Genomic DNA, 114237 nt, shown 5'->3' with positions numbered 1-114237 from the left:
GTGCGGTCGAGACGCTCGGAGAGCGTCGTGCAGCGCTCGAGGCTATGCTCGATAATCTTGACCTGATGGCTGTGCTCGAGGGTCTCGGCCAGGCGCTCACCGATATGGCCGCCACCGGCGATGACGACGCGACGGAAGTCACGGTCCAGTCGGCGCAGCTCGCTCATCACGGCACGAATGTCGCGACGCGCGGCGATGAAGAAGACCTCGTCATCGGCTTCGATCACGGTGTCGCCGCGGGGGATGATCGGTCGGTTGCGACGATAGATAGCCGCCACTCGCGTATCCACATTGGGCATGTGGCGGCGTAAAAAGCCGAGTTCCTGTCCGACCAGCGGCCCGCCGTAGAAGGCCTTCACCGCGACCAGCTGCACCATGCCGCTGGCGAATTCCAGCACCTGCAGCGCGCCGGGATAATCGATCAGCCGGCGGATATGGTCGGTGACGACCTGCTCGGGGCTGATCAGGACATCGATGGGCACGGCATCGTGGGCGAACAGGCCCTTGCGGGTCAGGTAGGCAGTGGCGCGCACGCGGGCGATCTTGGTCGGCGTGCGAAACAGGGTGTGCGCCACCTGACAGGCGATCATGTTGACTTCGTCGGAGTTGGTGACCGCAATCAGCATGTCCGCGTCTTCGCAGCCCGCCTGACGCAGCACGATCGGATAGGAGGCCGAGCCAGACACCGTACGAATATCCAGGCGGCTATGCAGCTCGCGCAGGCGCTCGCCATCGGTATCCACCACGGTGATGTCGTTTTCTTCATGGGCCAGGTGTTCGGCCAGGGTGCCACCGACCTGGCCAGCACCTAGAATGATGATCTTCATGAATGCGTCCGCAGGCTGATTGACCGACGGCCATAGAGGGGCGTCGGCAGGCGGTGGCTAGCATAAACCACTCGACCGGTAGGCGACAGGGTACGGCAGGTGCGCCATCTCGGCACGACCTGAGGCCGTACCGAGAGAACAAAGCGCGGAAAGTTTCCCCGACGACTGATCTGGCTCAAGGGTTTCTCGAGATATCGTCAGGCTTACTCGAGCGTGAAGCCGACCTTGACGGTGACTTGCCAGTGAGCAATACGTCCGTGTTCGATATGGCCACGGGTTTCGGTGACCTCGAACCAGCGCATATCGTGCAGGCTATTGCTGGCACGTTCGATGGCCTGATTCACGGCATCTTCAATGCTTTCGGTGGATGAGCCGGTCAGTTCGACTTGCTTGTAGACGTTGGACATGAATCACTCCTTTGTCGTGGATGAAGCCCCGGCCTCCACCGGGGCTCAGCCGCCAGTATAGGCATCAAGCGCGGCCTGATCGCAAGCCGTCTCCTTGCCCGAATCCTGGCGGTGGCCTGTCTCAGGCTCGGCCTTACTTGCGCTTGAGCCGTGCATAGAAGAAACCATCGTGACCGTGCTCGCGGGGCAACAGCTGACGCCCGGCGCCGGATTCGACACCCCAGGCCAGTCCTTGTGGTGTGTCGATCTCGGCGTCCGGTGTGCGCGCGAGGAAGGCGGCGATCTGCTCGCTATTCTCCTCGGGCAACACCGAACAGGTGGCATAGACCAGGGTGCCGCCGGGGGCCAGGGTCTGCCATAGATTGTCGAGCAGCCTTGCCTGCAGCGTTGCGAGCTGGCCGATGTCATCGGGGCGGCGCAGCCGCTTGATGTCCGGGTGACGGCGGATCACTCCGCTGCCGGAGCAGGGGGCGTCGAGCAGGATGGCATCGAAGGGTGTGCCGTCCCACCAGTCCTGCTCGCCAGCATCGGCGGCACTGAGCTGAGCGCTCAGGCCGAGGCGTGCAAGGGTGCCCTCGACGCGACGCAGGCGCTCGGCGTCGCTGTCCAGGGCTTGCAGCGAGACATCGAAGGCTTCGAGCAGGTGAGCGGTCTTGCCGCCAGGCGCGGAGCAGGCATCCAGCACCTGGGCGCCGGGACGCGGCGCCAGGGCCGGGCCCAGCAGCTCGACGGCGAGCTGAGCCGCTTCGTCCTGTACGCTCACATCACCCTCGGCAAAACCCGGCAGGGCGCTGACGTCACAGGGAGTCTCGAGGGTCAGGCCATCCGGGGCATGCTCGCAGGGGCGTGCCTCGATACCGTTCTCGCGCAGGCGCTCCAGGTAGGCTTCCTGGCTGGTCCGGCGGCGGTTGACGCGCAGTGTCAGCGGTCCTGCCTGGTTGTTGGCGATGGCGATCTCGCGCCAGTCGTTGGGCCAGGCCTGACGCAGTGCCTTGAGCCACCACACCGGATGCAGCAGGGCAACGGCGGGGTCGCGGTCGACCTTGGCCTGCATCTCGCTTGCCTCGCGCTGCAGACGGCGCAGGCAGCCGTTGAGCACCCGAGTCGCCCAGCCCTTGTCGAGCAGGCGGGCGGCGCCGGCCGTCTCACCCACCGCGGCGTGGGCCGGAATACGCAGATACAGAAGCTGATAGATTCCCACCAGCAGCAGCGCCTGGATATCGGTGTCGCGCGCCTTGAAGGAGCTCTTGAGCAAGACGCCGGCCAGCGCTTCGAGGCGCGGTAGCGTGCGGCAGACGCCGTAGCAGATCTCGCGCAAAAGCGCCCGGTCGCGGGGCGCCACGCGGCTGTCATCGAGGCTTGCAAGCGATCCGCGAGCATTGAGGATCGGCACCAGCGCGCGGGCGGCTTCGGCCCGCAGGCTTAGACCATTCTGGCCCTCGGCGGGCGCCTGCTTGGGGTGTCGTTGGGAACGCTTGTTGGCCCCCTGGCGACGGTTGTTCTTGGCCTGATTCATGAGGAGGCCTCCTGCGAGGAAATGGCATCGCCAAGGTGAGTGCCGGTTGCGAAGCGCTCACCTCGGGCGTTGAGTAGGTCACGCGCGGCCAGGGGTTTGCCGCCGGGAAGTTGAGCGCGGGTGATACGCAGCACCTCGTCGCCGTTGGCACCACAGGCCACACGCAGGGCGTCGCTAGCGGCCGGCAACAGGGTGCCGGGGCGGGCGTCGGGGTCCTGGGCATCGCTCGCGCCGGGTTCGGCCAACCAAAGCCTTAGCGGCTCGCCGGCGAGGCGTGTCCAGGCGACCGGCCAAGGGTTGAAGGCCCGTATCTTGGCGGCCAGGCTCGCGGCTGGAGCGGTGAAATCGAGCTCACCCTCGGCCTTGGAGAGCTTGGCCGCGTAGGTCACACCCGCGTCGGGCTGCGGCGTGGCGGCGAGCCCCGGGCCTGCGAGCGCATCCAGCGCCGCCACGATCGCGTCGCCGCCGAGCGCGGCCAGGCGGTCGTGCAGCTCGCCGCCGGTGGTCGTGGCATCCAGCGGTGTCCGCCGTTCGAGCAGCATGGCGCCGGTATCGAGCCCGGCATCCATCTGCATGATGGTCACGCCGCTCTCGGCATCACCGGCCTCAAGGGCGCGCTGGATCGGCGCCGCACCGCGCCAGCGCGGCAGCAGCGAGGCATGCACGTTGAGACAGCCCATCGGCGGAATATCGAGCACCGCCTGGGGCAGCAGCAACCCGTAGGCCACCACCACCATGATGTCGGCATCAATGGCGGCAAGCTCGGCCTGAGCATCGGCATGCTTGAGCGAGGCGGGCTGATGGACCGGCAGACCGTGCTCCAGTGCCCGCGCCTTGACGGGGCTCGGGGTGAGCTTGCGACCACGCCCGGCGGGGCGGTCGGGTTGGGTGTAGACGGCCACCACCTGGTGGTCGCTTAAGAGCAGTGCATCGAGGCTTGCCGCCGCGAAGTCGGGGGTGCCGGCGAAGATCACGCGCAGGGGTCGGGTCATGAAAGGCCTTGCTGAGTAAAACGATCAGGATGGGCGACATCATAGCGTAAGGTCGCCGACAACGACGAAGGCCGGCCCCGCCACGAGGCAGGGCCGGCCTTCGGGTGGCCAGAGCTGGCCTGGGTCCCGAAAGGGGGGATACTCAGGCGGGATGCATCTGGCGGTGGCGTTTCTGCATCTTCTTCATGACTCGGTCGCGCTTGAGCGGCGACAGATAGTCGACGAAGAGTCGTCCTTCCAGGTGGTCGTATTCGTGCTGAATGCAATGCGCCAGCAGCCCATCGGCCTCAAGCTCGTAGGCGTTGCCTTCACGATCCAGGGCCTTGAGCTTGACGGTCAGGGCGCGCGGCACTTCAGCATAGTATTCGGGGATCGACAGACACCCTTCCTGCATCGCCTCGCGCTCGTCGCTGAGCGGCGTGTATTCGGGGTTGATCATCACCAGCGGGTCGTTACGGTTCTCGCTGACATCCATCACAATGACGCGCCGGTGCACGTCGACCTGACTGGCCGCAAGGCCGATGCCCTGGGCGTCGTACATGGTTTCCAGCATGTCGTCGACTAGCTGACGAACCTGATCATCGACGGTGTCGACCGCCACCGCCTGAGTGCGCAGGCGCTCGTCCGGGAACTCGAGGATGGGTAACTTGGCCATGACGTTGAAATCACCGTATGTAAAATTCTGGGATATTACCCGTATTGTAGTGGGCAGGCTCTGCTAACGGAACCGCTATCCATATTATGGTCGCGATAGGGCGTGACTATGCTTGGTTCACGTCCTTGCCTTGTGAATCCTGCCACTAGAGACCCGTCATCCCCTTCCGGGGTTCCGCGATGCCGGCACTCAGGCAGAGTCTGACACGCCCGGCGAGCGTGGCCGCGGCAACGCGCCAAGGATACACTGGCCGATAGTAGCCAAGCGGCGCCAATGACGAATGTGATGCCCGACCGCATGCCGAGGATCAAGGAGAAACAAATGACACGAAGATGGGAGCGGGCCAGGCGTTGCGGGGGAGCGGCTTTGCTGATCGTTGGCCTGCTCGCGGCGGGCATGGCGCATGCGCAGCAACAGATGCTGCGTGATGATGCCCCCAAGCGCTACACCGTGGTCCGCGGCGATACCCTCTGGGACATTTCCGGTCGCTTCCTGAATCACCCCTGGCAGTGGCCGCAGGTATGGCAGATCAACCCGCAGATCGATAACCCGCACCTGATCTATCCGGGCGATGTCGTCGTGATTCGAGACTGTAATGGCAAGCCCTGCCTGGGTATCGAGCGCGGCCAGAACGTGGTCAAGCTATCGCCTGAAATGAGACGTATCCCGCGTCGTCAGGCCATCGCGCCGTTACCCCTCGATGTGGTCGAGCATTTCCTGACCCGTCATCGTATCGCCGATGCCTCGATCAATCTGTCCGAGCAGCCTTATGTGGTGGCAAGCGGCGACAAGCGACTGATCAGCGGTGCAGGCGATGACGTCTATGTGCGTGGGGACCTGACCGGGGATATCCGCTACGGCATCTATCGGCCCGGTGAAGTCTATCGCGATGCCCAGGGCGCCATCCTGGGCAGAGAATTAATCAGCATCGGGGAGGGCCGCCTGGCCGGCGGAGACGGTGATCTTAACCGGTTTGCGGTGACCGCTTCTCGACAGGAGGTGCGCGACGGCGACCTGCTCATGCCGCTAGAGCGCCTCGAGCTGGTGGGCGAATTTCAGCCCCGCCCGCCCGAGCATGCGGTCGAGGGGCGCATCCTCTCCGTGCCTGGCGGTGTGCGCTTTATCGGCCGGCTTCACGTGGTAGCGATGGATGTCGGCACCCGTGATGGTGTCGCGCCGGGCAGCGTGCTTGCCGTCGAGCAGCAGGGGGAACTGGTCAGCGACCCCCGGACCGAGGAGATGGCGCGCTTGCCGGGCGTCGAGGCGGGTCAGGTAATGGTCTTTCGCAGTTACGACCGGGTCAGCTATGGCCTGGTCATGCGGGCAACCCAAACGCTTGAAATCGGAGATCGGGTGCATACCCCGGATGCCATGGACCTGTATTCATTGAGATGACCAGGCGCGAGTTCGCGCCTATAGAACCGCGATCGCTTACCTTCTGACGGATAGTGCTTGAGACTGACAGTGCTGGAGGCTGACAGCACCTGAGAATGAAAGCACCTGAGACTGAGCGCCTCCACAGAACGTAACGACTCACTGATGAAAAGACGGAAAAGGGGAAAGCGCGATGACGGCCAAGGACTGGCTGGTACTCTCTCTGTTGCCGGGTCTCGGACCCAAGCGCATCCAGAGTCTGCGTGAACGCGCGCCGGAATGTCTCGAGAGCTGGCCCGAGGGCTGGCTGGCACTGCTGCCGCGCCCGGCGGCCACGGCGCTGAGGCTGTGGCTCGATCACCCCGGCCGCAGCCCGCTGTCTTCCTCAGTGGAGGCGCTCGACAGCTGGCTGGCCGCCGCTCCCCACCACACCCTATTGCATCCCGACCACCCGCATTGGCCGGCACTGCTCGATCAACTGCCCGACCCGCCGCCGGTGTTGTGGGCCAGTGGCGATCTTGCTGCCTTGAGGCCGCCGGCACTTGCCATCGTGGGCTCTCGACGCCCCACGCGAGATGGCCTGGATAGCGCCGCCGAGTTTGGCCGCCGCCTCGCCGAGGCGGGCTATGGCATCATCAGCGGCCTGGCGTTAGGTATCGACGGCGCCGCCCAGCGAGCGGCTCTGGACGCCGGCGGGCGCAGCGTCGCGGTGCTGGGATGCGGCGTCGATGTGGTCTACCCGCCGCGTCATGAGGCGCTGCACCGCCGACTCATGGCAGATAGTGGGCTTTTGCTTTCCGAACACCCGCCGGGCACCCAGGCGCGCGCCGCTTTCTTTCCCAGGCGCAACCGCATCGTCACTGGGCTTTCGCTTGGTGTGCTGGTGGTCGAGGCCGCCGAGAAGAGCGGGTCACTGGTCAGTGCGAGGCTCGCCATGGAACAGAACCGTGAGGTCTTCGCGCTGCCGGGATCGGTCCATAACCCTCAGGCCCGCGGCTGCCTGGGGCTGATTCGCCAGGGCGCGACCCTGGTGACCTGCATCGACGACATTCTCGACGAATTACCGCCCCAGCCCGTGGCAGCCACCGCCGGCTCGCCTAGCACGGCTTTACGATCCGACAGTGGGGCAGTTGTTTCAGCGACGAGCGAGGCAGGCCCCGAGGATCCACTGCTTGCGCTGCTCAGCGACCGGCCCACACCGCTGGATGTGTTGATCGAACTCACGGGGCTCGATGTCGGCAGCTGTCAGCGACGACTGCTGGAGTTCGAGATCGAGGGCCTTGCCACCCAGGCGGTGGGCGGTTGGATTCGCCTGACCCAGACACGCACCCAGGCACGCTGAGCGTCTCCTCGGGCACCCTCAGGGCAGGGCGCACATGATAGACTTTGCGCCAGTTGCCCCCGATGCACGAGGACCGCTGATGACCGATATTTCCGCACTCGACGCCGCACACACACCCGCTGTGGATACCGCCGTGGACGCCCTGGCGGCGGGTGGCGTGATTGCCTATCCGACCGAAGCGGTCTGGGGCCTGGGTTGCGACCCCGACAATGACCAGGCGCTAACGGCATTGCTGCGCCTCAAGGAACGGGATCCGGCCAAGGGGCTGATTCTAATCGCCGGCGAGATCGGCCAGCTCGCGCCCTGGCTCGAGGGACTGCCCCCGGCGCTTCACGCGCCGCTGGTGGCGAGCTGGCCGGGGCCCAATACCTGGCTGGTGCCGGACAATGGCCGTTCGAATGCCCTGCTGCGCGGGGCGCACCAGAGCGTTGCGCTTAGGGTCAGCGATCATCCGCTGGTGGCAAAACTCTGTGCGGCGTATGGCGGCCCCATCATCTCGACCTCGGCCAACCGGGCCGGTGAATCGCCGGCGATGACGGCCGCGGCCGTGCGCGAGACCTTCGGCGATGGCCTTGCCGCGGTGCTCGAGGGGCCGCTTGGCGATCACCCCAGGCCGAGTACCATTCGCGACCTGGTCAGCGGTCGGGTGCTGAGAGACTGAAGGCCGCGGCGGCGATACCCGTTGCGTCGCCGCGGTGATCTACCTTCCCATTTAATGCTGTGACTGGAGGCCGTGTGGCACACGCCAATCTCGATGCCGTCAAGACCTACCTGCTCGACCTGCAGGACCGCCTGTGTGCGGCACTGGCCGCCGAAGACGGCGGCGCCGAATTCCATGAAGATGCCTGGGAACGCCCCACCGGCGGCGGCGGTCGCTCGCGGGTGATCGAAAACGGCGCCGTTTTCGAGAAGGGCGGCGTCAACTTCTCGCATGTCTATGGCGAAGAATTGCCCCCTTCTGCAAGTGCCGCGCGCCCCGAGCTCGCCGGGCGCAGCTTCCATGCGGTCGGTGTGTCCTGGGTGGTGCACCCGACCAACCCGCATGTGCCGACCAGCCACGGCAATGTGCGTTTCTTTATCGCCGAGAAAGAGGGTGAAGCGCCGGTATGGTGGTTCGGTGGCGGCTATGACCTGACCCCCTTCTACCCGGTATTCGAGGACGTGGTGCACTGGCATCGGGTCGCCAGAGATGCCTGCTCGCCCTTTGGCGAAGAGGTCTATTCTCGCTACAAGGCGTGGTGCGACGACTACTTCTATCTCAAACATCGCGACGAAACCCGGGGCGTTGGCGGGCTTTTCTTCGATGATCTCAATCAGGGAGGCTTTGATGAGTGCTTTGCCTTCCTGAGAGCGGTGGGCGACAGCTTCCTCGACGCCTATCTGCCGATCGTCCAGCGCCGCCGCGACGAGGCCTACGGCGAGCGGGAACGCAACTTCCAGCTTTATCGCCGCGGACGTTATGTGGAGTTCAACCTGGTCTGGGACCGCGGCACCCTGTTCGGCTTGCAGAGCGGCGGACGCACCGAGTCGATCCTGATGTCGATGCCCCCGGCGGCCCACTGGCACTATGGCTGGACACCGGAGCCGGACAGCCCGGAAGAGGTGCTGTATCAGGATTATCTCAAGCCTAGGGATTGGCTCAGTGAAGCCGAGGAGGTCGAGGCATGAGCGATCGCTATTGTGTATTTGGCCATCCGATCGGGCATTCCAAGTCGCCGCAGATTCATACGGCCTTCGCCGCCCAGAGCAGTGAGCCCATGGAGTACACCGCCATCGAGGCGCCGAAGGATGACTTCGCCGGCGCCTGGCGTGATTTCGTGGCGGCCGGCGGTCGCGGCGCCAACGTCACCGTGCCCTTCAAGGAAGACGCCTACCGCCTCTGTGACGTGCTGAGCCCCCGCGCCCGGCGCGCCGGGGCGGTGAATACCCTGGTACTTGGCAAGGATGGCCGCACCTTCGGCGACACCACCGATGGTATCGGCCTGGTACGCGACCTGAAACATCATGGCATCACACTCGCCGGGGCACGGGTGCTGGTATTGGGTGCAGGCGGCGCGGTGCGCGGCGTGATCGAGCCGCTGCTCGCCGAGGGCCCTGCCGAGGTGCTGATTGCCAACCGCACCGCCGAGAAGGCGAGTGGCCTTGCCGAGGATTTCGCTGCCCTGACGGCTGGTCATACACGACTGCATGGCAGCGGCTTCGATGCCGTGCCGTCCCATTTCGATGTGGTGATCAACGGCACCAGCGCGAGCCTTGGCGGTGATCTGCCACCCTTGCCCGATGATGTCTTCGCACCGGGTGCGACCGCCTACGACATGATGTATGGCGCCACGCCTACGGTGTTTCTTGGCTGGGCGGCCGAGCGTGGCGCTCGCCCGGTCGATGGTCTGGGCATGCTCGTCGAGCAGGCGGCCGAGTCCTTCACCCAGTGGCGCAACCGGCGTCCCGATACGGCGCCGGTGCGCGAGATGTTGCGCCAGGCGCTTGAAGCCAACGCCTAGGCCCGCAAGGCGTTAGCGGGTTGTCCCATACAGAGAAGCCCGCCGGTCTCAAGACCGGCGGGCTTCTTGTCGTTCGCTTCAGTGTCGCTTCCTCGAAGACGAAGAGAACGAGGCTTTCTCAGCGTTTCTTGACGTAGAGCCCCACCATGGTCATGCCAAGCCCCAGCACTGATAGCAGGAGACCGCCGTTGACCAGCCAGGGCGCACGCTCGAGCCAGGGCACGAAGGGCTGAGGCGTATCGCGGCAGACGCCGGCGATGTAGTCCCAGTGGCCATCGTCGAACAGGCATTCACGTACCTTGCCAAGCTCAACGAAATAGATCGTCAGCAGCACCAGGATAGGCAGAATCAGCAGCGCAAGCCCCGCACGCGCAAGCAGTCGTTGACTCATTTAGGAGCGCCCGCAGTTGGGTGTCTTGCCGGCACGACGCGCCTGTTCATAGCGGGGTACGACCTGGCTCATGCTGGATTGAAGGCCGCTGATACGCTGGCTGTTGGTGGGGTGCGTAGACATCCAGGCCGGTGGCTGACTGCCGCCTGCCTGGCTCATCTTTTCCCACAGGGTGACGCTGGCACGAGGGTCGAAGCCCGCATCGGCCATCAGCCGAACACCCAGCGTATCGGCCTCGCTTTCGTGACTACGCGAGAAGGGCAGCATGATGCCAAACTGCGCCCCGGCGCCCAGTGCCCCCATCAACGCCTCGCCCTGAGCACCCTGGAGACCGGCGGCACTCTGGATGACTGACAGCCCCAGCTGAGTCGCCTGCTGGGTGGATACCCGCTCGTTGGCATGGCGTGCCAGCACGTGGGCGATCTCGTGGCCGATCACCGCCGCCAGCTGATCCTGGGTATTGGCGATATCCAAAAGGCCGGTGTTCACGCCGATGTAGCCACCGGGCAGGGCGAAGGCGTTGGCCGAGTCGTCTTCGAAGACCTTGACCTGCCACTGGGGAGCCAGATCCGTTGACGGCAGTTCAGCGATGATCGAACGCGACACGCACTGCACGTAGTTCAGGGTGGCACCGCCCACGGTGGGCAGTTTCTGCTGATACTGCTCGAAGGTTTGCTCACCCATCTGGTTAAGTTGCTGGTCGGACACCAGTGTCAGCTGCTGGCGACCGGTGGGGGAACTCGAACAGGCTGCCAGGGCGATGGTCAGCGCCCCTACGGCTATTCCATTGATCCAACGCATTTTGGGATTCTCCTTGGGACGGCAGCGAAAAGGGTCGCTGGACGACATGTCTAAGTTTGCCACAAGATACCCCGATCGCTGGCGCGGTAAAACCGTGAGACCTGAGACGAAGGAGATGATGCATGGATGATGCCCTGGCCCGGCGCCTGCTAGAGCTGATAGAACGGGTAGAGCCCTGGTTGCCACCCGCGTCGATCGAGATTGACTGGCGACATGATACCGCCGCCCTGTGGCAGCGAAATGCCCTTGGCGGGCAACTGATGCCGGTGCCACCCAGGGACGCCCTGAGCCTGGATGACCTGCTGGGCATCGAACGTCAGAAGCGCGCCCTGATCGACAACACCCGTGCCTTCCTGCGCGGCTATCCCGCCAACCATGCCCTCCTGTGGGGAGCACGGGGCAGTGGCAAGTCATCGCTTGTCAGAGCGCTGCTCAATGGCCTGGCGCCCGAAGGCCTGCGCCTGGTGCAGGTGGACCGCCACGACCTGGCGGGACTGCCGAACCTGGTGGCCATGCTGCGTAATGAGCCTCAGCGTTTCGTGGTCTATTGCGATGATCTGTCCTTCGAGGGCAATGACGATGCCTACAAGGCCCTGAAGAGCGTACTCGACGGCGCCATCACCGGCCCGCCCGAGAATGTACTGCTCTACGCCACCTCCAATCGCCGCCACCTACTGCCGGAATCGATGAGCGACAATCAGGAAACACGAGTGGTGGACGATGAGCTTCACCACGGTGATGCGGTCGAGGAAAAGATATCGCTCTCCGACCGCTTCGGCCTTTGGCTTGCGTTTCATCCCTTCAGTCAGGACGCCTATCTGGAAGCCAGCCAGCATTGGGTTGCCCATCTCGGTGGCGACGAGGACTGGTCGCCAGATGCCCGCGCCGAGGCGCTGCGTTTCGCCACCCTGCGCGGCGGGCGCAGCGGACGCATCGCCTGGCAGTTTGCCTGTCAGTGGGTGGGCCGCCAGCGGCTGGAAGCAGAGGGCTGATCGGATGTCCTGGCTTGCGGGATGACGCTCGCCCATCGTCGCGCTGAGCGTTGAGCAGCGCTAGCCTGCGCGGCCCTGGGGAATCAGGGTGCCGCTTTCCCCGACGTCCAGCTCGAGCTTCGGCATCAACAGGCCGCCGGGCAGCGTCATGCCAAGCCCGCTGAGGCTTCCTGGAGTGATCGTGAATTCGCTGCCGGCGGGCAGGTTACCGGTGCTGGCCATCTGCTGGGCGAGGGCGACCAGCGGGTCGAGCTGGCTCTTGTCGGCCTCGAGCAGATCGAACGCCAGCGGCAGGCGCAGGTCGGCCTCGTCTCCGGAGCGCAGGGTCACGTCCTCATCGTAGCGGCCGCTGATAGCGTCCAGCCCGGGCATGTCGAGGGTCCAGTTGAAGCCCGCCATCTGCACCGCAGGCAGCCCAGCGGGAAGCCCCAGGCCCAGAGCCATGGTGGCCTTGAGTGGCAGGCTGCCCATGCCGAGGCTCGAGGCCACCAGCGAGCCGATATCACGGGTATCGAGGCCGGCATCGATCTCGTAGGGCCCGATGCTGACCTTCTCGATGCCGAGCGAGGTGACCGCCAGGCGCATGGCGAAGAGCCCGGTCTGGGGCAGGGCGAAGCAGGCGCTCAGCAGCATCAGCAGGCCGCCGGCCAGCAGGTGGCGCCAGGGCCGCCGCCGCGCCGGCGAGGGGTGAGACAGGGAAAGGCATGACATGATGGCTACCCTCGGTATCCATTCACGGTGGACACTCAGCATAGTCGAGGGAGAGGGGTTCACCAACACAAAGCCCCCGCCGGACAAGGTCCGGCGGGGGCTATTTTGCGTCAGGCTCGACGGTGGGTCGAGGGCCCTAGCGACGGTTCTTGCGGGCTTCCTTGGTGCGGTCGAGCTCGCGTTTCTTGGCCTTCTCCTTGTCGCCGGCACCGGCCATGTTGTCATACGGGTTTTTGCCGGAGCGGAATTCGAAGCGGATCGGCGTGCCGCGTACCTTGAGCACCTTACGGAAGGTGTTGGTCAGGAAGCGCTTGTAGGCTTCCGGCAGCGCCTCGGTCTGGTTGCCGTGCACGACGATGATCGGCGGATTGCTGCCACCCTGGTGGGCCATGCGCAGCTTGATGCGGCGACCATGCACCATCGGCGGCTGATGCTCGGTGACCGCATCCTGCAGGATGTTGGTCAGACGATTGGTCGACCAGTGGCTGTTGGCTGAGGCGAAGGCGCGATCGATGGACGGGTAGAGATCACCCACTGCCGTGCCGTGCAGCGCCGAAATGAAGTGCATCTCGGCGTAGTCGGCGAAGCCCAGGCGACGCTTGATCTGGGCACGCATCTTCTCCTTGGCCTCGGCCTCCAGGCCGTCCCACTTGTTGACCGCCAGCACCAGGGCACGCCCGGACGTCAGCACATAGTCGAGCAGGTGAAGATCCTGCTCAACGAGCCCTGAACGCGCGTCGAGCACCATGACCGCGACATGACATTCCTTGATGGCATCCAGGGTCTTTACGATCGAGAACTTCTCGGCGATTTCCTTGACGTTCTTGCGACGGCGCACCCCGGCGGTGTCGACCAGCACATAGGGCTTGCCGCGACGCTCGAAAGGGATCTCGATGGCATCGCGGGTGGTACCTGCCTCGTCGAAGACCACCACGCGATCTTCGCCCAGCAGGCGGTTGACCAGGGTCGACTTGCCGACGTTGGGCCGGCCGATCACACCGATGCGCACGCCGTTGCTGAGATCCGGCGGTGCGGCGTTGGCCTCGCGCTCGGGGAAGGGCTCGAGCACTTCCTCGATCAGAGAGGTGACGTTGCGGCCATGGGCCGCCGCGATCGGGCGCGGATCGCCGATGCCCAGGCCCCAGAAGTCGCCGGAGGCGGTGTCTTCGTCGAGGCCATCGGTCTTGTTGACCACCAGCCAGGTCTTCTTCTGGTTGACGCGCAGGTGGTTGGCGATGGCCTCGTCGGCGACATTCAGACCGGCCCGGCCATCGACCATGAACAGCACGATGTCGGCCTCGTCGATGGCCACCAGCGACTGCTCGGCCATGGCGGCGTCGATGCCGTGCTCGTCGCCGCTGATGCCGCCGGTATCGATCACCGTGTAGGTCTTGTCGCCGAGCGCCCCGTTGCCGTACTTACGGTCACGGGTGAGGCCCGGGAAGTCGGCCACCAAGGCATCCCGCGAACGGGTCAGTCGGTTGAAGAGCGTGGACTTGCCGACATTGGGTCGGCCGACCAGGGCAATGACAGGATTCATGGTAGTTCGCGGATCTCCAGCGCCTCTAGGCGCCCGTCGTTGGCCAGCGCATGAATGCGGCGGCCGTCAGTAAGGGGGCGCAGGCTGATGCCCGAGCTATCGATGTGCTCACGACCGGCCAGTTGGCCGTTGGTAGCATCGAGCAGGTGCACATAACCTTCGAAGTCGCCGACCACCAGCTTGCCATCGGCAAAGGCTGGGGAGGTCAGCTGGCGACCCTCGAGGGTGTTGCTGCGCCATTTAAGTTGGCCGGACAGAGCGTCCAGTGCCAGCACGTGGCTGGCGTCGTCGATCACGTAAAGGGTTTCGCCGACCATCAGCGGTGACAGGTAGCTTGAGATATCGCGCTCCCACAGGGGCTCGCCGCTCTGCGCTTCCATGGCCACCAGGCGGCCGTGGTAACTGGTCAGATAGAGGCGGCCATCACGTGTCAGCAGCGGCTCGCCGTCGAGATCGATCAGACGATCCACTTCGCTTCGGCCCTTGGGCACGGCGATGCGCTGTTCCCACAGCGGCTGACCGCTACGGTTATCCAGCGTCGCGATACGGCCGTTGGCAAAGCCAGCGAAGGTCACCTGTTCGATGACCCTTGGGGTCCCGGTGCCACGCAGGGTCAGGGCCGGGTCGCTGGTGGAGTAGACCCATTGCTCGGCGCCGCTTGCGCGCTCAAGTGCCGTGATGCTGCCGTCGACACTCTGAACGACCACCAGTTGCTGATTGGGCTGGGGCGCGGCCAGCACTTCGCTGGGCACACGTGAGCGCCACAGCACTTCACCGTCGGCCTGATCGATGGCCAGCACCTCGCCGTTGCGCGTGCCCAGGTAGAGCCGCTCGGCAACGGCGGTCAGGCCACTGGAAATGGGGTTTTCCAGCTCGACCGTCCAGCGCCGCTCGCCGCTCTCGGCATTGATGGCCATCAGTTCGCCTTCGGCATCGGCCGCGAACAGGGTGTCACCATCCTGAGAGGGGCTGATCGGGTAGCGCGCCTCCCCGAGGCCGTCGCCGACCTGCACCGACCAGATGCCGTCCAGCGTCACACTCTCGCTGAAGCTCTTGAGTTCCTTGGGCGGCGTTTCGGGTTCCACCTGACCGGCACAGCCGGCCAGCAGGCCAAGGGATGCCAGGGCGATCAACAGCGTCGATTTCATAGCGTAGCTTCCTCTGCGCCGAGGTTGTCGAGCTTGAGCTGAGTGCCGAACAGCGGTTGGCCGCTGGCTTCAGCGGTGGCCAGGGCCTCTCGATAGGCATCGCGGGCCTCGTCCTTCTGACCAAGGGTCAACTGGGCATCGCCACGCAGCGCAAGGCGCTGGGCATCGAGTGCTTCACTGTCGATGGCGTCCAGGGTCGAGAGTGCGGTATCGGCTTCGTCGCCCGCCAGCTGCAGGCGTGCCAGACGTAGCCGTGCCAGGTCCTTGAGATAGCCGCGTTCGGTGGCGTCGATCAGCGTGGAGAGCGCGTCGCGGGCCCCCGCCAGGTCGCCGTCGGCCACCGCCAAGCGCGCGTCGATCAGGCTCGCCAGGTCCGCGTAGAGGGTACCACCGTGCTCCTCATTGAGCGCGGTCACCTGTTCACGGGCCTGGGAAAGAGCGGCATCTTCAAGCGTTGGTTGGCTGGCAAGCGACAGCAGCTGCTGGTAGCGCATGGAGGCCGCTTCGGCCTGATTGGCCTGATAACCTTCCCAGGCCTTCCAGCCGAAGATCCCGGCAGCGGCGATGACCACGCCGGCGATCAGCGAGGTGCCGTTTTCCTTCCACCAGCGCTTGATGGCCTCTAGCTGTTCTTCATCGGTGTTCAGCTCCGCCACGGGCGGTCTCCTTGCGTCAGTGACCCCCGCACCGATCGTTGGTGCGGGAGTGGGCATCATGGATGTTTAGGCTTGGCCAAGCGGCCGGTCGAGCAGCGCCGGCAGCATCTCGGCGAGGGTCTCGCGGGACAGACGCTGCTGTTCGCGGTCCTCGCGCATGAACTTGACGGTGACGGCATTTTCGGCGAGCTCGTCTTCCCCGATCAACAGTGCGAGGCGAGCGCCACTCTTGTCCGCCTTCTTGATCTGGCTCTTGAAACTGCCGCCGCCGCAATGCACCTGGGCGCGCAGCTCGGGCAGCGCGCCGCGTAGCTGCTCGCCGAGCAGCAGGGCGCTGCGGGTGGCCGCGGTGTCCATGCCGAGCACATAGACATCCAGCGGCGGGCGAGCCTCGTCGGGCACCAGCTCAAGGGTCTCGAGCAAGAGGATTAGCCGCTCGACGCCCATCGCGAAACCGACCGCCGGTGTCGGCTTGCCGCCCAACTGCTCGACCAGGCCATCGTAGCGGCCACCGGCACAGACGGTACCCTGGCTGCCAAGTGCGGTGGTGGTCCACTCGAAGACGGTGCGCGAGTAGTAATCGAGACCACGCACCAGGCGTGGGTTGATCACGTAGTCGATGCCGGCGGCATCGAGAATCGCGGTCAGCTCCTCGAAGTGAGTACGGGACGCCTCGTCGAGGTGATCCATCAGCTTGGGCGCACCCTCGATGACATCAACCATCGCCGGGTTCTTGGAATCCAGGATGCGCATCGGGTTGCTTTCGAGGCGGCGCAGGGAGTCCTCGTCGAGGACATCCATGTGCTGCTTGAAGTAGGCCACCAGCAGGTCACGATAGGCGGCGCGGGCATCGAGGGAGCCCAGCGAGTTCAGCTCCAGGGTCACGTGCTTGTCCAGGCCCAGCTGCTGCCAGAGGCGGGCGGAAAGCAGGATGACCTCGGCGTCGATATCCGGGCCTTCCAGGCCATAGGTCTCGATGCCAACCTGATGGAACTGCCGGTAGCGACCCTTCTGGGGGCGCTCGTGGCGGAACATCGGACCCTGGTACCACAGCCGCTGTGTCTGGTTGTGCAAAAGGCCCTGTTCCATGGCCGCGCGCACGCAGCTCGCCGTGCCTTCGGGGCGCAGGGTCAGGCTGTCGCCGTTGCGGTCTTCGAAGGTGTACATCTCCTTCTCGACGATGTCGGTGACCTCGCCGATCGAGCGCTTGAACAGCGCGGTCTGTTCGAGCACCGGCGTGCGAATCTCGTCATAACCGTAGCGGCCCATCAGCGCCCGAACCTGACCCTCGAAGTACTGCCAGAGGGGCGACTGGTTCGGCAACAGGTCGTTCATGCCACGGATGGCCTGAATTTTTTTCTTGCTTGTTTCGGGCGTGCTCAATGCTTGCTCCTTGAGGGGGCGTCGGGATCAGGCGTCCCGGGCGATGACGTCCTGTTCGGTCTGCTCCTTGAGGCGAACCCGCTCACGGATCAGCGCTTCAAGGTCGTCAATCAGGTGATCGTTACGCAGCTTGCTGGCCGGCTTGCCGTCGAGATAGACGAGGTTGGCCGGAGAGCCACCGGTCAGGCCGACATCGGTTTCCTTGGCTTCACCCGGGCCGTTGACGACGCAGCCGATCACCGAGACATCCAGCGGCGTCATGACATCCTCAAGCCGCTCTTCGAGCGCATTCATGGTGCCGATGACGTCGAAATTCTGCCGTGAACAGCTGGGGCAGGCGATGAAGTTGATGCCCTTGGCGCGCAGCTTGAGGCTCTTGAGCATGTCGAAGCCGACCTTGATCTCTTCGACGGGATCGGCGGCAAGGGACACGCGAATGGTGTCGCCGATGCCATCCATCAACAGCATGCCAAGGCCGATCGATGACTTGACCGTGCCCGAGCGAAGGCCGCCGGCCTCGGTGATGCCTAAGTGCAGCGGCTGCTCGATGCGGCTCGCCAGATCGCGGTAGGCGGCCACGGCCATGAACACATCCGATGCCTTGACGCTGACCTTGAAGTCGGGGAAATCAAGACGGTCAAGATGATCGATATGACGCATCGCCGATTCGACCAGCGCCGCGGGCGTGGGTTCGCCGTATTTCTTCTGCAGGTCCTTTTCCAGGGAGCCTGCGTTGACGCCGATGCGGATCGGGATGCCGTTATCGCGGGCGGCGCTGACCACGGCCTGCACGCGGTCTTCGCGACCGATATTGCCGGGGTTGATGCGCAGGCAGTCGACGCCGAGTTCGGCGACGCGCAGGGCGATCTTATAGTCGAAGTGGATGTCGGCGACCAGCGGGACGTTCACCTCGCGCTTGATGCGCCCGAACGCCTCGGCGGCGTCCATGTCCGGCACGCTGACACGCACGATGTCGGCGCCGGCGGCTTCGAGCTGGCGAATCTGGCCGACGGTCGCGGCCACGTCCAGGGTGTCGGTGTTGGTCATGCTCTGCACCGAGATCGGTGCATCGCCGCCCACGGGCACGTTGCCGACATGAATCTGGCGTGAGCGGCGTCTAACGATGGGAGACTGCGCGTGCATGCGGGATCATTCTCCTAGGCTGAAGCGGGCGACATTGTTGCTGCCGGCATACTCCGTCAGATCGACGGTCTCGCCCTGGTAGCGCAACTCTACGCCGCTGGCGTTGCCGACGGTCAGGCGAAAGGGCGCTACCCCTTCGGCCCGGGCGGTGCTGCCGGCTGACTGCAGGCCAACGAAGATGCGATCGTCGTTGGCATCGAAGATTTCGGTCCAGGACTGCTCGTTGAAGGAAAGCTCCAGCACGGCAGGGCCGGCGTCGCTCCCGGCCGAGGCCGGCTCGGCACTGTCGGTGCCCTGCGTGTCGTTGGAAGCGGCACTTTCCGCCTGGGCGACATCACTGCCCGTCTCGTTAGACGTGGCGTCGCCGGCTGACTGGCCGGTATCCGAGGCGCTTGCGCCGGTGTCCTGGCTCGCGTTCTGGGCGTCGTTCTGAGACGTATTCTGAGCGGTGTTCTGAGCGTTATTCTGGCCGTCCGTCAGCCCCATGTCGCTGTCCTCGTCGGGTAGCGGCGGCATGTCGCCGGATTCGGCACTTGTGTCGCCGTCGGCCGAGTTCTCTACGGTGGAGCCATCGGTCACGGCGGTGCCGTCCAGGGTGTCCACGGCTACCGGCTCGTTGTCGCCGATGCCGGGCAAGCCACTGCCATCGCGGCTTTGCCACCACAGTAGGGTCAGGCCGACGAGACCAAGGATCACCAGCAACGTGACCAGTTTGAACAGCCAGGCGCCCAGTCGCGAGGGGCGCTTGGCCACCTTGACCGGTGTCACGCGACGCTCGGTTTCGGTCACGCCGCCGTTGGCAGCCCGGTAGGCGTCCAGCACCCCTGTTTCGTCGATGCCCAGCAGGCGGGCATAGGCGCGCAGATAACCGCGGCGGTAGGCTTCCACCGGCACCTGCTCATAGTCGTCCTTTTCAAGGCCAGTGACCACGGCCGGGCGCAGGTTCAGGGAGGTGGCGACCTCGTCCAAAGAAAGTCCCTGATTTTCGCGCTCCCCGCGCAGGATGTCGCCGGGAGATGACGGGCGGGCCGTATCGATGCTGTCGTTATCGTGCATGTCGCTCATGACTGAGCATCCTTGATCGAGAATCGGTTGTCAGGGTGTGCCAAGGGATTCGTCCGGAGAAGCCGAAGACGTGAGCTGGCGGGCGTAGAAATCGGCCTGCTCGTTATCGCCTCTGGCGAGAGCGATATCGCGCGCCAGCGTCAGGTTCTCCTGAGTAATGCCTGTCAGGCGCATGTGCGCCTGAATGTTGTCCCAAGCACGAGTTTGATGTCCCTGCGCGTATTCAAGCTGTGCCAGCAGCAGATAGCTTCTGGGTCGACGCGGATTGATGGCCTTGGCGCGCTTCAAGGCCTCACGCGCCTGCGCCGTGTTCCCAAGGTCGCGCTGGCACTGGCCCAGATTGGCAAATAGCTGGGCTCGATTGGCATATTGTGTGTCTTCGCTGGCCAGTGCCAGCTGATCGCAGGCTTCGCGAGTTCGCCCCTGAGCATACAGGAAGGCAGCGAAATTGTTGCGTGCCCGGGTCAAGCCGGGGTCTGCGTCCAGCGCGCGCCGAAAGTAGTCATTGGCCATAGACGTCTCGCCCTGGCGCTGGAAGATCATCGCCATGGCCTGCAGCGCCTCGGGATCATTGGGCGCGACATCCAGCGCTCGGCTTAGGGCACGCATGGCGCGCGGCAGGTTGTTGCGCTCGAGATAGGCCGTCCCGAGGCGCGTATACGCCTCGGCGGAGTCGTCCTGATCGGGTTGCTGCGCCGCTGGTGTTGCACAGCCACCGAGCCACACTACGCAAAGCAGCGTAGTCATCAGGGCACCTCGTCCGGCTCCTGCCGGGCGACGGTGATGAGGGCTCATGAACATTTCTTGCGGCATGATGGAAGCGATCCGGGTGGCAGTCGGCCACCGCACATGAGGTGCAAGCGTGGCCGATAAGGCTTGTCCATCAAAGCGTTCTGCCCGATTGAAGTCAAGCGCACCCCAGGCGTCAGTCGGCGTCGATCTGGATCGACTGGATGTAGCGTTCATGGCGCTTGGTGCGGTCTTTCACTCGACCCACCAGCTGGCCACAAGCGGCATCGATGTCATCGCCGCGGGTGCTGCGCACCGGGGCGGTGTAGCCCAGTTCGTAGAGCCACTGCTGGAAGCGCATCGTCTGGTTACGTGACGGCTTCTCGTAGCCCGAATGCGGGAACGGGTTGAACGGAATCAGGTTGATCTTGCACGGCAATTCATTGAGCAGAGCGGCAAGTTGTTCGGCATGCTCCTGCTGGTCATTGACGTCCTTGATCAGGGTGTACTCGATGGTGATGATGCGCGTGTCATCGCACTTGGCGAGGTAACGTTTGCAGGCATCAATCAGCGAACGAATGTTGTACTTGCGGTTGAGCGGTACCAGTTCACTGCGCAGGTCGTCGGTGGCGGCGTGCAGCGAAATGGCCAAGCTCACATCGATGTCGTCGCCAAGCTGGTCGATCTTTGGCACCACGCCTGAGGTCGACAGGGTGACGCGACGCTTGGACAGGCCGTAGCCGTTGTCGTCGAGCATCAGCTTCATCGCCGGCAGGACGGCATCGTAGTTCATCAGCGGCTCGCCCATGCCCATCATCACCACGTTGGTGACCGGGCGATTGGCGGTGTCGCGGCGCGGTCCCACGCTGCGCTGAGCCACCCACACCTGACCGATGATTTCAGCGGGGGTGAGGTTGCGCTGGAAGCCCTGCTTGCCGGTCGAGCAGAAACTGCAGTCAAGCGAACAGCCGACCTGCGAGGATACGCACAGGGTGCGGCGCTTGCCGTTCTCGGCCGGGATCAGCACGGTTTCCACGTAGCTGCCGTCCTCGACCTCGAGTACCCACTTGCGGGTGCCGTCGCTGGAGGTGCCTTCATAGACCACGCCGGGGCCACGGATTTCGGCCACCTCTGCCAGGCGTTCTCGCAGGGCCTTGGAGAGGTTGGTCATGGCGGAGAAGTCATCACAGCCTTCCTGATGAATCCACTTCATCAGCTGGGCGGCGCGGAACTTCTTCTCGCCGATGGACAGGAAGAAGGATTCCATCTGCTCTCGGGACATGCCGAGCAGATTGGTGCGGGACGGGGTATCGGTCGTGACAGTCGTGGCAGTCATGGTGGGCATCGCGGGGTCGGTGGGCGGTACGCGGGAGGCCAGGCCCCCCGCGTGGAGACGCTATCAGCCGCGCGGGCAGATCTCGTCGGCGCCGAAGAAGTAGGCCACTTCGCGCTCAGCGGACTCGGCAGAGTCAGAGCCATGCGCCGCGTTGGCATCGATGGACTCGGCGAAATCGCCGCGGATGGTGCCGGCTTCGGCTTCTTTCGGGTTGGTCGGACCCATCAGGTCACGGTTGATGGCGATGGCGTTCTCGCCTTCGAGCACCTGGACCATGACCGGACCGGACGTCATGAAGCCGGTCAGGGCGCCGAAGAAGGGGCGTTCCTTGTGTTCGGCGTAGAAACCTTCGGCCTTCTCCTGAGAGAGATGGATCATCTTGGCCGCGACGACCTTGAGGCCAGCCTTTTCGAAGCGAGTGTAGATCTCGCCGATCACGTTCTTGGCAACGGCATCGGGCTTGATGATGGACAGCGTGCGTTCGGTAGCCATGGGACAGGTCTCCGTAAGGTGTTGGAAGCGTCAGGAACTTCATAGGACGGCGCGCCGCCCGCGGCGACACGAGAACGTGCATGCCACGGGCGGCGCGTCGAAAATCGTGGATCCACCGCGCTCGGCGGCCGATGAGGCGCGGATTATAACGCCGGAAGTCCGCGAGGGACAATCTTTGACCAACTCGCCCTTGCTAGCCATCACGCCGGGGGCGTGATGGCCGCAGGGGCGTCAGGGAGTCGCTATCGTGGCCGATCCCCATCTTTCAGGGACGGCGCATGGTCGGCTAAGTGGCGGCCAAGAGATGGCTCAGGGGCCAAGACGCGCCTCAGACCGTGAAACTTTCGCCGCAGCCGCACTCATCCTTGACGTTGGGATTGTTGAAACGGAAGAAACGGTTGAGGCCTTCCGAGACATAGTCGACTTCGCTGCCGTCGAGCATTTCCAGGGCCTCGGGCGCGACATACACCGCCACGCCATGCTCCTTGAAGCTGACGTCTTCGGCGCCCTGTTCATCGGCAAAGTCCAGCACATAGCTGTAACCGGAGCAGCCGCTCGGCTTGACTGAAACGCGCAGGCCGAGGCCGTGGCCGCGCTCGTCGAGCACCTGACGGATTTGGCTGGCGGCGGCGGGAGTGATCGAAAGATGGGCCATGGTGCGAGCCTCCTTGAAGGTGTCGGGTGCGTGGGAGTGCAAAGGGTACGCAGGACAGACGGAAAGCGAGCTTTCCTTGATAACGTTAACGTCTCAGCGCCGGCACTGCATGCTTGAGCTCGGCGATGGCCGTGTCGATATCCGCCTCGGTAGTGAAGCGGCCGACGCTGAAACGCAGCGAGGCCAGGGCTTGAGGCCTGGGAACGCCGATGCCTTTCAATACATAAGACGGTTCGACGCTTGCAGAGTTGCAGGCGGAGCCTGTGGATATCGCCAGGCCTCGCAGCGCCATCAGCAGCGACTCGCCGTCCAGGCCACTGAAGGCCAGGTTGATGATGTGCGGCACCGATACCCGGGTATCGGTGTTGCAGTGCATGCCCTCGAGGCCTTCAAGGCCATCGAGGAAGCGTTGCTGCAGGGCGCTGGCGTGGGTGCGGTCGGCTTCACCTTCGCTTGCTGCCTGGGCAAAGGCTTCCCCCATGCCGACGATCTGGTGGGTCGGCAGAGTGCCGGAGCGCATGCCGCGCTCGTGACCGCCACCGTGGATCAGCGCCTCGATGCGCAGGTCCGCATCGCGCTTCACATAGAGCGCGCCGATGCCCTTGGGGCCATAGGCCTTGTGGGCCGAGAGCGATAGCAGGTCGATCCCCATGGCGGTGACGTCAATCGGCAGTTTGCCGGGTGCCTGGGCGCCATCGACATGGAAGGTTGCTCCATAGGAATGCACGACGTCGGATAGCGCGGCCAGGTCATTGATGGTGCCCAGTTCATTGTTGACCGCCATCAGTGACACCAGCGCGGTGTCCTCGCGCATGGCATCGGTCAGCTGACCCGGGGTGATTCGGCCATCGGCACCCGGTGTCAGCCAGGTCACCTCGACGCCTTCCGCCTCGAGCGCCTTGGCGGTATCGACCACCGCCTTGTGCTCGATGATCGAGGTCACCATATGACGGCCCCGGGCACGATTGGCGCGCATGAAACCGATCAGCGCCAGGTTGTCGGCCTCGGTGGCACCACTGGTCCAGACGATCTCCCGCGGGTCGGCGCCGATCAAGTCGGCGACCTGACGACGCGCGCCCTCGACCGCCTGCTCGGCTAGCCAGCCGGCAATATGGCTGCGCGACGCCGGGTTGGCGAAGGTGCCATCCATGGTCAGGTGGCGCGCCATGATCTCCGCGATCCGTGGATCGACGGGGGTGGTGGCAGCATAATCGAGATAGACAGGAGCGCTCATGGTAATCCGATAACAGTGAGGATACGGGGTTAGGGCGCCGTCGGCGACGACACGGCGATCGTGTCCTCGTCGGCACGCAGACGCTGGCGCTTTGCGATATCCTTGACCTCATGACGCTTGACCAGCTCGCCGAGACTAATGCCGTCGAGGAAGCCGTATATTTCCTTGGAGAGGTCGCACCACAGGTGATGCGTCAGGCAGGTATCGCCCTGCTGGCAGTCGGATAGCCCCTGACAGCGAGTGGCATCCACTGACTCATTGACGGCGTCGATGACCCGAGCCACCGAGATATCCACGGGATCACCCGATAGTAGATAGCCACCGCCAGGCCCCCGCACACTCTTGACCAGGCCGGCACGGCGTAGCCGCGAAAACAGCTGCTCCAGATAGGACAGCGATATCTCCTGGCGCTTGGAAATTTCGGCAAGGCTCGTCGGCGCTGCGGCGCCATTCATCGCCAGGTCAAGCATCGCAGTGACGGCGTAGCGTCCTTTGGTGGTCAAGCGCATAGAAGTGTCGCACGCATTGGGTCGAGGACAGACCCGCACGCGGCAGGTCAAAGGATGGTCGCTAAACCGCCATTATGAGAAACCCGAGTATCGCGGTCAACAATTAGGCATCCAGCACCCAGGGGAGCGCGGAAGCCGCCTCGTGTTCAGGAACTGCCGCTACCCTGCTTGCGGGGGGCTTCCTCGGTGGCGCTATCCCCTTGCTTATCCTGCTCGTCAGCGCCTTTGTCGGGGTTGTCGCTACCCGTGTTGCCCGGTCGGTCGTTGCTACCGCTATCGTCGCCGAGCGGCGGGCAGCAGCTATCGACATCGGCGAGTACGCCTTCGAAGTCTTCGTCACGCAGTTCAGGCAGCTGGCCGGCACGGTAGCTGTTGTCGAGCTGGCGCAGGGTCTTGCACATTTGCTCGATACGTCCGTCGACGGCATGCATGTGATCGAGCATCGCTTGCATCGAGCGTGCCACCGGGTCGGGCATGTCCTGGCTGACGCCGTAGGCATCGAAGCCGAACTTCTCGCGCATGGCTTCGCGGCGGGCCGGGTCGATATTGGGGAGGTCTTCGCTGTCGGGTTCTTCGCGTTTGACGATCTTGCCGGGAATGCCGACCACGGTGGCACCGGCCGGCACGGCCTTGGTGATCACCGCGTTGGAGCCGATCTTGGCACCCGCACCCACCGTGAAGGGGCCAAGAATCTTGGCGCCGGCGCCGACGATCACGCCATCTTCAAGGGTCGGGTGACGCTTGCCCTTGTGCCAGCTGGTGCCGCCCAGGGTCACGCCTTGATAGAGGGTCACGTCGTCGCCGACCTGAGCCGTCTCACCGATCACCACGCCCATGCCGTGGTCGATGAAGAAGCGCCGGCCGATGGTGGCACCGGGATGAATCTCGATGCCGGTCAGCACGCGAAACACCTGCGATAGGCTGCGTGCCAGCCACTTGCAGTTCTTTTGCCACAGCCAGTGGCTCATCCGGTGGGCCAGCAGCGCATGCAGGCCCGGATAGTTGGTCAGCACTTCAAGGAAGTTGCGTGCCGCCGGGTCTCGGGCGAACACGCTGTTGATATCTTCTCGCAGACGACGAAACATGCGGCAAATCCTTATGGAAAAAAGTCGGCGCGCAGCGGAGCCGAGCAGGCCCTGATTATTGGGGCATGGAATACTGGCTGCAAGACACCCTCATGATTCCCCGGAGTCGCGTTTTGCTACCTGCTTCTCGGTGGCGCTGAGAATCCCGCGCAGGATATTGATCTCCATCTGGTCCGGGCGGGCGCGCATGTAAAGGCGACGCAGCCTTGCCATCAGCTGGCGCGGCTTTTCCGGGTCGTGGAACTTGAGGGTGATCAGCGTGCGCTCGAGGTGCTCGAAATAACGCTCCAGGTCCGCGTGGCTTGCCGGCGGATGATCCCAGGCGATACCAAAGACCGTCTCATGCTCGACGCTGGGCACTACCTGCTGTGCCTCGGCGACGTTTTTATTGTCGGCGTCGGCATCAGCGCCTCTCTCGGCGTCACTCGCATGGTCTGTTTCAGCAGCTGTCGCATCTTCCGGCGCGGCGTGCGAGGCGTCAGTGAACGCGAGCCAGGCCAGGCGGCACTCGTAGGTCAGCACCTGCACGGCGGCGGCCAGGTTCAGCGAGCTGTAATCCGGGTTGGTGGGGATATGCACATGGGCATGGCAGCGCTGTAGCTCGGCATTGGTCAGGCCGGTGTCCTCGCGGCCAAACACCAGTGCCACCCGGGCCTCGGGGGCGGCGAGCTCTGCCGGTAGCCGTTCGGCCAACGCGCGCGGCGTGAGCATCGGCCAGGGCAGGGTGCGCGAGCGGGCACTGGCGCCGACCACCAGCCGGCAGTCGGAAACGGCGGTCTCCAGGTCGTCGTATACCGGCGCATGATGCAGAATTCTATCGGCCCCCGACGCCCGCGAGATCGCCTCTGCCGAGCGCGATTCGCTGCGCGGCGCGACCAGCGCCAGGTCGGCGAGGCCCATGTTGTGCATGGCGCGGGCGGTAGCGCCGATATTGCCGGGATGGCTGGTGCCGATGAGGACGATGCGAATGCGCTCGAGCATGGGGCCAGGGCCTGTGTTCAGTGTCGATGGGCGGCATAGTCTAGCATGTGCGACCGGTCACTTGCGGCCCCTGAGCCAAGCGGTCGATGGCGGGGCGGCAGTGGATCTGCTAGGATACGCCCCGATTTGCGTCACCGTTCTTTAACAGTACCCGACTCCTCGAAGGCCCGATCATGCATCCTATGGTCCAATTCGGTCTGCGCGCCATGCGCAGTGCCGCTGAACAATTCGTGCGTATCCGTGAGCGCATCGAAAACTCTCACGACGAACATAACCTCGACCGCCTGCTCGAAGATGCTGGCCGTAACGTCGAGACACTGGTTGCCAATCAGATTTCGCGTGGCTATCCCGAGCACGGCATCTCCGGTCGCTACATTCCTTACCGTGAAGGCCAGGGCGAAGGCGCCGATCATCACTGGAAGATCGAACCCTTCCATGGCTACTCCAATCTGAGCGTTGCTAGCAGCGGCTTTGCCATGTCGCTGGTATGCATGGTCAAGGGTCGCCCCGAACATGCCGTGGTGCTTTGCCCGTTCGCCGATATCGAGATCCTTGCCAGCCGTGGTCGCGGCGCCCAGCGCAACGGCAAGCGCATCCGCGTGCCGAAGACCACCGCCATCGGTGGTTCGCGTCTGGCGCTGAGCATGCCGGAGCTGTGGCTGCGTCCGCGTAACCTGCCCACCTATTTGACCTTGGTGCAGCAGCTTGGCCCGCAGATCGAAACGCAGCTCGCTACCGGCAGTGGCCTGCTCGATATGGCCGAACTGGCCAGCGGCCGTTGCGACGCCGCCTTCGTGCTTGGCCTCGAGGAGCAGGACAAGCTGGTCGGCTCCTTGTTGCTCAAGGAAGCCGGCGCACTGATGGGCACGCCTGATGGTAGCCCGAGCGTCGAAATCGAAGGCCAGCTAATGGCCGCCGGCCCGCGTCTCTACAAGGCGCTGATGCAGCAGCTCAAGCCGCACATGGTCTGAGGCCTTTATCCCAGGGCCTCGCTCGTGATAGATGAAACCCCACACGCCCCGGCGTGTGGGGTTTTTTTATGCCCGGCAAAAAAACGCCCCTACTCGATGAGCAGGGGCGCGGGCGTCCGTCAGGAATGCGACGGGAGAGCGTAGAGGAGGGCGCCCTTCAGGGCAGTTCCTCTGCGTCCTCGTTTTCCTTCTGTGCCGGGATCAGGTCAGTGCGCGCAAGCTTGAGCGGCAGCAGCAGCGCCGAGGCCACATAGATCGACGAGAAGGTACCGACACCGACACCGATCAGCAGTGCCACGGCGAAGTTGTGGATCATGTCGCCGCCCAGGATCAGCAGCGCCAGCAACACCAGAATCGTGGTACCTGACGTCGCGAGTGTCCGGCTCAGGGTCTGGTTGATGGCATCGTTGAAGATCGCCGGCATGTCATCGATGCGCGAGGTGCGGATGTTCTCGCGAATCCGATCATAGACGATGATGGTATCGTTCAGCGAGTAACCGATCACGGCCAGTACCGCGGCCAGTACGGTCAGGTCGAACTCGATCTGGAACAGCGAGAAAGCCCCCAGCACCAGGATCACGTCGTGGACCAATGCCAGCAGTGCGCCGACGGCGAACTTGTACTGGAAACGAAAGGCCACGTAGAGCATCACCATGCCCAGTGCCACCAGCATGCCAAGACCACTCTGGTCGCGCAGCTGTTCGCCGACCTGCGCGCCGACGAACTCGGCCCGCACCAGCGAGACCTCATCGCCGGTAGCGCGCAGCAGTTCAGTTACTTGCTGCCCAACGGCCGGGTCGAAGGCCTGCTGCAGGCGAATCAGGATCTCGTCGGCGGTGCCGAAGGTCTGCACCGAGATGTCCTGTAAGCCGGCGCTCTGGAGCGTCTCGCGGATGGTGTCGAGCGTCGGCGCCGTGGCGTAGCTGACCTCAACCAGGGTGCCGCCGGTGAAGTCGAGCCCCAAGCTTAGCTGCTGGATTGCCAGTGAGCCGAGGGCGATCAGCAGCAATATCGCCGAGGTAATGAAGGCCAGGCGGCGCTTGCCCATAAAATCGAACTGTCGCATCGCGAGGCTCCTCATATCCAGAGTTTCTTGAGTGGCTTACCGCCGACGGTCACGTTGACCATGGCGCGGGTCACCATCAGGGCGGTGAACATCGAGGTCAGGATGCCCAGCGACAGGGTGACGGCGAAGCCTTTGACTGGGCCGGTGCCGATCGAGAACAGGATCAGCGCGACCAGCAGGGTAGTCAGGTTGGCGTCGACGATCGAGGTGAAGGCGCGTTCATAACCTGCATGGATCGCTTGCTGCACCGAGAGTCCGGTTCGCAATTCCTCGCGTATGCGTTCGAATATCAACACGTTGGCATCGACTGCCATACCGAGCGTCAGCACGATACCGGCGATGCCGGGCAGCGTTAGCGTGGCGCCGAGCATCGACATGGCCGCGATCACCAGCACCAGGTTGATGCCGAGTGCGACGTTGGCGATCACCCCGAAGGCCTTGTAGCGCAGCAGCATGAAGGCGACGACCAGTAGCAGGCCGATTTGCACCGAGAGAATGCCGCGGTCGATGTTGTCCTGACCCAGGCTTGGGCCGATGGTGCGTTCCTGCACGAAGTAGATCGGCGCGGCAAGTGAGCCCGAACGCAGCAGCAGCGACAGCTCGGCGGCTTCGGTGGGCGAGTCGAGCCCGGTGATGCGGAAGCTGTTGCCCAGAGCGCTCTGGATGGTCGCCAGGCTGATGATGCCGCGCTCGGTGTAGGGATCACGCTTCACCACCGGCTTGCCGTCTTCCATCACGGTGCGGTCGCGGGTCTTGTGCTCGATGAACACCACCGCCATGTTGCGGCCGATGTTGGAGCGGGTGGCCCGGTTGATCAGGGTGCCGCCGGTGCCGTCCAGGTCGATATTGACCTGAGGGCGGCCGTTCTCATCGAAACTGCGATTGGCGCTGGAAACGCTGTCACCGGTGATAATGACATCACGCATCAGCGCAGCGGTCCGTTGGCTGGAGCGGAACTCGAGGGTTTCGGTCTCCTGCTCTGGCGTATCCGGACGTGCCTCGAGGCGGAACTCGAGGTTGGCAGTAGCACCCACCACGCGCTTGGCAGCGGCAGTGTCCTGCACGCCCGGCAGCTCGACCACGATGCGGTTGGGGCCCTGACGCTGGACCAGCGGCTCGGCCACACCCAGCTCATTGACGCGATTGCGCAGGGTGGTCAGGTTCTGGTTGATCGCGTAGTCCTGAATCTCCTGAACCGCCTGATCGCTGAGCGTCATGGCAAGGGTCGCACCACGTTCCGCTTCGACATCTTCGTAGCTGAAATCCGGGAAGTCGCGGCGAATCAGGTTGCTGGCTTCATCACGATCTTCAGCGTTCATGAAGTCCATGCTCAGCTGGCGGCCGTCGATCTCCGTGTTGCGGTAGCGGATGCGTTCACCACGCAGGGTTTCGCGTATGGCGCTGGCGTTGACCTCGAGTCGCTGGGTCACCGCGGCGTCCATGTCGACCTCGAGCAGGAAATGCACGCCGCCGCGCAAATCGAGGCCCAGGGTCATCGGCGAGGCAGCCAGGCTCTTGAGCCAGCCAGGCGTCGAGTCGGCGAGGTTGACGGCAACCACATGGTCGTCGTCAAGCAGGCCATCAACTACGCCACGGGCGCGCATCTGGTCAGAGGCACTATCAAGACGCAAAAGGACGCTGTTAGGGTCGCGCTCGGTAGACTTGAGAGGAATATCGGCATCGGCAAGTGCCGACTGGACTCGATCCAACTGGGATTCGCTGAGGTTTTCACCGCCGCTGGCGGGACTGATCTGCACCGCGGGGTCCGCGGGGAAGAGGTTGGGTAGCGAATAGACCAGGCCGACGGCGAGGACAAGAAGTATCAGCAGATACTTCCATAGGGGGTAACGGTTAAGCATGCAGGCCCTGCCTTGTAGCTAACATGGCGACATCGCGAGAGCGAATAGGGGGGTCGCCACCAGCACACCGCCGACGGGCGGGCGCGGGCCTGCCCGCCGGCGGTGCCGGGGTGCGAAATCAGATGGACTTGATAGTGCCCTTGGGCAGGACAGAGGCAACGGCGTTCTTCTGCACGTTGATCTCGGTGCCTTCGGCGATTTCCATGGAGATGAACTCTTCGTTCACTTTGGTAATCCGGCCCAGCATGCCGCCGCCGATGACCACTTCGTCACCCGTGGACAGGCCGCTGATCAGCTGCTTGTGCTGCTTCGCACGCTTGGCCTGAGGGCGCCACAGCAGGAAGTAGAAAATCAGCACGAAGCCGCCCAGCATCACGATCTGGGCGATACCGCCGCCTGCTGCTGCGCCGCCTTCGGCGTGTGCCTGGGAGATGAAAAAGTCCAGCATGAGATTGGTTCTCCTGAGAGGGTTTCTAGGGTCCTAAATAACGGGATGATGTCACCATCATCCCGCCGTCAGATTCGGTGCGAACGGGCCTGCAACCCCGTCATACGGGGCTTTGTTCCAGCGGTGGAACCGGTAACCCGCGACGACCATAGTATGCTTCTACAAAGTTTGCCAATGTACCCGCTTCGATGGCACCGCGCAAACCAGCCATCAGGCGCTGATAGTGGCGCAGATTATGGATGGTGTTGAGCATCGCACCGAGCATCTCGCCGCAGCGATCCAGGTGATGCAGGTAGCCACGCGAAAAGTGCTGGCAGGTGTAGCAGTCGCAGTCGGCTTCCAGCGGCGAGGTGTCGTGACGGTGCCGTGCGTTACGGATCTTGACCGTGCCCTCGAAGGTGAACAGGTGACCGTTGCGACCGTTACGGGTCGGCATCACGCAGTCGAACATATCGACGCCACGGCGCACGCCCTCGACCAGATCCTCCGGCTTGCCCACGCCCATCAGGTAGCGCGGCTTGTCGTCCGGCATCCACTCCGGCAGGTAGTCGAGCACCTTGATCATTTCATCCTTGGGCTCGCCCACCGATAGCCCGCCGATCGCATAACCATCAAAGCCGATCTCGTCGAGGCCCTCAAGCGAGGCCTCGCGCAGGTCCGGATACATGCCGCCCTGGATGATGCCAAACAGCGCCGACGGCGAATCGCCATGGGCATCGCGCGAGCGCTTGGCCCAGCGCAGCGACATTTCCATCGAGCGCTTGGCTTCGTCGTGCGTGGCCGGGTAGGGCGTGCACTCATCGAAGATCATCACCACGTCCGAGCCCAGCGAGCGCTGCACCGCCATGGATTCCTCAGGCCCCATGAAGACCTTGGAGCCATCGACCGGCGAGCGGAAGTGCACGCCTTCCTCGGTGATCTTGCGCGTCTTGCCGAGCGAGAAGACCTGGAAACCGCCGGAGTCGGTCAGGATCGGCTTGTTCCAGTGGGCGAAGTCATGCAGGTCGCCGTGTCCCTCGATTACCTCGGTACCCGGGCGCAGCCACAGGTGGAAGGTGTTGCCGAGGATGATCTCGGCACCGATCTCCTCGACCGACTGGGGCGTCATGCCCTTGACGGTGCCGTAGGTGCCCACCGGCATGAAAGCCGGGGTTTCCACCGTGCCACGGGGGAAACTCAGGCGGCCACGGCGCGCCCGGCCATCGGTGGCCAGGCGCTCGAAGGTCATGAAGCATTCGTTACGCATGGAAGCTCTCTCGCATGAAAACGTTCTATCTAATAGGGACGGGGTGGCAAGCTGCGCCCGCCAACAATAAGTGCGCCAGGGCCTCGGGGTGCCAGAGCCCATGACTGCCAGTACAGGGGAGGGCTCGAACGCTTGGCTTTCAATGCCTAGGTGTTCCACAACATGGGTGTTCCACAACATGGCAGCCTGGGGCGCGCCCTGGCGAACGGCGTCGGTCGCTAGCCCGCACTCTTGCGGGTCAGGAACATGGCATCGCCATAGCTGAAGAAGGCATAGCGCTCTTCGACCGCGGCCTCATAGGCCTTGATCACCGTCTCGAAGCCCGCGAAGGAGGCGACCAGCATCAGCAGTGTCGATTCCGGCAGGTGGAAGTTGGTGACCAGCGCATCGACGCAGCGCCATTCATAGCCCGGATAGATGAAGATGTCGGTCTCGCCGCGATAGGGCGCGATCTCGCCGTCCTCGCTCTTCATGCAGGCCGATTCCAGGCAGCGTACGCCGGTGGTGCCCACCGCCACCACCCGGTTGCCGCGGGCCTTGGCCTCGCGAACCTTGGCACAGGCGACCTCATCGACCTCGATCCACTCGCTGTGCATGTGGTGGTCGCGGATGTCGTCGGCGCGCACCGGCTGGAAGGTGCCGGCGCCCACGTGCAGCGTGACGAAGGCGCTCTCGATGCCTTTTTCCTCAAGTGCCGCCATCATCGGCTCGTCGAAGTGCAGCCCCGCGGTGGGCGCGGCCACCGCCCCGTCGCGACGCGCATATACCGTCTGGTAGCGCTCGCGGTCGGTGAGTTCGTCCTCGCGGGTGATGTAGGGCGGCAGTGGCATGTGGCCGTGGGCCTCGAGCAGCGCGATCAGCGGTGTATCGCCGAGGAAGCGCAGTTCGAAGAGGGCATCCTGGCGGCCTTCTACCACCGCGCGCACATCGCCCTCGAAGATAAGCTCCGTGCCCGGCTTCGGCGACTTGCTGGCGCGAATGTGCGCCAGGCCGCGGTGGGCATCCAGTGGCCGTTCGAGCAGCATCTCTACGCGCCCGCCGCTGGCCTTCTGGCCGTGCAGGCGGGCCGGGATCACCCGCGTATCGTTGAACACCAACAGATCGCCCGGCTCAAGCGCGTCGAGCAGGTCGGGAAAACGGCGGTGCTCAAGCGCCCCCGAGGCGCCATCGACGCATAACAGGCGGCAGTCACTGCGACGCTCGGAGGGATAACGGGCGATAAGCTCGTCGGGGAGCTCGTAATGGAAATCGGCGCGCTGCATGGGAGATATCGACTCGGGCTAGCAAAAGCGGTGCTTGAATGACACTGGACCATTCGGACAAGGCGCACAGGATACCCGTTCCCACCAGTGAAGTCAGTCGCTTGCGTGACTTTCATGATTGACCCGGGGCCGTTCTTGCGTATAATTCCTCCCCGCTGCCGGTGTGGCGGAATTGGTAGACGCAGCGGATTCAAAATCCGCCGCCCTCACGGGTGTGTCGGTTCGAGTCCGACCACCGGCACCATTACATCAAGCCTCATTTTCCTCCCCGAGTCTTGATGCCCTCAGCATCCCCGTATTGATTCATTCAGCGCTTTCCTAGTTCTCGGCCTTCGTTGCCTGCAACTTCGCCTCGCTCTCATCGCCAAGCGACAGCCCTTTGCGCGTCACCAACGCCTCTGTCTATAAGCCCAGCTCAGCACGTCATAATCTTGCGGTGATCAAGTTCTTGTGCCGCACGCGTTTGCATCGTTGTGGAGCAACTACTTAGACGCCTCGCATCTTCCCGCTTGGCCGCCGTCACCCCTCAGTCAAGCTCTCATCACCCTCCCTTTATTGATGCCTTCGGCTTCCGCCCCTATCTGACCAGCGTTCTCCCTACCGGCACGGCGCGGGGGATGCCTTCCCGTGCCTGCAATCGCGTCGGGCACAGGAACTTATCGATCGCCACTCGGTCACGGAGATGGTCTGGCACAAGGACCAGAGCCGCGCGTCGAAACGGTATCTTATTCAAGGAGAAGGTCAGTAATGAAAGCTTTACGAGCAGCATGTTATGCCACGACTCTGGTTGTTGGTGCGGGTCTCTCGGGCACTGCCATGGGCGCAGAGCGGGCAACCTATGGCTGGGTGGAAACGGCGACCATCGAGCCCTGGGGCACCGAGGCTAAGGTGAAACTGGACACCGGGGCCCTCACGTCCTCGATGCATGCCGAACAGATCGAGACATTCGAGCGCGACGGCGACGATTGGGTGCGCTTCAACGTCGAGATCGAAGACCAGACCAGTGAGGAGATGGTCTCGAAAACCTTCGAGCGTCCCTTATTTCGAGACCTGACCGTCAGCGGCGCCGGCGGCAGGGATCAGCGCCCGGTGGTGCTGATGACGATCTGCATGGGCGAGACGCGTCATGAAGAGCAGTTCAGCCTCGAAGACCGCGGTGACATGAACTACCCGGTGCTACTCGGGCGTCGCACCATCCAGAGCCTGGGTGATGTCGATGTGACTCAAACCTTCGTGCATGACCCGAGCTGCAGTGAAGATAGCGAGCTGGTCAAGCATGCCGATCATGAGTATGACGACGACATCGGCATCTGACGGCTCGAGTTCAGGCATGCAGCGCCACCCGCGGCGTTGAGTGCGCCTGAAGTTCTGCCGCCTGCGTGCTCGCTCTTTTCCTTCGCGCCGGCTTGCCTAGAAGCCGGCGCATCGCCTGCCCTTCACGCGCTGACGGCCAGGCGGTAGCTGGTCCTCCCGTCGTATCCGTTCCCATCCGGCCGCCGCTTCGCGGCCTGCGCGCCGCTAGTCGTGTCTTACCTCCTGCTCCATACCTTGCTTTTCCTCCTTTGGTCTAGGTCATCTAAAGCCCTGGGCCATCCTAGCCGATAGAGATAGTCGACTGCTGACCATCATTCATTCGCTAGACGCACGTATTCGGGAAAGGGCATCTATGACGACACAAAACAATAGGCTGAGCCGATGGAACCTGCAGACCAAGGTGATGACGCTGGTACTGGTCCCCATGCTGTTGATCACCATCACGCTGGTGAGCATGAACATCTACCACAACATTCAGTCCTCTCACGAGCACATGGCTGAGCAGCGTAAAGAACTCCTTGAGGGCCGTAAGGAGGCCGTGAAGGATGTGGTGCTGGCGGCCAAGAGCGCCATCGCGCCGATCTACGAGCAGGCCGGGCCCAACGATGAAGCCGCCAAGGCACGCGCCGTCGAGATACTGCGCTCGATTCGTTTCGATGGGGATAACTATGTCTTCGTGTTTGATTACGAGGGCAACACGGTGACGCACATCAATCCCGATCTCTTGGGCAAGAACCTGATGGACCTGCAGGGGCCTGATGGTGGCTACATCATTCGCTCGCTGATCGAGACCGCCCAGGCCGGCGGTGGCAACTATGAATACCCGTGGCCCCATCCAACGACCCAGCAGGAAGAGGACAAGTACTCCTATGCGGTCCCGCTGGAAAAGTGGGACTGGATGCTGGGTGCCGGCGTCTATGCAGTGGATGTCGACGCGGCCATGGCACAATCCCAGGCGCTCGCCGAGGACAACCTGCACAGCTCGATCGTCAACTCGCTGCTGACAGCCTTGGCACTGTTCATCGCCGTCGCCGTGATGGTGGCCTGGTTGATCAAGCGCACCCTGCAGCCGATTCGCTCCACCGCGCGGGCGATGGCAGGCATTGCTACCGGCCAGGGTGACCTGACTCAGCGGCTTGACGCCTCGACGCGTGATGAAGTCGGGCAACTGGCCGAAGGCTTCAATGCCTTCGTCTCGCGCATGCAGGACACCCTGCGTGAGGTACGCGGCAGCACCAGTCTCGTGCGCGACGCGGCGACCGAAATGGAGCACGGCAGCCAGGAACTGGCCACCCGTACCGAGCAGGCAGCCGCCAATCTGCAGCAGACCTCAGCCTCGATGGAGGAGATCACCTCCACGGTGGATCACAGTGCGCAGTCTGCCCAGCAGGCCAATCAGTTGGTACTGGGCACCGCTGAAGTGGCACGCCGTGGGGAGTCGGCCATGCAGGATGTCGAGCGCACCATGGCGGATATCAACGAATCGTCCAACAAGATCAGCGACATCATCAGCATGATCGATTCGATCGCCTTCCAGACCAATATCCTGGCACTCAATGCCTCGGTGGAGGCCGCCCGCGCCGGCGAACATGGCCGAGGCTTTGCGGTGGTGGCAGAAGAAGTGCGCACCCTGGCGAGCCGTTCAAGCGATGCCTCGAAGGAAATTCGCGAGCTGATCGATGCCTCCACCGCGCATACCGAGTCGGGCGCTGAACTGGTACGTAATGCCGGTGCCACCATGCAGGAAATCGCCGCCAGTGTGGCCAAGGTCACGGATGTGATCGGGGAGATTTCGGCAGGCGCCAAGGAACAGAGCACCGGTATCGGCCAGGTCAATACGGCCGTCACCGAAATGGATACCATGACCCAGCAGAATGCCGCCATGGTTCAGCAGTCGACGACCTCGGCCAGCCAGATGCGCGAGCAGGCCGAGCATCTGCAGCGCCTGATCAGCTCCTTCGTGCTGGGGGAGGATGATGGCCAGTCGTTCACCCGCCCGGATGCGCCCGCGCTTCCCTCGGCATCCAGCGCGCCGTCGCAGGCAGCGCCACCTGCCCGCTCCCGGTCACAAGCCAAGGAAGAAGAGGAGTGGGAAGCCTTCTGATCGGGTTGTACGCTTCACCCGAGGTGAATGGCGGCTGACGAGGTCAATCAAGGATGCCCATGGAGTAGGTAATTGAGGCCGGCTAATCAGGCGATTAGCCGGCCTCATGCGTTCTGGTTGGGGCTAGGTGCCGAGGCTTGCGGGCTCAGTCGTTGAGCGCCTCACGCAGGAACTCGCGAAATACTCTCACCCGCGCCGGGGCTTCAAGCCCCGCAAGCGTGATGGCATAGAGCCTGGCTTCGCCGAGGGTGTGGTCGGCAAGCACAGGCATCAACTTGTGCTCGTCCACCAGTGAGCGAACGATCAGGTCGGGCAGTACCCCGATGCCGCCGCCTGCGGCCAGCAGCCGAGCGAGACTTGAGTAGTCGGAGGCCCGCAGGTCGGGGCGGGCGCTGATTTCGCTGCGCTTGCCGCGAGGGTCGGTGAGCACCAGAGGGGCAGGGCCTTCCATTTCCCGACAGCTCGCCAGGCTGTGCTGGGTAAGATCGTTTGGCACCGTCGGCACTCCGTGTGCCTCCAGGTAGCTTGGCGATGCATACAGGCGCATGCGGAAGCCAGCGATGGAGGAGGCGCGATAGTTCATGTCAGGCAGGTCATCGGCGCTGGCGCGCAGGGCCAGGTCGATGCGGTTGGCGGCGAGATCAAGCGCGGTATCGGTGATCAGCAGTTCGATGCGGATCTGCGGATGCAGGGCGCGAAACCTGACCACCAGTGACGGCAACAGGTCGATGCCCATGTCGACCGGGGCGGTGACGCGCAGATTGCCCTGGGGTTCGGAGCGTGAGGCACGGGCCCCTTCGGTGGCATCTTCCAGCAGACCCAGGGCCTCCCGGGCCTTGGTATGAAAGAGTAGCCCTTCCTCGGTAGCGCTGACCGCGCGAGGCGTGCGGGCCAGTAACGCTGCCCCGAGCCGGCTTTCCAGCCGAGAAATACGCCGGCTGACCCCGCCCTTGGTTTCACGCAGCTCCCGTGCCGCCGCGGAGATAGAGCCGAATTCCACCACGGCGCAGAAGGCGCGGATATCTTCTAGTGCACCGCCGAGAGAGAAACTGCCAGAGGTTTCTGAAACATCAACCATGAGTTGCCATTTCACACTCTACCGGGAAATTGGAAACCTCAATATGCTGTCTTCCATCGACAGGGGCAAGTGCCCTTGTTAATCCAATCATGGTCGCGCTGATCGTGCGACCCAACGTTGATGCGAGGACCTTCTCATGACCCGGAATACACTGACTGCTGCCGACACTGCCACCCCAGGCCCGGCCATTTTCCAGCGCCTGTCGGTGCTTGCCTATCCGTTGATTCGCGTGACCGCAGGCCTTTTGCTGATGCCTCACGGTGCCCAGAAGCTCTTTGGCTGGTTCGGCGGCTATGGCCTGGAGGCGACGGGGCAGTTCTTCGCCGAGAGCCTTGGCATGACCCCCGGTGTGCTCTTTGCCCTGCTGGCGGGTCTGGTCGAGTTCTTCGGTGGCCTGGCGCTGGTGCTGGGTCTCTTGACGCGTCCCGCGGCGCTGGGGGTCATGGTGCTGATGGGCGTGGCACTGAGCGTGCATATTCCCAATGGCTTCTTCTGGTCCAGCGGCGGCGTCGAATATCCGCTGATGTGGGGGCTGGTCGCCCTGGCCATCCTGTTGCGCGGCGGCGATCGCTTCTCGCTGGATGCCAAGCTCGGCCTGAACATCTGACGGGGCGACACTGAGCGGTGCTATCTATCACCTTGGCGCTGGCCTCGATGGGCCGGTACCGGGGCGATTCGCCCATCCATACCTCTCTCCCTTGCGTAATGGAGGCTCGACCATGACACCTTCTTCCCATCCACTGCCCACGGTGTTTCTTCCCCATGGTGCCGGGCCCTGCTTCTTCATGGATTGGCAGCCGGCGGGGCTCTGGGAACCAATGGCCGCTTGGCTTGGCGCCCTGACCGAGTCCCTGAAGGTGCAGCCGCGGGCGATTCTGGTGATCTCGGCGCACTGGCAGGCTGATACCTTCACCGTCAATGCCCAGTCGGCGCCGTCACTGTATTACGACTACTACGGCTTTCCCGACCACACCTATCGCCTGAGCTGGCCGGCCCAAGGCGACCCGGCGCTTGCTGCCGAGGTGCGTGAGCACCTGGCCGAGGCGGGGATTTCAAGCGCCGAGGAGCATCATCGCGGGCTCGATCACGGCGTCTTCATTCCGCTCAAGCTGGTCTTTCCGAAGGCCGATGTGCCAGTGGTGCAGCTCTCGCTGAAAAAAGGGCTCGACCCGAACGAGCACCTGGCGCTGGGGCGCGCCTTGGCCCCGCTGCGCGAGCAGGGCGTGCTGATCATCGGTAGTGGCATGAGCTATCACAACATGGCCCGGTTCAAGCGCGGGGGCGGCCCGGTCGACCCGGACTCCCGCGCCTTCGATGCCTGGTTGAGCGAGACCGTTGCGTTGCCCGGTGAGACGCGTGCCTCTCGCTTGAGGGACTGGGCGACGGCCCCCGGTGGACGAGAGTCGCATCCCGAAGAGGAACACCTGCTGCCGTTGTTTGTGGCGGCCGGTGCCGGCGGAGAGGTGCCAGGTGAAAAGGCCTTCGAGGATGAGGTGATGGGCAGCGTGCAATCGGCCTTCGTGTTTGGTGCTTCCTCAGGGCAGGCGTCCTGAGAACAGATAAGCGATGGGCGAGCAGATGAGCTTCATGCGCGATGTTGGGCATTGCATCGAGTCTTGGTCTGGCTAAATCGAAGGTCGGCTTGGCCAAGGAAGGGGCGGCGACTAAGATAGCTGCCTTGCATGGCGCTTCGGCACCCCTGAAGCGGCCGGAGCGACGTTCGTTCTTGCCATGGCCCGCCAGGGAGGCGCACGGTTTTCTGCCGCGTCGGCGGGTCAGCTATACTATAAGGAGCAGAGCATGCCGATGACCTTGTGGTTGTCGCTAGCGGCGGTATGCGCCATGGGCGCCATGTCGCCGGGGCCGAGCCTGGCGCTGGTGCTTCGCCATACCCTGGGAGGGGGGCGTTTGCCGGGTGTGGTAGCGGCCCTTGCGCATGCCCTCGGGGTGGGGCTCTATGCGCTATTGACGGTCTGGGGGCTGGGCGCGTTGATTGCCCGCCACCCGATGCTCTTTCAGGTGATTACCTGGGGCGGTGCTGCGTATCTCGCCTGGTTAGGTATCAAGGCATTGCGGGCCGGTCGTGCATCAGCAATTCAGGCCAATGGCGTTGCCACGACGCGTGTGCAGGCGGCTCGCGATGGAATGCTGGTGGCGCTTGGCAATCCCAAGCTGATCCTGTTTTTCGTTGCCCTGCTCAGCCAGTTCGTCAGTCCGGAGATGGGCGTGGCCGCCAAGGCCTTGATCGTTGCCACCGCTATGGTGATCGATGGCGGGTGGTATGTGCTGGTGGCCGTGGCGTTTTCGCATTCGTCGGTGTTGCCCTGGCTGCAGGCTCGCTCCCACTGGATCAATCGCCTCACCGGGGTGATCCTTCTCGGCTTGGCATTGCGGGTTGTGGTTGGGTAGTCCGATCTTTAATAGGGTAATGGCTGGGTTCGATTGATAAGTTACGTCATGGTTGCATGTGTATTTAGTTAACACCTTCATAGTGTGAGAGCGCTCATGCCTCTGGATACTGCTCCGCTGGCCGTTGTCGTCGACAACGACCCAGATATCTTGGCTGCTCTGTCACTGCAATTACGCACCTTGGGTATCTCGACGCACCACCTGGCCTCTGACCTGCGGCCATGTCTTGCCCATCTGCGGCCGCGTCTGGTGATCCTCGACCTGGAAATCGATGGCGTCGAGGGCATCGATACCCTGCGCTATCTGGCTGAGCTTGAATATAACGGCGCGGTGATGCTGCTGAGTGGTGTGGCCCCCAAGGTCATGCGCATCGCCGAACGGGTGGGCCAGACCCTCGGCCTGACGATGCTGGATTCGCTGAGCAAGCCCTATTCTCTGAATGACCTGAGCGCGAGTCTCGGTGGGCTTTTGATGCCGTCACAGAGCGAGGTGTCCGGAAAAGACGGGCAAGAATGGGGGCGGGACGAAATTGTCCGCGCGCTGAACGAGCAGGAACTCGTGGTTTACTACCAGCCCCAGTTTGACCTGGCCTCTCAGACGCTGAGCGGGGTCGAGGCGCTAGTGCGCTGGCAGCATCCCGAATTTGGGCTGATCTGCCCGGGCCGTTTCCTCAAACTGATGACGCCGGAGCAGACGCAGCAGATGACCCGCCAAATCGTCGCCCGGGTGGCACTTGATGCTCAGCGCTGGCTGTTGGAGGATCACTGGCTGTCGGTATCGATCAATATCTCGCCTACCGAACTGCTGCACGATGATCTGGTGCCGTTGATGAACGAGCTGCAGCAGTCGCTGGGATATCGGCTCTCTTTGGTGGTGGAAATCACCGAAAACGATGCCATGCAGGATGAGCTATTGAGCAGTGAGGTGGCGGCAAGGCTGCATCTGCTGGGTATGGAGCTCTCGGTCGATGATTTCGGTATTGGCTTTTCGTCTTTGGCGCGCCTGCAGTTGTTACCGATCAGCGAAGTGAAGATCGACCGAGGCTTTGTTCGCCATCTCAATGAAAACCCTGAGGATGCGGCTATTGTCGAGGCGGTGGCATTACTCGGTCAGCGCCTGGGTATCCGGGTAGTGGCCGAGGGGGTCGAGACGCTGGAATGCCTTGAGACGTTGGTGCGTTTTGGCTGCACGCATGCTCAGGGCTTCGCGCTGGCAAGGCCGATGCCGGTCGAGGACCTGCTTGCATTGCTCGCACGTCTGGGAAGCTGTCCGTCCCCCTGGTCGAATGCGGATCATGCGCATGATGACCGACTCTGGGAGCCAAGGATCGCCCAGTCCCTCAGTCCCACGCCTTGACCCCTGTATCGTTTATCTCGCGTTCCCCCGTTTGATGACCACACAGGCGCTTTCAGGCGCGGCTCATGGCGTGATGCGTTCAAGAATAGTGGCAAGCGGCGCGTCCGCCGGCAGTACCCCATAGGCGGGGCTCGGGTCATGGCCAAGTCGCGAACGGCAGAATGTCTCCGCTATCGCCGTAGGGGCATGGCGCAGCAGAAGGGCCGCTTGCAGGGTCTGGGCCATGTGCTGTGTCAGCCAGCGGGCGCGCAGGGTCATCGTCTCGTCGGATGCCGTCAATGCATGCTCGAGTTCGGCCAGTGCGCGGTCGAAGTCGGCCTGCTGACCGTGTGCCGCCTTGAGCTCGCTCATCAGTGCCTCGATGCTTTCCGGGTGACGCGCCATCACCCGCAGGACATCCAGGCAGATGACGTTGCCCGACCCTTCCCAGATCGAATTCACCGGTGCTTCGCGATATAGCCTGGCAAGCGGTGTTTCCTCCACATAGCCGATGCCGCCCAGGCACTCCATGGCCTCGGCCATGAAGCCCGGGCCGCGTTTGTTGTGCCAGTACTTGGCCAGTGTCGGCAGAAGGCGCGCCAGGGCGCGTTCGTGGTCGTGGCCACTGGCGGCGCCGTCGAAGGCGCTGGCCGCTCGCAGGCCAAGGGCTACCCCGGCCTCGACCTCAAGCGCCAGATCAGCGATCACCATGCGCATCAGTGGCTGCTCGGCGAGCGGTCGGCCGAAGGCATGGCGATGGCTGCTGTATCGCCACGCTTCGCGCAGCGCCTGGCGCATCATGCCCACCGGCGCCACGGCAGCATCGAGACGGGTCTGCTGGACCATCTCGAGAATGGTGGCGATACCACGGTCCGGCTCACCGATGGGTTGTGCCCAGGCATGACGGTACTCGATTTCGGCCGAGGCGTTGGCGCGGTTGCCGCACTTGTCCTTCAAGCGCTGGATCTCGATCGGGTTGCGACTGCCGTCGGGCTGGAAACGTGGCACCAGAAAGCAGCCAAGGCCGTCAGACGTTTGCGCCAGGGTCAGGAAGGCATCCGACATCGGCGCGCTGCAGAACCACTTGTGGCCGCTCAGCCAAGCCTCGTTGCGATCACTGCCGGCCACGTCGGCGTAGGTGGTGTTGGCCCGCACGTCGCTGCCGCCCTGTTTCTCGGTCATCGCCATGCCCAGGGTCACCGCCGTCTTGTCATCGCTTGGATGGGCACGCGGGTCATAGCCCCAGGTCAGCAGCCGCGACCCCCAATGGGCCATCACCCGCTTTTTCTGGCGCAGCACCGGCATGGCGGCGTGGGTCATGGTCAGCGGACAGCAGATGCCGGGTTCGGCCTGGGTCAGCAGGTAGAGCGCGGCCACATGAGCCTGATGGCCGCCGCGGCCTTCTTCCTGCCAGGCCACTGCATGCCATCCGTGATCGAAGGCTTCATGCATCAGCGCATGATAGGCGGGATGATACTCGACCTCGTCCAGGCGTCGTCCGTGGCGGTCGAAGAGCCGCAAGCGTGGCGGATGCTGGTTGGCGGCCTCGCCGAGTGCCTGAAGCCGTTGGCTGCCCACCGCGCGACCGAGGGCGGCGAGGCGTCGTGGTACCCAGGCGGGCGCCTGGCGCGAAAGTGCCTCTCGCAACGGGAGGTCGTCGCTAAGCCAGTCTTCGTCGCTGGACACCGGTGGCTGGTTGACGATGTCATGAGTGGCAAGGCGTTCACGGGGTGCGAAATCGGCCATGGCGAGTCTCCCGGCGGTGCCCCGAAGGGAGCGGGTACGTTTTGAGGCGGGCATCATCTGAGCATGGTCAGCCCCCACTGATCGGTCAAACGCCTCAAGGCTGGCCCTGTCTCGGGTGACTGGTTAGTCTGACAGACTGATCCGACAGGGAGAGCCCGATGACTGCCAATGATTCCACGTTGCCGCCCCCGGTGATCGCCGATGAACATATCCAGCTGGTCGATGCCCGCAACCGACCTTGCGGCAGCGCGCCCCGGGCGATGATGCGGCGCTTCCATTTCTGGCACCGGGCGACCTATATCGTGGTGCGCAATGCCAAGGGCGACATCTGCGTACAGCGTCGCACCCTGACCAAGGAAGTCTTCCCGGGGGACGATGACCTGGCCGCCGGCGGCGTGGTGGGGGCAGGTGAGGCCGTGCATCAGGCGGCGCGTCGCGAGCTTGCCGAGGAGCTTGGTATTCGCGGTCAGCCGCTGCGTTCCTGTGGTGATTTCCGTTATGACAAGGATGGTCACCACATCTATGGCAGCATCTACCTGGTCGATTACGACGGGCCGCTTTGTCTGCAGCCTGAAGAAGTCGCTTCGGTGCGCTGGATGCCGCTCAAGGAGGCGCTGGCGCTTGAGACCGCGACACCCGACACCCACAGCGCGCTGGGCATGCTGTATGCCGGTGGTTGGCTCGAGCAGGCGGCATGAACCCGCTTTCGGCGCGCCAGGCGAGCGTCGATGAGCGCGGCCATCGAGCGGCTCTACTATGCCCCTCTCGATGGCGACGAGCGCGACCGCTGGCGGACACGCCTTGAGGTGCGCCGACACGAATGGCGGCGGCTGTCTCTCAGTATCCGGCGACGCTGTCTGGGAGGCGCCGGCAGGCTGGCGCGTTGGCGACAGACATGGCATCTTGGAGACTAAAGCCGGACTGGTGCTCGCCATGCATATCCACGACATCGACTGTCAGACTGCCGCGGGCGAACCCTTCAACCTGCTCGCCTTGCGCGGACAGGTGCTGCTGGTCGTCAACGTCGCCAGCCGCTGCGGTTTCACCCCACAGCTCAAGGAACTCGAGAATCTCTATCGCCGCTATCGCGACCGGGGGTTCATGGTGCTGGGTTTTCCCTGCAATCAGTTTGCTCGTCAATCGCCGGAATCGGCCCCCGCTTTCTGCAAATTCGGTGAGCAGGAGTTTGGGGTAACCTTTCCTCTGCTCCAGAAGGTCCGGGTCAACGGTCCGGGCACCCACCCGCTGTTCGTTGAGCTGCGTCGTCAGGCCCCGGGCGTGCTTGGCACCACGGCCATTAAGTGGAATTTCACCAAGTTTCTGGTTGGCCGCGAGGGCCAGGTACTGCGCCGATTCGGGCCGCGGGAAGGGGAGCGTGAGATTCGTGAGGCCCTGGAAGCGGCGCTGGATGCGCCTTTTTCCGCCTGAAACGCACGCTTTCTGAAGCACTCATGCCAATGCCCTCATGCCCATGCTCTCGGCACCCAGTGCCCGGGCCGACAAGGGACGGCATCGGTCACGACTGCTTCGGGGCTTCGCCGCGTTCCACCATCACGCGCATCATCAGCTCATTCCAGCGGTGGCGGGTCATCATGGTCGTCAGCCCCGAGAACAGCATCCACATCTTCCTGCGCCAGCCGCTGAGCCGCTGATAGTGGGCGACCAGTTGGGCCACCAGCTGGCGGTCGTTGAAGCGACGCCATTCGCCGGCCACCGACAGTTGGTGGCGCGCCAGCACCGGTGCCAGTTCCAGGCGAAATATCCACTCCAGCTCCTGAAGTGTCAGATCATGGCGCTCGATTTCCTCGACCATGCGGGTGTAGTCGCTTTCGCGCGGCTCGCGTTCGAGCCACAGCGGGGCCAGGGCGAGCCATAGCTCGGCGCGCATGTCGACCAGGGTTTGCGTGTCCATGGCTATCCTCTAGGTTGAGGTAGGCATCTTCGGTGATGGGCGCGGCCGACTCAAGGGGCGGACACTCGCGCGTCGAGCCGCTAGAATGTCGCCACTGTCATTTTGAAACTTCTTTTTTACCGACTGTCGAGGTTGCCTGTGATCATCAAACCCAAGGTTCGCGGTTTCATCTGCACCACCACCCACCCCGTCGGCTGCCAGCAGAACGTTCTCGAGCAGATCGAAGCCACCAAGGCGCGTGGTCTGGACAAGGCGAGCGGACCCAAGAAGGTGTTGGTGATCGGGGCATCCAGCGGCTATGGCTTGGCGGCCCGCATCACCTCGGCCTTCGGCTACGGTGCCGACACCCTGGGGGTATTCTTCGAGAAGCCCGGCACCGAGAAAAAGCCCGGCACCGCTGGCTGGTACAACTCGGCGGCCTTCGACAGGTACGCCAAGCAGGAAGGGCTGTACAGCAAGTCGATCAACGGCGACGCCTTCTCCCATGAGGCCCGCGACAAGGCCATCGAACTGATCAAGCAGGACATGGGGCAGGTCGACCTGGTGGTCTATTCACTGGCATCCCCGGTGCGCAAGCTGCCGGACTCGGGTGAGATGAAGCGCTCAGTGCTCAAGCCAATAGGCGAGACCTACCGCGCCACTGCCATCGACACCAACAAGGACGCCATCATCGAGGCCGAGGTCGAACCGGCCAACGAGCAGGAAATCCAGGACACCATCACCGTGATGGGCGGTGAGGACTGGGAGCTGTGGATGAACGCCCTCGACGAGGAGGGTGTGCTGGCGCCGGGTGCCAAGAGCGTGGCCTTTAGCTACATTGGCACCGAGATCACCTGGCCGATCTACTGGCACGGGGCGCTGGGCAAGGCCAAGGAAGACCTGGACCGAGCTGCTCACGCCATCGATACCAAGCTCAAGGCGACCGACGGCAGCGCCAACGTGGCCGTGCTCAAGTCCGTGGTGACCCAGGCCAGCGCCGCCATCCCGGTCATGCCGCTCTACATCGCCATGGTCTATAAGGTGATGAAGGAACAGGGCCTGCACGAGGGCACCATCGATCAGCTCAATCGTCTCTATGGCGAGGCGCTCTATTCAGGCGCCCCGGCGGCCACCGATGACGCAGGACGCCTGCGCCTGGACGACTGGGAGCTGCGCGACGATGTCCAGCAAGCCTGCCAGGACCTTTGGCCACAGGTGACCACCGAGAATCTCTTCGACATTACCGACTATGCTGGGTACAAGCATGAGTTCCTCAAGCTGTTCGGCTTCGAGCGTCGCGATGTCGACTATGACGCCGATGTGGATACTGTTGCCGATTTTGATGTCGTAAACCTATAGGAGGCTGTCGGCGCCCTACTTGATGGTCTCTGCTGTCAATGACTCAGCAATCGCGGAGGTGCGTGATGGATACACGAACCAGTAAGGATTCCGAGGAAGAGCTTCAGCATTTCAAGGAGGTCAGCCAGCCCGAGGATTTCAACGACCCGGAGCCTGATGCCGATCAGCCCGAGGCTCGGGAGCCCGACCAAGGCCTTCACTGGATGCTGCCTGTCGTGGTGGGTCTGGTGTTGGTGGCGGGCGTGGCCTTCGTGCTGTTGAAAGTCTGAGTGGCGAGGGCGCCACTTGTCGTACCCTATCTGTTCTGACGGCCGCCTTCTGGCGGTCGTTGTCTTCCGGGCGCCCGTCCCAGGTCGGGCGTTTTTCATGCTGGCACCGCGAGTTTCATCCTCGCTCCGCGAAGCTGTCGGCGCAGCGTCGATGCCCTATGATGTGTTTCCCGCGCTAGCTGAATGATGGCGACTCTCGATGCCTGATCTACTTCTCGAGTCTTTGGCTCACACGCCGCCACGCCAGGTGGGGGTGCTGCTTTTGCCCGGTTTTTCGCTGCTGGCCCAGGCTTGTGCGCTGGAGCCGCTGGCGGTAGCCAGCCAGATGGCCGGCCGGCGACTCTATGCGCCGGTCGCCTTCAGCCTCGATGGCCGGGCAGTGACCAGTGCCGCCGAGATGTCGCTGTCGCCCTCGCTGGGTGCCGGTGATGACGACCGGGACCTTGATCTGCTGCTGGTCTGTGGCCCCAGTCCCCTGGTGGCTGCGCTGCCGGCAAGCCTCGTTGACTGGCTCAAGCGCCTCGCGGGCCGTGGCGTGGTGCTGGGCGGCATCGCCGGCGGTGCCGAGGTACTGGCCACGGCCGGGGTGCTCGATGGTTACCGGGCGACCCTGCCCTGGCAGCGGGTCGAGGTCGTGGGGCAGGACCATCCGCGTATCAACCTCTCCCCGCAGCTCTTCGAGATCGACCGTGACCGGCTGACCTGTGGGGGCGGGACCTCGGCCATGGACATGGTGATGACCCTGATCGGCATGCACCACGGCCAGCGCCTGGCCGAGAAGGTGTCCGAGCATTTCGTCTGTGAGCGCATCCGCATGGCCGACGAGCCCCAGCATGTGCCGTTGCGCTCACGGCTCGGCCATGCCCCGCAGAGCCTGATCGATGCCGTGTCGCTGATGGAAGCCAATATCGAGGAGCCACTGACCACCCACGAGCTGGCCGAGCACCTGGGCATCTCGCGGCGTCAGCTCGAGCGGCTGTACAAGAAGTACCTGCAGACGGTGCCAAGTCGCTATTACCTGGACCTGCGCCTGCAGGAGGCTCGCAAGCTGCTGCGTGAGAGCGATCGCGCAGTGGGCGATATCGCCCTGCAGACCGGTTTCTCCTCCGGTGCCCACTTCTCCACCGCTTATCGCAACCATTTCGGCATGACGCCCCGGGAAGAGCGGTTGAGCTGATCGTCATCGCTTTACGATTGGCGAGCATCAGACCCAGGGTTGGCCATGCATGCCAGCCAGATGTGGTTGATGGGCGGCGGTGATGGGGCAATGGTGATGCTTTTAAGGTATTGCCAATTCGGCAATTCCCGCCCCGACGCGTTCGCGCCATGCTGTGCCTCGACACTCCATCAGGACGAGGTAATGCATGACAACGCCCACCGTTTCTCCTTCCCCGCTGCCCCTGCGTGAACTCGGCCAGGGCCTACGCGTTTCCAGCATGGGCTATGGCGCCATGGGGCTCAGCGAGTTCTATGGTGCCACCGATGAGGCCAATGCCCTGGCCATCCTGCACGAGGTTGTCGAGTCCGGCGTTACCTTGATCGATACCGCCGACATGTACGGTCGCGGCCACAATGAGCGCTTGATCGGTGAATTGCTGGCGTCACCCCGCGCCAGTGCCGGGCTGGCGGAGCTCAAGGTGGCCACCAAATGTGGCATCGACCGGCCGGCTGACGCCCGCTATGCCCGCGGCATCAACAACCGCCCCGAGTACATCCGCGCCTGCTGCGAGGCTTCCCTCAAGCGCCTCGGCGTCGAGCGCCTGGATCTGTATTACCTGCATCGTGTCGATCCGGCCGCGGACATCACCGAGACCATGGGTGTCATGCAGCAGCTCGTAGCCGAGGGCAAGGTGGCGCATGTCGGGCTATGCGAGGTTTCGGCCGCTACCCTCAAGCGGGCTCATGAGGTCCACCCGGTGACGGCCCTGCAGACCGAATACTCCCTGTGGACCCGCGACATCGAGGCCGAGATCCTGCCCACGGTCGAGGCGCTCGACATCGGCCTGGTGGCCTATTCGCCGCTGGGGCGGGGGTTCCTGACCGGGCGCATCGCGTCGAAGCAGGACCTGGCCGAGGATGACTTCCGCCGCCACAACCCGCGTTTTCAGGACGACTGCATGGCTCACAACCGGGCGCTCTTGAGCAGCGTCGAGGCCATTGCTCGGCGCCATTCGGCGACCCCGGGCCAGGTCGCGCTTGCCTGGCTGCTCGGCAAGTACGCGCGTCTGGTGCCTATTCCCGGCACGCGCCGCTCGCGCTATCTGAAGGAAAATCTCGGCGCCCTGTCGCTCGGCCTGACCCCGCAAGAGGTCCACGAGCTGGAGGCCGTGATGCGGCCCGAGCGGATTCAGGGCGAGCGCTATACCGCCGAGGGCATGAAGGGGGTCAATGCCTAGTCGTCGGCCCTGGCTCTGACCCGGGTACCAGGCCTGGCTCAGGTGACACGATAGCGGGCATGCTCGACCCGGCATGACAAGGCCTCGATCAGCTCTCGCACCCGCTGACGTTGTTCACCGTCGCGCCAGACCAGATGAATATCGATGGCCAGGCGGCGCTGCAGGGTTGGTGGTAGTTCGCGATACACCACGCCGACGCGGCTTGCGGCGAGCATCGAGGTGGGCAGCAGGGCAAGCCCCTCGCCGTTGGCGATCCTGGCCAGCAGCGTGATGTGGTCCGCCGGCTCGGCCAGGCGCGGTGGTTGGTAGTCAACGGCGCTGAACACCGCCTCGCAGCGATCGAAGAAGGCCGGGTTATCCGGGCGCGGGAACCAGTAGAGAGGGGTGTCGGCAATGTCCGGCAGGTCGATGACGTCGTGTATCGCGGCCGGATGCTGGGCCGGCAGCGCGACGACCAGCGGGTCGGTGGCGATATGGGTGATGCCTAGCCCTGCCGGCAGCCGCTCGAACTCCCCGACGACGGCCAGATCGATCTGCGAGGCGGCCAGGCGCTCGATCAGGTGTTTCGAGTAGTCATGCTCCAGCCGCGCCTGTTGGTGGCTTCTCGCCTGGGTCAGTGTCTTGTGCAGGGCGGGGAACTGGCTGAAGTCGAGCACGCTGGTGAGGCCGATGCGGATATCCCGGATCTCTTCCTGATGGGCGAGGCGGGTGGCCACAGCGGCCTCCAGCTGGTTCAGCAGGCACTCGGCCTCGACCAGAAAGGCCTGGCCGGCGCCGGTCAGGGCGACCCGGTGCGTGTCACGATCGATCAGGCGGGTGCGCAGCAGCGTTTCCAGTGCATGGACCTGTCTCGACAGCGGTGGTTGGGACATGTTCAGGCGCTGGGCGGCGCGGCGGAAATTGAGCTCCTGGGCCACGGCCACGAAGCACTGCAGCTGCTTGACGGTAGGCAAGCGAGGGGAAGGGGGCATGACATAAGCCTGGTGGGTCGAGGAGCCTGCTGGCGAGCGGGACGTTTACCTGCGGAATTAACTATCAAGAACAGGACGGCGGCTCTGGCGGCTACGATTATAGCAACCATGATCGCGCGTACTAGCCCACCGCCACTGGGCGCGGGCGGCCCAGGGCGCTACCATTGGCCGACATTCATTCGTGCAGGAAGCGGCGATGGCGCGAGATGCGCCTTGAGCGCCGCGTCATGCCTCGGCTACCCACGGTTTTCTCCATGGCATTCGATCAACGCGATATTCGCCTCAACAAGTTCATCAGCGAGACCGGCATCGTGTCGCGTCGCGAGGCCGACCGGCTGATCGAAGAGGGGGCGGTGAAGGTCAATGGCCGTCGTGCCGAGATGGGCATGCGGGTGACCGATGCCGACCGGGTGACGGTGCGCGGCAAGCCGCTGCGGGCCAAGCCTCGGCCGGTCTATCTGCTCTATAACAAGCCGGTCGGGGTGACCTGCACCACTGATCCCGCCGACCCCACCAACATTGTCGATGCGGTCAATTATCCCGAGCGTATCTTCCCCATCGGGCGGCTCGACAAGCCCTCTCAGGGCCTGATCCTGTTGACCAATGACGGCGATATCGTCAACAAGATCCTGCGCGCCGGCAACGCCCACGAGAAGGAATATCAGGTGCGGGTCGATCGCCCGATCGATCAGGCCTTCATCGAGCGCATGGGCGCGGGTATTCCGATACTCGGCACCATGACCCAGCCCTGCCCGGTCCGCCAGACCGGGCCCAACAGCTTCACCATCGTGTTGACCCAGGGGCTCAATCGCCAGATACGTCGCATGACCGAGTACCTGGGCTATGAGGTCACCTACCTCAAGCGCGTGCGGCTGATGAATATTCATCTGGCCGGCTTGTCATCCGGCCAATGGCGCGAGCTTGGCGCCGATGAGATGGCGACGCTTGACGCCATGCTGGGTGATTCGCGCAAGACCGAAGACGCCTCCTTGCCCAAGCGCAAGGCACGCACCGGCACTAGAGGGACCGGCAAACCAGGCGGCGCCAAGTCAGGAGCCGGGGCATCAGGCGCGGGCAAGTCAGGCGCCAAACGCACCGCCGGGGCGGGGCCGCGTAAGCCAGGTACGGCTAAGCCGGGGCAGGGCAAGTCGAGTGAGGGCAAGCCCGCCGCTAAGCCCAAGCGAGCGATCAAGCAGGCCTCCGGCGCCGGTAAACCTGGTCAGTCTAATTCTGGCCAAGCCAAGCCCGGACAAGCCAAGTCCGGTCAGGCCAAGCCCGTTAAAGGCAGGGGCGGACAAGGAAAGCCCAGCCAGGTTGTCTCGGGTAACGGCAAACCCAGTGGCAAAGGCGGTCAGGGCAAGGGCAGTCAAGGAAAGCAGGCTGGCAAGCAGGGCGGCAAGCAAGGTGGTAAACCCGCCGGCAAGGGCGGCGGCAAGCCTGCACGCCACTCACCGCGCGGGCGCTCCTGACTTTCTTGCCAGCAGGGCGCGAAACAGCTCGCCCATCATCGCCGGCTCGTCATTCTCGATGGTAAAGCCTGCGTCTTGCAGCAGCGGCCTGGCCTGACGGGTGATGTCGGTGGCGATGGCGCTGGTCGCCAGGTTCAGGGTTCGCCGCCCAAGGCCCGCCGGGCGGCTATCGGGCTGAAACTTGTCCAGCACACATAGTTGGCCCTCGTCGGCGAGTACCCGGTGAGCCTCGCGCAGGCCCTGTTCGGGGTGCGGCATGACCGCGAGGATCAGATGCATGATCACCACATCGAAGTGGCCATCCGGGTAGTCGAGATGCTCGGCATCCATGACCCGGGCGCTGGCATCAAAGCCCAGTCGATCCGAGCGTGTCTGAAAGCGCCGCACCATGGCCGGGGCGAGATCGGTACCATGCAATTCGATACTGCGCGGCAACCAAGGGAGGTCGAGTCCGGTACCCGCCCCGACAATCAGCACCCGCTGACCGGCTTGCCATCCCACTGCGTCGAGTGCCTGGCGCCTTGCGCGACGAAAGGCGCGGTCGGCCACCAGGTCATAGACCGGTGCATAGAGGCTATAGCGCCAGCGGTTCCAGCCGGTGGTGTTGAACATGGCGCCTCCCCCTTGACCCTTTTTTCTCGACCCCTGCCTGGCATCATGCGCCAGACACGCAAGCCTGAGAAGAGGCCTGCATGCCGTTGTCTGCGTTTGGTGTAGCGGCGCGGCGCATATTGGCGAGTATCGGGCTGCCGGTAACGGGGTCACTGAGCAACGTGCAGTCGATGCCGTAGAGCTCGCGTAGCAACGCCGTGGTGACCACGTCCTTCGGGCGGCCTTCGGCGATGATGCGTCCGGCCTGCATGGCCACTAGATGATCGGCGAAGCGACAGGCACTATCCAGATCATGCACCACGATGACGACTGTCTTGCCGGCGGCGGCGAGGCTGCGTACCAGTTCGAAGACCTCAAGCTGATGGCCAAGGTCCAGCGCCGAGGTGGGCTCATCGAGCAGCAGCAGCGGCGTCTGCTGGGCGATCGCCATGGCGATCCAGGCGCGCTGACGTTGCCCGCCGGACATGGCATCCAGGGTTCGGTCGGCCAGTGCCGTGAGGTTGGCTGCCGCCAGCGCCGACTCGACCACGCGTGCATCCTCTCTGGACCACTGTTGCAAGAAGCCCTGATGCGGTTGGCGGCCGAAGCGGATCAGTTCGGCAACGGTCAGCCCTTCGGGGGCATGGGTTTCCTGGGGCAGCAGCGCCAGGCGACGGGCCAGTTCCTTGGCCGGTATATGCTGGATGTCCTGGCCGTCCAGGTGCACCGCGCCTCGTCTGGGAGCATGCAACCGGGCGAGGCCGGCCAACAGGGTCGACTTGCCGCAGCCATTGGGGCCGACGATGGCCGTGACCTGGCCGGCCGGCAGGCTGATGTTAAGCCCTTCGATGACCGAGTGCTGGCTCTTGCCGCGGCCAGCATTCCCATGTCCATAGCCGAGCTCGAGGTCATGCGCGCTTAGCGGGGCGGATGTTGGATGGTGTGTGGGCATCATGGGACCTTCCTGGTGGGGCGTAGCAGTATCCATAGCAGTACGGGGCCGCCGATCACGGCGGTGACGATGCCAACCGGAATTTCCAGCGGGGCGAGCATCAGGCGGCCGGCAAGATCGGCACTGACCATCACCAATGCACCGGCCAGTGCCGAGCCAACAAGGGGCACGCCCCGCGGTGATGACAGATGACGGGCAAGCTCGGGGCCGATCAGCGCCACCATGCCTACCGGGCCCGCCACTGAGACCGCAAGCGCCGTGAGCGACACCGAAAGCATCAGCGCCCAGCGACGACAGCGCGTCACTTGGATGCCGAGCCCCGCGGCCACGCTGTCGGAGAAGCGCAGGACGTTCAGGGCTTGTGCAATGCGTCGGGACAGCAACAGGCCGATCAGCAGTGACACCTCGAGTACCTTGAGCGATACCGGATCGCGGGCATTCAGGCTGCCCACCGTCCAGGGGTAGGCGGCGTTGGCGGTGTCGATATCGACCCTTGCCAGCATCAGTTGGGTCAGGGCGCCGAACACCGCACCGACGCCGATCCCGGCGACGATAAAGCGATAGCCGCGAGTGCCGATGCCGCCGGCCAGGCCGAAGGTCAGGGCCGTTGCGGTGGCCGCCCCGACAAGTGCCAGTGCCGGCGGCGCGAGGCTGACGCCGAGCCCCACCACCGAGGCCACGGCGAAGGCGGTGGCGCCGTTGTCGATGCCGATGATACCGGGCGTTGCCAGGCGGTTGCGGGCCAGGGTCTGCATCAGGCAGCCAGACAGGGCAAAGGCGCCGCCGGTGGCGATGCCGGCCGCCAGGCGGGGCAGGCGCAGCTCGTGTATCAGGAAGCTATCCATGGCGCTGCCCTGGCCGAACAGGGCGCGGGCGGATGCCAGCGGCGAAAGCGTCACGCTGCCCAAGCACAGCGATAGTGCGCCAAGTATCAGCAGGGCAAGCAGCAGGCCGAGATTGGCGACAAGGGCGCGACGATCAATGAGCAGCGCCGCCTCGTTACCCGCCATGGGCAGGGCGAGTCGCCAGTGGCCGGCCGGCGGTCGGATGACGTCCGCTTGCTGCCGGTGGTCTGCCGACGAACCACTATCGCTCAGGTCGCCAAGGCCTGTGGTCGAAGCGGGTGAACTAGTATCCATGCGTTATCATCATTGCCTGGGTCAGGAATCGGGTGTCATCGAGCGTCATGAGGGGCAGGGCGTCATAGCGTCGGCAGCCGGCGGGAGCGCACTACGGCGATCAGCACCGGAGCGCCGATCAAGGCGGTGATGACCCCCAGTGAAAGCTCCGACGGGGCGACTACCACGCGCGCGACAATATCGGCGGCGATCACCACCATCGGCCCGAGTATTAGTGCCAGCCATAGGGTGCGGCGGATATCCGGGCCGGCGATGGCCCGAGCGGCGAAGGGTACCACCAGGCCGACGAAGGCAATGGGACCGGCCACCGCCGTTGCCGCACCAACCAGCATGGCAACCACGGCGATGGCCAGGAGCCGCACACGCCTTGGGTGATGGCCAAGCCCGACGGCGACTCGTTCGCCAAGTGCCAGTGCCGACAAGGGTCGAGCGATGGTCAGCGTGATGGTCGCGGCCAGCGCAAGGCTTGGCAGAATCGCCTGCAGATCAGCAAGCCTTCGGCCGGCGAGACTGCCGACCAGCCAGAAGCGGATCTCGTCGGCGGCGCGCTGGTCCATCAGCAGCAGCAGAGAGGTCAGGGCGCCGAGCAGGCCGGATAGCACCGCGCCAGTGAGCACCAGGCGAATCGGGTCCTGGCCCACGGCGTTGAGGCGGCTGGCGCCGAGCACGAAGGCACAGCCACACACCGCCCCCAACTGGGCTACCGAAACGCGCAGGGTGGCGGCGCTGGCACCCAGTACCAGGGCGACGGCAATGGCGAAGGCACTGCCGGCGCTGACCCCGAGCAGGCCCGGCTCGGCGAGCGGGTTGCGGGCGACGGCCTGTAGAAGCGCCCCGGCGATGCCCAGCGACGCGCCCACGGCCAGGCCGACCAGAGTGCGTGGTCCACGCAGCTCGGTCATCACGAAGCGCGCTTCATCGCTGCCTGTGGCTGCGCCGATGGGGTGACCGACAAGCGTCGCCAGGGAGGTCAGCGGCCCCACCTCGCCGGCGCCGATTAAAAGGCTTGTCAGGCACAGCAGGGCCAGGGCAGCGATCAACCACATAACGGTGACGGTCAAGGCACGACGACGCTCCCCGCGGGGAGCGCCATCTGCTGGTGTCTGGTTAATGATACCGGGAGCGAGGGAGCCGCCCCTGGGGTGTCGAGTCATGGCAATGCCGCTGTGATGTCATCGAGAATCGCCTCGGCGGCCAGTGGTCCCGAGGCGCTGGTCCAAAGCTGGCCATCCACCGGCACGACATGATCGTTCTTGACGGCTTCCAGCCGAGCGAAGGCCGGCGATGACATGGCGGCGGCCAGGGCGTCGTCGCCCTCGGCATTGAGGGTGGCAAGGAACAGCCAGTCGGCGTCGATGAGCGACAGATTTTCGAGGCTCAGCGGGTCGCTGTGGGGGCGTCCGGCGGGGACGTTCTCGTCTCCCTGTACAGTGAAGCCGCTGGTGCGCAAGAGGCCGGTGGAAAAGAGCTTTGGTGACATCAAGAGGGCTCCCTGGGGCATCCAGCGGGCCAGGCTTGCTGTCGGTGTATTCTCCATCTCCTCACGCAAGGCGGCGGCACGGGCCGCCACGGCCTCAAGCGCTGCCTCGACGGGCGCCTCGCGCCCCAACGCCTTGGCGAAGAAGCGGGCTTCCTGCTTCCAGGCGCCTTCGGAGAAGGCCGGCACATCGGGCACCAGGGTCGGGGCGATCTGCGATAGCAGGCGATACTGCGCCTCGGGTAGCCGTGGCGAGGCGAGGATGATATCGGGCCGTTGGGCGACCACGGCCTCGATATTGGTCTCGCGCGCCGTACCGACGATGTCGATGCCCTGAACGCGGTCGCGCAGGTAGCGGGCGACATCATCGCCGCCGCGGGTGGCGATGGCGGCAAGCGGCATCACGCCGGCGCTGACGGCCGTGTCCAGGGCGCCCTCATAGAGGGTCACCACGCGCTCGGGCTGGCCCTCGACGCTGACCTCGCCGTAGGCAGTGTCCAGCGTTTTTGCCAGGGCCGGTGAGGCCGCGAGCAGCAGGCCTAGGCCGAGCCCTGTGAGCAGGGTGGTCAGGGACTTGGCCTTGTCGTGTCCGATCAATCGCATCATGTCTTTCCTTGGGGGTTCGATGGCGAAGTAGCAGGTATCAGCAATCGATCATCAGAAATCGATGTTCAGGCCCAGCCAGTAGCGGCGGCCGTCTTCGACGTAGCCGTACTCGTCGTAGGTCACGGATTCGTCGAAGAGGTTGTAGACTCCCAGATTGACCTTGGCCTGCTCGGTGAGCTGAAAGCCAAGCCCTGAGTCGACGAAGGCGTAGGAGGGCGCCACGGTGGCATCCTGAGAGGGGCCGGTGTTGGGCTGGCTCTCTTCGCCGCGATAGGTCACGCGGGCCCAGGGCGTCAGGCGCTGCGAGGCCTGCCAGTCAAGCGACAGGGTGGCCAGGTGCTTGGGCAACTGGGTCAGTGGCTCGCCCTCGTACTCGCCGCTTTTCTGCTCGGAATCGGTATAGGTGTAGCTGGCCGTGGCCTCGACGCGCTCGCCAAGGGGCGCGGACAGTGACAGCTCGACGCCGCGGGTGACCGCCTCGTCGACGTTGATGCGATAGGTCGGGTCGGAGCCGAACTGGTTGGGGCCGGCCGTGCAGATAGCATCAGGGCAGGCGATGCGGGTGATCTTGTCCTCGAAGTCGTTATGGAAGACGGTAATGCCCGCATCGAGCCCACCGCGGGTGGAATAGAGCAGACCAAGTTCCTTGTTCAGCGAGGTCTCCGGCTCGAGATCCGGGTTACCGTAGACATTGCCGCCGCGGCTGATCTGCCCCCAGTCGGCGGTGATCTCACGCAGGCTGGGAGAGCGGTAGCCGGTGGATACGCCGCCCTTGAGGGTCCACTGAGGGGTCATGTTCCACACGCTGTAGAGACGCGGACTAATATGGCTGCCGTAGTTTTCGTTGTCGTCCAGGCGCAGGCCGCCGGTGAGCGACCAGTCCCGAGTGAGCATCCACTCGTCTTCTGCAAACACCGCCCACTGCGAGGTCTCGATCTCGTTTCGGTCGGAGATCTGGTTGGAGCTGTCATCGGAGAGTGATTCCTCCTCATAGCTGGCCCCGAGCGTCAGGATATGATCCATCAACGGCACCACCAGACTCGATTTCGCGGTGGTATTGATGATTTCCATCTCGCGCGCCTCGTTCTCGCTGACCTCGCGCTGGATGAAGGAGTCGCTGGTGCCGATATCGAAGCGGCCGCTGTGGCTCAGGGCGAGATGCTCACGGGTATAGTTGGCATAGGAATCCGTGCATTCGCCGCGACAGCCTTCGCTGGGGGCGGAGCTGCCCACATTGGCTTCGCGCGTCTGTTCCGAGCGGCCGGCCTCGAGCGTGAGATCATGGTCCTCGCTCGCGGTGAGCGACAGGCGGGCAGTGAGGCTTTGCAGATCGCTTTCGGCATGGCCGTTGACGATCTCGTCCTCATCGCGGGAACTGGTCTGGCCGAAGACCTGAAGGCCCAGCAGCCCAGGCGCCAGCGGGCCGCTGACATAGAGATTGGTCTGCTGACTGTTGCCTGAGGCACTGTCTTCCTGGATGACGGTTTGCGTCTGCAGGTTGCCGTGCCAGTCTTTGGCGACCTTACGGGTGATGACGTTGATGACCCCGCCGATGGCGTCCGAGCCATAGAGGGTCGACATGGGGCCGCGTATCACCTCGACACGTTCGATGGCAGAAAGCGGCGGCAGCCAACCCTGTTCGATGCCGGGGCCGTCGCTGTTGGGGCGCGACTCGCGACTGCTTTGTGGCTTACCGTCGACCAGCAGCAGGGTATACTCGGCGGGCATGCCGCGCAGACTGATGTCCTCGGAAGCGCCACTGCCGGTGACAATGACCCCGGGCACGTCGCGCAGCGCATCGGTGATGTCCCGATAGTAGCGCTCTTCCATATCCTCGCGTGTCAGCACGCTGATCGAGGCCGGCGCATTTTTGGTCTGCTGTTCGTACCCGGCCGCCGTGACGACCACATCGTCCAGTGCTACCTGATCAGCCTGTGCCATGGTGCCAAACCCGGCCATCGCGAGGCCGAGTAGCGTCTTGCGAGAATGAAGTGCCATCTTGTTTCGCGCCCCTGTTAATGCGAATCCTTGTGATTTGCATTATTCCACGCTATCGGGTCAGATGTCCTGCGACGCCGCGTTGCAGCTTCTGCAACGCCTGCCTACGAGAAACGGAAGAAAAGGTGGCCGATATGTATGATTTCGATCAGTTGGCGGCCTTTGCGGCGGTCATGGAAGACGGAAACCTCGCCCGGAGTGCCGCGCGGCTAGGGGTATCCAAGTCGACCCTTAGCCGACGCATCCATCAGCTGGAAGAACACCTGGGCCAGCCGTTACTGCGTCGCCAGGCCAATCGCATGATCGCCACCGAGGCCGGGCAGCTATTTCTGCGCTATTGCCATCAGCTCCAGCAGTTGGCCCGGCAAGGACACCAGGCGCTGGATGAGCTCAAGGAAGCGGTCAGCGGCGAGATCACCGTTCACGTGCATAGCATCCTGACGCGTAGCTGGTTCGCACCCTGCGCTGAGACGTTCCTGGCGCGCTATCCAGGCGTTGCGTTGGACGTGCGGACGCAGTTTGCCGTGCCAACAGCGGATGGTGATCGGGGGCTCTGCCTGTGGTTGGGTGCCGTGCCGGATTGTGGCCTGCGTCAGGAAACTCTGGGGCGGTTGAGTCGTGGCCTCTACGCCCACCCGGATTATCTGGCGCGCCGTGGCGAGCCGGCTCACCCCCGTGAGCTTGCCGGGCATGACTGGGTGGACCTGTCAGGCGATAGCGAGGAAGGGCTCGATCTTCATCATGAGCGTGAAGGCATCGTCGATGTCACGCCGTCGCCGTCGCGACTGAGAGTCGATCAGTACGTCATGCATATCGATGCCATCGCCCGAGGGAGGGGGCTTGGGGTGTTGCCGGACTGGTTGGTCGAACGACGCGCTAAGGCACATCCCGGTGATCTGGTGCCCTGCCTTGAAGACTGGCGGCCGCCGGACCTGCCGGTGACGCTACTCTACCCTTATGGCCCCCAGTCCCGGCGTATCGCCAGCCTTTTGGCCATGCTGCGCGAGTCGGTCCCGCCGGCATGGCAGCGGGACCGATATCGCACCATCAACGCCTGATGGCGAGAGGCGATCAGGCCATGGTGTCGACGATGCCGCCTTCTACCTTCAGCGCGGCGCCGGTGGTGGCGCTGGCCTGGGGCGAGGCCGCATAGACGCTCATGTTGGCGACCTCTTCCGGGGTGGCCAGGCGCTGGATGATCGAGGAAGGGCGGTTCTCCTGCACGAAGCGGGCTTCCATTTCCTGCTGCGAGATACCCGCCTCATCGGCGGCCTGCTTGATCATGTCGAGCACGCCTTCGGAGCGGGTCGGCCCCGGCAGGATGGCGTTGACGGTGACGTTGGTGCCGGCGAGCACCTTGGCAAGCCCGCGGGAGATCGACTGCACGGCGCTCTTGGTCATGCCGTAGTGGACCATTTCGCTTGGAATGTTCAGCGCCGATTCGCTGGACAGGAACTGGATGCGACCCCAATCGCGATCACGCATGCCCTTGGCATAGTGGCGCGACAGACGCACCGCGCTCATCACGTTGACGTCGAAGAACTGCTGCCAGGTCTCATCGTCGGTCTCGAAGAAGTCCTGTGGCCCGAAGATGCCGACGTTGTTGATCAGGATGTCGGTGTCGGGCTTGGCGGCGATCAGCGCCTGGCAACCTTCCGCGGTGCCGAGATCCGCGGCGACTCCCGATATGCTGGCCTGGGGATACGCCTCCTGAAGGCTCGAGATGGCCTCGTCGACCCGGGCCTGAGTACGCCCGGTGATCACCACCGCCGCACCGGCGTCGGCGAGACCCTGCGCGATGGCGTAGCCGATGCCGGCGGTAGAACCGGTGACAATGGCATGCTTGCCGGATAGATCGATATGCATGTGGCAGACTCCTTGTTGAGTTGAGGCCCTGACGGGCGGATCAAGCATCCCTGACGGAATCGAATGGGAATTTTTAGCGTGCTAATAAGAATGGGGCATTCACCGCATTCTTCAAGGGGCCTCTTGAGGACAGGATGCCAGGCAGCGCCTGCGCCCCCAGCCCGCGGGAGGGCTTTTTCTGGCATCGGCAAGGGGGTTCACTTGCTCGACAGTCTCCCGCCGCTTTTCATAATTCACCGTCCCATCGCTGAAAGCCTTGCATGACGAGCCCCCCGTATACTCTTTCAATACCCAGATCCCAAAAGGATGGAACAGATCATGACCTATACCCCGAGCCGTAGCGATTTCGACCACTACATGACGCCGAACTACGCGCCTCAGCAGGTGATTCCGGTACGCGGCGAGGGGAGCCGGCTGTGGGACCAGGACGGTCGCGAGTACATCGATCTCGCTGGCGGCATCGCCGTCAATGCCCTCGGCCACTGCCACCCGGTGCTGGTCGATGCCCTCAAGGACCAGGCCGACAAGGTCTGGCACCTGGCCAACATCTACACCAATGAACCGGCCCTGAAGCTTGCCAAGACCCTCACCGAGCGTACCTTCGCCGACAAGGTGTTCCTGTGCTCCTCCGGGGGCGAGGCCAACGAGGCGGCGCTCAAGCTGGCGCGCCGCTGGGCCTACAACGAGCATGGCGAGCACAAGGACAAGATCATCTCCTTCCGCCAGTCGTTCCATGGCCGTACCTTCTTCACCGTCAGCGTCGGTGGCCAGCCCAAGTACTCCCAGGGCTTCGGGCCGGTGCCGGGCGGCATCCTGCACGCCGAGTTCAACGATCTCGAGGCGGTGCGTGAACTGATGGGCGACGACACCTGCGCGGTGATGGTCGAGCCGATGCAGGGCGAGGGCGGCATCCTGCCGGCCACCCAGGAGTTCCTCGAGGGGCTGCGGGCGCTGTGCGACGAGCACCAGGCGCTCTTGATCTTCGACGAGGTGCAGACCGGCGTCGGCCGCAGCGGCTCGCTGTACGCCTACATGGAATACGGCGTGACCCCAGACATCCTGACCAGCGCCAAGTCGCTGGGCGGCGGCTTCCCGGTCGGCGCCATGCTGACCACCGATGCCATCGCCCCGGCGCTGGGCATCGGCACTCACGGCTCCACCTACGGCGGCAACGCCCTGGCCTCCGCCGTGGCGCTGGCCGCCGTCGAGTTCATCGACACCCCCGAGGTGCTCGAGGGCGTCAAGCGTCGCCACGCGCTGATCCGCGAGCTGCTTGAGGAGATCAATCAGAAGTACGGCGTGTTCCAGGAAGTGCGCGGCATGGGCATGCTGATGGGCGCCCAGATGTCCCCCGCCTATGAAGGCCGCGCCAAGGAAATCCTGCCGCTGGCCATCGAAGAGGGTCTGATGGCGCTGATCGCCGGGCCTAACGTGTTGCGCCTGGCGCCGTCGCTGGTGATTCCCGAGGACGACATCCGCGAGGGCATGGCGCGCCTCGAGCGGGCCATTGCCAAGCTCGTCGCCCAGGCATGAGCGTGACCATGACGGCCTCCGCTCTCGGTTCAGCTCCCACTCATGGTTCAGATGGAGGACAGCCCATGCTGGTCGTTCGCCCTGCGAGATCATCGGATCTGCCGGCGCTCGAGCGCCTGGCCGGCACCGCCACGCCGCGCCTGACCAATCTGCCGGCCCACCGCGACCGTCTCGAGGAGCGCATCACCCGCTCCCAGCGTTCCTTCGGTCGTGTGGTCGACTTTCCCGAGGACGAGCACTACACCTTCGTGCTCGAGGACCGGGAGCGCGGCGAGGTGGTGGGCACCGCCACCATTCGCGCTCAGGCCGGTGCGGTGGATGCCTACTACACCTACCGTCAGGAAACCCTGATTCACGCCTCGCAGCAGCTCAATGTGCGCCGCGAGGTGCAGACCCTGTCGCTGTCTCATGAGGTCTCCGAGGCGTCGCTTTTGTGCGCGCTGTCGCTGGACCCGCGCTACAAGGGCACCAGCGCCGAGAGCCTCTTGCGCCGGGCGCGACTGATGTTCATCGCCCAGTATCCGGAACGCTTCGCCGATCTATTGGCGGTGGCCTTCCCGGGCTTCCTCGATGAGGCGGGCGAGTCGCCGTTCTGGGCAAGCGTTGGTCAGCACTTCTTCCAGCGCGGCTATCAGGAGATCAACCATATCGCCGGCGTGCGCTCGAAGAGCTTCATTGCCGAGGTGATGCCGCAGTTCCCGCTCTATCTGCCGCTGCTCACGCCCCCGGCGCGGGCCGCCATCGGCCGCGAGCACCCGGACCACGAAGTGGCGCTCGAGGAGATGCTGGCCGAGGGCTTCGTGCGCAGCCGCCACGTTGATATCTTCGATGCCGGTCCGGTGATCAAGGGTGAACGTGACCGTCTCGAAACCTTCCGCCGCGCCAGTTGGCATCCGGTGCGTATTCGCCCGGCGAGCTCGCTGCCCGATGCGGAGCCGGCGATGATCGCCAACCAGAAGCTCGGTGATTTTCGCTGTGTGGTGGCTCGCTATGCGTTGTCGCCTACCGGTCAGTTGATGCTCTCGCCCGAGCACGCCGAGATCCTCGGCGTCGAGGAAGGCCGCGCCGTGCTGGCCGCGCCGCTGTCGCTGCCCGACGCCATCGATGCCCTCGACGAAGGAGAACTGTGATGCGCATTCGTCCGATTGCCCGAGGCGACCTGGACGGCCTGCAGGCCCTCTCTCGACAGACCGGCGTTGGTTTTACCTCGCTGCCTGACAACCGCGATTTCCTGGCCAGCAAGATCGAGTCGGCGGCGCGCGCCTTCGAGGAACGCACCCCGGTCGATGATCGCCTGTACTTCTTCGTGCTGGAAGACGAGGAAAACGGCGAGCTGGCTGGTTGCTGCGCCATCGAGGCCCAGGTAGGGCGCGAGGTGCCGTTCTATCACTACCGGCTCGGCACCCTGGCGCATTCCTCGGTGCAGCTCGACCTGCACCGCACCATCGACACCCTGTTCCTGAGCTCGGATCACACCGGTGATGCCGAGGTGGCCTCGCTGTTCCTGCGCCAGGAGTATCGCGGCGCGGATCGTCGCCACGAACGCAACGGCGCCCTGTTGTCCAAGGCGCGCTGGCTGTTCATGGCGCAGTTCCGCGATCGCTTCCCGGACAAGGTGCTGGCCGAGATGCGCGGCGTCTTCAACGAGGAAGGCGTGAGCCCCTTCTGGGAGAACCTGGGCAGTCATTTCTTTCCGCTCAATTTCAACCAGGCCGACCGTCTGACGGGCCTGGGCCAGAAGAGCTTCATCGGCGAGCTGATGCCCAAGTTCCCGATCTACACCACCTTCCTTTCCGAAGAGGCGCAGGCCTGCATCGGCGAAGTGCACGAGCACACTCGTCCGGCGCTCGAGATGCTCAAGAAGGAAGGGCTGCGCTGGGAAGGCTATATCGACATCTTCGATGCCGGCCCCACCGTCGAGGCCTATATCGATGACGTGCGCGCGGTGCGCAACTCCCGGCTCTGCCAGGTCGAGGTGAGTGCCGAGATCGCGTCCGATGCCCCGAGCGAACGTGACGGCCACGAGCGTCCCGAGTGGCTGGTCTCGACCACCGCCATGGTCGGTTTCTGTGCCTGCTGGTTGGGCCGTGGCCCCGAGGGCGAGATCATCACCCTGAACGAGGCCGAGGCTCATCGCCTGGGCGTCGTCGCCGGCGACACCGTGCGGGTGCTCGGCACCTGAACCGCCGACGGCGGATAACCCTTCTCGACCGGGCGCCACGGCAGTGTCGCGCGCCCGGTTCGTCACCCACTTCGCGAGCGCGGCGGCCCCGCCGCGCCGAGGGAGAGATTTCATGTACGCCAAGCAGCAACTCCTGATCGGCGGTACCTGGCTCGATGGCGAGGCCGAGGGCTTCGTCAAGATCGATCCGGTATCACACGACACCCTCTGGCAGGCCGGCAGCGCCAGTGCCGAGCAGGTCGGCGCCGCGGTCGATGCCGCCCGCGCCGCCTTCCCGGCCTGGGCCCGCATGCCCTTCGCCGAGCGCCAGGCGCTGATCGAGCGCTTCCGTGACGTGCTCGATAGCCGCCGTGAAGCGCTTGCCACCGCCATCGCCCAGGAAACCGGCAAGCCGCTCTGGGAGGCCAGAACCGAGGTCGGCGCCATGATCGGCAAGGTCGCGCTGTCGGTTTCCGCCTATCACGAGCGCACCGGTGAACGCAGCAAGGATGTCAACGGCACCACCGCGGTGCTGCGCCATCGCCCCCATGGCGTGCTGGCGGTCTTCGGTCCCTACAACTTCCCCGGCCACCTGCCCAATGGGCATATGGTGCCCGCGCTGCTGGCCGGCAACTGCGTGGTCTTCAAACCGAGCGAGCAGACTCCGCTGACCGCCGACCTGACGCTGCAGTGCTGGCGCGAGGCCGGCCTGCCGGACGGCGTGATCAACCTGGTACAGGGCGCTGCCCCAGTCGGTCAGGCGCTCTCCGCGCATCCCGGCATTGATGGTTTGCTGTTCACCGGCAGCGCCAAGGTCGGCGGCATCCTGCAGCGCCAGTTCGCGGATCAGCTCGACAAGATCCTGGCCCTGGAGCTCGGCGGCAACAACCCGCTGGTGGTCAAGGACGTGCCTGATCAGGACGCCGCGGTGCTGGCCATCCTGCAGTCGGCGTTTCTTTCCGGCGGTCAGCGCTGCACCTGCGCGCGCCGCCTGATCGTGCCGGAGGGCCCGGTCGGCGATCGCCTGATCGAATCGCTGGTCACGGCCATGGCCAAGCTGCGAGTGGCCGGTCAGTTCAGCGAGGACGCGCCCTTCTACGGCGGCCTGGTCAGTGTCGAGGCCGCCGACGGCCTGCTCAAGGCTCAGGACGAGCTGGAAACCATGGGCGGCCAGGTACTTGCACGTATGCAACGCCTGGAAGAGAACACCAGCCTGCTGTCGCCGGCGTTGATCGACGTCACCGGCATCGCCGTGCCCGACGAGGAACACTTCGGCCCGCTGCTCAAGGTCTATCGCTACGGCGACTGGGACGAGGCGATCGCGCTTGCCAACGACACCCGCTACGGCCTCTCCGCCGGCCTGATCGGCGGCGAGCGCGATGACTGGGACGACTTCCTGCTGCGTATCCGCGCCGGCATCGTCAACTGGAACCGCCAGACCACCGGCGCCTCCGGCGATGCCCCCTTCGGCGGGGTGGGCGACAGCGGCAACCATCGCCCCAGTGCCTACTATGCAGCGGATTACTGCGCCTATCCGGTCGCCTCCATGGAGGCCGAGAGCCTGGTGCTGCCCGAGACAATGCCGGCGGGGGTGCACTTGTGAGCGAGTCTGTGAGCGATACGATGAACGCGGCCGACGTGCGCGAAGTGAACTTCGATGGACTGGTCGGGCCGACCCACAACTATTCGGGGCTGGCTCACGGCAACGTGGCCTCGATGAGCCACGGCGGCCTGGTCTCCAATCCCCGGGAAGGCGCCCTGCAAGGCCTCGCCAAGATGAAGTCGCTGATGGATGCGGGCTATGCTCAGGGTGTGTTGCCGCCCCAGCAGCGCCCGGATATTGGCGCCCTGCGTGAACTGGGCTTCAGCGGCAGCGATGGCGAGGTGCTTGCCCGGGCCGCCAAAGAAGCGCCGCAGCTGCTGCGCGCGGTGTGCTCGGCCTCCAGCATGTGGACCGCCAATGCCGGCACCGTGACGCCGAGCGTCGATGCGTCGGACGGCCGGGTGCACTTCACCCCGGCCAACCTGCAGTCGAGCTTCCACCGCTACCTGGAGCCGCAGACCACCGGCCGGGTGCTGGCGGCGATGTTCAAGCACGATGACCACTTCGCCCATCATCCGGTACTGCCGGCGACCCCCGCCTTCTCCGATGAAGGCGCGGCCAACCACACTCGGCTTTGCGGCGCCTACGGCGAGCCCGGCGTGCATCTCTTCGTCTATGGTCGCCAGGCCTTCGGCGGCGATGGGATCGAGCCCAAACGCTATCCGGCCCGCCAGACCCTGGAGGCCAGCCAGGCCGTCGCTCGCCAGCACGGCCTGACGGATGACCAGACAGTGTTCGCCCAGCAGCACCCGGGCGCCATCGACGCCGGCGTCTTCCACAACGACGTGATCGCGGTAGGCAATGGCCCTGTGCTGCTTTACCACGCCAAGGCCTTCCGCGATGAAGAAGGCACCCTGGACGAGCTGCGCGCCAAGATGGCCACGCCCTTGATCCCGGTGCGGGTGCCAGAAGAGGCGGTCAGCCTCGAGGACGCGGTAGGCTCGTATCTGTTCAACTCGCAGCTGCTTTCGAACCCGGATGGCTCGATGACCCTGGTGGTCCCCGGCGAATGCCAGGAGAACGAGGCCGTGTGGCGCACCATTCAGGATCTGCTGATCGCCGGCGCGAACCCGATCAATGAGGTGCTGGTCAAGGACGTCAAGCAGAGCATGCGCAACGGCGGTGGCCCCGCCTGCCTGCGCCTGCGGGTGGCACTCAGTGACGCCGAGCGGGCCGCCGTGACCGGCCGGGTGCTGCTCAACGACGGCCTCTACGGCGATCTCACCGCCTGGGTCGAGCGCCACTATCGCGACCGCCTGGCGGTGGAGGATCTCGCCGACCCGCAGCTGGCCGTCGAGACCCTCACCGCCCTGGATGAGCTGACGAGGATTCTTGAGATCGGCTCGGTGTATCCCTTCCAGCTGGACTGATAGATAGGCCAGTGCGCTGATGCGTCTGCGCGATGCGCCCTCGTTGACCTGTCCGGTTGGCGAGGGCGTTTTTTGTACCCCAAGGCTCGGTCCTTTTACCTTGCCACTTTTTAACGTTACCCGGGGCTGGCACAGTAACGCCCTAATGATCGTTCACTCAGCCACTCGGGCTCGCCCATGACGTCGTTTTCCCCCCTGTCACCGCTTGGCGCCTATGAACATGCCCTTGAGCAGGGCTTTGTCGAAGATGACGCCCAGCGCCGGGCCGCACAGGCGCTGGAGGCCTGTGTCGCGGCGCTTAGGGAGACAGGTGCTCAACAGCGTGAGACAGGGCACCGAGAGGACGTTAGCGCCTCGGCCGGCGGCCTCTATCTGTGGGGGCCGGTGGGGCGCGGCAAGACCTGGCTGATGGATCGCTTCGTTGACTGTCTCGACGTTCCGGTACGCCGTCAGCATTTTCATCATTTCATGCGCTGGGTGCATCGGCGCCAGTTCCAGCTGATGGGTACCGCGGATCCTTTGGGCCAGCTGGCGTCCGAGCTCGCGAGTGAGGTGCGGGTGCTGTGCCTGGATGAGCTTTACGTCAACGACATCGCCGATGCCATGCTGCTCAGGGGCGTGCTGATGGCGCTGTTCGACGAGGGCGTGATGCTGGTCACCACCTCCAATCAGGCGCCGGACGAGCTTTACGCCGACGGCTTCAATCGCGAGCGTTTTCTGCCGGCGATCGCCGCCCTCAAGGCGCATCTCGAGGTGCTTCACCTCGACGGTGGTCAAGACCATCGCCAGCACCCGGGCGAGGCACATGAGCGCTATTGGGTCGTCGAGCCCGCTACACCAAGTCCCCTGGCGGCGGTTTTCGAGGCACTGACGGCGGAGCAGGCCACTACGGCGGCGCCCATCACCCTGGGGCACCGTGCGCTAGAGATCGAGCGGCGGGGAGAAGACGTGCTCTGGTGTCGGTATGCCGCGCTTTGCGAAGCGCCGCTGTCGGCGCTGGACTTCATTGGCCTGTGCGACCACTTTCAGGCCATCTTGCTGGACGAGGTGCCAAGCCTGGGCGGGGAGCCGGAGGACGCGCGCATTGCCCGCGGCACCGAGGATGGGGAGGAACGGGTGGTCGCCGGCGACCGGGCGCTGCCCGCGTTGTCTCCCCAAGATGACGGGGTGCGCCGCTTCATCGCCCTGGTCGATGAATGTTACGACCGCGGCATTCCCCTCTACCTTGCTGCCCGGGTGCCCCTCGATGCGCTGTATTCCAAGGGGCACCTGGCCTTTCCCTTCCGGCGCAGCTTGAGCCGCCTTCAGGAAATGCAGCTTAGCCGCTTCGGCAGCCAGGCGGCTGCCGGCTGCTGAATCGCGACCCGTACTCGCCTAGCGAGAGCCGCTCGCCGCTTCGCTGGCCGGCATGCGCTTGTCGCGGCGCAGCCCGTCGATGGCCAGCAGCACGACAAGGCTCACTCCCATCACCGGCATGGCGATGCCCAGACCCAGGGCGATAACGCCGAGCCCGGTCAGCGTGGCCGGCGGCAGACGGCGCAGTAAGGGCCACAGCGCTTGGCCGTTGCCTGGCTGCCGGCGACGCCACCACATCATGTACCCCCAGCTGACCATGACGATGATGCCGATCCCAAGACCCGCCAGCAGCAGTTGATTGGGCAGACCGAACAGCACGCCCATGTGGGCATCGATGCCCCAGCGGGTCAGCTTGGCGGGCAGCGGATAGTCCTCGAAGCGCACCCGCTCGAGCACCTCGAGGCCCTGCGGATGAATGGCCACCTCATCAACCTGAGAAGGCCAGCCGCGATCAATCTCGCGCACTTTCCAGGCCTGCCCTGGGCCGGGCACCCTGAGTTCGATCTTGCCAGCATCCAGGCCCGCTTGACGGGCCACGGCCAACACGCGGTCGATATCGTCTGTTTCAAGAGGGGCCTGCTGGCTGTGTGATGCTTGATGCTCCGCGTGGGGATCGGCGGCCACTGACTCGCCCAGTTCCAGCGACACACGGGGTGTGCCCCAGCCGCCGGCCTTGAGCAGGGTGAAGAAATTGGCACCGGCCCATTTCGACCAGGTCATGCCGGTGGCCGAGAGCGCGAGCAGCCCCACCAGTAACGTGAGGCCCAGCAGGCTGTGACGACGGCGGGTGCGCAGGCGCTGCGCGGTGCGGGTCTTTTTGCGGGCATCGACTTTAGGCGTCGCCGAGAAGGCCCAGATGGCCAGGCCGCCCAGTGCGGCGAGCCACAGCCAGGAGGCGGCCAACTCACTGTAGAGCCGACCGATATCGCCCTGCATCAGATTACGATGCAGGTGGTCGATGAAGCGGCGAAGTGGCAGCACGCCGCTGGTGCCGTAGACCGTCAGGTCACCGCGCACCGCGAGGCTTTCAGGGTCGATGAAGATAGCGCGATGCTCGCCAGGGTCGAGGCTTGGGTCGGCGAACATCACCCGTGTGGTGGCACCGGGTTCGGGAGCCGGGCGCACGGCACTAACCGCGAGGTCGGCATCCAGATAGGTCCTGGCCGCGGCGATCTGCTGAACAAGTGACGCCGGGGCGGTTCCGCTCTCGGCAGAGTCGGTGGCAAGCGCCTCCTGATAGATCGCCTGCTCCAGCGCCGGGGTCAGCGCATAGAGCGTGCCGGTCAGGGCGGCGAACAGGATAAAGGGGCCGACCAATAGGCCTATATAGCCATGTAGGCGGATGATCAGCGACTTGAGGGTACTGGTAGTGCGCGGCAACGCCGCCGCTTCGGTCGTCGGGTGTTCGTTCATTGGATATCTCTGATGGGGTAAGCGTCGTCCTGGCGGATGGCCGCAGGGCGCAGGCCCACCGGGACGACGACCATGGCCACCGTCCGGTAGGTAAAGGATCACGACATCAGAGTCTGGGGCGGTGCGCGGGGCGCAAATCGCGGATAAGAGGGCTCGGGGCAGGGCTGTGGGCGTGTTGCCAACGGCCGTGGGTGAGCGGGTGCGGGCGGTGTGGCGAGCACGGCTGGTGCCGGCACAAGCCCGGGCGTGTGGGCGAACAACTCGCAATAGCCACAGACGGCCATGGCATTGGAGTGGTGCATCTTCTCGCCATGATGGGCGTGCTCAGGCCTATCAACGCCGCTGGTTGCCTGTGCCTGAGCCTGATGCGCCATGGGCATGTCGCTGGGCGCCTGCATCAGTAGGCGCTGCGACTGGCTGATCAGCGGGCCCACCAACACCAGCAGCATGGCGGCGAGTGCCAGCCAGGCCATGCGGCGGTAACGGCGCATCAGTCGCCCGGTGTCGCGATACGCGGCGCTGGCCATGCAAGGAGAGATTGGCCTTGGCAAGAGAAGCATCCTGAGCGGGACAACGAAAAGACATAAAAGCGGCCAGATGCGACCGATGGCTAACGAAGCTTACTATATAGCATAGCAGCGCTTCTGCATGCTCTGCCGGTGATGATGGCGACCTAGGCGGCGTCACAGCGCTCGACCATCTCGGCGAAGGCCTCGCGGTTGTCGTTGCGCGAGGTCAGCGCATAGCTCACCGGCTGTTAGCGGGCCCATCAGGCCCCGTCGACGGCGTCGAGAGCGACATGCTCGTTGGTCGGCGAGACCCTTTACGGCATCTAGCCAGGCCTCCTCCCGGAACGTCCGGCTTTCCCTCTCCCTACGCCCTGACCTTACGCCTCCTCCTCCCCCCGCGGGGAGGAGGCATACGGGCGGCTGAATGGCGACCCTGAGTGGATGGCCGGCCCCGAATGACGGGACCGTGCTTCCCGACATGACGCTGTACAACAACAAAGAGGCTCGACATGACACGACGCCATGCTTTCCTGACGCCGCTGGTGGCCGCCGGCCTTAGCGCCAGCGCCGCGCTGCCGGCCATGGCCTTCGAGGACGACACCCTTACTGTCTGGATCGGCGACAACAAGGGCCCTCAGGGCATCCGCGAGGTAGCCGAGCGGTTCACGGCCGACACCGGCATCGCCATCGACATCGTCCATCCTGATGACATGACCAATCGCTTCCAGCAGGCCGCCGGTAGCGGCCAGGGGCCGGACATCGTGGTCTTCGCTCACGACCGCATCGGGGAATGGGCCCAGAGCGGGCTGCTCAAGTCCATTGCCCCCTCCGACAGCTACCGCGACCGCTACTTCGACTTCACCTGGGACGCCGTCGAGTGGAACGGCGAGACCTATGGCTATCCCATCTCGGTGGAGTCGCTGGGCCTGATCTACAACAAGGCCCTGGTGGAGACGCCGCCGGAAAGCTTCGACGAACTCGCCGCGCTCGATGCCGAGCTTCAGAAAGAGGGCAAGAAGGCGATCTTGTTCAACTACGGTGAGCCCTACTTCAGCTGGCCCCTGCTGGCCGCCAATGGTGGCTATGCGTTCCAGCATACCGACAGCGGCTACGACACCAGCGACATCGGCGTCAACCATGCCGGCGCGGTAGCGGGAGCCAAGCGCCTGCGCGAACTGATCCACAGCGGCGTGCTGCCCGAGGGCACCGACTACAGCGTGACGGACACCCGCTTCAACCGCGGCGAGGTGGCCGCCATGATTAGCGGCCCCTGGGCCTGGAGCAACCTGGAGAAGAGCGGCATCGACTTCGGCGTGGCGCTGCTGCCCAGGGTCGGCGACGAGCGGGCCAAGCCGATGTTTGGGGTGATGGCGGCGATGATCAACTCGGCCTCGCCCAACGACTTCCTGGCCACCGAGTTTCTCGAGAACTACCTGCTCGAAGAGCAAGGCCTGCGTACCTTCAACAGCGATGGATCGCTGGGCGCCGTGGCCCACAAGGCCTATCAGCAGGACCTGGAGTCCGACCCGCGGATCGCCGCCACCCTGGCGAACGCCGAGTTAGGTTCGCCGATGCCCAACATCCCCGAGATGGGGGCCTTCTGGTCGGCCATGGAGCCGGCGCTGCAGAACATCGGCAGCGGCCGCCAGTCGCCGCAGGCGGCGCTGGACGCCGCCGCCGAGCGCATGCGCACCGCCATCGAGTGACGCTTCCCTTCCCGTGTCCAGGCCCCCGGCCGGCCGTGCACCCTCGCCAGGCCGGGGCAGACCTCAGGTGACCCCATGTTTGTAACCAACGCCTCGCGCGGCTTGCCGCGCCATCGCTCCCGCGCTCCCGCCGAGCGCTACAGCCGCTGGGCGCTGCGCGCCCTGACGGCACTGCTGGTGCTCGGCACGCTATGGCTGGTGGTGGCCTTCCACCTGCGCGGCCAGTGGATGTTCTCGCTGCTGTTCTTGGTGCTGGGTGCCAGTCTGGCGATCGTGTTCGGCAAGCGCCAGCTGATGAGCCACCGCTATATCTTTCCGGCGCTGGCTGGGATGGGGGTGTTCGTGATCTTCCCCCTGGTCTATACCATCGGCATCAGCTTCAGCAACTACAGCTCGAGTAACCTGCTCAGCGAGGAGCGGGTGCGTGCCCAGTTCCTCGATCAGACCTACCAGGCCGAGGGCCAGGCCTTCGATTTTGAGCTGGTCCGTGAGGGCAATCGGACGCGCCTCTACCTGGAGGCCGAGGCTTCAGGGGCGGCGGGGGAGGCCAGTCGGCTGGTATCCCGGCCGCTGGCACAGGCCGTGGAAGGGCAACCGCTGGCGGTCGAGCCGACTCAGGCGGCCCCCTCCGGCGAGGCGCTGGGCATCCGCGAGGTGATCGCCAACCGTGAGGCTCTCGAGGCCCTGAGCCTAGTGACGCCGGACGGCACCGAGCTTCAGATGGCGGGGCTACGCAGCTTCGCGCCGATGCTGCCGCGCTTCGAGGCGAGCCCCGATGGCAGCCTGACCGACCTGCGTGATGGCACCACCCTGACACCGAACCAGGAGACCGGCTTCTTCGTTACCGAGGATGGCGAACGCCTCACCCCCGGCTGGCCGGTGTCGGTGGGCCTGGACAATTACACCAAGATCTTCACCGATCCGGACATTCGCGGGCCCTTCCTGCAGATCTTCGTCTGGACCTTCGTCTTCGCCGGGCTGACGGTAGCCTTCACCCTGGCGTTGGGCTTTACTCTGGCCGCCTTGCTGCAGTGGGACCAGCTCAGGGGCAAGGCCGTCTACCGCACCCTGTTGATCCTGCCCTATGCGGTGCCGGCCTTCATCTCGATCCTGATCTTCAAAGGCATGTTCAACCAGCACCACGGCGAAATAAACCTGATCCTCGAGAACCTGTTCGGCATCAGCCCCGACTGGTTCACCGACCCGGCGATGGCGCGCACCATGCTGCTGATCGTCAACACCTGGCTCGGCTACCCCTACATGCTGCTGCTGTGCATGGGCCTGATCCAGTCGATTCCCCGCGATCTTTATGAGGCCTCGGCGGTGGACGGCGGCGGGCCGCTGACCAACATGCTGCGCATCACCCTGCCGCTGATTTTGAAGCCGCTGACGCCGCTGCTGATCGCCGCCTTTGCCTTCAACTTCAACAACTTCGTGCTGATCGCCCTGCTCACCGGCGGCAAGCCGGACATCCTCGGTGCCAGCACCCCGGCGGGCACCACCGACCTGCTGGTCAGCTATACCTACCGCATCGCCTTCCAGGATGCCGGCCAGAACTTCGGTCTGGCGGCCGCTATCGCCACGCTGATCTTCCTGCTGGTGGTCGGGTTGTCGTGGCTCAATTTGCGCCTGTCCAAGGTCAAGGTGTAGCAGTCTGTCGAACTTGACGCTGACCTGCTGCAAAACCCGGGCTTTCGGCCAGTTTCATGCGATCAGATTCGTTAAATAGCGGGCTATTCGCCTCATCCGATCGATAAACCTGTCGCGAAATCCGTCTTTTTCGCGACGATCGGTCAAATCCGACAGACTGCCAAGAGGAGTCGTCTCATGGCCATGGTTCAACCCCGTTCCATCCGTGCCCGCAAGCTGGGCGCTCACCTCGCGCTGCTGGGCTTCGTCAGCCTGGTGGTGTTCCCGCTGCTGCTGGTGATCTCGATCTCCTTCCGCGAGGGTAACTTCGCCACCGGCAGCCTGATCCCCGAGCGCTTCTCGCTGGAGCACTGGGCACTGGCCTTTGGCATCCCCTGGGAGCGCCCCGACGGCACCGTCGTCCAGCCACCGTTCCCGGTGATGCTGTGGCTGTGGAATTCGATCAAGGTGGCGGTGGCGTCATCGCTGATGATCCTCGCCCTCTCCACCACCAGCGCCTATGCCTTCGCGCGCATGCGTTTTGCCGGCAAGGCGCCGATCCTCAAGGGCATGCTGATCTTCCAGATGTTCCCGGCGGTGCTGTCGCTGGTGGCACTCTATGCGTTGTTCGATCGCCTCGGCCAGCTGGTGCCCTGGCTGGGTCTCAACACCCACGGTGCGCTGATACTGGCGTCGCTGGGCGCGGTGGCGCTGCATATCTGGACCATCAAGGGCTACTTCGAGTCCATCGACGGCTCGCTGGAGGAGGCCGCCATGGTCGACGGCGCCAGCACCTGGCAGGCCTTCTACCATATCCTGCTGCCGCTTTCGGTGCCGATCCTGATGGTGGTGTTCATCCTCGCCTTCATCATGTCGATCATGGAGTACCCGATGGCCTCGGTGCTGCTGCTCGACGAGGATAAGCTGACCCTGGCCGTCGGCGCCCAGCAGTATCTCGCCGAGCATAACCAGCGCTGGGGCGACTTCGCCGCCGCGGCGGTGCTCTCCGGACTGCCCATCACCCTGGCTTTCCTGCTGTGTCAGCGCTGGATCGCCGGCGGGCTCACCGCCGGCGGTGTGAAGGGCTGAGCCCCACCCGATTTCCTCGTCCCGACAGGGACTCCCTGCTTCCCCGGCCAGTCGGCCGGGGTTTTTTTATGTGGGATAAGGCCTATTGTGAGGAGTAGCTCAACGCCGGTCAGTCGGCGTGGAAGCCGTCCCGCGCCGAGTCGCTGGCGAACGGCCGGCAGTGATAGTAGGCATCGGGCTCATGGGGCTTTCCCTGCCGAAGGAGGGAAGGTTCCTCATCAAGGCTGCATGTAGTACGGCAACGCAAACGCCCCGACGCAAGCGCCGGGGCGGGAACAGTGAAGGTATATGAGCGAGCCCGCTGCGATGATGGAGCGGCCCCTCGCGGGGTCATTCTTCCATTGTTCGGTTCTCGATCTTGCGAATGACACGACAGGGATTGCCCGCGGCAAACACATCGGCCGGGATGTCGCTCGTCACGACACTGCCCGCGCCAATGACGCTGCGCGGGCCGACCGACACGCCCGGGTTGATGATGGCGCCGCCCCCGATCCAGCAGTCGTCGCCAATGTCGATGGGACGCCCTGCCTCCAGCCCGGCGCGACGGGTCTCGGCGTCCAACGGGTGGGTAGCCGTATAGAGCTGTACGCCTGGACCTAGCAGTACGTGATCGCCGATCGTCACCGGTGCGACATCCAGCACGACGCAATTGAAATTGAAGAAAACCTTATCGCCCAACCAGATATGACAACCATAGTCGCAGTAGAAAGGCGGTTCTATCCAGAGATCTGGCTTGGCATGGGGAATGAGTTCTCCTCGCAAGCGGGCGCGCTCGTCCTCTTCATCATCACGGCTGTCGTTGAAGGCCCTCGTCAACAGGCGTGCCCGGCGGCGTAGTGCCTGTAATCCGGCATCGCAGGGATCATAGAGTTCGCTCGCCAGCATTTTCTCGCGTTCGGTCATTCGTATCGCCCCGTGTCGCGTGTCCAGGCCCCACATTGGGGCCAATTGGGTGATATTGCTCGTCGGCCCGGGCTGACCAGGGACAAGACGTGGGCTCGACGTGAGCAGGCACCTCAGTGGGCGATGCCGGGGATCTCTACCTGACGCGGGCAGGCCGTCCCGTCCGACGCGAAGAGGTGGCAATGCTCGCCGTCTAGGCCCAGCTCGACGACTTGTTGCTCCTCGAGCTGGGCCAGGCCGTCGAGGCGCTGCGTCACGGTGCCCTCGGCGCCCTCGACTCGCAGGTGGGCGAGGGTCTCGTAGCCGAGCTTTTCGGCCACCATCAGCTTGGCCTGGAGGATCGCCTCGCCTTGCTCGGGGGCGACGAAGTCCTCGGCGCGAATGCCCAGGGTGGCCGTGTCGCCGGCCTTGAGGCCGCGGCCGTCCACCGCCACGGCCAGGGTCTCGCCGGCGGGCAGGCGCACGGTGGTGTGCCGCGGGCCCGGGTCGACCACCGTCACCGGCAGGGTGTTGATGCGCGGCGAGCCGATGAACTCGGCCACCTCCAGCGACTTCGGGAAGTGATAGAGCGACAGCGGTGCGCCGACCTGGGCGATGCTGCCGCTCGACAGCAGCACGATGCGGTCGGCGAGCGTCATGGCCTCCACCTGGTCGTGAGTCACGTAGATCATGGTGGCGCCGAGGCGCTTGTGCAGCTCGGCGATCCGCACCCGCATCTCGACCCGCAGCGAGGCATCGAGGTTGGACAGTGGCTCGTCGAACAGGAACACCGCCGGCTCCTTGACCAGGGTGCGGCCGATCGCCACCCGCTGGCGCTGGCCGCCGGAGAGGTCCTTGGGCTTGCGCTCGAGCAGCGGGGTCAGCTGCAGGATGCCGGCGGCGTGCTCGACCCGGCGGTGTATCTCGGCCTTGTCGGTACGTGCCAACTTGAGGCCGAAGGCCATGTTCTCTGCCACCGTCATGTGCGGGTAGAGCGCGTAGGACTGGAAGACCATGCCGATGTCGCGCTCCTGGGGCGGGATCTCGTTGATCCGTTCGCCGTCCAGGCACATTTCGCCGCTGCTGATGTCTTCGAGCCCGGCGATCATGCGCAGCAAGGTCGACTTGCCGCAGCCCGAGGGGCCGACGAAGACCACGAACTCGCCATCGTTGATGGCCAGGTCGATGTCGCGCGAGATCTCGACGCCGTCGTAGTCCTTGCCGATGCTTTCGAGTGTCAGACGTCCCATGAGGCTTCCTCCGAATCGGTGGGGCAGCGAGCGATGGCGATGCCATACGCCGGGAGAGTGAGAGTGCCATCCTGCCAGGCGCCGTTGACCATCGCCGGGGCCTCTTCGAGCGCGCGCGCGGCGCGTGGCGCCGGCAGCTCGCGGGGCTCGTCGGCGAAGTTCAGCGCCACCAGCAGGCGCTGGCCGGGATCGCTGGAAGGATGGCGACGCTCGAGGCACAGCACCTCGTCATGCACTGGGTGGTAGCGGATCTCGCCCTTGACCAGCGCCGGCTGGGTGCGGCGGAAGGCCAGGAAGGCGCGATAGGCGTTGAGCAGAGAGTCCGGATCGCCGTCCTGCTGATCCACGGCTAGGCCCAGGTGGGCCTCGGGCACCGGCAGCCAGGGGGTATCCGTGGAGAAGCCGCCGTGGGGCGCATCGGCCTTCCAGGGCATGGGCGTGCGGCAGCCGTCGCGGCCCTTGTAGGCCGGCCAGAAGGTGATGCCGGCAGGGTCGACCAGCTGCTCGAAGGAAAGCTCGGCCTCGGTCTGGCCGAGTTCTTCGCCCTGATAGAGGCAGACACTGCCGCGTTGGGTGAGCAGGAAGGCCATATAGAGCCGCAGTGCCGCGGCATTGCCCTCGGCATCCCATCGGGTGGCCAGGCGGGTCACGTCGTGGTTGCCCAACGCCCAGCACGGCCAGCCATCCTCAATGCGTGACTCCATCTCGGTGAGGATGCCGCGCAGGTGTTCGGGATCATGGCGCTCGCCGAGCAGGTCGAAGGAGTAGGCCATGTGCAGCCGCTTGCCGCCCTGGGTGTATTCGGCCATCACCCCCAGCGAGTCGTCGTCGCCCACCTCGCCGACGCTGGTGGTGCTGGGGTACTCGTCGAACAGGGCGCGAAGCCGCTCGAGGACGGTCAGGTTCCCCGGTTGAGTCTTGTCGTGGATATGGAGTTGATAGCCATAGGGGTTGTCGGGACGCACTCCGATGAAGCCCTCGGCGATCTCCTCGCGGGGCGGATTATCCTTGAGCTCGCCATGGGTACAGAAGTTGACCGCATCCAGGCGGAAGCCGTCGACACCTCGCTCAAGCCAGAAGCGCACCTCGCCGAGGATGGCTTCGACCAGCTCGGGGTTCTGGAAGTTGAGGTCCGGCTGCTCGACCAGGAAGTTGTGCAGATAGTACTGGCAGCGGCGAGTGTCCCACTGCCAGGCGGAGCCACCGAAGATCGCCTGCCAGTTGGTGGGCGGGGCGCCGTCGGGCTTGGGGTCGGCCCACACGTACCAGTCGGCCTTGGGGTTGTCGCGGCTCTGTCGGCTCTCCTGGAACCAGGCATGCTGATCGGAGCTGTGGGAGAGCACCTGGTCGATGGTGACTTTGAGCCCCCGGGCATGGGCGGCCTCCACCAGGCGGTCGAAGTCGGCGAGAGTGCCGAACATCGGCTCGACGTCTCGGTAGTCGCTGATGTCGTAGCCGAAGTCCTTCATCGGCGAGGTGAAGAAGGGCGATAGCCAGATGGCATCGACATTCAGCGAGGCGATGTAGTCGAGCTTGTCGATCACCCCCTGCAGGTCGCCGATGCCATCGCCGTTGGTGTCCAGGAAACTGCGCGGGTAGATCTGATAGATCACCGCGCCACGCCACCAGTCGGCGCCCTGTTTGCCGAGATATCGTGAAGTTTCTGTGGTCATTGGCCTTGTCCTTAGTCGTCGGTCGCGAGGTCTCGCGCCATGGTGGCGGGAGTGCCGACGGGAGGAATCCTCCCGTCGGGGACAAGGCAGGCGTAGATGGGGGGAGGAGAGAGCGGAGTTACGCTCCCTGGATGCGGGCCAGCAGGTCACCGGCCAGGGCGATGGCCTCCTCGCGGCGGCGAATGTTCTGCTTCTGGTAGAGGCTGCGGATATGCGTCTTGACGGTGGTGGGGGCCACCGAGAGCTGCTCGGCGATCTGCTCGTTGGACAAGCCGGCGTGGATCAGGCCCAGGATCTGCCACTCGCGACGGGTCAGCGGCGAGGTGCGAATCAGTTCGGGCACATCGGGGCGGGTGACGATGTCGGCGATCACGGCGTCGTCGAGCATCAGGCGTACTGCTCGGCCGAAATCGCGCTGGCGACCGACGAGATGGACCAAGCGCTCGGCCCGCGCGCGGGACATTGCGTCGAGCCCACCCCGCTCGAGCAGGACCGCGAGCATCTCGACCAGCGGCTTGCCCAGGCGCAGAAAGCTACCGGTGAGGGAGGTGCGCGAGGCCAGCTCGAGGGCCGTCGTCATATGTGTCAGCGCCGCTGCCTCCTGGCCGCACTGCCACTCCAGCGCCGCCAGGCACAACCGGTTGCGATTGGCATCGGTGACCAGCCCGAAGCGCTGGGTCTGTGTCTCCAGGGCCTCCAGCAGCCCCCGGGCCTCGTCGGCTCGCTTGAGTAGCATCAGCGCGCGGGCGTGGTTGCGCACGTTGGCCTGGGCAAAGTGGTTGCTGGCGGTGTCGGGTTCGACCGGTGGTGCCTCCTGCAGCCAGCGGGCCACCGCATCGCGGTCGTCGTTGGCCTGCCACCAAGCCAGCAGGGTGGCATGGGCATTGGCGCGCCAGTCGATATGATAGTCGCCCTCGGCCAGTATCTTGCGCAGCCGGCGGACATGGTCGGCGCACTGGGCCTGGTCGCCGCGGGCCAGGGCGACCTTGGCCAGGCCGACGTGACACTGCAGGGTCCAGTGCTCGCCCTGATTGTCGAGCACGGCGATACCCGCCAGCGCCGCTTGCTCGGCCTCGTCCAGGCGGTGCCATTCCCACAGCAGCTGGCTGCGGATGCGATACAGGAACTCGGCCACCGGCAGGCGATCCAGGCCGCAGTGCTCGATATGCGCGAAGGCGCGCTCCTGGATGTCGAAGGCCGCCTGCAGCCGTCCCTGGGCGACCAGGGTCTCAGAATGGTGGCACAGCGCCCACAGCATCAACTGGTCATCGCCGATGTGCCTGGCGTGCTTTTCCACCGCCTGGATGCGGGTCAGGGACTCCTCGAGATGACCCTGGACGAAGCGTGACTCACAGAGAATGGCGCCGGCCGAGACGGGGGTGGCGGCCAGGTAACGCGCCGGCAGGGTGAGGGCCTGCTCGGCAAGCGGTGCGGCCCGCTCGGCATCGCCCTGGTTGATCGCCAGTTGTGCGCGCAGGGTGGCGAACTCGGCGGAGAGTTGCTGCCAGGCGGGTTCGTCGAGTTGGGCCTCGATCCAGCCGATGGCCTGGGCGGTACGGTCGAACTGGTACTGGGCGTGGGACACCCAGCCGTGGATCAGCGTGAGGCGCGGTAAGGCGCCGACACGCGGCTCGCCGAGCGTCGTCAGGGCCCGCGCCAGCAGCGCGAAGTGGCCGTGGGCCAGCAGGTAGGGGCCTTGATCCTCGAGCAAGGCCACCAGGGCGTCGGGGTCGTTGGCCTCGATCGCCTGGGCCACTGCCAGGGCCGGGTCGCCCAGCGCCAGCCAGGCCTGGCTGGCGCGGCCGTGGAGCCGGCGCTGGGTGTCCAGGCTCAACTCGTGGCGGCGGTGACGCAGGTACTGGGCGAACAGGGCATGGAAGCGGTACCACTGGTCGTGGGGGTCGGGGCGATGCAGGAATAGCCCGGCCTGCTCCAGGGCCTCCAGGCGCTGCGTGACCCGCTCGCCCTCCAGCAGGCGTGCCACCAGCGCCGGCGAGAATCGCTCCAGCACGCCGAGCTGCAGCAACAGTTGCTGGTCTGGGGCGTCGAGGCTGGCGTTCAGCAGATCGTCGAACCAGGCCACGAAATCGGGGTGCGCCCCGGATAGTCGCTCGAGCAGCGCATCGAAGCCGGCCCGGGTGGTGGTGCGCTCGATCAGCCAGGTCAGGGCCATGGGCCAGCCCTCGGTCAGGCGCAGGGCACGCTCCAGGCTGACCCGGGTCGGCGGGAAGCTGAGTTGCTCGGCGCACAGGGTCTGGGCCTCCTCCAGGTCGAGGGCCAGTTGCGCCGCGTCGATCTCCTCCAGCTCGCCACGCAGGCGCAGGGCCGGCAGGCCCAGGGCCGGGCGGGTGCGCGACACCAGCGTCAGGGTCAGCCAGCGTGGCTGGTGGCGCAGCCAGTGGGCGAGCCCCTCGAGGATGGCCGGGTGGCGGATGTGTTCGAACTCGTCGAGCACCAGCCGGCAGGGGGTGGCCTCGGCGGGCAGGCTGGCCAGCCAGGCCTCCAGCTGTGCATCCAGGGGGAGGGCGTCATCCATGGCCGGCAGCGAGACGGCCAGGTGTTCCCGGCACAGTTGCGCTAGGGCGGCGGCGAAGTAGGCGACGAAACGCGCCGGCTGGTCGTCGCGGCGATCCAGGCGCAGCCAGGCGGCCCGCTGCTCGAGGGCAGGAAGCCGCTCGGCGACCAGGGTGCTCTTGCCGTAGCCCGGCGGCGCCTTGAGCAGCAGCACCCGCACGCGCTCGTCGAGCACGAAATGGTCATTGAGGCGCGGGCGGGCCACCAGCGACAGCGGTAGGGGGGGCGGCGCGAGCTTTTCCTGGATCAGCGGCATCGGGGCTCCCGAGACGAGCGTGGCTGGCCCGGTAGTATGCCCGATGGGCCCGGAGGACCGGGAGCGACTACGACGAAGGTCTGGGGCGCGGGGCTGGCTCATGAGCCCCGCGTCGATCACGGCGAGGGCGTCACCGTCATGAGCCGGCCTGGTGTCTGTCTCAGCTCCCCGAGCCTGAACCGGCACCTCCCATCATGCCGCTGCGCAAGCCGGTCTGGCTGGCGCTAGACTTGAGATGCTGACCCACGGTGTCTTCCGGGCTGCCGGCCATTTCGCGGAACATGCCCATCGAGCCGAGTAGCGCCGAGGATTCATAGGGCACGAAGACCCGTTCGCCGTCCTTGGCCATGGTCGGCAGCACCTTGATGTAGCTCTGGCCCAGCAGGTAGCCGACCACGGTGCGCTTATTCTCCTCGCTCTCGCCGATGGCGTTGAGCACCAGCTTGATCGACTCCTGCTCGCCCTGGGCGCGCAGGATGGCGGATTCCTTGTCGCCTTCGGCGTTGAGGATCGCCGATTCCCGCTGACCTTGGGCCATGGCGATGGCGGCGGACTTCTCGCCCTCGGCCTCGGTGACGGTGGCGCGACGCTTGCGCTCGGCGGCCATCTGCAGGCGCATGGCGGACTCGACCTCTTCGGGCATGGCGATGTCCTGCACCTCGACCCGGGATATCTTTACGCCCCACTTCGAGGCCGGCTCCTCCATCGAGGCCTGGATCTCGTTGTTGACCTCGGCGCGGGACTCGAACAGCTTGTCGAGTTCCATCTTGCCCACCACTGAACGCAGGGTGGTCTTGGCCAGCACCTCCACCGCCTGGCTCATGTTCTCGACCTCGTAGACGGCGCGCTTGGGGTCGATGATCTGGTAGTAGAGGGCGCCGTTGATGGTCACGGTGACGTTGTCGGTGGTTACCACCGGCTGGCCTGGGAAATCCATCACCGTTTCGCGGCGGTCGATACGGACCTCGTCGCTAGTCAGCGGCAGATATTCTTCGCCCATCTTCTTGTAGCGGATCATGGTGATGGCGCGGGGCTGCTCGATGAAGGGAATGATGATGTTGATGCCGCTCTCGAGCACCCGACTGAACGAGCCCAGCCGCTCTATCACCATGACCTCTGACTGGCGCACGATCACCAGCCCCTTGGCGATGATCAGAATACCCATGACGACCACGATCAGGCTGAGAATCAGCCCCGGGCTCAACGGAAAGTCCATTTTTACGGCTCCTGTGATGAGGGGTTGGCGGATGCCAACTCAACGATGGCGGTGGTGCCATCGAATTCCTTGAAGATGACCTTGGTACCCGCAGGCAGTCGGGTAGTAGTAGAGCCATCAACGCGCAGACGATAGAAGTCGCCATTGATCTTAAGGCCGCTGGCGCCGTCGAAGTCACGTTCGATGGTCACGTAGCGATGACCGCGTTCCACTCCGGTGCCGGTGGTGCCGTAGGCCACGCCCTTGGGCGAGAAACGCGGGCGGATCACCTTGATGGTGAGCGGCACCAGCACTCCGGAGAGTACGCCCATGGCCAGCAGTTGCCCGCTGAAGGGCAGCCCTATCGCGGCGGTGGTGGCAGTCAGAGCGGCGGCGATGGCCAGCGCCAGCAGCAGCAGGGCGCCGGAGGTCAACTCGGCAAGGCCAAGTACCAGTGCGGTGGCGAGCCAGAGCATCGCGGGTGTCCATTCCATGGCTATTCCTCAGGTGGCCGGTCCAGCGTCTCATGGCGCCTTGAATCGGGCGCTGGCGATGAGTGGTCTAGCTCGCTGTGTTAAGTGATGTGCTTTGTCAGGCCCTCAGCGCGGCGCATCGCTGATCGCGCGGGGCTCGCCGTTCTCATCGAGAATCACCCCGGGTGAATAGGGCGTGGGTGTCTCGTCACCGGGCGCGCCGAGCACCGTCTCGCGGTGACCGTCCGGGTAGGTGTTGATGGTGCAGCCGGTCAAGACGGTCAGCGATGGCAGCAGGCACAACAGGATAAGGGGGCGGAGCAGGGACGTCATGAGGCGGGCCACCTGTGCAGGAATATTAGGAATCCACTGCGCAGGATACAACGCCCGCCGCGACCGAGCGAGGCCCGGCCGCGGCCAGGTCGTCATGGATCAGTCCGGGGCCGCACGGATCTCGAGCCTGACACTGGCCAGCACCTTGCTTCCCTGGCGTTGGACATAGCGAATCTCGTAGTCGCCGGGTTCGGTCGGCAGGGTCAGCGTCAGCGGGCTGCCCTGACGGGTATAGGCATAGCTCTGGTACTGGTGCGACGGCTGTTCGGGAGCGGCGATGCTCAGGTAGTCGCGGGGATAGTCGGGACCCTGCCAGGTGATTTCCAGGGACTCGCCGGCGAGGGCGCTGGGCGGGGCCTCGAGGCTGGCGGTGACCGCAGTGATCGTGATCGGTACGTGGGCGAGCACCTGGCTGCCCTGGCGCTGGATGTAACGAATCTCGTAGTCGCCGGGTTCCGGCGGCATGGTCAGCGCAAGCGGGCTACCCGTCCGGGTGTAGGCGTAGTTGGCGTACTGATGAGGCGGCTGGTCGGGGGCGGCGATGCTCAGGTAGTCGCGCGGGTAGGCCGGGCCCTGCCAGACGACCTGCAGGGTGTCGCCGGCGAGGGCGCTGGGCGGGGCATCGATACTGGCAGTGACCGCGGTGATCGTGATCGGCACGCGGGCGAGTACCTGGCTGCCCTGGCGCTGGACGTAGCGGATCTCGTACTCGCCGGGTTCCGGCGGCATGGTCAGCTCGAGCGGGCTGCCGTCGCGGGTGTAGGCGTAGTTGGCGTACTGATGAGGTGGCTGACCCGGGGCGGCGATGCTCAAGTAGTCGCGGGGATAGTCGGGGCCCTGCCAGGCGATCGTCAGAGACTCGCCGGCCGGGGCGTTGGGCGGCGCCTCGAGGCTGGCGGTGACCGCGGTGATCGTGATCGGTACGTGGGCGAGCACCTGGCTGCCCTGGCGCTGGACGTAGCGGATCTCGTACTCGCCGGGTTCCGGCGGCATGGTCAGCGTGAGCGGGCTGCCGTCGCGGGTGTAGGCGTAGTTGGCGTACTGATGAGGCGGCTGGTTCGGGGCGGCGATGCTCAGGTAGTCGCGGGGATAGTCGGGACCCTGCCAGGCGATCGTCAGGGACTCGCCGGCTGGGGCGTTGGGCGGCGCCTCGAGGCTGGCGGTGACCGGGGTGATCGTGATCGGCACGCGGGCGAGCACCTGGCTGTCCCGGCGCTGGACGTAGCGGATCTCGTACTCGCCGGGTTCCGGCGGCATGATCAACGTGAGCGGGCTGCCGTCACGGGTGTAGGCGTAGTTGTCGTATTGATGAGGCGGCTGTTCCGGGGCGGCGATGCTCAGATAATCCCGTGGCTCGTCGGGGCCCTCCCAGACGACCTGAAGCGCTTCGCCGGCCGGGGCATTGGGCGGCGCCTCGAGACTCGCGGCGGCCATCGGCACTTCGAGCGGGAGGCTCAGGGTGCGGGCGGGCCCCGCCTCGAGGGTGAAATCGAGGTCGGCGCGGGTGGCGTCTGCCGGGCGCACGACCTCGGCGCGGTAGTCGCCGGGGGCCAAGGCCATATGGATGCCGGCGGTGTCGATATCGGACAGGAGTGGGGCGGCGTCGCCTTGGGGGGTCAGGGTCCAGCGCAGGCCTTGAGTGATGATCGGCCCATCCTCGCCCTCGGTGGCCCGGAGGCGCGTATCCACCATCACCGGCTCGGGGGGCTCGCTGACCGTCTTCAGGGCCTCGCGGAGCTCGGTGGCCGTGGCGGCGGTCAGGAAGCGGCCGCCGGTGGCTTCGGCCAGGCAGGCCAACTGACGTTGGTCTTCCTTCGCTCTGACGTCGAAGCCCACCACATGGGCCGTGAAGTCGACGCCGGTGGCCTCGAGTTGACGGCCCACCTCACAGGGATCCAGGTCGCAGGTCTCGCGGCCGTCGGATACCAGGATCACGCTGGCGCGTTCCTCCTCGTACTTGAGCGTCTCGGCCGCCTGGATGACCGCGGCGCTCAGCGGGGTCTTGCCCTTGGGCGAGATGCCGCTGACCGCGCGGCGAATCGTCTCACGCCCTCCCGGGGCCGGTGGCACCAACACCTCGATGTCGCCGCAGTCGCCCTTGCGGCGATGGCCGTAGGCGATCAGTCCCAGGCTGTCGGTGTCATCGACGGCGTCGAGCAAATCGCTAAGCACTCGCTGGGCGATGGTGATCTTCGCCTCACCGTCGATCTGGCCCCACATCGACCCCGAGGCGTCGAGCACCAGGATGCTGCGAGTCTCGGCGCTGGCTGGCAGTACCGCGAGGGTCGCCACCAGGGCGAGCGAGAAGGCAGTGAGGCGCATGGGCAGATCCCCCGTCAAGCGTTGCTTTTAAGCTTAGTAAGCCCCGCTGAGGCCGCCAAGCGGCGGCGAGGTATCTTCCACAAGACTTTGTGCCTAGCATGGGAGAGCCACCCTGGATGTCCCGACAGCTCGAGGAGTCACGTCACATGTCGCAACCTCTGACGCGCCATAACCGCCCCCAGCAAGTGCTGGACGCCATCGATACCGCCAATGCACGACTTTCCGATGCCGACAGAAAGGCCAAGTTCGGCAAGCTGGCAGAGTCGCCGTATCGCTTCTTTCGGGGCACCAACCACCTCTACTGGGACGATGTCTGGCATGACTGGCGATTCGCGCTGTTCGGTGGTTTGCCCGAGACCCAGACCTGGCTGCAGGGGGATGCGCATGCGTACAACTTCGGCGCCTACGGCCATCATGACGATGCCGTGCGTTACGGCATGGATGACTTCGACGATGCCCTGATCGGCGACTATCAGTACGACCTGTGGCGCCTGGCCATCAGCCTGGTTCTCGATGCCCGCGAGAATGTCGGCCTGTCACGCAAGGGGACCCGCAAGGCCCTGAAGAAACTGCTCGAGAGCTATCACGATGAGCTGGCCGGACATGTGCGCGGCGAGACGCCCATGGCGGTGACCCTGGAGACCGCCAAGGGACCGCTGGCGCCTTTTCTCGAGAAGGTGGCGCGCAAGGAAAGCCGCGCGAAGATGCTCGACAAGTGGACCACCCTGGATGAGTCGGGGCGGCGTTTCGCCTTCGAGGAACGGCCTGAGAAGCTGGCTCGCTTGCCCGCCCACCTGGGGAGTCAGCTGCGCAAGGCCATCGAGGAAGAGTACCGGGATACCCTCGGCGGGCGTCGCGCAAAGGCCGAAGAAGACCACTTCCGGGTCAAGGACATGGCACGGCGTCTCGATGCCGGTACCGGTTCACTGGGGCTCGATCGTTACTATGTATTGATCGAAGGCGGACGCGACCATGAGCATGACGACGTGATTCTCGATGTGAAGGAGCAGACGCCGCCGGAAGGCTGGCGCAAGATGAATGCCGCCGAAAAACGTGCCTGGAGAGCGACCTTCCCTCATGAAGGCACCCGTCATGCCGCCGCCTTTAGTGCTATTGCCGAGCACCCTGATATGTATCTTGGCTGGCTGCACCTGGGAGACACGGTGTTTTCGGTGCGTGAGCGGTCGCCGTTCAAGGAGGACTTCCCCACCCACAAGCTCGACGGCGCCAAGCCCTACCGTCAGCTGGTCAAACAGTGGGGGCGAATTCTCGCTCGCGAGCACCTGCGCGGTGCACGCGCACTGAACCAGGAAGACCCGGCGTGCTTTGCCCGCAATGTCTGTGAGTGCCTCGATGGTCGACAGGAAAAATTTGTCGACGTGGTGTCCACGCTGGCTCTGACTTATGCCGACTGTGTGGCCCAGGATTACCGGACCTTCGTCGAGGCCCGTGCGCCAAAGCCCGTACAATGATCGGCTTAATTCCTATTTCATGCAGACATCAACCAAGGAAGGACACATGGCCAATATCCACGATGACAACTCGCTCGCGATCGGCAACACCCCACTGGTCCGCCTCAACCGGGTCAGTGAAGGCGCGACCATCTGGGCCAAGATCGAGGGCCGCAACCCGGCCTATTCGGTGAAGTGCCGGATCGGCGCGGCGATGATCTGGGACGCCGAAGAGCGCGGCGTGCTCACATCGGGCATGACCATCATCGAGCCGACCAGCGGCAATACCGGCATTGCGCTTGCCTTCGTCGCCGCCGCCCGTGGCTACAAGGTGATGCTGACCATGCCGGCCTCGATGAGCCTCGAGCGGCGTCAGGTCCTCAAGGCGCTGGGCGCCGAACTGGTGCTGACCGAGCCCGCCAAGGGCATGCCGGGCGCCATCGCCAAGGCCGAGGAAATCGCCGCCGCCGAGCCCGGTCGCTACTTCATGCCCCAGCAGTTCGATAACCCCGCCAATCCGCGTATCCACGAGACCACCACCGGCCCCGAGATCTGGAACGATACCGACGGCGCGGTGGATGTCTTCGTTGCCGGCGTGGGCACCGGCGGCACCCTGACCGGCGTCTCGCGCTATCTGAAGCAGACCCGGGGCAAGGCGATCCACAGCGTCGCCGTCGAGCCTACTGCCTCGCCGATCATCACCCAGGCGCTGGCCGGCGAGACACTATCGCCCGCCCCGCACAAGATTCAGGGCATCGGTGCCGGTTTCGTGCCCAAGAACCTCGATCTCGATCTGATCGACCAGGTCGAGCAGGTCAGCAATGAGGACGCCATGGCCATGGCGCACCGCTTGATGCTGGAGGAAGGCATCCTCTGCGGCATCTCCTGCGGTGCAGCCGTGGTGGCCGCGGTGCGCGTCGGCCAACTGCCCGAGCATCACGGCAAGAATATCGTCGTGGTCCTTCCGGACAACGCCGAGCGCTACCTGAGCTCCGCGCTCTTCGCCGACTCCTTCGGCGATCAGGAAACCGTGCAGTAAGATCACGTCAGGCCGGCCGCCGCCAGCATCTGCTGCCGGCGTGCCTTGCCGGCCACGCTTCATTACAAGGACGCATGCATGACCCTTGATCCGAGACTGATGGCCGCGTTGGCGGCCTTGGTGGCCTTCGCACTGGGAGTCCTGGTGACATCGGTGCTTGCCAAACGCCGGAGCCGGGCGGCGCTTAAGCAGGCTTACGCCGAGGCAGAGGCGCAGCTGGATTCACTGCGCGAGGAACTGGCGCGTCAGACGGATACCCTGACGGCCAAGGAGGCCGTCATTGCCGAACGCGAAGCGGCACTGGCCGAGAAGCGCGAGGCGCTTTCCCAGTCGGAGCTTGCCCGGGCGCGGCTCGAGACCGAGCTTTCAAGCCTGCGTGACGCCTTGGCGGCCCGTGAAGAGGAGAGGGCGCGGCTTGATGATGAGCTGACCGCGTCTCGCCAGCGCTCGCAGACGCTGGGTGAAGAGAAGGCCACGCTGACCGAGTCGCTGACCCGGCTGCGCGAGCATCAGTCGGCGCTCTCGGACGGTTTCCACGAACGCCTGTCTGAGCGTGAGGCACGCCTCGAGCGAGTGGAGTCGCAGCGCGCCAAACTCGAACAGGCTTTGGAAGAGAGCCAGGAGCGAGTCGCGGACCTGCGCGAGAGCCTGCGCTCGGCGAGTACCCAACGCGACGAAAAGCAGGCGGCGTTGGTCAACTATCAGGCCTGGTGGGAGCGCGAGAAGGCGGCCCGCGAGGCGCTGGCCGAGGAGCTCTCGGCGCTACAGACCACTCACGGCGAGCTGAAAAGCACGCTGTCCCAGAAGCAGCAGCACTTCGATGAGCAGCTCGCGTTGGTCAAGGAGAGTCGCGATCAGTTGAAACAGGAATTCGAGAATCTTGCCAACGAGATTCTCGAGCGTAAGGGCAAGGCCTTCTCGGACATGTCCCAGCAGCGTCTGACGGGCCTCTTGCAGCCAATCCAGAACGAGATGAAGGGCTTTCGTGAGAAGGTCGAGTCGATCCACCAGCAGGAGAGTGAGCAGCGCGTGCAGTTGCGTACCGAGCTCAAGCACCTGCAATCCTTGAACCAGGCGATTACCGACCAGGCCGATAAACTGACCAACGCCCTGCAGGGCCAGAAGAAGATCCAGGGCAACTGGGGCGAGCTGATGCTCGAGAATGTGCTGGATGGCGCTGGCCTGCGTCGTGGCAAGGACTATGACCGTGAGGTCAGCTTCACGACCGAGGACGGCCGCCGGCGCCCGGATGCCATCGTCTACCTGCCCCAGCAAAAGCATCTGGTGATCGACGCCAAGACCTCGCTTGCCGCTTATACCCGCTACGTCAACGGCGACAGCGACGCCGAGCGCTATCAGGCCCTTTCTGAGCACTGCAAGGCGGTGGGGGATCGCATCACCGAGTTGTCCGATCGTCACTACTACGACCTGCCGGGGCTCAATTCGCCGGAAGTGGTGGTGATGTTCATTCCCGTCGAGTCCGCCTACGTCGAGGCGCTCAAGCATGACGAGAGCCTTTATCAGCGCGCCATCGAGAACAACGTGCTGGTGGCCACGCCCACCACCCTGCTGACCAGCCTCAACATCGTGCGTCAGCTGTGGCGCTTCGAGGATCAGAGCCGTCACTCGGCGGAGCTTGCCAGCCGGGCCGAGAAGTTCTACGACAAGCTGCGTGTCTTCCTCACCAGCATGGAAGACGTCGGCAAGAAGCTCGACGGCGCTCGCCTGAGCTACGACAAGGCGATCAACCAGTTAAGCGCCGGCAAGGGCAACCTGATCAAGCAGACACACGAGTTTCGCGAACTCGGCGTGGCGGTAAAGAAGGAACTGCCACGGGAGCTTACCGAGCGGGCCCGACTGGAGCTCGACCCCGGCGGTGCGGCCGAGACTAACGAACCGGCTCGCGGCGATGGCAATGACGCTGAGGCGATCGAAACGACGCAGGAGGCCGAACCGGACGGCAAGCACCCGAATGGCAATGATCAGGACGGTACGGATCAGGACGGCAAAGAACCGGGGATAGAAAAGCCAGGTACAGAAAAGCCAGGTACAGAAGAGCCAGGTACAGAAGAGCAGGGCGAAGGGGGGTACCGTGAACAGGAGGCAGAAGCGTCTTCACGTCCAACGCTTGCATGGCAGTCATCGCAGCGACCCTGAGGCGGGCCTGACTTCATACTGACATCAAGTCATCACGCCGCTGTCATGGGAGAAGCGGCATGCTATCAGCCCGACACGATATGCCACTGGCTGATAGAGGATGATCCCCATGGTGTTTAATCGCCGCGCCCATTTCGAAGATGCCGAAGACACGCCCAGCAACCCGGTGATCAGCGAGCCGCTTGGCGACATCATCGCCAGGCGCTATTCACGCCGCGGCTTTCTCAAGGGCATGAGCTATGGTGGCTTGGGTGTCGCTGCGATTGGGGCCATGAACCCGCTGACCGCGGCCATCGCCAATGAGGCCGGTAGCGCCGGCCGCTTCGCCTTTGACGAGATCGCCCACGGTGTCGATACCACCCACCACGTCGCCGAGGGCTATGACGCCGACGTGCTGATCCGCTGGGGCGACCCGCTTTTCACCGATGCCGAGGCATTCGACCCGCAACGTCAAAGCGCCGATGCTCAGGAGCGTCAGTTCGGCTACAACAATGACTATATCGGCTTCGTGCCGCTCAATGGCAACCCGGACCACGGTCTGCTGGTGGTCAACCACGAGTACACCAACGAGGAACTGATGTTCCCCGGCCTGCCGGGCCCGCTGGATGAGCACGACTTCACCGGTCTGACCCGGGAGCTTGCCGAGATCGAGCAGGCCGCACACGGCCTCTCGGTAGTCGAGATCAAGCGGCAAAACGGCAAGTGGCAGTATCTCACGGACAGCCAGTACAACCGTCGCATCACGCCGCGTTCCACCGAGATGGCCATCAGTGGCCCGGCGGCTGGCGATGCGCTGATGCAGACCAATGCCGACCCGTCCGGTCGCTCGGTGATCGGCACCTTCAACAATTGCGCCGGCGGCAACACGCCCTGGGGCACGGTGCTGACCTGCGAAGAAAATATTCATTACTACTTCATGGGCGACACGAGCGGTCACCCGAATGTCTCGCTGCTCGAACGCTACGGTATCCCGGCCATGGGCTATGCCTGGGGTCGCTATGACGATCGCTTTGACATCGCCAAGGAGCCCAACGAATCCAATCGCTTCGGCTGGGTGGTCGAGATCGACCCGATGGATCCGAGCTCGACCCCGATCAAGCGCACCGCGATGGGCCGCTTCAAGCACGAAGGTGCGGCGAGCGTGATCTCAAGCGATGGGCGTCTGGTGGTCTACATGGGCGATGACCAGCGCTTCGACTATCTCTACAAGTTCGTGACCCGCGATGCCGTCGATACTGCCAACCCGGCGGCCAATCGCGATCTCCTGGATCATGGCACGCTGTATGTCGCACGCTTCTCGGCCGACGGTCAGGTCGAATGGCTGCCGCTGATCCATGGTGAGGGACCGCTGACCGCCGAGAATGGCTTTGCCAGCCAGGCCGAGGTACTGATCAAGACGCGCCTCGCCGGTGATGCTCTGGGCGCCACGCCGATGGACCGCCCGGAAGACGTCGAGGCCAACCCCGAGACCGGCCGCGTCTATGTGATGCTGACCAACAATAACAAGCGTGAGCCGGACCAGGTCGATGCCGCTAACCCGCGCCCCGACAACACCTTCGGCCATATCATCGAGATCGCCACCGAGAACGGCGACCATGCTGCTACCCGTGATGGCTGGGAAATCCTGGTCAAGTGTGGCGATCCGGACAAGGCCGAGGTGGGCGCCATGTGGAATCCGGCCACCAGCGAGAATGGCTGGTTTGCCGCCCCGGATAACTGCGCCGTCGATCATCGCGGCCGGCTGTGGGTGACCACCGACCAGGGCAGCAACTGGGCCAAGTCCGGCACCGCCGATGGCGTCTGGGCCCTGGAGACGCAAGGGGAGCGCCGCGGCACCGGCAAGATGTTCTTCCGCGTGCCGCTGGGCGCCGAGATGTGTGGCCCCTGCTTCAGCCCGGACGACAGTGCCCTTTTCGTCGCCGTGCAGCATCCGGCCTCCGACGGTACCCAGGCCTTCCCGGGTCGCGAAGACCGCCGCTCCTCCTTCGAGGACCCGGCGACCCGCTGGCCGGACTTCAAGGACGGCATGCCGCCGCGCCCCTCGGTGGTGGTGATCACCCGCCAGGGCGGTGGCAGCATCGGCTGAGGTGGTTGCCGGTTAAGCACTCATTCCGGCCATAATGCTGACCTTCCCGTACTGCGGCATGTAAGGCCCTGCGCATTGCCGCGGGGCCTTACTATTTCTTGCCCGTTCGCCTCTGATAGTGGCCCCAACACGAATCGCCTTTACCGAATCGTGTTGGGGCCTATTGACTCTGTGACCCAGGTGGTAGGGTCGTCCTTTTCGTTTCGATGCCACCTGCCGCGAGCCTGACATGAGCGATGCTATTGATCCGACGCCGGCATTCCGCCCGCTCTTGCACTTCACGCCGCCCAAGGGCTGGATGAACGACCCCAACGGGTTGGTGCATCACGCCGGGCAGTACCACCTCTTCTATCAGTGCTACCCGGATGACACCGTCTGGGGGCCAATGCACTGGGGGCATGCCAGCAGCCGCGACCTGGTGCACTGGACCCATCGGCCGGTGGCGCTTGCACCCGACGCGCACGGCATGTGCTTCTCGGGCAGTGCAGTGGTCGATTGGCAGCATAGCTTCGTCGCGGAATGCGAGATCACTACGGTGCCGCGCAAGGCCGTATGCGGCACCCTGCGTGCCGACATGGTCACGCCGCTGGTGGCCTTCTTCACCCGCCATGTGCCGGGTGAGTCACCCGAGTTCGATCATCAGTGCCAGGCGATGGCGGCCAGCCGTGATGGCGGTCGCAGCTGGCAGACGTGCGATAAGGCGATTCTCGACAACCCGGGCCTGCAGGATTTTCGCGATCCCAAGGTGTTCTGGCATGCCGAAAGCGCGCACTGGGTGATGGTCCTCACCGAAGGCCAACAGCTCGGTATTTATCGTACCCAGGGCGGTGCTGAGTGGGAGAAGGTGTCGGTGTTCGGCGCCGAGCACGGTGCTCACGATGAGTGGGCCTGGGAGTGCCCGGATCTTTTCCCTTTGCCCATCGAAGGTAGCCAAGGGGAGCAGGGGGGTGACGTCGAACGATGGGTGTTGATGGTCGGCGTGCAGCGCTGCGGCCCAGCCGGCGGTTCTGGCACCCAGGTGTTCATCGGCGACTTTGACGGGATCGACTTTACGCCGCATCAACCACCGGAGACCGTTACCTGGTTTGATCTGGGGGCTGACTGCTACGCCGCTCAAAGTTGGTCGGATCACCCCGGCGAGCGACTGGTCATCGGTTGGATGAGCAACTGGCTATACGCGAACGAGACCCCGACAGGTGACTGGCGTGGCGCGATGACGATTCCTCGAGCGTTGAGCCTGCATCCTGATGAAGGCGGCGAGGGTCATGTGCTGCGTCAGGCGATTCCTGAGCAAGTCCGCCGCAGCGCCGGTGCCCTCGATGCCTTGGTGGTACCGCGTCGGCCGGCGCCCGGCAGCGTACTGGAACTCGGTGAAGCCGAGGCCGCGCTTACCGAGTTTCGGCTCCAACTCTCGACCGGTGCCGCGGTGTCGTTGCGCCCCTTCGGTGACGACAGCCTGATCTTTCGGTTTGAAGGTGTTGAGGCGGGTCTTGATCTGACGGTCGAGCGCCATTTGCCGGGCAATCCTTATCCTGGGCCGGAGGCGGCACTGGTCGAGCACTTTCCCCATCAGATTCACCATCATTTGCCGGCGGGGCCGCGTGTCGCCTGTCAGTTGCTGCGCGATAGCTGTTCGGCGGAGCTATTCATCGATGAAGGACGATGGGTGCTCACCGAACTTGCCTTTCCCGCGTCGCCGGGTCCGACAACCCTGTGTGTTGAGCGCGGCGAGGTCGGCCTTGGCGCCGTCAGTGGGCGTCACTGGTAAGTGGCCGTAACCGTGCCTTTAGTGCTGAATGAGGTGCGTTACCAAGCCTTTTCAATGGGGCTATTTGCGCAGACACCGCGCCGCCACAAATCGCGTATCCTTTGCCCTATATCATGAGCGAGGAGCGATGACGTGGAAGCGTTGGTCTATTGGCTGGATATGGCAGGAGTGATCGTCTTTGCACTGTCGGGCGTGATTCTTGCCTGCCGGTCGCGCATGGATCCCTTCGGCATGCTGGTGTTGGCGGCGGTGGCCAGTATCGGTGGCGGGACGATAAGAGATCTGGTGCTGGGTGTGCGCCCGGTGTTCTGGATTACCGATCCCACTTATCTGTGGGTCATCCTGGCAACCGTGGGGCTATCGATCCTCGGCTTTCATTATATTCATCGCCTGACACGCACCTTCCTGCCGGTGACGGATGCCTGCGGGCTGGCGCTTTTTACTGTGATTGGCGCCCACAAAGCGCTGATGCTGGGCAGTGCCGGCGTAGTGGCGGTAGTGATGGGGCTGATGACCGGAGTAGCTGGTGGCATGTTGCGCGACGTGCTGGCGCGGCGCGTGCCTATGGTGCTGCGTCAGGAAATCTATGCCACGGCATCGATTATTGGCGGCACAGCCTATGTGTTGCTTCTTGAACTCCAGCTGAATGCCGTCCTGGCGATTGGGTTGGCACTGGGCCTGACGCTTGCTCTGCGCTTGGCTGCCATCTACTGGCAATTGAGCCTGCCAACCTTCGCCTGGGTAGTGACGGGTCCACCAAAACTCCCCGATACAGGGGCACGCGACGCCGACCCCAAACAGGCCCCAGAAGTGAGTAGTGGCGCGGAAGCGGTGCGCCAGCGGCCCAAGGTTCGGGTCAAGTTGATCAGTCCAGAGAAATCACGGCGCCGCCGCTGAAGCTGCTTTCGCCGCGCGTCTATACTCTTAGCCACCATTATCGGGTAGGGAGACGGCATGCGACCAAACAGCATCAGAAAGGAAACATGTCCTCCAAAAGGGCTCTGGGCACGCTTTGTTCTCCTGTGTCTGCTCTACGTACTGGTGGCCGGGTGTGCGTTCTCCCCGTTATCTCAAGAGGATATGGCCGCCGAGATACGGAACCGTTATGAAACTGCTTTCGATACACTCCCCGTTACCAAGCAGCGCCATTATGCCCAGCGGCTTTATCGTATCACCGGTGATAACTTATACCTGCCACCCCTGAAGGACTATGGTGCGCGTCTCATAGGCTCTCTGCAGGAAGATCTGCAGGGCTTAGCTCAGCCGGATTATGGCGCTCGACGTGCCGCTGGGATGCTTGATCGTTATCCTGAGCGCACGGCGAAGCAGCGCAGGCGCAAGCAGATGCTGGGTGAGTGGGACGAGGTGATCTTTGCTAAGTACTTGGCATTTAGGCTGAATCAGGCGCGCTTTCATGGCCTCTTGGATGATCATTTGCTGCCTGGAATCGATAGGGCGAAGGAGTATCTAGCTGGACAGCCACTTCGCGATTTCCTGACGTCACCGGAGGTGTTAGAAGTCTATGCCGCTCAAGTCGCCAACCTGGCCTATGATCTCTACGGATTGGGGGTGACAGATTTACGCCATGAAGCTGCGATGGCCTTTCGTGACCACTATCCAGCAGATCGTGATACGGCATTATCTCAAGCCTCGTTTCGCAACAAGATCTATGGCATGACGCACTTCGTGATTGCCGCTAGCGACTATTATCAGCACTCGATCGATCCTTTGGAATTTGCCTGGGTGCTTGAGTATTTCGATACCCATCTAGAGCGCATTTTGGCCGAGACAAAAGCGGATATTTACACCGAAGTCGGTATCAGCTTTCTGCTAGCCGGATTAACCGACCATTCTGCTGTAGCACGTACCAGGCAGGCATTGGCGCGCGCCTATGACCCAGTGGCCAGGATGATCCCTGGTGAGCATGGGGGTACCGACCTGGATCGGGGGGAGCACCGAAACGTGTTGGCTATCATGCTGCTGGAGTGGCCTGTAAAACTGTATGCAGGGCCAAAATTGATGATTGATGCATGGTGATTTTTATTAATATGTCGTAACGTCATGTGGGGACTCAATTTCTATCTTTTCTTGTAAGTAGTATTGATTTTCCAAGTCTTCCTTGATGCTAGTGTAGAGTCTTTTTAGCTGAGGTTTCATGCTCCTTTCTGCTTCTTGCTGATCTATATAGAATGGTGAACGTTCGCCATGGTAGTGAATAGATGAGCCCGCTGCCTGAAACCTGATGCCCGACATTCCTAGTAACCTAGAGAATCTTTTTTCCATCATTGCGAAAACATGGCGTCTTCCGGTGATTCCTGCAATGGCAGTGGACGCTAAAAAAAGGCTTATCCCAATTACCGGGAATAAGTGTCCATGTTCATTATTTATTTCCTCTGTTTCTTTTTTAAAAACCTCTTTGGTAGTAGGTGTTTTTGTTTTTTTTCTAAATTCTTTGGGTACGGCTAGTCTGGATATTTCACATATTTCTGACTTTTTGAAGCATTCGGGTCTGAGACGCGGGTGTGTTAGGCTACCTTTGCAGTTTTTCTCCAAAGGTAGTATGTAACATGGTGAAAGAGGCGTGTTATCTGGAGATACAAGTCTCAGACAACCCACCGGTGTGCCAGTCATTTTATGTATAACTATGCACAGGGTGGAGTTTTTATCATACTCATCGTATTCATATGGCTTTTCTTTGTCTCCAATGTCGCACTTCATTTCCTCGCGGTAAACCTGATGCCTGATAGCATAGGCTCTCATTCTTTCTTTTTTTGTCTTTGCGATTTCGAACGAGAAATGGCGATAGAATTCTTCGTAAAGGTCGACTGTGATTTTTTTATTTTCCATGGTTTTCAAGTTATCGCCTTAAATTCCTTGATATTTGATAGCCTAGTTGGCTTGCCTAGGAAGAAGCCTTGGCCAAAGGTGATACCGTAGTTTTCGAGGATTTCTATTGTCTCTTGGCTGTCAACAAATTCTGCTATTACGGACTTTCCAAATCCCTGTGCAATCTCCGTAATCGCCTTGACAATAAGTTGGCTTTCTTTGTTTTTGGATATGTTTCTTATGAAAGTTCCGTCAATTTTTATAAAGTCAACTGGGAGTTGCCCAAGGTAGTAGAAACTGCTAAATCCGACACCAAAGTCATCCAATGCCGTTCGGCACCCGAGGTTTCTAATTTCTTGTAGGACCCCTCTGGCGGTGGAGAAATCTGTCACTGCTGCTGTTTCTGTTATTTCGAGAATTAGCTGTTCTGGGTTTGCACCGCTTTTCCCTAGTTCATTGGCAATAAAATCATTTAATCCAGCTTCATGAAGTGAATGTCCGGACAGGTTGACTGATAGAGATATACCGTGATCTTGTAAGCCGGATAAGGCTTCCAGGCTGTGACGTAGGACCCAACGGTCAAGTTGAGCTATTTGTCCACTCTTTTCTGCTATGGGAATGAAGACTCCAGGGCTAATAAGCTCTCCATTCTCTCCAGTAAGACGAAGCAATATTTCATAATGCTTGACGCTCCCATCTCTAAGACTAGCGATAGGCTGAGCCATCAGCACGAATTCATCATTTTGCAAGGCATGGCGAATTCGCTCTATCCAGTAGACTCGCTGATACAGTTCGTTTTTCGCCTCATCAAGGGTAGAAAGGATATGCCAACTTCTCAGGCTATTTTCCTTTGCTTTGTACATGGCAACATCGGCATTCGCCATTAGTTCATCCGTCGTATGGCCGTGAAGCGGATAACAGGCGATTCCGGTGCTCACGCTGGCGCGGTGGCGCCGGCCATCCGGTAATAGCAAGCAGGTATTGTCTAGGTTCCTTTCCAGGGCCTGCGCAATGTGGATGGCCTCGGACTCATCGGCATGCTCCAGTAAAACCGCAAACTCATCACCGCCCAGTCGCGCGACAATCCCTCGATCGTTAATTGTATCTTCGATGCTTTTAGCCACAAGTAATAGAAGACTGTCGCCGGCAGGATGGCCACTGAGCTCGTTAACATCCTTGAATTGGTCGAGGTCCATGAAAAGCACTGCCCCGGCGTTGTCAGTAGCTAGGGCGTCTTCGACCCGCTCCTGGAAGGCACGACGATTATATAGGCTGGTTAGTGAGTCTCGGTTGGCTAGCCAAGTCAAGCGTGACTCAGCGACCTTGCGATCCGTGATATCGAGACCCACAGAAATCGTGTGCATGGCCCTATCGCCACTATCGGCGAGGCGGGCGTGATACCAAACAATGGTACGCTCTTCATCCTTTCTGCCGCGGAGCAGGCGCTCCTCTGGTTGATGGTTACTACCTTTAGAGCTGACGTTGCTGGTTTCATGAAAGAGGGCTTCAAAGCGTTGCCCGAGTATCACCTCGTAGGGTTGTCCTAAGGTGTCCTGACAATACTGATTGACCAGACTGATCCTGCCTTGATCATCCTGCGTCAGGATCAGTACATGGGCCGTATCGAGAAGGCTTTCGATGAAATCGCGTTCTCTTGCGAGTTCTTCTACACGAGCATTCAGTAACTCACCGCGTGAATAGACCTCTGATTGCAGCATCTCCAACTGGCTGGCGAGATCCAGTGCGGTAGCATCCAGAAGGTCTATCTCGTCCGATAGCCGACGCTTCGGCTTCGGAATCACCTGCCTGGTCTTGGCAAAGCCGCCTTCTGCCAATGCCGGCAACACACCAGCGAGCCGGCGGACCCTAGCCATGGGTTTCCAGAGGATGGCCAGCAGCATCCCCTCGGCGGCCAACCAGCCGAATAACCCTGTTGCCAGGATGATGCCCGTATCCTGGTCGATGGCATCCATTTGTGAGGTTATATCGGACATTAATAAAAAATGACCGCTTGCGCGTTGATCGCTATCGTCGTTTAAAGTGACGGTGCTGATTTCGATATGATTATCATCATGCTTGAGTCTTACCGGGGTCTGTTGAAGGCTTTCCAGTGTGCTCTTGTATGCCGCCTGGTGAATGAGCGGCAGGGTTTCTTCCTGATTGGTAAGAGTTGCCAGTCTGCCATGCCAAGCACTGACGCTTCGGTTTTCAACTAGTGTCTGTCGTGCATATTGACCGGTAATTAGAAGGGCAATATCGCTTCCGGATACCTCTCTGGCTTGCCGAGTGACTTCTGCCAATGATCTAGAGACCAGGATTACGCCTCTGCTACGACCATTTACTAGCATGGGTGCAAGTGTGTACTGACGGCAATTGGAAAAGCAGCGCAAGGTGGAGAAAGGTGTTTCGGAAGCAATGACTTCTTTGGCCCATTGAGTGATAGGTAACGAATTTCCAGGCTGGGTATCTCCCCAGTCAGCAAGGGTGTGACCGGTTTCGCTTAATACCTGTAGTTCATCTATACCAGCCTCCAGCTGCATGGTAGGCCAATTATGGCCTAACGCACTGATAATGCTGTTTTTATCCTCTTTATTTAGGGCATTTCTCAGCTGAGTGGAGGGAGAAGCTATCAGCGAAGCGGTCTGGCGTAGACTGTCCATCGACTGATTGAGTGCCTGGTGGATTTCCCTTTTTTGCCGTTGGAGCTGAAGTTCACGGCTTTCATCAAATTGGCGAAGCAAATTCTCACGCCCTACGAGCGTGAACGTAGTCGTTAGTCCAAGCAGCAGCAAACTGCTCATGGCGAGAACACGCCATGTCAATCCAAATTTTGGCTTTGTCTGCTGCTGGGTTGCCATAGAAAAGCGCGATTATCCTTAATATATATACCGAATCAAAATGATTCCAGACATCAGAAGCGAAGTGAAAACTGTGTTAGAAACATGTTCCAGTAGCGCTGGGTTTCACCGGGGTCAGGATTGTCTTGGATGGATAGCCAGCCCGTACCATCGACATAGTGATATTCAGCAGATATTAATATCTGTTGATGTGGACGCCATTGTACACCCATGGTCCAGTCTTTGGCGTACTGAGAATGGCCGGGACCTGCGCCCGAGGCTTCGTATCTATTTCCCGAGGGGTCGTCCCTATCAGCGATCATACTGTCATAGCGCAAGAATCCTTGCCAGTCATCAGAAAGCCTTCTTGTGTACTGCAAGTACCAACTTTCTCCAATAGACTTTGAGTTTATTGAAGGTGTTTCGAAGTTTTTGGCTTCAACTTTCCTGATAGCATACTCGGAAGTGATGCTCCACTTTTCCCTGTTAATTTGCATTGACAAAACTATGGGTTGAAAATAGAACTTCCCGGTGTCACCATACGCTTTTGCATCACCTGAAACGTCGACTGCGCTTAAAGCCGCGAGGAAGCCCCCTCCGTTCCGCTCATAAATTATTTGGCCAATAAAAGATGTGTCACTATTAATTGATGTGTTATTGCTTCCTGGGAAGGCTTGTTGCTCGAAATCATCTTCTGTTTGTGGCTTACCAATGCCTGCTTGAAACCTTACAGAACCATTAGAAATTCGCTCTTCTTCATAAATGCTGAAACCATCTGCTGCCAGGCCTAGTGATCGTGTTCTGTCAAAATAAATTGACTGAGGGAGCAGGATGCTCGGGCGTGTGAAAGCAACATCGCGTGTCTGGTTATAGAAACCAAATGGGTTCTTGAAACGACCAACTTGTATTCCGACACTTCGCTGTTGATTGGACAGAGGTTGAAAATCCACAACACCATGGTCGAGTTTCGGGTGCGCCTCGCTTCCATCACCGCCCGCGCGCCGACTCAGCACTTGTGCAGCAACAAGCACATCTTCGTGGGGCCGAACCGAGAAATTCACCCCGATTTCGGTGAACTTGGTGCTGCCACCACTCTCGCTGCTGGGACCAAAGAAGTTGTTCTCATCGGTAACCACCAGTGCCTGGCTGAGAAAACCATGCACCTGAAGCGTGTCGCTCATATCTTGAGCGACAGCGGATGTTGCCGTACCGGCAAGACTCAAAAGGCCGATTAAACCAAGGAATCGTGTCCCTGCTTCACTCCATCGATATGACTTGGACACGATCATCCAGATGCTCCCTGTCTATATACCCCAGGCTCCCGGGGATGTTAGCGATGCGTTCTAGCATTTCTATTTGTGATGTCACGGTGGTCGGTGCCTGGCCTGTTCCAGAAAACACGACACGGTCCCAGGAAAGTTGAAGCTGATGCGGGTAAACCGATAGCCCCTGCTTGGCGAAGCGCTCGTGCGCCGAGTGATCGTTGGGAAGCACGAACACTCTTAGCGCTTGCCCGTTCGGCCAAGTGCGCTGCCGCATGGCAAACATGGCACGGGCGGTATCTCGATTCAGCGATGTTGTAGCGACGTCCTGATGGGCCACCATGACGATCTCAGGTTTTCCATCTTCAGCCAGGCATACAGGCGCCAGTAACATTGCCAAGGCTGCAAGCAGCCAAGGCGTTGAGATAAACAGGAGCCTGGCATTCATTCGCGACATGACATACCCAGTCGGTCATATGAGCCCGGACAGACGCTTCCCTGTGCGTCGGCCATGGTGGCTGTATGCATCATGCAACCAACAAAATGATCAAGCTTGGCCCTAAAAGAGCTATCAGCGAAGCGAGCACTGGGCATCATCCGATTGATAAACCTGCCCCCCACCTTTTCTCTGGATTAACTTGAAAGGTTGTTATAAAAGTTACAGTTTGAAACATTATTGTTTTCAGCTAGTTGTCTAACCCTGAATATAAAGCACGGCTGATGGATTAGCCATGACGTGGAACATCTATTTCTTTTTTTGCTTGTTAAGAGAAACGGTAAGGCGTGGAGCGATATAGGAGTGGGGTGGTGGAGACGATCGCCGGTAGACAAGGCCACCGGCGTGTAGTCGTCGTGCTTAGTGGTTATTGAATAGCAAAACTGCCGGCATTCAGCCACAGGTGCACCAGGATGCTGGCCACATAGCCCAGGAAAATAACGGGTGACCACTTGAGATGTCCCATGAAGGTGTAGGAGCCCCGGGCTTGTCCCATCAGGGCGACGCCGGCTGCAGAGCCCACGGAGAGCAGGCTGCCGCCGACCCCCGCGGTCAGCGTGATCAGCAGCCAGTGGCCGTGAGACATCTCCGGTTCCATGGTCAGTACGGCAAACATCACCGGGATGTTATCGACTACTGCTGAAATCAGGCCTAGCGCCACATTGGCCCAGGTAGCATCCCACTGGGTGTAGAGCACCTCGGAAAGCATCCCTAAATAGCCCATGAAGCCCAGACCACCCACGCACATCACCACGCCGTAGAAGAACAGCAAGGTATCCCACTCTGCACGGGCGATGCGGTTGAAGACGTCAAACGGCACGACACTGCCTAGCCGTTCCAGTGCTTGGCGATCACCCCGCTGCAGGTAGTGATTGCGCTTGCGCTCCAGCGAGCGTGGCAGGCTGCGGCGCAGGTAGTAGCCGAAGAACTGCAGGTAACCGAGCCCCGTCATCATGCCCAGCACAGGCGGCAGGTGCAGAAGGGTATGACAGGCCACGGCCGTGGCCACGGTGAGCAAGAACAGGCATACAATGCGTCTGGCGCCACGCTTCATCTCGATATGCTCGCCCTGGGCCTTGGGGCGGTGCTTCTTGACGAAGAAGCTCATCACCACGGCGGGTACCAGGAAGTTGACCAGAGAGGGGGCCAGCAGCTCGAAGAATTCGTAGAATTCCACCAGGCCAGCCTGCCAGACCATCAGCGTGGTGATGTCGCCAAACGGGCTGAAGGCGCCTCCGGCGTTGGCGGCGACGACGATATTCACGCAACACAGGTTAATGAAGCGATGATCGCCCTCCGCTACCTTGGTGACCACCGCACACATCAGCAGGGCAGTGGTCAGGTTGTCGGCAACTGGCGAAATAACGAAGGCCAGGCCGCCGGTCAGCCAGAACAGGCTGCGGTAGCTGAAACCACGTTCCAGCATCCAGCCTCGCAGTGCGTCGAAGACTCGCCGCTCGTCCATGGCATTGATGTAGGTCATGGCGACCAGCAGGAATAGCATCAGTTCGGAGAACTCGAGCAGTGTGGCGCGAAACGCATGCTCGGCGGCATCGGGCATGCCGTTGCTGACGTAGACCCAACCGATCAGGCCCCAGATCAAGCCCGCGGCCACCAGGACTGGCTTCGATTTACGCATGTGTAGCTTTTCTTCAAGCATCACAAGCACATAGGCGAGAACGAAGATGGCGACAGTGAGTATCCCGACGGCCGAACCTGTCAGGTCAAGTTCGCCGGTCATGGCCCATGCCGAGGGACTGAAAGTCAGAAAGGTCAGGAAAAGTGCCAGCCCCGGGAGAGAGCGGTAGGAGGGGTAAAGCGATCGATTATGCATGAGTTGTTATATCAGCTTTGATTATAAAAGAATGATTTTCTGTGATGCTATCATGCCGGTCTGTTGCGCCAATTTGCGACCTTTGGCGTATGGCCGGAATCTGCTTTTGTCATGATATGCGTCATGAGCCTGGATGAGGCACTGCTGGGTAACTGCATATGCAGAAGTCATCCTCCGTCTCGTTGTTCATAGAAGAGTCCATCTTGAAACCCGACGAGGGCAGCCAGTTTGGCACCAGAGAGGATATTGGCAAAATTGACTTGGCTTCGGCGCCGGTAGGGATAGTTTCTCGTAGCGATAGGCGAATTTTTGACAACATGTTACGTTGTGCCCGCAAAGTTGAGCCGCGTAGCAGAGCGTATCGGCTTTTGCGAGACATGGGGGCAAAGGAAACAATGTTGTCCGCCTACAAAACGACAGCCAATGGCGTCGAGTGCGTAGTATGTCCGCCATCCACGGACTGTCGTGTCTGCGCTTGTCCTTGGCAGGGCGACGCCTAATATTTCCTTGAGGTGCAATAAGACGACGCATGTTTCTCGACAATTTTCATCAGGTCCAAGACGGCCGTATTAGCATCAGCGCGGAGCAGGCCAGTCGCTTCGCCAAGCAGGTCGCTGGAGACTACAACCCCATCCACAATCCCGATGCGCGGCGCTTCTGCGTACCGGGCGATCTGCTCTTTGCCCTGGTGTTGTCGAAGTTTGGCCTGTCTCAGTGCATGACCTTTCATTTTCGCAGTATGGTCGGGGCAGAGGTCGCGCTGGATTTTCAGGAGCATGATGATGGCGTCATTCGTGTCACCGATGATCAGGGCAAGGTCTACCTGGACGTCGAGCGTCGCGGTGAAGTGACTCATGATGAGGATGTGATTGCTCCTTTCACGCGTCGGTATGTCGCCTTTTCTGGCAAGAACTTCCCGCATTATCTCAAGCCGCTGATGCAGGCCCACGGCGTCATGTTTAATCCCCAGCGCCCGCTAGTGATCTACGACAGTATGGGCTTTTCGCTGGACCGTCTCGATGTCGAGGATCCCGGCCTCCAGCTCGATGACTCGACCTTCGAGGTGCTTGGTAAACGTGGTGAGGCGATGCTCGAGTTTGGCCTTACCGCCTGTGGCCAGAATATCGGGCGAGGATCCAAGAAGCTGGTGGTCAGCGGCCTGCGTGATTATGACACCGCCGCCATGGACGAGATCGTGTGCGAGTTCTATCGCCTCAAGGCCGCTTATGAGACCGCGCTCTAGTTTGGTGTGATGACGATAAGCCTTGTCTGGTCCAAAGACGCCCCTGGTGGGCGCCTTCTGCGTCTGTCACCCAAGAGACCTTTACAACTCACTAAACGACACCAGAAAGACAAGCGCGGGCAAATGCTTGACGCCACCCTGCGAGCGGGTAGCCTCAAGCTTTTGCCTCCTATCAGGTTCGGCCATGCATCCTCAACGCGCCTCCCTGCACAACGAGCTTCATGCTCGCCCCTCGCTGTATTTCGCCGCGCCTGCTCACCTGCATCACTATGCCTTTCTGGACGCCGATGGCGACTGTGATCGCCTGATCGCTCGTCTTGCCCATGACCTCGGTGAGGCGATTGACCTTGAAATGGCTCAGGGGGTCCTGACCCTTGAGGGCATGGTGCTGAAGTGGGAGCGGCACACCGAGTTCTTCACCCTGACGCTGCTGGTCCCCGTGCAGCCGGACACCAAGACCTGGCCGGCCCCACCCCCGCTGCTTGCCGAGATCATCGAGGCGCATCGTGAGCAAGTCATCAACGCGACCTTGCTGCGGGTCGAGGATGAAGTGAATGTTGATGGCGATCTGACGGGCTTTGGCTTCAGGAATCCGGCCGGTTCGGTCATCGGCGGCGGGGATGCCACGGTCTGGAGCGACTTCCGCCTGACCGAGGACGGTGTCAATCATCTGCTGATCGTCAATCACCATCTCAGCGACTACCGGCTGGGGCGCATGACCCGCCGTCTGCTTGAAATCGAAACCTATCGCATGATGGCCTCACTGGCGCTGCCGCTGGCCAAGGAGCTCAGCGGCGAGATGCGTCAGTTCGAGGAGGAGCTGGCGGCACTCTCGGATCGCAATGCCGCTGCCGAGGAGACCGATTCCCGGCCTTTGCTACGCGACATCACAGCGCTATCGGCGCGTATGGTGAACTCCAGCGCCGGCGCTAGGGTGCGCTTCAGCGCCACCGATGCCTACTCGAAGATCGTATTTAACCGGATCGAGGAGCTACGCGAGACGCGCACCGGCGACAGCCAACGGTTCGGGCTCTTCATCCTGCGCCGCTTCAGGCCCACAGTGCGCTATTGCGCGGCCATCGATCGCCGCCAGTCGAGTCTCGAGCAAAGCGTGGCGCATCTGAGCGACCTGCTGCGGACGCGTGCCCAGGTCGAGATCGAGGAGCAGAACGCGGTGATGCTCAAGAGCCTCAACGAGCGCACCAGCTCTCAGCTCAAGATCCAGAAGGCGGTCGAAGGCCTGTCGATCATCGTCATCAGCTATTACATCCTCAGTCTCTTCAAGCTCTCTCTCGAGGGGCTCGATGCCGTTGGCCTGGGCATGGAACCACGTCAGGCCGCCGCTATCGTCGCGCCACTGGGTATCCTGATTATCGGGGGGCTTGCCTGGCGCATCTGGAAAGTGCGCAAGCACTGATCGGCGAATCCGGCATAAGCCAGTGCAAAGCCCCGAGCACTGGCTTATGGTGATGGCCTTTATACGTCCAGGAAGGATAGTGCCTCATGATTCGCACCCTGCTGCTCAATGCTGATGGCCATTCGCATACCGGTGGCGAAGAGCTCATTTCCCACTGGCGCGAGCAACCGGGCAGCCGCATCTGGATCGATCTGCAGGGCGCCTCACCAGAAGACCAGCGAGCCCTGCTCGAGGCCTTCGACTGCCATCCGTTGGCGATCATCGATGCCCAGCGCGAGCGCCATCCGCCCAAGATCGAAGAATTCGAGACCCATACCCTGATCCTCTACCGGGGTATCTCATCGTTTGATGCAGAGCTCAACTATGCGCCGCAGCAGATCGCCTTCTTCATCGGTGAGCGCTACCTGATCAGCCTGCACCCGAGCCTCGCCATGAGCATTGATCGCATGCAGGGGCAGGACGGCAGCAAACTGCTGGCAAACTCTCCCGGCCAGCTGGCGATGAAAATCATGCATCTCTCGGCGGGCTTCTATCTCGAGAGCCTGCTGGAGTTCGAGACGCAACTCAGCGATCTCGAGGATGGCCTGATCGAGGCCGGCAACGACGGCCTGATGAAGCGCATCATCAGCTACAAGTCGCGGCTGGTGAAGATGCGCCGGGTGTTCAACTACCACCAGGCAATTACCCAGGATCTGATGGCCTACGACTATGATCATCTGCCACGACAGGATGCCGATACCCTGCACGCCGTTAACGATGTGCACGAGCGTTTCGAGCGGCTGCACAGCCTCACCCAGATGTACTACGACATCTGCGGTGATCTGGTGGATGGCTATATCTCGATCTCGTCCCACCAGCTCAATATCACCATGCGCGTGCTCACCGTGATCACCGCTATCTTCGTGCCGCTTGGCTTTCTGGCCGGACTCTACGGCATGAACTTCGCCTACATACCGGAACTTGGCTATCGGTACGGCTACTTTGCCCTGCTAGGCGTCATGGGGGTGATGGCGACTAGCCTGATCTGGCTATTCCGTCGCAAGGGCTGGATGTAGCCAGACAGTAGCCATGCGCCAGCGCCAGATGCACGCAAAAGCGCCAGGTCGGTTGACCTGGCGCGAGAGACCTCAGCAGGGTGTCCGGCCATACCTCATGGCCGGCCATAATTACTTGAGGTAGATCTGTCCCTGCTCGTAGAGGCGTTGGCAATCGATGGCGTCGTGATAGCGGTCCTCGTCGAGGTTGAGGTCATGCACGCCGGGGCCCGCGAAGCGCGGATCATCGCACTCTCCGTCATTGGACCACTGGCTGGTGTTATCGCCCCATTGGATGTCGCTTGAACTGTTGATCGTATCACCGTTGGACGCGAGCGTGATGCGGCCCTGCTCATAGAGGCTCCTGCAATCGACGGCATCGTGATAGCGGTCCTCATCGACGTTGAGGGAGTGTGCGCCTTCGCCCGTGAAGCGTGGGTCGTCGCATTCGCCGTCATCAGCCCACTGGCTGGTGTTGTCGCCCCATTCGATACCCTCGCTGTTTTGAACCGGAGCACTGTTCGCAGCGCCACCACTTGTCACACCCGTCCATTCCGGGTCGCGTTCGGATATCTTGACGACCGCCTGAGGCATCTCGCCCGGGGTATAGGAACCTACCCAGACGTTATAGTTGCCGGCGGTCGGCGAGCGCCACTGCAGGGCTGGATTTGTGCCGCTCGCGGTTGAATAGTCGTCGTTGCAGTGCCAGTTGCCGTTAGCGTCATAGACCACCAGGGTGGTGTCCGCCGCCGACTCGACATAGATGGTCAATGGATACTGGCTGGCTTCAAAGTTGATATCCAGATCGGGCTGATCGCCGTTTACGTATCCGCTGCAGTTAGGCCCCGCTTCAGACGCCGCCGTGCTGCCGCCAGCGCTGAGCGTGATCTGGTGAGGGTCGGGCTCGAAGCCGGACTTCAACTCAATCGTCTCGTAGAGCGGCGAGGCCTGCCAGTTCAGGGCCTGGGCGGAACCCGCCAGGCACAACAGGGGTAAGGCGACGAGGGTGGCACAACGTGAAGCGGGCAACATGGATGCATTTCCTTGCAATGAGAGAGCGATGACGCGATATATCGCACGCTAATATGGTCAGAATTGCTTGAAATGTCACCCCTTGTAAGGCGAGTAAGAATGGTTTTGCCCGCATGGAGGTATGAATAATCGCCTAGCTGCTTGTTGTGCTACAGCATGGATGCTGACGCCGTTGTTCGCGTGCTGGCAGTCGCGTGCCACTCGCGTCACGAATAATCGTGGACGTGATCAGGGGCATTCGTCAGCGGGCCGGCGTTGTTTCCTAAGATGTTCGTTGCAGCCAGGTCGCATAGCCGTCCAGAAAGCCTTGAAGATAGCCGCGACAACGCTCGGTAGGCTGGCCGTGCTCATCGAACAGTTCCTGCACTCGGCTGAGGTAGGTCTCGGGCTTGGGCATGCAGGCGATATCCAGATTGACCAGCATCTGACGAAGGTGATGACTGGCCCCGAAGCCGCCCATCAACGAAGGGGAAGCGCTGATAACGGCGCCAGGCTTACCGGCCCAGGCATTCTCCTTGGCCGGCCGGGAGCCGATATCCAGCGCGTTCTTCAGTGCAGCGGGGATAGAGCGGTTGTGCTCTGGCGTCACGAACACATAGCCTTCGGCCGCCCGCAGCTGGGCGCGAAACAGCTGGTAGGAAGCCGGGGAATCCTCATCGAAGTCCTGGTTGTAGAGCGGAAGATTGCCGATCTCGATGAACGACATATCAAGCGATGCGGGTGAAAGGTCGATCAGTGCCTGTGCAGCCAGGCGGTTGAATGATGCCGTGCGCAGGCTGCCGACGATGACGGCGATGGGGGTTGGCTGACTCATGAAGTGTCACTCCTGGCGAGGGATAGGTCTCGTTACTATAGCTGACGCACTCTCTACCTTGGTTGGGCAACGGGTCTTGTGAGCCACTATGCTTTATCAAGGTCCACCTGGGCCTCTCGTCATATCTCAGGAGGTATGCATCATGGACAGGAATTTCCTCAAGCAGCGCTCGCCGCGCCCATTACTTGCTACCGCGTTGTTTTCCGCAGCAGTCCTTTTCTCTGCATTGTTTGCCACCACGGCGCTTGCAGCCGAGGGGCGCGACCTCACGTTCCAAGGCGATGCCAGCTTCGGTGGCCCCCATGGCGGCCAGAGCATCCAGGCCGCGCTTGTCGATACCGAGTCCGGTGAGGTGTTGGCCGTCGAGTCGGGCACGGTTTCCGCCACTGACGATCCCGCTTTCTCGGTTACCTTCCCGGATGCACTTGAGGCCGGAGGCAGCTACGCGGTCGACTACTGGATCGACTCCAACTTCGGTGGCGGCATGGAAGGCACCTGTGATGGCATGCAACATGACCATCAATGGCATACCCCCATCGAAGCCGCTGACATGGCAACGATGCATATGGAAAGTCACGATCCTTCCAACCAGACTGCCGTCTGCGATAGTTTTCAATAGCCGCTGTTTCGAATAGCCGCTGCATACGGTCAGGCAGGGAAGCATCGTAAGCGACATACGGTCAGCATTTGAAACGCTCAGTCCCGGGAGTGCCCGGGACTCGGCCTGCCTGACTCAAATTGCAGGGATAGCGATGCCACCGCATTAATAAAACGCTGATCGAGAGGAGGCCCACATGAAGTATCTGTTCGAGGTGCGCATCAAGGAAGGTCACACCGCCGAGGAGTATGCCGATGCCTGGGTACGGGCCAGCGAGCTGATTCAGCAGGCCCCTGGCGCCCGGGGCACCGAATTGCACCGCAAGATTGGCGATCCTGACACCCTGATTGCCATCGCTCACTGGGACAGCAAGGCCAGTCGCGACGCCATGGAAGCCGATCATCCTCCAAATATCGACGCCATCATCAAAAGTGCAGCGCCCGGCTGCGAGGTTAGTGTGATTGGTGAGTTCGAAGATCCAGAGTGGGCGGTGATGCCACCGGACAATGCGTGATCGACAGCGCTTAACCGCGGCGGCGAAGCGGGTCGAGCAGCTCACTCAGGCCGTTGTGGTCGATCTCCTGCATCAGCTGCAAGAGCCTGCCGATCTCGCCGTTGGGAAAGCCTTCCCGAGCGAACCAGTTGAGATAACCGCCGGGCAGGTCCGCGATCAGGGTGCCCTGATGCTTGCCGAAGGGCATCTTCAGGGTTACCAGACGTTCCAGGTCTTCGGGGTTCATGGCATTTTCCTCGCGGCATCAATATTGGTCGGCGAGCTTACGTCAGCGGTGGCGCATTCGCCAGGCCAGTCAATTAGCCCGTCTGCGGCGCGGGGGATGTCCCATTCGCCGCACTACGCCTGGCGCCTGCCCATCCGGGCCTCCATCTCCGCCTCGGCCTCGAGGCTCTCCCGGTCGCGGAAGATCGTCGCCACCGCCAGGCAGCGTTCCCCGGCGATGAAGCGCGCGGTGAAGTCATGCGCTGCAGGGTCGCCGTCGGTCTCGATGCGTTCCCAGTGCGTGGCGTGGCCCACGACATTGATACCGATATCGTAGTGCTGGCTCCAGAAGAAGGGCACCGCCGCTTGAGCATCGCCGGCGCCGAGGATGTTGCGAGCGGCACGCTGTCCCTGGCGCTGAGCCACTGTCCAGTGCTCGATGCGCACGCGTTCGCCGCTCAGCGGGTCTGGCCAGCGGGCGATGTCGCCGGCGGCGAAGATCCCCGGCACGCTGGTCTCCAGGGTGTCGCTGACCCATACGCCATCATTCACCGCGAGGCCTGCTGCTTCGGCCAGGGCGACACGCGGGCGCACACCGATGCCGACTACCACCAGGTCGGCATCCAGGTGTTGGCCGCTTTCGAGCTCGACCGCCTCCTCGGTAATGCCGGCCACCCGGTCTTCCAGATGAAACTTCACCCCCTTTGATTCGTGCAGATCACGGATGAAGTGGCTCAGTGTCTCGCCAAGGATGCGCTGAAGCGGCTGCGCCTCAGGCGCGACGACCCGCACCTCGAGCCCGCGTTCGCGCAGCGCTGCCGCCGCTTCCAGGCCGATGAAGCTGGCACCGACCACCACGGCGTGGCGCGCTCCGGCCTCGACGGCGGCAATCAGCGCCTCGCTGTCGGCTTGGCTGCGCAGGGTGTGAACATGGGATAACTCGGCACCCGGCACCGATAGGCGAACCGGCTCGGCACCGGTGGCCAGTAGCAGCGCTCCGTAGTCCAGGGTCTCGCCATTGGCGAGTTTTAGCCGCGAGGACTTGGGTTCGATTGCTGCCACTGTGGTCGCTAGTCGCAAGGTAATATCGTGTTGCTGATAGAAGTCATCATCGCGCAGGGGAATCCATTCGGCCTTCGCCGTGCCGGCCAGGTAGTCCTTTGAAAGATTCGGCCGATCACAGGGCAGGGCCTTGTCCTCGCTCAAGATCGTCACTGGCCCCGTGTAGCCCTCTCGGCGAAGCGACTCCGCGGCGGCCTCGCCGGCAGCACCACCCCCCAGAATCACCACCGAGGACGGCGATTGGGTCGGATGGCGTGCGGGCGCTGGTTTGGCTCGCTCATGCACTATCACTCGGTCGTCGACGATCTCGGTCCTCCAGCAGGACACATCGTCCAGGGCCGGAGCGGCCAGCGCTTCGCCGCTGCGCAGGCTGAAGCAGGCGTGGTGCCAGGGACAGCGAACGGTGTCATCGACGATCAGGCCATCGCCGAGCGGCGCACCATAGTGGGTGCAGTGGGCACCCACGGCAAAGAAGTCGCCCCCGCTACGGGCGAGAAGTACCGCCTCCTCGCCGACATGGCCTGTGAGCATCTCGCCCTCGGTCAGCTCGCTCATCTGGACACCAGCAGTCAAATCCGGGCCGTTCGGGGTCTTGTCGGCACTCATCGTGATCACTCCTGTGAATGACGGGATATCATGAATCACTATAGGAGCCACGCTGTCGCTTTACCCTGTGGGCCGTTCACGGCCCCATATCGTTCAGGTACGCGGCGAAAGCCCGTCACGTCAGCGGTGATCCTGAGAGGGCGCTGATTCAGGGTGGAAAACTGTAAGCATGCTATGTATCTTGCTCCATTATCCCACTGCATTTACGAGGTCGCATGAACCCCACCATCGAGCTGCTGAAATCCCATCGATCGATTCGCAAGTTCACCGAGCAGAAGATTCCCCATGAGCTGCTGCGTGAGCTGATCAGCGCCGGCCAGAGTGCCGCCACGTCCAGCCATGTCCAGGCGTATAGCGTCATTCACGTCAATGACCCTGCCAATCGCGAGGCCATCGCCGAACTGGCCGGCGGTCAGAGCTATGTGGCGAATGCCTCGGATTTCCTGGTGTTTTGCGCTGACATGAAACGCCCAACCGACGCCTCCGAACGAACCGGTGCCAACGTCGTGCGTGGCATGACCGAGCAGCTTCTGGTGGCAAGCGTCGACACCGCCTTGATGGCACAGAACGTGGCGGTGGCCGCCGAATCCGAGGGCCTGGGGATCTGCTACATCGGCGGTATCCGTAATGATCCGCAAACCGTCAGCGATCTGCTGCGATTGCCCGAGCATGTCTATCCGGTGTTTGGCATGTGCATCGGCTACCCGGCGCAGACCCCGGACATCAAGCCGCGGTTACCGGTGGAGGCGATTCTCAAGGAAGACTATTACGACGATGATCGCGAACAGGTCGCCGCCTTCGACGACACCATGCAGCGTTACTACAGTGAGCGCAGTGGCGGCACCAAGGACACTAACTGGTCCTTGAATCTCACCCCGCTCTTCGACACCAAGCTACGCCCGCACATGCGTGACTTCCTGATCGAGCGCGGTTTCAAGATAAAGTGAGGTAGGGTCTCTCATGAATCCGGGCCGAGCGCCTTGTCACCCGCAGGCGGCTCGGCGACGGCGCCGGATGCCTCGTCGGGTGTGTCGAACAGGGCCGCGCGGGAGTATTCACGAAAGTACTCATGAAAGTACTCGCCGACGCGCTCTCGGGTACGCGCATACCAGTCATCGTCGCGGGTCACCGCGCGCTTGGCATTCAGGGGATGGGTGGGAATGTGCAAGCGCATGTCGAGGCCGGTGCCATGATGGGTGGAGACTTGGCGTGCCGCCGACTGCCGGGACGGGCCGTAGGGTATGTACCGGGCCAGCTCCGCCTGGCGCTCGGTGGCGGTGGCGAAGCGCAGGAAGCGGCGGGCCGCTTCGGGGTTGGGGGTGTGGCGAGGAATGACCCAGGTCTCGTGCTCCTGCACCTGGCCGTCCCAGAGGATCTCGATGGGTAGGCCGCGGTTGACCATGGCATCGAAGAAGCGTCCGTTGTAACCCGAGGCCATCACCACCTCACCCTCGGCCAGCAACCGCGTCGGCGTGTCGCCGGCCTGCCACCAGCGCAGGTCCTCAAGACTGTCCAGTCGCTTCAAGGCGAGGTTCAGGCCGCGCCGGGTACTGAGCAGCCGGTAGAGCTCCTCCCGTGGGACGCCGTAGGCAAGCAGAGCCCACTCCAGATTCGCTGCCGGGGTGTCTTGCAGGGCGCGAGGCCCGGGGAAGCGGCGTTGGTCGAAAAGATCGGCGATGGACGTAGGACGGCGCCCCGGGAAAGCATCGGGGCGATAGGCTACCACGGTGGCGAACACCGAGTGGGTGATCGCGCAGCGGCCGAAGGCGCCGGGGAGGAAGTCCTCGTCGGGCGGGGTGCCATCGGGGGCCGGGGCCACCAGCGAGGATGACAGCGGTTCGAGCAGGCCCTCCGCGCAGGCGGCCATAGCCTCGCTGCGGGTCATGTCGATCAGATCCCAGGGCACGTCCTGATCGGCCACGGCACGGCGCAGGGCCGCAAGGCCGCCGTTGTAGCGGGCGACGTTAATGGGGATACCGGTGGTATCGGTGAAAGGCTCGAACAGGGCGCGCTGCTGGGCCCGTTCGTAGGCACCGCCCCAGCTCAGCACCGTCAGGGGGGGTGGTGGTGCAACGGCTGCCGCAGCAACGGCTGGCAGGGGCCAGAACAGCGGCATGCCCATTGCCAAGACTAAGCCCATGCCCATGGCCCAAGCCAAGGCGGGCGCGCGCCGCCTGCGCTCAGCCCGCACCATATTCTTCCCGCCGTAGTGCATCGCTGTGCTGCAGGAAGGCCCGAGCGATGCTGGTCTCGTAGACCACCCCCAAGAAGGTGCCGGCCTCGTCCACTACGGCGATGGCCTCGCCAGTGACCTCCTGGAGATGGCGCATCGCCTCCCAGACC

General features: G+C 63.2%; 103 protein-coding genes and 1 tRNA gene (2 of these 104 cut by a window edge). 45 read left to right on the top strand and 59 right to left on the bottom strand.

The window, feature by feature from the left end:
• From trkA to def, 5 genes are all read right to left on the bottom strand, one after another.
• Positions 1 to 827: the 5' portion of a Trk system potassium transporter TrkA gene (trkA, locus tag ETC27_RS05855; RefSeq protein ID WP_136254053.1), read on the bottom strand. It extends 547 nt beyond the left edge of the window; only the first 827 of its 1374 coding nucleotides appear in the window; the start codon lies at positions 825 to 827; its stop codon lies beyond the left edge, outside the window.
• Positions 828 to 1030: 203 nt separating this feature from the next.
• Positions 1031 to 1234 (bottom strand): dodecin, encoded by a 204-nt coding sequence (locus ETC27_RS05850; RefSeq protein ID WP_136254052.1) that lies wholly within the window; start codon positions 1232 to 1234, stop codon positions 1031 to 1033.
• 133 nt (positions 1235 to 1367) lie between these two features.
• Positions 1368 to 2750, bottom strand: a complete 1383-nt coding sequence (rsmB, locus tag ETC27_RS05845) for a 16S rRNA (cytosine(967)-C(5))-methyltransferase RsmB (protein WP_136254051.1) — start codon at positions 2748 to 2750, stop codon at positions 1368 to 1370.
• On the bottom strand, positions 2747 to 3742 hold the full coding sequence (fmt, locus tag ETC27_RS05840; protein ID WP_136254050.1) for a methionyl-tRNA formyltransferase: 996 nt from the start codon (positions 3740 to 3742) through the stop codon (positions 2747 to 2749). Before fmt ends, rsmB begins: the two co-directional genes overlap by 4 nt.
• A 142-nt stretch (positions 3743 to 3884) precedes the next feature.
• On the bottom strand, positions 3885 to 4397 hold the full coding sequence (gene def / locus ETC27_RS05835) for a peptide deformylase (protein ID WP_136254049.1): 513 nt from the start codon (positions 4395 to 4397) through the stop codon (positions 3885 to 3887).
• A gap of 321 nt (positions 4398 to 4718) precedes the next feature.
• Here def and ETC27_RS05830 point away from each other — a divergent pair, with 321 nt between their 5' ends.
• The 5 genes from ETC27_RS05830 (at position 4719) to aroE (ending at position 9614) form a co-directional block, all read left to right on the top strand.
• Entirely contained in the window at positions 4719 to 5792 is a 1074-nt protein-coding gene (locus ETC27_RS05830) for a LysM peptidoglycan-binding domain-containing protein (protein ID WP_136254048.1), read from the top strand.
• Between the two features lie 172 nt (positions 5793 to 5964).
• Entirely contained in the window at positions 5965 to 7113 is a 1149-nt protein-coding gene (gene dprA, locus ETC27_RS05825; RefSeq protein WP_136254047.1) for a DNA-processing protein DprA, read from the top strand.
• A 79-nt stretch (positions 7114 to 7192) separates the two neighbouring features.
• Complete coding sequence (tsaC, locus tag ETC27_RS05820; RefSeq protein WP_136254046.1) at positions 7193 to 7774, top strand: L-threonylcarbamoyladenylate synthase type 1 TsaC; 582 nt, start codon at positions 7193 to 7195, stop codon at positions 7772 to 7774.
• 74 nt (positions 7775 to 7848) lie between these two features.
• On the top strand, positions 7849 to 8781 hold the full coding sequence (gene hemF, locus ETC27_RS05815) for an oxygen-dependent coproporphyrinogen oxidase (RefSeq protein ID WP_136254045.1): 933 nt from the start codon (positions 7849 to 7851) through the stop codon (positions 8779 to 8781).
• Positions 8778 to 9614, top strand: coding sequence for a shikimate dehydrogenase (gene aroE, locus ETC27_RS05810; protein ID WP_136254044.1), 837 nt, complete (start codon positions 8778 to 8780; stop codon positions 9612 to 9614). The genes hemF and aroE overlap by 4 nt, the downstream gene beginning before the upstream one ends.
• Before the next feature lie 118 nt (positions 9615 to 9732).
• Here aroE and ETC27_RS05805 read toward each other — a convergent pair whose 3' ends face one another.
• Positions 9733 to 10005 (bottom strand): hypothetical protein, encoded by a 273-nt coding sequence (locus ETC27_RS05805; protein WP_136254043.1) that lies wholly within the window; start codon positions 10003 to 10005, stop codon positions 9733 to 9735.
• Positions 10006 to 10806, bottom strand: coding sequence for a M48 family metallopeptidase (locus ETC27_RS05800; protein ID WP_136254042.1), 801 nt, complete (start codon positions 10804 to 10806; stop codon positions 10006 to 10008). It lies immediately after the preceding gene.
• 122 nt (positions 10807 to 10928) lie between these two features.
• Here ETC27_RS05800 and ETC27_RS05795 point away from each other — a divergent pair, with 122 nt between their 5' ends.
• Entirely contained in the window at positions 10929 to 11798 is an 870-nt protein-coding gene (locus ETC27_RS05795) for an ATP-binding protein (protein WP_136254041.1), read from the top strand.
• A gap of 60 nt (positions 11799 to 11858) precedes the next feature.
• On the opposite strand, the gene ETC27_RS05790 is transcribed toward ETC27_RS05795, so the two are convergent.
• From ETC27_RS05790 to ETC27_RS17535, 15 genes are all read right to left on the bottom strand, one after another.
• Entirely contained in the window at positions 11859 to 12509 is a 651-nt protein-coding gene (locus ETC27_RS05790) for a hypothetical protein (protein ID WP_439331790.1), read from the bottom strand.
• Positions 12510 to 12645: 136 nt separating this feature from the next.
• Positions 12646 to 14049, bottom strand: a complete 1404-nt coding sequence (gene der, locus ETC27_RS05785; protein ID WP_136254040.1) for a ribosome biogenesis GTPase Der — start codon at positions 14047 to 14049, stop codon at positions 12646 to 12648.
• Positions 14046 to 15197 (bottom strand): outer membrane protein assembly factor BamB, encoded by a 1152-nt coding sequence (gene bamB / locus ETC27_RS05780; protein ID WP_136254039.1) that lies wholly within the window; start codon positions 15195 to 15197, stop codon positions 14046 to 14048. The genes der and bamB overlap by 4 nt, the downstream gene beginning before the upstream one ends.
• Positions 15194 to 15853 (bottom strand): YfgM family protein, encoded by a 660-nt coding sequence (locus ETC27_RS05775; protein ID WP_136254038.1) that lies wholly within the window; start codon positions 15851 to 15853, stop codon positions 15194 to 15196. Before ETC27_RS05775 ends, bamB begins: the two co-directional genes overlap by 4 nt.
• A 66-nt stretch (positions 15854 to 15919) precedes the next feature.
• Positions 15920 to 17236, bottom strand: coding sequence for a histidine--tRNA ligase (hisS, locus tag ETC27_RS05770; RefSeq protein ID WP_276605686.1), 1317 nt, complete (start codon positions 17234 to 17236; stop codon positions 15920 to 15922).
• A gap of 27 nt (positions 17237 to 17263) precedes the next feature.
• Positions 17264 to 18379 (bottom strand): flavodoxin-dependent (E)-4-hydroxy-3-methylbut-2-enyl-diphosphate synthase, encoded by a 1116-nt coding sequence (ispG, locus tag ETC27_RS05765; RefSeq protein WP_136254037.1) that lies wholly within the window; start codon positions 18377 to 18379, stop codon positions 17264 to 17266.
• Between the two features lie 6 nt (positions 18380 to 18385).
• Complete coding sequence (locus ETC27_RS05760) at positions 18386 to 19444, bottom strand: RodZ domain-containing protein (RefSeq protein WP_136254036.1); 1059 nt, start codon at positions 19442 to 19444, stop codon at positions 18386 to 18388.
• A 30-nt stretch (positions 19445 to 19474) separates the two neighbouring features.
• Entirely contained in the window at positions 19475 to 20191 is a 717-nt protein-coding gene (gene pilW / locus ETC27_RS05755; protein WP_240724818.1) for a type IV pilus biogenesis/stability protein PilW, read from the bottom strand.
• 178 nt (positions 20192 to 20369) lie between these two features.
• The gene (rlmN, locus tag ETC27_RS05750) at positions 20370 to 21518 is read right to left on the bottom strand and encodes a dual-specificity RNA methyltransferase RlmN (RefSeq protein ID WP_439331789.1); all 1149 of its coding nucleotides are present in this window, start codon (positions 21516 to 21518) and stop codon (positions 20370 to 20372) included.
• A gap of 54 nt (positions 21519 to 21572) precedes the next feature.
• Complete coding sequence (gene ndk, locus ETC27_RS05745; RefSeq protein WP_136254033.1) at positions 21573 to 22001, bottom strand: nucleoside-diphosphate kinase; 429 nt, start codon at positions 21999 to 22001, stop codon at positions 21573 to 21575.
• Between the two features lie 328 nt (positions 22002 to 22329).
• Positions 22330 to 22656, bottom strand: a complete 327-nt coding sequence (locus ETC27_RS05740) for a HesB/IscA family protein (protein ID WP_136254032.1) — start codon at positions 22654 to 22656, stop codon at positions 22330 to 22332.
• 85 nt (positions 22657 to 22741) lie between these two features.
• The gene (locus tag ETC27_RS05735; RefSeq protein ID WP_136254031.1) at positions 22742 to 23890 is read right to left on the bottom strand and encodes an aminotransferase class V-fold PLP-dependent enzyme; all 1149 of its coding nucleotides are present in this window, start codon (positions 23888 to 23890) and stop codon (positions 22742 to 22744) included.
• Between the two features lie 29 nt (positions 23891 to 23919).
• Complete coding sequence (locus ETC27_RS05730; RefSeq protein WP_136254030.1) at positions 23920 to 24399, bottom strand: Fe-S cluster assembly transcription factor; 480 nt, start codon at positions 24397 to 24399, stop codon at positions 23920 to 23922.
• Positions 24400 to 24545: 146 nt separating this feature from the next.
• Complete coding sequence (gene cysE, locus ETC27_RS05725) at positions 24546 to 25484, bottom strand: serine O-acetyltransferase (RefSeq protein WP_136254029.1); 939 nt, start codon at positions 25482 to 25484, stop codon at positions 24546 to 24548.
• Positions 25485 to 25574: 90 nt separating this feature from the next.
• Complete coding sequence (locus ETC27_RS17535; protein WP_240724817.1) at positions 25575 to 26465, bottom strand: RNA methyltransferase; 891 nt, start codon at positions 26463 to 26465, stop codon at positions 25575 to 25577.
• Between the two features lie 173 nt (positions 26466 to 26638).
• On the opposite strand from ETC27_RS17535, the gene ETC27_RS05710 reads away from it, so the two are divergent.
• Complete coding sequence (locus tag ETC27_RS05710; protein WP_136254028.1) at positions 26639 to 27436, top strand: inositol monophosphatase family protein; 798 nt, start codon at positions 26639 to 26641, stop codon at positions 27434 to 27436.
• Between the two features lie 157 nt (positions 27437 to 27593).
• On the opposite strand, the gene secF is transcribed toward ETC27_RS05710, so the two are convergent.
• From secF to queA, 5 genes are all read right to left on the bottom strand, one after another.
• The gene (secF, locus tag ETC27_RS05705) at positions 27594 to 28502 is read right to left on the bottom strand and encodes a protein translocase subunit SecF (protein WP_439331788.1); all 909 of its coding nucleotides are present in this window, start codon (positions 28500 to 28502) and stop codon (positions 27594 to 27596) included.
• Positions 28503 to 28513: 11 nt separating this feature from the next.
• On the bottom strand, positions 28514 to 30361 hold the full coding sequence (gene secD, locus ETC27_RS05700; protein WP_136254026.1) for a protein translocase subunit SecD: 1848 nt from the start codon (positions 30359 to 30361) through the stop codon (positions 28514 to 28516).
• Positions 30362 to 30479: 118 nt separating this feature from the next.
• Positions 30480 to 30809, bottom strand: coding sequence for a preprotein translocase subunit YajC (gene yajC / locus ETC27_RS05695; RefSeq protein ID WP_136254025.1), 330 nt, complete (start codon positions 30807 to 30809; stop codon positions 30480 to 30482).
• Between the two features lie 100 nt (positions 30810 to 30909).
• Positions 30910 to 32037: a tRNA guanosine(34) transglycosylase Tgt gene (gene tgt, locus ETC27_RS05690; RefSeq protein WP_136254220.1), complete on the bottom strand. Its 1128-nt coding sequence runs from the start codon at positions 32035 to 32037 to the stop codon at positions 30910 to 30912.
• A gap of 236 nt (positions 32038 to 32273) precedes the next feature.
• Positions 32274 to 33317 carry a tRNA preQ1(34) S-adenosylmethionine ribosyltransferase-isomerase QueA gene (gene queA / locus ETC27_RS05685; protein WP_136254024.1) on the bottom strand — a complete coding sequence of 348 codons (1044 nt, stop codon included), beginning with the start codon at positions 33315 to 33317 and terminating at the stop codon, positions 32274 to 32276.
• Between the two features lie 157 nt (positions 33318 to 33474).
• Between queA and ETC27_RS05680 the strand changes: the two genes are divergently transcribed.
• The 3 genes from ETC27_RS05680 to ETC27_RS05670 all read left to right on the top strand — a co-directional run bounded on the left by ETC27_RS05680 (position 33475) and on the right by ETC27_RS05670 (position 36735).
• Positions 33475 to 33561 (top strand) — tRNA-Leu (locus tag ETC27_RS05680).
• A 503-nt stretch (positions 33562 to 34064) separates the two neighbouring features.
• The gene (gene rloA3 / locus ETC27_RS05675; protein WP_136254023.1) at positions 34065 to 34631 is read left to right on the top strand and encodes a retropepsin-like aspartic peptidase RloA3; all 567 of its coding nucleotides are present in this window, start codon (positions 34065 to 34067) and stop codon (positions 34629 to 34631) included.
• 352 nt (positions 34632 to 34983) lie between these two features.
• Positions 34984 to 36735, top strand: coding sequence for a methyl-accepting chemotaxis protein (locus tag ETC27_RS05670; protein WP_136254022.1), 1752 nt, complete (start codon positions 34984 to 34986; stop codon positions 36733 to 36735).
• A 145-nt stretch (positions 36736 to 36880) separates the two neighbouring features.
• On the opposite strand, the gene ETC27_RS05665 is transcribed toward ETC27_RS05670, so the two are convergent.
• Complete coding sequence (locus ETC27_RS05665; RefSeq protein ID WP_136254021.1) at positions 36881 to 37813, bottom strand: LysR family transcriptional regulator; 933 nt, start codon at positions 37811 to 37813, stop codon at positions 36881 to 36883.
• Between the two features lie 136 nt (positions 37814 to 37949).
• On the opposite strand from ETC27_RS05665, the gene ETC27_RS05660 reads away from it, so the two are divergent.
• From ETC27_RS05660 to ETC27_RS05645, 4 genes are all read left to right on the top strand, one after another.
• On the top strand, positions 37950 to 38420 hold the full coding sequence (locus ETC27_RS05660) for a DoxX family protein (protein ID WP_136254020.1): 471 nt from the start codon (positions 37950 to 37952) through the stop codon (positions 38418 to 38420).
• Between the two features lie 112 nt (positions 38421 to 38532).
• Positions 38533 to 39366, top strand: coding sequence for a DODA-type extradiol aromatic ring-opening family dioxygenase (locus ETC27_RS05655; protein ID WP_136254019.1), 834 nt, complete (start codon positions 38533 to 38535; stop codon positions 39364 to 39366).
• Between the two features lie 247 nt (positions 39367 to 39613).
• Positions 39614 to 40222: a LysE family translocator gene (locus ETC27_RS05650; protein WP_136254018.1), complete on the top strand. Its 609-nt coding sequence runs from the start codon at positions 39614 to 39616 to the stop codon at positions 40220 to 40222.
• Positions 40223 to 40318: 96 nt separating this feature from the next.
• Entirely contained in the window at positions 40319 to 41578 is a 1260-nt protein-coding gene (locus tag ETC27_RS05645; RefSeq protein ID WP_136254017.1) for an EAL domain-containing response regulator, read from the top strand.
• Positions 41579 to 41641: 63 nt separating this feature from the next.
• Here ETC27_RS05645 and ETC27_RS05640 read toward each other — a convergent pair whose 3' ends face one another.
• Positions 41642 to 43303, bottom strand: coding sequence for an acyl-CoA dehydrogenase family protein (locus ETC27_RS05640; RefSeq protein WP_136254016.1), 1662 nt, complete (start codon positions 43301 to 43303; stop codon positions 41642 to 41644).
• A 158-nt stretch (positions 43304 to 43461) separates the two neighbouring features.
• Between ETC27_RS05640 and ETC27_RS05635 the strand changes: the two genes are divergently transcribed.
• Genes ETC27_RS05635 through ETC27_RS05625 form a run of 3 tightly spaced genes read left to right on the top strand, consistent with a single transcriptional unit; the run spans position 43462 to position 44731 of the window.
• Entirely contained in the window at positions 43462 to 44001 is a 540-nt protein-coding gene (locus ETC27_RS05635) for an NUDIX hydrolase (protein WP_136254015.1), read from the top strand.
• Positions 44002 to 44031: 30 nt separating this feature from the next.
• Positions 44032 to 44217, top strand: coding sequence for a hypothetical protein (locus ETC27_RS05630; protein ID WP_136254014.1), 186 nt, complete (start codon positions 44032 to 44034; stop codon positions 44215 to 44217).
• 19 nt (positions 44218 to 44236) lie between these two features.
• Positions 44237 to 44731: a glutathione peroxidase gene (locus ETC27_RS05625; RefSeq protein WP_136254219.1), complete on the top strand. Its 495-nt coding sequence runs from the start codon at positions 44237 to 44239 to the stop codon at positions 44729 to 44731.
• Between the two features lie 88 nt (positions 44732 to 44819).
• Here the strand turns inward: ETC27_RS05625 and ETC27_RS05620 are convergent, their stop codons facing one another.
• On the bottom strand, positions 44820 to 45215 hold the full coding sequence (locus tag ETC27_RS05620; protein WP_136254013.1) for a DUF7079 family protein: 396 nt from the start codon (positions 45213 to 45215) through the stop codon (positions 44820 to 44822).
• A 138-nt stretch (positions 45216 to 45353) separates the two neighbouring features.
• Here ETC27_RS05620 and fabV point away from each other — a divergent pair, with 138 nt between their 5' ends.
• The 4 genes from fabV to ETC27_RS05600 all read left to right on the top strand — a co-directional run bounded on the left by fabV (position 45354) and on the right by ETC27_RS05600 (position 49218).
• Positions 45354 to 46553, top strand: coding sequence for an enoyl-ACP reductase FabV (fabV, locus tag ETC27_RS05615; RefSeq protein ID WP_136254012.1), 1200 nt, complete (start codon positions 45354 to 45356; stop codon positions 46551 to 46553).
• Between the two features lie 65 nt (positions 46554 to 46618).
• A complete protein-coding gene (locus ETC27_RS05610; protein ID WP_136254011.1) occupies positions 46619 to 46822 on the top strand; it encodes a hypothetical protein in 204 nt (67 codons plus the stop codon).
• A gap of 199 nt (positions 46823 to 47021) precedes the next feature.
• Entirely contained in the window at positions 47022 to 47999 is a 978-nt protein-coding gene (locus ETC27_RS05605; protein ID WP_205742692.1) for a GlxA family transcriptional regulator, read from the top strand.
• 187 nt (positions 48000 to 48186) lie between these two features.
• A complete protein-coding gene (locus ETC27_RS05600) occupies positions 48187 to 49218 on the top strand; it encodes an aldo/keto reductase (protein ID WP_205742691.1) in 1032 nt (343 codons plus the stop codon).
• A 38-nt stretch (positions 49219 to 49256) separates the two neighbouring features.
• On the opposite strand, the gene ETC27_RS05595 is transcribed toward ETC27_RS05600, so the two are convergent.
• Complete coding sequence (locus tag ETC27_RS05595) at positions 49257 to 50189, bottom strand: LysR family transcriptional regulator (RefSeq protein ID WP_136254010.1); 933 nt, start codon at positions 50187 to 50189, stop codon at positions 49257 to 49259.
• Positions 50190 to 50443: 254 nt separating this feature from the next.
• On the opposite strand from ETC27_RS05595, the gene rluF reads away from it, so the two are divergent.
• A complete protein-coding gene (gene rluF, locus ETC27_RS05590; protein WP_136254009.1) occupies positions 50444 to 51658 on the top strand; it encodes a 23S rRNA pseudouridine(2604) synthase RluF in 1215 nt (404 codons plus the stop codon).
• Here rluF and ETC27_RS05585 read toward each other — a convergent pair.
• The 6 genes from ETC27_RS05585 to ETC27_RS05560 form a co-directional block, all read right to left on the bottom strand.
• A complete protein-coding gene (locus tag ETC27_RS05585; RefSeq protein WP_136254008.1) occupies positions 51638 to 52270 on the bottom strand; it encodes a class I SAM-dependent methyltransferase in 633 nt (210 codons plus the stop codon). The genes rluF and ETC27_RS05585 overlap by 21 nt on opposite strands.
• Positions 52271 to 52313: 43 nt before the next feature.
• Entirely contained in the window at positions 52314 to 53204 is an 891-nt protein-coding gene (locus tag ETC27_RS05580; RefSeq protein ID WP_136254007.1) for an ABC transporter ATP-binding protein, read from the bottom strand.
• Positions 53201 to 54340 (bottom strand): FecCD family ABC transporter permease, encoded by a 1140-nt coding sequence (locus ETC27_RS05575; protein ID WP_136254006.1) that lies wholly within the window; start codon positions 54338 to 54340, stop codon positions 53201 to 53203. The genes ETC27_RS05580 and ETC27_RS05575 overlap by 4 nt, the downstream gene beginning before the upstream one ends.
• A gap of 62 nt (positions 54341 to 54402) precedes the next feature.
• Positions 54403 to 55386, bottom strand: a complete 984-nt coding sequence (locus ETC27_RS05570; RefSeq protein ID WP_136254216.1) for a FecCD family ABC transporter permease — start codon at positions 55384 to 55386, stop codon at positions 54403 to 54405.
• Between the two features lie 104 nt (positions 55387 to 55490).
• Positions 55491 to 56423: an ABC transporter substrate-binding protein gene (locus ETC27_RS05565; protein ID WP_240724816.1), complete on the bottom strand. Its 933-nt coding sequence runs from the start codon at positions 56421 to 56423 to the stop codon at positions 55491 to 55493.
• Between the two features lie 51 nt (positions 56424 to 56474).
• Positions 56475 to 58421, bottom strand: a complete 1947-nt coding sequence (locus tag ETC27_RS05560; protein ID WP_136254005.1) for a ligand-gated channel protein — start codon at positions 58419 to 58421, stop codon at positions 56475 to 56477.
• Between the two features lie 134 nt (positions 58422 to 58555).
• Between ETC27_RS05560 and ETC27_RS05555 the strand changes: the two genes are divergently transcribed.
• Complete coding sequence (locus ETC27_RS05555) at positions 58556 to 59479, top strand: LysR family transcriptional regulator (protein WP_136254004.1); 924 nt, start codon at positions 58556 to 58558, stop codon at positions 59477 to 59479.
• Positions 59480 to 59492: 13 nt separating this feature from the next.
• Here ETC27_RS05555 and ETC27_RS05550 read toward each other — a convergent pair whose 3' ends face one another.
• Complete coding sequence (locus ETC27_RS05550) at positions 59493 to 60287, bottom strand: SDR family NAD(P)-dependent oxidoreductase (protein WP_136254003.1); 795 nt, start codon at positions 60285 to 60287, stop codon at positions 59493 to 59495.
• Positions 60288 to 60605: 318 nt separating this feature from the next.
• Here ETC27_RS05550 and ETC27_RS05545 point away from each other — a divergent pair, with 318 nt between their 5' ends.
• From ETC27_RS05545 to zapE, 6 genes are all read left to right on the top strand, one after another.
• Complete coding sequence (locus ETC27_RS05545) at positions 60606 to 61820, top strand: aspartate aminotransferase family protein (protein ID WP_136254002.1); 1215 nt, start codon at positions 60606 to 60608, stop codon at positions 61818 to 61820.
• A gap of 65 nt (positions 61821 to 61885) precedes the next feature.
• Positions 61886 to 62950, top strand: a complete 1065-nt coding sequence (locus tag ETC27_RS05540) for an arginine N-succinyltransferase (RefSeq protein ID WP_136254001.1) — start codon at positions 61886 to 61888, stop codon at positions 62948 to 62950.
• Entirely contained in the window at positions 62950 to 64002 is a 1053-nt protein-coding gene (gene astA, locus ETC27_RS05535; RefSeq protein ID WP_136254000.1) for an arginine N-succinyltransferase, read from the top strand. Before ETC27_RS05540 ends, astA begins: the two co-directional genes overlap by 1 nt.
• Positions 64003 to 64114: 112 nt before the next feature.
• Positions 64115 to 65584 carry a succinylglutamate-semialdehyde dehydrogenase gene (astD, locus tag ETC27_RS05530; protein WP_136253999.1) on the top strand — a complete coding sequence of 490 codons (1470 nt, stop codon included), beginning with the start codon at positions 64115 to 64117 and terminating at the stop codon, positions 65582 to 65584.
• Positions 65585 to 65604: 20 nt separating this feature from the next.
• Complete coding sequence (gene astB, locus ETC27_RS05525) at positions 65605 to 66954, top strand: N-succinylarginine dihydrolase (RefSeq protein WP_136254214.1); 1350 nt, start codon at positions 65605 to 65607, stop codon at positions 66952 to 66954.
• Positions 66955 to 67131: 177 nt separating this feature from the next.
• The gene (gene zapE / locus ETC27_RS05520; RefSeq protein ID WP_136253998.1) at positions 67132 to 68310 is read left to right on the top strand and encodes a cell division protein ZapE; all 1179 of its coding nucleotides are present in this window, start codon (positions 67132 to 67134) and stop codon (positions 68308 to 68310) included.
• A gap of 18 nt (positions 68311 to 68328) precedes the next feature.
• Here zapE and ETC27_RS05515 read toward each other — a convergent pair whose 3' ends face one another.
• Both ETC27_RS05515 and ETC27_RS05510 read right to left on the bottom strand, forming a co-directional pair.
• Positions 68329 to 69723: a PepSY-associated TM helix domain-containing protein gene (locus ETC27_RS05515; RefSeq protein ID WP_136253997.1), complete on the bottom strand. Its 1395-nt coding sequence runs from the start codon at positions 69721 to 69723 to the stop codon at positions 68329 to 68331.
• 98 nt (positions 69724 to 69821) lie between these two features.
• The gene (locus ETC27_RS05510; RefSeq protein WP_168709025.1) at positions 69822 to 70250 is read right to left on the bottom strand and encodes a DUF2946 domain-containing protein; all 429 of its coding nucleotides are present in this window, start codon (positions 70248 to 70250) and stop codon (positions 69822 to 69824) included.
• A gap of 491 nt (positions 70251 to 70741) precedes the next feature.
• On the opposite strand from ETC27_RS05510, the gene malE reads away from it, so the two are divergent.
• The 3 genes from malE to malG all read left to right on the top strand — a co-directional run bounded on the left by malE (position 70742) and on the right by malG (position 74656).
• Positions 70742 to 71938, top strand: coding sequence for a maltose/maltodextrin ABC transporter substrate-binding protein MalE (gene malE, locus ETC27_RS05505; protein ID WP_136253995.1), 1197 nt, complete (start codon positions 70742 to 70744; stop codon positions 71936 to 71938).
• A 75-nt stretch (positions 71939 to 72013) separates the two neighbouring features.
• Entirely contained in the window at positions 72014 to 73588 is a 1575-nt protein-coding gene (malF, locus tag ETC27_RS05500; protein WP_136253994.1) for a maltose ABC transporter permease MalF, read from the top strand.
• Between the two features lie 177 nt (positions 73589 to 73765).
• Positions 73766 to 74656: a maltose ABC transporter permease MalG gene (gene malG / locus ETC27_RS05495; RefSeq protein WP_136253993.1), complete on the top strand. Its 891-nt coding sequence runs from the start codon at positions 73766 to 73768 to the stop codon at positions 74654 to 74656.
• A 330-nt stretch (positions 74657 to 74986) separates the two neighbouring features.
• Here the strand turns inward: malG and ETC27_RS05490 are convergent, their stop codons facing one another.
• From ETC27_RS05490 to ETC27_RS05455, 8 genes are all read right to left on the bottom strand, one after another.
• On the bottom strand, positions 74987 to 75559 hold the full coding sequence (locus ETC27_RS05490) for a sugar O-acetyltransferase (protein ID WP_136253992.1): 573 nt from the start codon (positions 75557 to 75559) through the stop codon (positions 74987 to 74989).
• Positions 75560 to 75672: 113 nt separating this feature from the next.
• Positions 75673 to 76788: a sn-glycerol-3-phosphate ABC transporter ATP-binding protein UgpC gene (gene ugpC / locus ETC27_RS05485; protein WP_136253991.1), complete on the bottom strand. Its 1116-nt coding sequence runs from the start codon at positions 76786 to 76788 to the stop codon at positions 75673 to 75675.
• Positions 76776 to 78461: an alpha-amylase family glycosyl hydrolase gene (locus tag ETC27_RS05480; RefSeq protein WP_136253990.1), complete on the bottom strand. Its 1686-nt coding sequence runs from the start codon at positions 78459 to 78461 to the stop codon at positions 76776 to 76778. Before ETC27_RS05480 ends, ugpC begins: the two co-directional genes overlap by 13 nt.
• A 118-nt stretch (positions 78462 to 78579) precedes the next feature.
• Positions 78580 to 81291 (bottom strand): HTH-type transcriptional regulator MalT, encoded by a 2712-nt coding sequence (gene malT, locus ETC27_RS05475; protein ID WP_136253989.1) that lies wholly within the window; start codon positions 81289 to 81291, stop codon positions 78580 to 78582.
• 160 nt (positions 81292 to 81451) lie between these two features.
• On the bottom strand, positions 81452 to 82507 hold the full coding sequence (locus ETC27_RS05470; RefSeq protein WP_136253988.1) for an SPFH domain-containing protein: 1056 nt from the start codon (positions 82505 to 82507) through the stop codon (positions 81452 to 81454).
• A gap of 2 nt (positions 82508 to 82509) precedes the next feature.
• Positions 82510 to 82980 (bottom strand): NfeD family protein, encoded by a 471-nt coding sequence (locus tag ETC27_RS05465; protein ID WP_136253987.1) that lies wholly within the window; start codon positions 82978 to 82980, stop codon positions 82510 to 82512.
• 105 nt (positions 82981 to 83085) lie between these two features.
• The gene (locus ETC27_RS05460; RefSeq protein WP_136253986.1) at positions 83086 to 83292 is read right to left on the bottom strand and encodes a hypothetical protein; all 207 of its coding nucleotides are present in this window, start codon (positions 83290 to 83292) and stop codon (positions 83086 to 83088) included.
• Between the two features lie 99 nt (positions 83293 to 83391).
• Complete coding sequence (locus ETC27_RS05455; RefSeq protein WP_136253985.1) at positions 83392 to 85614, bottom strand: vWA domain-containing protein; 2223 nt, start codon at positions 85612 to 85614, stop codon at positions 83392 to 83394.
• A gap of 146 nt (positions 85615 to 85760) precedes the next feature.
• Here ETC27_RS05455 and ETC27_RS05450 point away from each other — a divergent pair, with 146 nt between their 5' ends.
• From ETC27_RS05450 to ETC27_RS05420, 7 genes are all read left to right on the top strand, one after another.
• Positions 85761 to 87086 carry a DUF2252 domain-containing protein gene (locus ETC27_RS05450; RefSeq protein ID WP_136253984.1) on the top strand — a complete coding sequence of 442 codons (1326 nt, stop codon included), beginning with the start codon at positions 85761 to 85763 and terminating at the stop codon, positions 87084 to 87086.
• 46 nt (positions 87087 to 87132) lie between these two features.
• Positions 87133 to 88104 carry a cysteine synthase A gene (gene cysK / locus ETC27_RS05445; protein ID WP_136253983.1) on the top strand — a complete coding sequence of 324 codons (972 nt, stop codon included), beginning with the start codon at positions 87133 to 87135 and terminating at the stop codon, positions 88102 to 88104.
• Positions 88105 to 88182: 78 nt separating this feature from the next.
• The gene (locus ETC27_RS05440; RefSeq protein ID WP_240724815.1) at positions 88183 to 90261 is read left to right on the top strand and encodes a DNA recombination protein RmuC; all 2079 of its coding nucleotides are present in this window, start codon (positions 88183 to 88185) and stop codon (positions 90259 to 90261) included.
• 109 nt (positions 90262 to 90370) lie between these two features.
• Positions 90371 to 92347 carry a PhoX family protein gene (locus ETC27_RS05435; protein WP_136253982.1) on the top strand — a complete coding sequence of 659 codons (1977 nt, stop codon included), beginning with the start codon at positions 90371 to 90373 and terminating at the stop codon, positions 92345 to 92347.
• 229 nt (positions 92348 to 92576) lie between these two features.
• Entirely contained in the window at positions 92577 to 94115 is a 1539-nt protein-coding gene (locus ETC27_RS05430; RefSeq protein ID WP_136253981.1) for a glycoside hydrolase family 32 protein, read from the top strand.
• A gap of 132 nt (positions 94116 to 94247) precedes the next feature.
• A complete protein-coding gene (locus ETC27_RS05425; RefSeq protein ID WP_136253980.1) occupies positions 94248 to 95012 on the top strand; it encodes a trimeric intracellular cation channel family protein in 765 nt (254 codons plus the stop codon).
• Between the two features lie 57 nt (positions 95013 to 95069).
• Positions 95070 to 96152 (top strand): DUF3541 domain-containing protein, encoded by a 1083-nt coding sequence (locus tag ETC27_RS05420; RefSeq protein WP_136253979.1) that lies wholly within the window; start codon positions 95070 to 95072, stop codon positions 96150 to 96152.
• Between the two features lie 6 nt (positions 96153 to 96158).
• Here ETC27_RS05420 and ETC27_RS05415 read toward each other — a convergent pair whose 3' ends face one another.
• The 5 genes from ETC27_RS05415 to nhaD form a co-directional block, all read right to left on the bottom strand.
• Positions 96159 to 96962, bottom strand: coding sequence for a PEP-CTERM/exosortase system-associated acyltransferase (locus ETC27_RS05415; protein WP_240724831.1), 804 nt, complete (start codon positions 96960 to 96962; stop codon positions 96159 to 96161).
• A gap of 5 nt (positions 96963 to 96967) precedes the next feature.
• Complete coding sequence (locus ETC27_RS05410; RefSeq protein ID WP_136253977.1) at positions 96968 to 99799, bottom strand: bifunctional diguanylate cyclase/phosphodiesterase; 2832 nt, start codon at positions 99797 to 99799, stop codon at positions 96968 to 96970.
• Positions 99800 to 99852: 53 nt separating this feature from the next.
• Entirely contained in the window at positions 99853 to 101067 is a 1215-nt protein-coding gene (locus tag ETC27_RS05405) for a porin family protein (RefSeq protein ID WP_205742690.1), read from the bottom strand.
• Positions 101036 to 101497 carry a hypothetical protein gene (locus tag ETC27_RS05400; RefSeq protein ID WP_306462159.1) on the bottom strand — a complete coding sequence of 154 codons (462 nt, stop codon included), beginning with the start codon at positions 101495 to 101497 and terminating at the stop codon, positions 101036 to 101038. Before ETC27_RS05400 ends, ETC27_RS05405 begins: the two co-directional genes overlap by 32 nt.
• A gap of 406 nt (positions 101498 to 101903) precedes the next feature.
• Entirely contained in the window at positions 101904 to 103277 is a 1374-nt protein-coding gene (nhaD, locus tag ETC27_RS05395; protein WP_240724814.1) for a sodium:proton antiporter NhaD, read from the bottom strand.
• 622 nt (positions 103278 to 103899) lie between these two features.
• Between nhaD and ETC27_RS05390 the strand changes: the two genes are divergently transcribed.
• The 3 genes from ETC27_RS05390 to ETC27_RS05380 all read left to right on the top strand — a co-directional run bounded on the left by ETC27_RS05390 (position 103900) and on the right by ETC27_RS05380 (position 107085).
• The gene (locus ETC27_RS05390) at positions 103900 to 104613 is read left to right on the top strand and encodes a DUF3581 family protein (protein ID WP_136253975.1); all 714 of its coding nucleotides are present in this window, start codon (positions 103900 to 103902) and stop codon (positions 104611 to 104613) included.
• Between the two features lie 184 nt (positions 104614 to 104797).
• On the top strand, positions 104798 to 106030 hold the full coding sequence (locus tag ETC27_RS05385) for a DUF3422 domain-containing protein (protein WP_136253974.1): 1233 nt from the start codon (positions 104798 to 104800) through the stop codon (positions 106028 to 106030).
• Between the two features lie 86 nt (positions 106031 to 106116).
• Entirely contained in the window at positions 106117 to 107085 is a 969-nt protein-coding gene (locus ETC27_RS05380) for a magnesium transporter CorA family protein (protein WP_136253973.1), read from the top strand.
• Positions 107086 to 107196: 111 nt separating this feature from the next.
• Here the strand turns inward: ETC27_RS05380 and ETC27_RS05375 are convergent, their stop codons facing one another.
• Complete coding sequence (locus ETC27_RS05375; RefSeq protein ID WP_136253972.1) at positions 107197 to 108096, bottom strand: hypothetical protein; 900 nt, start codon at positions 108094 to 108096, stop codon at positions 107197 to 107199.
• 262 nt (positions 108097 to 108358) lie between these two features.
• Positions 108359 to 108910, bottom strand: coding sequence for an NADPH-dependent FMN reductase (locus ETC27_RS05370; RefSeq protein WP_136253971.1), 552 nt, complete (start codon positions 108908 to 108910; stop codon positions 108359 to 108361).
• Between the two features lie 142 nt (positions 108911 to 109052).
• Here ETC27_RS05370 and ETC27_RS05365 point away from each other — a divergent pair, with 142 nt between their 5' ends.
• Entirely contained in the window at positions 109053 to 109529 is a 477-nt protein-coding gene (locus tag ETC27_RS05365) for a hypothetical protein (protein ID WP_240724813.1), read from the top strand.
• A 175-nt stretch (positions 109530 to 109704) separates the two neighbouring features.
• Positions 109705 to 110022 carry an antibiotic biosynthesis monooxygenase family protein gene (locus ETC27_RS05360; protein WP_136253970.1) on the top strand — a complete coding sequence of 106 codons (318 nt, stop codon included), beginning with the start codon at positions 109705 to 109707 and terminating at the stop codon, positions 110020 to 110022.
• 10 nt (positions 110023 to 110032) lie between these two features.
• On the opposite strand, the gene ETC27_RS05355 is transcribed toward ETC27_RS05360, so the two are convergent.
• Complete coding sequence (locus ETC27_RS05355; protein WP_136253969.1) at positions 110033 to 110248, bottom strand: DUF3820 family protein; 216 nt, start codon at positions 110246 to 110248, stop codon at positions 110033 to 110035.
• Positions 110249 to 110361: 113 nt separating this feature from the next.
• The gene (locus ETC27_RS05350) at positions 110362 to 111894 is read right to left on the bottom strand and encodes an FAD-dependent oxidoreductase (protein WP_136253968.1); all 1533 of its coding nucleotides are present in this window, start codon (positions 111892 to 111894) and stop codon (positions 110362 to 110364) included.
• 215 nt (positions 111895 to 112109) lie between these two features.
• Here ETC27_RS05350 and nfsA point away from each other — a divergent pair, with 215 nt between their 5' ends.
• Positions 112110 to 112841 (top strand): oxygen-insensitive NADPH nitroreductase, encoded by a 732-nt coding sequence (gene nfsA / locus ETC27_RS05345; RefSeq protein ID WP_136253967.1) that lies wholly within the window; start codon positions 112110 to 112112, stop codon positions 112839 to 112841.
• An 11-nt stretch (positions 112842 to 112852) separates the two neighbouring features.
• Here nfsA and ETC27_RS05340 read toward each other — a convergent pair whose 3' ends face one another.
• Positions 112853 to 114010, bottom strand: a complete 1158-nt coding sequence (locus tag ETC27_RS05340) for a polyamine ABC transporter substrate-binding protein (protein WP_240724812.1) — start codon at positions 114008 to 114010, stop codon at positions 112853 to 112855.
• 64 nt (positions 114011 to 114074) lie between these two features.
• Positions 114075 to 114237 carry the 3' portion of a chloride channel protein gene (locus ETC27_RS05335; RefSeq protein ID WP_240724811.1) on the bottom strand. It continues 1667 nt past the right edge of the window, so only the last 163 of its 1830 coding nucleotides appear in the window; its start codon lies beyond the right edge, outside the window; its stop codon occupies positions 114075 to 114077.

It is taken from the genome of Onishia niordana, assembly GCF_004798965.1.
Classification (GTDB): domain Bacteria; phylum Pseudomonadota; class Gammaproteobacteria; order Pseudomonadales; family Halomonadaceae; genus Onishia; species Onishia niordana.
The sequence above is the reverse complement of the archived record's forward strand: the minus strand, read 5'-3'. Positions and strand labels throughout refer to the sequence as shown.

Excerpts from the sequence above, each read along its gene's own strand:
- ETC27_RS05560 (WP_136254005.1), bottom strand. The coding sequence starts at position 58,421 with ATGGCACTTCATTCTCGCAAGACGCTACTCGGCCTCGCGATGGCCGGG.
- ETC27_RS05410 (WP_136253977.1), bottom strand. The coding sequence starts at position 99,799 with ATGGCAACCCAGCAGCAGACAAAGCCAAAATTTGGATTGACATGGCGT.
- ETC27_RS05380 (WP_136253973.1), top strand. The coding sequence starts at position 106,117 with ATGATTCGCACCCTGCTGCTCAATGCTGATGGCCATTCGCATACCGGT.
- ETC27_RS05540 (WP_136254001.1), top strand. The coding sequence starts at position 61,886 with ATGCTGGTCGTTCGCCCTGCGAGATCATCGGATCTGCCGGCGCTCGAG.
- pilW (WP_240724818.1), bottom strand. The coding sequence starts at position 20,191 with ATGACTACGCTGCTTTGCGTAGTGTGGCTCGGTGGCTGTGCAACACCA.
- ETC27_RS05605 (WP_205742692.1), top strand. The coding sequence starts at position 47,022 with ATGCCTGATCTACTTCTCGAGTCTTTGGCTCACACGCCGCCACGCCAG.
- ETC27_RS05625 (WP_136254219.1), top strand. The coding sequence starts at position 44,237 with ATGCATATCCACGACATCGACTGTCAGACTGCCGCGGGCGAACCCTTC.
- ETC27_RS05800 (WP_136254042.1), bottom strand. The coding sequence starts at position 10,806 with ATGCGTTGGATCAATGGAATAGCCGTAGGGGCGCTGACCATCGCCCTG.
- aroE (WP_136254044.1), top strand. The coding sequence starts at position 8,778 with ATGAGCGATCGCTATTGTGTATTTGGCCATCCGATCGGGCATTCCAAG.
- ETC27_RS05610 (WP_136254011.1), top strand. The coding sequence starts at position 46,619 with ATGGATACACGAACCAGTAAGGATTCCGAGGAAGAGCTTCAGCATTTC.
- ETC27_RS05515 (WP_136253997.1), bottom strand. The coding sequence starts at position 69,723 with ATGAACGAACACCCGACGACCGAAGCGGCGGCGTTGCCGCGCACTACC.
- ETC27_RS05660 (WP_136254020.1), top strand. The coding sequence starts at position 37,950 with ATGACCCGGAATACACTGACTGCTGCCGACACTGCCACCCCAGGCCCG.
- ETC27_RS05375 (WP_136253972.1), bottom strand. The coding sequence starts at position 108,096 with ATGTTGCCCGCTTCACGTTGTGCCACCCTCGTCGCCTTACCCCTGTTG.
- ETC27_RS05470 (WP_136253988.1), bottom strand. The coding sequence starts at position 82,507 with ATGGACTTTCCGTTGAGCCCGGGGCTGATTCTCAGCCTGATCGTGGTC.
- ETC27_RS05830 (WP_136254048.1), top strand. The coding sequence starts at position 4,719 with ATGACACGAAGATGGGAGCGGGCCAGGCGTTGCGGGGGAGCGGCTTTG.
- ETC27_RS05385 (WP_136253974.1), top strand. The coding sequence starts at position 104,798 with ATGCATCCTCAACGCGCCTCCCTGCACAACGAGCTTCATGCTCGCCCC.
- malE (WP_136253995.1), top strand. The coding sequence starts at position 70,742 with ATGACACGACGCCATGCTTTCCTGACGCCGCTGGTGGCCGCCGGCCTT.
- ETC27_RS05370 (WP_136253971.1), bottom strand. The coding sequence starts at position 108,910 with ATGAGTCAGCCAACCCCCATCGCCGTCATCGTCGGCAGCCTGCGCACG.
- fmt (WP_136254050.1), bottom strand. The coding sequence starts at position 3,742 with ATGACCCGACCCCTGCGCGTGATCTTCGCCGGCACCCCCGACTTCGCG.
- ETC27_RS05655 (WP_136254019.1), top strand. The coding sequence starts at position 38,533 with ATGACACCTTCTTCCCATCCACTGCCCACGGTGTTTCTTCCCCATGGT.
- ETC27_RS05570 (WP_136254216.1), bottom strand. The coding sequence starts at position 55,386 with ATGTGGTTGATCGCTGCCCTGGCCCTGCTGTGCCTGACAAGCCTTTTA.
- ETC27_RS05585 (WP_136254008.1), bottom strand. The coding sequence starts at position 52,270 with ATGTTCAACACCACCGGCTGGAACCGCTGGCGCTATAGCCTCTATGCA.
- ETC27_RS05355 (WP_136253969.1), bottom strand. The coding sequence starts at position 110,248 with ATGAACCCCGAAGACCTGGAACGTCTGGTAACCCTGAAGATGCCCTTC.
- ETC27_RS05790 (WP_439331790.1), bottom strand. The coding sequence starts at position 12,509 with ATGTCATGCCTTTCCCTGTCTCACCCCTCGCCGGCGCGGCGGCGGCCC.
- ETC27_RS05415 (WP_240724831.1), bottom strand. The coding sequence starts at position 96,962 with ATGGAAAATAAAAAAATCACAGTCGACCTTTACGAAGAATTCTATCGC.
- secF (WP_439331788.1), bottom strand. The coding sequence starts at position 28,502 with ATGCGACAGTTCGATTTTATGGGCAAGCGCCGCCTGGCCTTCATTACC.
- ETC27_RS05640 (WP_136254016.1), bottom strand. The coding sequence starts at position 43,303 with ATGGCCGATTTCGCACCCCGTGAACGCCTTGCCACTCATGACATCGTC.
- ETC27_RS05740 (WP_136254032.1), bottom strand. The coding sequence starts at position 22,656 with ATGGCCCATCTTTCGATCACTCCCGCCGCCGCCAGCCAAATCCGTCAG.
- ETC27_RS05565 (WP_240724816.1), bottom strand. The coding sequence starts at position 56,423 with ATGATGCGATTGATCGGACACGACAAGGCCAAGTCCCTGACCACCCTG.
- der (WP_136254040.1), bottom strand. The coding sequence starts at position 14,049 with ATGAATCCTGTCATTGCCCTGGTCGGCCGACCCAATGTCGGCAAGTCC.
- rlmN (WP_439331789.1), bottom strand. The coding sequence starts at position 21,518 with ATGCCCACCATGACTGCCACGACTGTCACGACCGATACCCCGTCCCGC.
- ETC27_RS05850 (WP_136254052.1), bottom strand. The coding sequence starts at position 1,234 with ATGTCCAACGTCTACAAGCAAGTCGAACTGACCGGCTCATCCACCGAA.
- ETC27_RS05645 (WP_136254017.1), top strand. The coding sequence starts at position 40,319 with ATGCCTCTGGATACTGCTCCGCTGGCCGTTGTCGTCGACAACGACCCA.
- ETC27_RS05510 (WP_168709025.1), bottom strand. The coding sequence starts at position 70,250 with ATGGCCAGCGCCGCGTATCGCGACACCGGGCGACTGATGCGCCGTTAC.
- ETC27_RS05350 (WP_136253968.1), bottom strand. The coding sequence starts at position 111,894 with ATGAGTGCCGACAAGACCCCGAACGGCCCGGATTTGACTGCTGGTGTC.
- ETC27_RS05435 (WP_136253982.1), top strand. The coding sequence starts at position 90,371 with ATGGTGTTTAATCGCCGCGCCCATTTCGAAGATGCCGAAGACACGCCC.
- ETC27_RS05710 (WP_136254028.1), top strand. The coding sequence starts at position 26,639 with ATGCATCCTATGGTCCAATTCGGTCTGCGCGCCATGCGCAGTGCCGCT.
- dprA (WP_136254047.1), top strand. The coding sequence starts at position 5,965 with ATGACGGCCAAGGACTGGCTGGTACTCTCTCTGTTGCCGGGTCTCGGA.
- ETC27_RS05665 (WP_136254021.1), bottom strand. The coding sequence starts at position 37,813 with ATGGTTGATGTTTCAGAAACCTCTGGCAGTTTCTCTCTCGGCGGTGCA.
- ETC27_RS05450 (WP_136253984.1), top strand. The coding sequence starts at position 85,761 with ATGTCGCAACCTCTGACGCGCCATAACCGCCCCCAGCAAGTGCTGGAC.
- nhaD (WP_240724814.1), bottom strand. The coding sequence starts at position 103,277 with ATGACCGGCGAACTTGACCTGACAGGTTCGGCCGTCGGGATACTCACT.
- ETC27_RS05405 (WP_205742690.1), bottom strand. The coding sequence starts at position 101,067 with ATGATCGTGTCCAAGTCATATCGATGGAGTGAAGCAGGGACACGATTC.
- ETC27_RS05455 (WP_136253985.1), bottom strand. The coding sequence starts at position 85,614 with ATGCGCCTCACTGCCTTCTCGCTCGCCCTGGTGGCGACCCTCGCGGTA.
- bamB (WP_136254039.1), bottom strand. The coding sequence starts at position 15,197 with ATGAAATCGACGCTGTTGATCGCCCTGGCATCCCTTGGCCTGCTGGCC.
- ETC27_RS05545 (WP_136254002.1), top strand. The coding sequence starts at position 60,606 with ATGACCTATACCCCGAGCCGTAGCGATTTCGACCACTACATGACGCCG.
- astA (WP_136254000.1), top strand. The coding sequence starts at position 62,950 with ATGCGCATTCGTCCGATTGCCCGAGGCGACCTGGACGGCCTGCAGGCC.
- ETC27_RS05595 (WP_136254010.1), bottom strand. The coding sequence starts at position 50,189 with ATGCCCCCTTCCCCTCGCTTGCCTACCGTCAAGCAGCTGCAGTGCTTC.
- ETC27_RS05365 (WP_240724813.1), top strand. The coding sequence starts at position 109,053 with ATGGACAGGAATTTCCTCAAGCAGCGCTCGCCGCGCCCATTACTTGCT.
- ispG (WP_136254037.1), bottom strand. The coding sequence starts at position 18,379 with ATGCACGCGCAGTCTCCCATCGTTAGACGCCGCTCACGCCAGATTCAT.
- ETC27_RS05735 (WP_136254031.1), bottom strand. The coding sequence starts at position 23,890 with ATGAGCGCTCCTGTCTATCTCGATTATGCTGCCACCACCCCCGTCGAT.
- ETC27_RS05440 (WP_240724815.1), top strand. The coding sequence starts at position 88,183 with ATGACCCTTGATCCGAGACTGATGGCCGCGTTGGCGGCCTTGGTGGCC.
- rluF (WP_136254009.1), top strand. The coding sequence starts at position 50,444 with ATGGCATTCGATCAACGCGATATTCGCCTCAACAAGTTCATCAGCGAG.
- ETC27_RS05340 (WP_240724812.1), bottom strand. The coding sequence starts at position 114,010 with ATGCCGCTGTTCTGGCCCCTGCCAGCCGTTGCTGCGGCAGCCGTTGCA.
- ETC27_RS05580 (WP_136254007.1), bottom strand. The coding sequence starts at position 53,204 with ATGATGCCCACACACCATCCAACATCCGCCCCGCTAAGCGCGCATGAC.
- malG (WP_136253993.1), top strand. The coding sequence starts at position 73,766 with ATGGCCATGGTTCAACCCCGTTCCATCCGTGCCCGCAAGCTGGGCGCT.
- ETC27_RS17535 (WP_240724817.1), bottom strand. The coding sequence starts at position 26,465 with ATGCTCGAGCGCATTCGCATCGTCCTCATCGGCACCAGCCATCCCGGC.
- ugpC (WP_136253991.1), bottom strand. The coding sequence starts at position 76,788 with ATGGGACGTCTGACACTCGAAAGCATCGGCAAGGACTACGACGGCGTC.
- ETC27_RS05480 (WP_136253990.1), bottom strand. The coding sequence starts at position 78,461 with ATGACCACAGAAACTTCACGATATCTCGGCAAACAGGGCGCCGACTGG.
- malF (WP_136253994.1), top strand. The coding sequence starts at position 72,014 with ATGTTTGTAACCAACGCCTCGCGCGGCTTGCCGCGCCATCGCTCCCGC.
- zapE (WP_136253998.1), top strand. The coding sequence starts at position 67,132 with ATGACGTCGTTTTCCCCCCTGTCACCGCTTGGCGCCTATGAACATGCC.
- ETC27_RS05670 (WP_136254022.1), top strand. The coding sequence starts at position 34,984 with ATGACGACACAAAACAATAGGCTGAGCCGATGGAACCTGCAGACCAAG.
- cysE (WP_136254029.1), bottom strand. The coding sequence starts at position 25,484 with ATGTTTCGTCGTCTGCGAGAAGATATCAACAGCGTGTTCGCCCGAGAC.
- rsmB (WP_136254051.1), bottom strand. The coding sequence starts at position 2,750 with ATGAATCAGGCCAAGAACAACCGTCGCCAGGGGGCCAACAAGCGTTCC.
- cysK (WP_136253983.1), top strand. The coding sequence starts at position 87,133 with ATGGCCAATATCCACGATGACAACTCGCTCGCGATCGGCAACACCCCA.
- ETC27_RS05600 (WP_205742691.1), top strand. The coding sequence starts at position 48,187 with ATGACAACGCCCACCGTTTCTCCTTCCCCGCTGCCCCTGCGTGAACTC.
- ETC27_RS05730 (WP_136254030.1), bottom strand. The coding sequence starts at position 24,399 with ATGCGCTTGACCACCAAAGGACGCTACGCCGTCACTGCGATGCTTGAC.
- tsaC (WP_136254046.1), top strand. The coding sequence starts at position 7,193 with ATGACCGATATTTCCGCACTCGACGCCGCACACACACCCGCTGTGGAT.
- ETC27_RS05490 (WP_136253992.1), bottom strand. The coding sequence starts at position 75,559 with ATGACCGAACGCGAGAAAATGCTGGCGAGCGAACTCTATGATCCCTGC.
- def (WP_136254049.1), bottom strand. The coding sequence starts at position 4,397 with ATGGCCAAGTTACCCATCCTCGAGTTCCCGGACGAGCGCCTGCGCACT.
- tgt (WP_136254220.1), bottom strand. The coding sequence starts at position 32,037 with ATGACCTTCGAGCGCCTGGCCACCGATGGCCGGGCGCGCCGTGGCCGC.
- rloA3 (WP_136254023.1), top strand. The coding sequence starts at position 34,065 with ATGAAAGCTTTACGAGCAGCATGTTATGCCACGACTCTGGTTGTTGGT.
- ETC27_RS05630 (WP_136254014.1), top strand. The coding sequence starts at position 44,032 with ATGAGCGCGGCCATCGAGCGGCTCTACTATGCCCCTCTCGATGGCGAC.
- astD (WP_136253999.1), top strand. The coding sequence starts at position 64,115 with ATGTACGCCAAGCAGCAACTCCTGATCGGCGGTACCTGGCTCGATGGC.
- ETC27_RS05360 (WP_136253970.1), top strand. The coding sequence starts at position 109,705 with ATGAAGTATCTGTTCGAGGTGCGCATCAAGGAAGGTCACACCGCCGAG.
- yajC (WP_136254025.1), bottom strand. The coding sequence starts at position 30,809 with ATGCTGGACTTTTTCATCTCCCAGGCACACGCCGAAGGCGGCGCAGCA.
- ETC27_RS05555 (WP_136254004.1), top strand. The coding sequence starts at position 58,556 with ATGTATGATTTCGATCAGTTGGCGGCCTTTGCGGCGGTCATGGAAGAC.
- ETC27_RS05400 (WP_306462159.1), bottom strand. The coding sequence starts at position 101,497 with ATGTCGCGAATGAATGCCAGGCTCCTGTTTATCTCAACGCCTTGGCTG.
- nfsA (WP_136253967.1), top strand. The coding sequence starts at position 112,110 with ATGAACCCCACCATCGAGCTGCTGAAATCCCATCGATCGATTCGCAAG.
- secD (WP_136254026.1), bottom strand. The coding sequence starts at position 30,361 with ATGCTTAACCGTTACCCCCTATGGAAGTATCTGCTGATACTTCTTGTC.
- ETC27_RS05620 (WP_136254013.1), bottom strand. The coding sequence starts at position 45,215 with ATGGACACGCAAACCCTGGTCGACATGCGCGCCGAGCTATGGCTCGCC.
- ETC27_RS05465 (WP_136253987.1), bottom strand. The coding sequence starts at position 82,980 with ATGGAATGGACACCCGCGATGCTCTGGCTCGCCACCGCACTGGTACTT.
- ETC27_RS05390 (WP_136253975.1), top strand. The coding sequence starts at position 103,900 with ATGTTTCTCGACAATTTTCATCAGGTCCAAGACGGCCGTATTAGCATC.
- ETC27_RS05805 (WP_136254043.1), bottom strand. The coding sequence starts at position 10,005 with ATGAGTCAACGACTGCTTGCGCGTGCGGGGCTTGCGCTGCTGATTCTG.
- ndk (WP_136254033.1), bottom strand. The coding sequence starts at position 22,001 with ATGGCTACCGAACGCACGCTGTCCATCATCAAGCCCGATGCCGTTGCC.
- astB (WP_136254214.1), top strand. The coding sequence starts at position 65,605 with ATGAACGCGGCCGACGTGCGCGAAGTGAACTTCGATGGACTGGTCGGG.
- ETC27_RS05575 (WP_136254006.1), bottom strand. The coding sequence starts at position 54,340 with ATGGATACTAGTTCACCCGCTTCGACCACAGGCCTTGGCGACCTGAGC.
- ETC27_RS05760 (WP_136254036.1), bottom strand. The coding sequence starts at position 19,444 with ATGAGCGACATGCACGATAACGACAGCATCGATACGGCCCGCCCGTCA.
- malT (WP_136253989.1), bottom strand. The coding sequence starts at position 81,291 with ATGCCGCTGATCCAGGAAAAGCTCGCGCCGCCCCCCCTACCGCTGTCG.
- ETC27_RS05550 (WP_136254003.1), bottom strand. The coding sequence starts at position 60,287 with ATGCATATCGATCTATCCGGCAAGCATGCCATTGTCACCGGTTCTACC.
- ETC27_RS05420 (WP_136253979.1), top strand. The coding sequence starts at position 95,070 with ATGCGACCAAACAGCATCAGAAAGGAAACATGTCCTCCAAAAGGGCTC.
- ETC27_RS05795 (WP_136254041.1), top strand. The coding sequence starts at position 10,929 with ATGGATGATGCCCTGGCCCGGCGCCTGCTAGAGCTGATAGAACGGGTA.
- ETC27_RS05430 (WP_136253981.1), top strand. The coding sequence starts at position 92,577 with ATGAGCGATGCTATTGATCCGACGCCGGCATTCCGCCCGCTCTTGCAC.
- queA (WP_136254024.1), bottom strand. The coding sequence starts at position 33,317 with ATGCAGCGCGCCGATTTCCATTACGAGCTCCCCGACGAGCTTATCGCC.
- ETC27_RS05460 (WP_136253986.1), bottom strand. The coding sequence starts at position 83,292 with ATGACGTCCCTGCTCCGCCCCCTTATCCTGTTGTGCCTGCTGCCATCG.
- ETC27_RS05635 (WP_136254015.1), top strand. The coding sequence starts at position 43,462 with ATGACTGCCAATGATTCCACGTTGCCGCCCCCGGTGATCGCCGATGAA.
- ETC27_RS05650 (WP_136254018.1), top strand. The coding sequence starts at position 39,614 with ATGCCGATGACCTTGTGGTTGTCGCTAGCGGCGGTATGCGCCATGGGC.